Here is a 114,238-nt window from a genome sequence, read left to right on the forward strand (position 1 = left end):
GGGTTCGTCGACCAGTCCACCGGCGCGACGTACAAGCCGGCCGACTACCCGCAGCACGGAACCGGCCTCTACTTCGCGGCGCTCGAGAACGACGGCAAGCTGTATGCCTACGCCCTCGACAGCGACCACTCGTTCCACCGCGTGGCCGTGGTCGACACCGGCATGGGCCACGTCATGGACGTGCAGTTCAACGCCGACACCCAGCGCATCTGGGCGCTGTGCGACAACACCTGCGGCGTCGTCTCGACGGTGCTGAAGGTGAGCACGACCGGCGCGATCATCCCGGACGTCGCCTACGCCAAGCCGGCCGGCCTCCCGGTCGACAACCTGGAGGGCTTCGCCCTCGCGCCGAACTCGACCTGCATCGACGGCACGAAGGAGGCCGTCTGGTCCGACGACGGCGTGTACGGCACCGGAGCGGGTAGCGCGACCGAGGGCCACGCCCTCTACAGCGGGCGGATCTCCTGCGACCTCCAGCTCGGAGGCCAGGGTGTTCCGAAGCCGGACGCGTGGGACAAGAAGAAGGTCTACTTCAACGGCGACAAGGTGAGCTTCAACGGCTCGGTGTTCCAGGCCCTCTGGTACACCTCGGGCGAGACCCCGGGTTCGCAGAAGAACGGCGCCTGGTCGGAGCTCGCGACCACCGCGGACGGGCAGACGCTCTGGACCGTCACCCGCCCGTTCAACACCGGTGACGTCGTCATCTACCAGGGCCGGACCTTCAAGGCCCTCTGGTACACCCGCGGCACCGCCCCCGGCGGCGTCGGCGGCCCGTGGAGCGAGATCGTCGCCCCGACCACGCCGGGCGGCATCCCGGCGTGGAGCAGCGCCACCGTCTACAACGGCGGCGAGAAGGTCACCTACCAGGGCCACACGTACCAGGCCCAGTGGTACTCGGCCGGCACCGCGCCCGGCACGAAGAACAGCGCCTGGAAGCTGCTCTCCTAGCGGAATCCTGCGCGCGACGCGCCCGCGATCTCCTCTGAGGCACCACCTGAGAGGAGATCGGCGGGCGCGTCTCCTCGTCTGTACAGGGAGGCTCCCGCGGAGCGTTCTCCACAGCGGACTAACGTGAGGTCGCAGGAGGTGCCACGCATGCGCAAGATCGTGGTGTACGAGCTGCTCTCGCTCGACGGGGTGGCCGAAGACCCGGACGAGTTCATCGCCGACTGGGACGACGCGATGGACGCCGAGCTCGGCGCCGTGATCGCGTCGCAGGACGCCGTGATCCTCGGGCGGCGCAGCTACGACGAGTGGTCGCGGTTCTGGCCGACGAGCACGATCGAGCCGTTCGCGACGTTCATCAACGGTGTCGAGAAGCACGTGGTGACCTCGTCGCCGCTCGACGCGGAGTGGGCGAACGCCGGAGCGGTCGAGGGCGACCCTGTCGGGTTCGCGCGGCGCCTGAAGGAGGGTGACGGCGGCGACATCGGCGTGCACGCGAGCATCTCGGTCGCGCGGACTCTGCTGGCGGCCGGCGTCGTCGACGAGCTTCGGCTCGTGATCGCGCCGCGGATCGTCGGCGGCGGCCGCCGACTGCTCGACGACCTCCCGCCGATGCGGCTGGAGACGGTCAGGAACGTCACCTCCGCGACCGGCTACCTGCTGGTCGACTTCCGCATCCTCCCCTGAGCTGTCGCCGAGGGGCGCGTCAGGCGGCGAGGTGGAAGGTGCTCGCGAACCGCGACAGGAGGTCGCCGGGGCCGCGGAGCACCTCCACGACGCCCGTCTCGATCGCGTGCGCGGGTGCGAGCTCGCCCGAGATGAGCCGATGGAGGCCGGGGCCGCTCGCGAACGCGAGGTCGACCGGTCCGTCGCCACGGGTGACCGCGAGCGTCGGGCCGTCCACGCGGATGAGGAGGCCGCCCTCCCCGAACCGCGCGCCGTACGCGGTCGACGGCAGGGCGGCCGCGACCTGCGGCTGGAACGCGGTGCGCAGCGAGATCGCCATCGAGTCCGGCGTGACGATCTGCTCGTCACGCGGATCCTCCATCGCCTTGAACCCCCAGGCTCCGAGCGCGAGCACGATCGGCTCGAGCTCGCGGCCGTACGGCGTCAGCTCGTAGAGGATGATGCGGGAGCGCGGCGCCCGGCGGATGATGCCGGCCGCCTGCAGCTCCTTGAGCCGCGCCGCCAGGATGTTGCTCGGGATGCGGGGAAGTCCCGCCGCGAGCTCTCCGTAGCGGCGCGGCCCGACGAGCAGGTCACGGACGATGAGCAGGGCCCAGCGCTCCCCCACCAGCTCCAGGCCGCGCGTGATGCCGTCGTACTGGCCGTAGTCGCGCGCGACCATCGGCCTCAGGCCTGCTGGTTCATGTAGGCCTCGGGGCCCTGCTGCGCGGCGACCGGGTCCATCCAGCCGAACTCGAGGATGTTGCCGTCGGGGTCGGCCAGCTGGCGCTGGTACATGAAGCCGTAGTCGGCGGCGGGGCGCTCCTCGACACCGCCCGCGGCGGTTCCGGCGGCGATCGTCTTGTCGACGATCTCGCGGCTGTCGAGCATGATCGAGGTCGACGCCGACACGGTCTCGGAGGGTTCGCCGACCGGGCGGTCGGAGAACGTCGAGAAGAACTCGCGCGTGACGATCATGAAGTAGTTGTGGTCTTCGTCGACGACGACGCAGGCGGCGTTGTGGTCGGTGAAGAGCGGGTTGATGGTGAAACCGACCGCCGTGTAGAACGCCTTCGCGCGTTCCAGGTCGGTCACCGGCAGGTTGACGAACATAATCGCGGCCATCGTGGGCTCCCTTGTTCTGGTGGGTTGATGAAGCCCATACTTGCAAAAAACAAGTGAGTCGTCAATACCCGATTATCGACCGCGACCGCGCTACTCGGTCAGCCTCCGCACCGTCAGCGCCTGCTCGGCGAAGCCGACGGCGCCGTCGCGGTCGTGGAGGACCGAGTGGGTGACGCCGAGGCCGGTCGCGCCGAACACGACCTCCGTGTCGAGGCCGAGCCAGCCTCCGCTCGGCGCGCGGTGCAGGTGGATGGTCAGATCGACGTTCGGGAACATCCAGCGGGTCGGGTGCTCGCGCACGGCGACGCCGTTGGCGGTGTCGACGAGGGTGATCCAGGCGGCGACGGGGTCGATCTCCTCGCCCTCGACGAGGACGCACTTCGACGACAGCCACGCGATCCCGCGCCCCGCCTGCGGAGGCTGCACCGCTCGCGTGTCGAGGGAGGCCACATAGCCGCCGATCCAGTCGTCGGTCATCGACCACGGCATCGCGTCCTCCGGCGCGGGCAGCGGCTCGGGAGCGCCGCCGGCGACCTCCGCGGTGTCGAAGGCCGAGAGCAGCCAGGCCCGTGCCCGCACCGCCGTGCGCCCGTGGATGACGACAGTCGCCTCCACGAGCTCGATGGTGCGGCCCGGCCGGACTTTCTCGACCGCGACCTCCACCTCGTCGAGCGCGAGGAAGCCCAGGATGTCGAAGCTGATCCGCGCGAGCTGCAGCGCCGGCCCCTCGGGGTTCGCGGCGAAGCGCAGGATCTCGTGCGTGATCAGCCCGCCCAGCGGACTGAAATGCATCTCGTCGTCGGCCCAGGCGCCGCCGGCGTGCCGGGTCGGGGCGTACCTCCCGCCGCCGAGGGGAACGAAGTAGGCATCGGGGGTCGTCTGCGCATCCACGACTCCAACCTAGGCGCAAGCGTGCCGGAGGGTGAGACTGGGGATATGAGCAGAGAGAAGCGACAGCGGGAGGCCGACGCCGAGGCCCGCGCGCAGGCGGCGGAGGCGGTGGAGGCCACCGAGACCGACGACGACTTCGTCGACGCGGACGAGACGCTGGAGTCGGAGGAGGAGCCGGGCTAGAACGAGCCCCGTCGACCCGGCCCTGGCCTCAGCCCGCGTGCCCGTCGACGAACCGCGACGCCGCGGCCTCGCGCAGGTCGGCGTCGCGGACGAGCGGTGGGATCGTGGCGTCGTCCGGCAGGTCGATGGTCGCGCTGAGGCGGAGGTCGCGCGACGACGCGCCGAGCTCGATCGTGAACGCCCCGCCTTCCCGCCGCCAGAGACCCGGACGACCGTCGGCACGCACTGCGGCCGAGTCCCAGTAGGCGAAGTCACGGCTTTCGAGCTCGAAGGCCACCGAAGCCGACGCCCCTGCGGCGAGCGGGATCTTCTCGAAACCGCGCAGCTCGCGGACGGGCCGCCGCACCTCGGCGTCCGGATCGCCGACGTACAGCTGTACGATCTCGGCTCCCGCGACCGCGCCCACGTTCGTGACGATGCAGGAGACGCTCACGCGGGCCGCCGCAGCGTCGACGACGGAGACCTCGAGGTCGCTGTACGCGAACTGCGTGTACGAGAGCCCGTGCCCGAAGGGATAGCGCACCGTGCGTCGGAGCGCGTCATACCAGCGGTAGCCGATGAAGACACCCTCGCCGTAGAGCACGGTGCCGCGTTCGCCCGTCCAGTTCGGGAATCCGGGGGTGTCCTCGAGTGCCCGAGGGAAGGTCTCGGCGAGACGCCCGGACGGGTTGGTGCGCCCGAAGAGTGCGTCCGCGATCGCCGTGCCGACGCCCTGGCCGCCCAGCCATGCTTCGAGGATGCCGTCGACGCGGTCGTGCCACGGGTCCATCGTCACGGGCGACCCGTTCGACAGTACGACGGTGAGGGAGGCTCCGGTCCGTTCCCGGAGGTCGGCGAGAGCTGCGATCAGCGCGACCTGGTCCGCGGGCAGGGCGAGCGTGTCGCGGTCGTTCGCCTCCTGCTCGTGCGAGAGCGGGAGGCCGGCGAAGACGACGATCGTCTCCGCTCCCTCCGCCGACGCCACCGCCGCGTCGATCAGCCGGACCGCCGCATCGGAGAGCGGGCCCTGACGCAGGCGCTGCACCGACTCGGCGAGCCGAAGCTCTTCGTGGAGGTACTCCGAGTGCCGAGACACGGGCGGGCGGTCCGTGTCCGTCGTGATCCCGTGCGCGCTCAGCACGGCGAGGTCGTCGTCCTGGTAGGTGTTCCGCGGGAGGTCGATGTAGCCCGGCGCGTACACGACGCGGTCCCCGGCGATCTCCCGGATGGCGTCGAGCGGCACATCGACCTTTGTCGCGTCGACGCCCGAAGAGCCGCCTCCCTGGATCCTCGCGTGCTCGGCGAACGCGCCGATGACCGCGATCGTGCCTCCGGTCTCCGCCAGCGGAAGGACGCGAGCGCCGTCGGCCGGTGCCAGCTCGTTGCGCAGCAGCGTGAGGCAGGCGGCCGCGGCCTCCCGCGCCAGGGCGTGGTGCTCGTCCGCGCGAAGCAGGCCGAGCTGCTCGGCCGTGAGGCGGTCCCCGGCGGCGTGGCCGAGGCGCATGACCGGCCCGTCCACTGCGTCCGCTCCGGGATAGGCGCGCGCGACGAGCGCCAGGACACGGCGGGCGGCGGCGTCGACGACCGACTCGTCGAGTTCGCCCGAGCGCACGGCCTCCACCACCTCCGCGACAGTCCGACCCGCTGTGCCCGGCATCTCGAGGTCGAGGCCCGCGCGGAGCGCGGCGACGCGGTCGTGCACGGCGTCCCAGTCGGAGACCACCGCACCCTCATAGCCCCAATCGTCGCGGAGCACCTCGGTCAGCAACCAGCGGTTCTGCGACGCGTGCACGCCGAGGAGGCGGTTGTACGAGCACATCACCGTCCACGGAGCCGCCTTCTTCACGACGCGCTCGAAAGCCGGGAGGTAGATCTCGCGCAGGGTGCGCTCGTCCGCGACGACCGAGATCCGGGTGCGCTCGATCTCCTGATTATTGGCCGCGAAGTGTTTGAGCGATGCCCCGACGCCCGTCGATTGCAGGCCATCGACGTAGGCGGCGCCGAGCTCGCCCGCAAGGAGCGGATCCTCGGCGAAGTACTCGAAGTTGCGTCCGCACAGCGGCGAGCGCTTCATGTTCACGCCCGGGCCGAGCACGACCTGCACGCCCTCCGCGCGCGCTTCCTCCCCGATCGCGGCCGCGACGCGCCGCGTCAGGTCGCGATCCCAGGAGGCTCCCATCGCGGACGCGGTCGGGAACCCGGTGGCGGGGACCCAGACCATGTCCACCCCGGTCTCCTTGCGGAGCCCGTGCGGGCCGTCGCCGACCTCGATCGCCGGCACGGGCGCGGGCAGGCCCGGCCTGTCGATCGTCTGCGTGAACCAGTCGTCGACGCCCGAGAGCAGCGATGCCTTCTCGTCCAGGGTCAGAGCGGCGAGGACGTCGTCCACGGCGAACGGCGGGACATGCATGGGGATGGAGCCTTTCAGAAAGGAGTGCAGATCGAAACGGGTCAGGTGGCGAGGAATTCCTCGGGGTGCTCGTGCCGGATGCGCGCCATGAGCGCGGGCGTGACCTCCACACCGCCCTCGGCGAGCGCGTCCAGCACGACGCCGTGCAGCGGGGAGGCGTTCGCCACCGTGACGCGAGTGCCCGGCGCGACCCGGGCAAGCTGCGCGACGATCGCGTCGCGCATCGCCGGGTGCTCGGAGGTGGCGACCGACCCGTTGAGGAGCACCGGCAGCTCCCCCGCGGCGAAGTCCGCGCCGACGCTTCGCGCGCACCACTCGGCGTACCCGACGAACGCGGTCGCCTGTTGGTCGATGATGGCCCGCGCGACCGCGTCGCCCTCGCCGGCGAGCGCGAGGACGAGCCGGGAGGCCTGCCAGAGGTCGATGCCGGGCAGCGCGCCGAAGCGCCGGGTGAACACGTGCCGCAGCTCGCCCGCGTCGGCGACGCCGTAGTGCGCGCACAGCACCTCGGTGAGCCGCGTGGCGGGTCCCATGCCCATCCATTCGCGGCATGCCGCCTTCATCGCGCTGTTGCCGAGGCCCTGCCCGCCGAGGTCGTCGAACACGTACCAGCCCGAGCACTGCTCGCGGCCGTCGGCGGAGCGGGCGGCGACCGCCGGTCCGGTGCCGACCGTGATCGACACCCCTACACCGCTGCCGTCGATCAGGCGCAGCGACGCGAAGCCGTCGTTCTTGACGCTCCACCTGCCGAGCCCCGGCATCCGGTCCGTGATCCGCTCGTCCCAGAAGACGGCGTCCTCCGGATAGTCCACACCGGCCAGGCGGAAGGCCGCCGACCGGACGTCGGCGGCTGTCGCTCCGGCCTCCTCCAGTGCGGAGGCCGTGGCGCCGAACACCGCCTGCTCGGCGACCTCGATGCTGGCCGCTCCGTAGATGTCGCCGCGTCCGCCCCGGCCCCGCCCGAGGACGGTGCCCTCGCCGTCGACGACGAGGGCGACCGTCTTGGAGTTGCCTGCGTCGACGGCGAGGAACAGCGGACCCGACTCCGCACGCTCCGCCATGCTCAGCGCAGCAGCCGCTCGGGCAGGTACGCGCGGTGCGCGTACGCCATCTCGTCGTAGAGCTCCTCCGCGACCCGGAGGGTGGGCACCATCGGGTTGGCGGCGAGCGCCCGTACTCCGTCGGCCCGCGTGCCCTTCCAGGCGGCCTCCGCCGCGAGGTACTGGTATTCGGCGAGCTGCTGCACGAGCCCGCGGACCGCGTGCGGCAGCGGCTTCTGCGGCAGCGGGGTCACACCGCTGCCGTCGACATCGCACCACATCTCCACGACGACATCCTCGTCGAAGCCGGGCAGCACTCCGCCGGTGTTCGGGAGGTTCACGGGAAGCCGGGCAGGAGCGTCGTTGTAGTACGCGCTCATCACGTCGATCGCCAGTTCGAGCTCGTGGATGCCGCCCCGCGAACGGCGCGGGTCCAGCTCGGGGACCGCCGCCTGCGACTGCTCGTCGTAGTGCTCCCAATAACCGGGGAGCGCCGCGAGCAGGTCCTCGGCACGGGTCGTCCGCGCACCCTGCAGCTCCCGCAGGATCTCCTCGCGGAAGTAGTAGTACTGGAAGTAGTCCGCCGGCACCGAGCGCATGGTGACGGCCAGCTGCAGCATGCGCTTCTCGAGGGTGCTGAGCGCCGGGTCGTCCTTGCGGGCCTCCCATGCGGCGTCGAGGAGCGGCATCAGGTCCTGCCCGTCGTAGGTGTGCTCGGTGGACCAGCAGTTGTGGTTGACGCCGGCCATGACCACGTTCGCCCGCTCCGGGTCGAGACGCGCCGCCCGCAGCACGGTCTTCGGGAAGACGATGGGCCCCTCGCACATCGACCAGATCGTGCGGTCGGTGAACCGGGTGACCGCCTGCGAGACGATGTTGACCGGGTTGGTGTAGTTGAAGAGGATCGCGTTCGGCGCTACGGCGTCGAGGTCGCGGATGATGTCCTCGTAGATATGGATGGACCGCAGCGACATGAAGAACCCGCCCGGTCCCTGCGTCTCCTGGCCGATCACGCCGTGCTTCAGCGGGATGCGCTCGTCGAGCGCGCGAGCCGCGAAGTTGCCCGGACGGAAGCTCGAGAGCACGGCGTCGGCGTCCGCCAGCGCCGCACGGCGGTCGGTGGTGGAGGTGATGCGGATGTCCAGCCCCTTCGCCTGCGCGATCTTGGTGCCGATCGTCTCGACGGCCTTCAGACGGGCGGGGTCGACGTCCTGGATCACGATCTCGGAGCCGTCGAACTCCTCACCGTGTTCGAGGATGGACGCTATGGTCCCGGCGCCGCGGGACGATCCTCCGCCGATGTAGACGAGCTTGATGGAAGCCATGGGTGTGGGTGTTGCCTTTCTGGTCGGGGTCCGGCTGGGCTCAGCGAATGGTCTGGTCAGCGGGTGGTCTGGAGGAGCGCCGCGGCGCTGCGGTCGACGAGGAAGCGCGCGTCGGAGCATTCGGAGAGGACGGTCGCGGGCCAGTCGGGCTCGTAGGCATCGGCCGCCGCGAGGCGCTGCACGGTCTCGCGCTTGTGCTCGCCGGTGACGACCATGAGTGCGGAGCGTGAGAGTTCGCGGATCGTCGCGATGCCGACGGTCACGCCGAACCGGGGCGCCTCGTCGAGGCTGCGCAGTGTCGGGAAGGTGCCCAGGTTGTCACGGCGGGTGTCCTCGCCCAGCGGCACGACCCGCGTCACGGTGTCGGCGCCGGCGCCCACTGGGTTCAACGCGACGTGCCCGTCCGACGCGCCGGAGGCGAGCAAAAAGACGTCGATCCCGCCGGCGGCGGCGAGCGCGCGGTCGTACTGGCCGGCCGGAGCGGCGGCATCCGGATACCAGAGGTTCTCCTCCGGGATCCGGTGCTCCGGCGTCGCGGCGGCGTTCAGGAGGCTGAGGATCTCGCGCCTCCCGAAGCCGACGCAGCTGTGCGGGAGGTCTGGGTCGATCGCGCGGAAACCGTCGGCGGCCTCCTCCACGTACTCGTCCATCAGCGCGACGACGACACGGCTGAGGTCGAGGTCGCTCTCGGCGACGAGCGCGGCGAGGTGGGCGTAGGTGGCGATCGGGCTGCGCCCGCTCGGGCAGCCGAGGATGAACGTGCGTCCTTCCGCCGCCGACTCGGTGATCGCGGCAGCGATCTCCGCTGCGGCCTCCCGCCCGACGTCGTCGGCCGTGTCGAGGATTTCGGGCGCGATGCGCATGGGTGACTCCTTACGGTGCTTCTGGTGGTGCGAGAAAGGTCGGCGGGGGCGGTGTCACTCTTTGAGTGCGCCGTTGAGCACGCCCCGGATGAAGTGACGCTGGAAGAACGCGTAGAGGATCAGCACCGGCAGCGCGACGATCAGGGAGCCCGCGGCGAGCAGGTTGACGTCGAGCGTGTGCTGGCCCTGGAAGACGCCGAGGGCGAGGGTCGCGGGCTGGATCGACGGGTCGGCGATGAAGACCAGCGAGAGGAAGAAGTCGTTCCAGGTCCACATGAACGACAGCAGCGCGAGTGTGAGCACCGCCGGGCGGGAGATCGGCAAAAGGATCTGGAAGAGCACGCGCCAGCTGCGCGCGCCGTCCATCTCGGCCGCCTCGATCAGCGACGGAGGCACCGCGCGGAAGGTCGCGCGCATCCAGAACGCGCCGAACGGCACGCCCATGCCGATCTGGATGATGATCAGGCCGAGCCACGAGTTCGTCAGCCCGAGCGACTGGAAGGTGTAGTACAGCGGGATGATGAAGACCTCGGCCGAGATCATCAGCCCGAACAGGATCAGCGGGAAGATGACCTTCTGACCGGCCACCCCGAGCACGCCGAACGCGAACCCGGAGAGGACGGCCAGCACCGTCTGGCCGAGGACCGCCCCGACCGTGATGACCGCCGACGCGAGCATGGCCGTCCCGAAGCCGCCCTCGTTCCACGCGGTGACGAAGTTGTCGAAGTGCGGGTTGAGCAGGTCGAGCTGACCGCTGCGGCTCGGGCTGAGCGCGGTGAACAGGAACCAGACCACCGGGAACAGCACGAGGATCGTGACGAAGGCCAGGATGGTGTGGTTGAGGAGGCGCTCGGTGCGCGAGATCATGCGTCCTTCTCCTCGGAGAGCCGGGTGATGATGAGTGCGACGCCGAGGCAGACGACCGCGAGGATGATGCCGATGGCCGCGGCCATGCCGACGTCCGGGTTGAGGAACGCCTTGCGGTACAGCAGCAGGGCCGGCGTGGTCGTGGAGGTCCCCGGACCGCCTTGGGTGGTGATCCACACCAGGTCGAAGGCCCGGAGCGCCCCCGTCACCGTCAGTGTCAGCGCGACCGCCACCTGGCCCTTGAGGCTCGGGAGGGTGATCGAGAAGAACTCGCGGATCGGACCGGCGCCGTCGATGCGGGCCTGCTCGTAGAGCTCGGTCGGGATGGCCGCGACGCCGGCGACGAACAGCACCATGCAGAGGCCGAGGGCCGTCCAGGTGCCGATCACGCCGAGCGCAGGCAGCGCCCAGGTGAAATCGCCCAGCCAGTTCTTGGCCAGGTCGCCCAGCCCCACTGCGCGCAGTGCGCTGTTGAGCGGGCCGTCCGGTCCGTAGATGCGCTTCCAGATCACGGCGACGACCACGCTGGTCAGCACCTGCGGGAGGAAGAGCAGCCAGCGGTAGACGCCGCCTCCGCGGAGCTTCCCGCGGCCGAGCAGCGCGGCCGAGAGCAGCCCGAGCGCGATCGGCAGGAGGGCGAAGAACACGACCAGCACGAGCACGTGCCAGAGCGACTCCAGCAGCGCCGGGTCGGTGAAGAACGAGACGTAGTTGTTCACGCCCACCCAGCGGGCCGCGCTCACGCCGTCCCAGCTGTAGAAGGAGTAGTTGACGCTCTGCAGGATCGGGACGATCACCACGAAGCCGTAGAACAGGAGGGCAGGGGCGGCGAACGCCAGCCCGAGCCAGCGGCGACGGCGCGCCCGGGGCGACAGCGTGCGCCGCGGGGCGCGCGGCTGCTTGACGCGGCCCCGGCCGGCGGCCTCGGGCGCAGCGGCCGGGGTCGCCGGCCGCTGCACCACCTGGGACGAGGTCATCCCGTCAGCCCTTCCGCTGGGCCTGGAAGGCGTCGTAGTCCTTCTGCCCGGCCGCCGCGAGCTGGTCCGGCGTCACCTGGCCGGCGTAGAGCTGCTGCAGCTGGCCGCCGATGGTGTCGATCATCGTCGGGGTCGACCAGTCGAAGTACGGCACGTAGCCGTTGCCCTTGTCGAGCGTCTGCTGCGCAGCGATCTCGCTCGCCAGCTCCGGGTTGCCTCCTGGCACGGTCACGTCGGAGTGCAGCAGCGGGAGGAAGCCGTGGTCGACCGCCTGCTGTGCAGCCGTCTTGGACGCCATGAAATCGAGGAAGGCCGCAGCGGCATCCGGGTTCTTCGACTTGGCCGAGATGGACAGGTTGGCGGCGGTGGAGCCGGTGCCGACCACCTTGTCGCCCTGCACCTGCGGCAGCTGCACGTAGCCGTACGTCTGCTTCTGCGCGTCGGAGAAGCCCAGCGAGCCGGTGTACTCGAAACGGAACGCCGACTTGCCGCTCATGAACTCGTTCTGCGCGTCGGCGTACTGGATGCCCGCATAGTTCGGGGTGAACCAGCCGGCGTCCGCCCACTTCTTGACGTCTTTCGCGGCGTCGACGATGCCGGTGGAGGTGATCGGGACGTCGCCGCTGGAGTAGACGAAGTCGCCGATGGACTTCGACGACGCGTACAGGTCCTGCGTCGCGAACAGGATGGAGGTCGCCGAGCCCTTGTCCTGCGAGCCGTACGAGATCGGGGTGATTCCGGCGGCCTTGACCGCAGCGGCGTCCTTCTCGAAGTCGGCCAGGGTCTTCGGAACGGAGAGACCGAGCTTGTCGAGGATCGACTTGTTGTAATACAGGCCGATCAGCGACGAGCGCGCGGCGGGGGTCGCGTAGAGCGAGCCGGTGCCCATCTGCTTGCCGTCCGGCGTGAACTCCAGTTGGCGGGCGATGGTGTCCGGGATCTCCTTCTTCCAGCCGTACAGGTCGGAGTACGCGTCCAGGTTCAGGATGCGGCCGCCCTTGGCGAGGGTGCCCATCGACTGCCAGCCGTTGTTGACGAGCGCGATGTCTGGACCGTTGGGGTCGGCCAGCCGCAGGTTGAGGGTGTTCATCACCTGGCCCCAGTCCTGCGTGGTGCGCTTGATGGTGATGTTCGAATGCTGCTTCTCGAAGTCCTTGACGACCGCGTCCATCCACTTGCCCTCTTCGCCCTGCCAGAAGTCGAGGATCTTGAGGGTGACGGCCTTGCCGGACACGTCTTTCGAGACGGCGTGCGAGGTGCCCGCAGCACTGGAGCCTCCGGGGGCGCACGCTGTCAGGCCGAGGGCCAGTCCAGCGGTGAGCGCGAGCGCTCCGGCGAGGTGCCTCTTCTTCATGCGAGTCTCCTTTAACTCGTCCCAGGGGGATGGCGCCGACGACCGGCGCGGAACCCACCGTAACCATAACCAAACCAGATAGTCCATTCGAGAACGAATTAACAGCCAACGGTCGAACTGGTATGGTCACTGCTGTGAAGACTCCGACGATCGCAGAGCGCGTCATCCGCGACCTGAACACGTCCCTCAACCACGGCGTGTACCCGCCCGGCACGCGACTGCCCGGGGAACGGCAGCTGGCCGAGAGCCTCCATGTCAGCCGGAGCACCATCCGCACGGCTCTGGAGGACCTGGAGCGTCAGGGCCGCATCGCCCGCTCCGCCCAGCGCGGCTGGTTCGTGCCGAGCCCCACGGTCGGCGAACCGCCGAGCACCCTCCAGAGCTTCACCGAGATGGCGCGGCTGCGCGGCCACCGGCCGACCGCGCAGGTGCTCGAGAAGAGCGTCCGCTCGGCGACGATCGACGAAGCCGAACGACTCGGCATCGCCCCCGGCGCAGACGTGCTGGTGCTCGTCCGGCTGCGCGGCATGAACTCGACGCCGATCTGCGTCGACACCAACGTCATCCCCGTGTCGGTCGCGCCCGCGCTGGTGGAGGCCGACCTCACCGACGCATCGCTCTACGAATCGCTGCAGACGCTCTGCGCGGTCGACATCTACCGCAGCGCGTACAGCGTGCAGGCCGACGCGGCGACCACGGAGCTGGCCGGCCTCCTGCACATCGCGGCGGGCAGTCCCGTGCTGGTCGGCCGCGAGATCGCGTACGACCGCAGCGGAGGCCCGGTGCTGCTCGGGCTGAACACCTATCGCGGCGACGCCTACCGGTTCGAGGCGGATCTGTACCGCGCGGGCTAGGAGGGCGACGAGCCCGTCACGCGATACGCGTCGCCGACACCGAACATCCCGTCGCGGGAGAAGTCGGTCGGCAGCGACGCGCCCCGGTGCACCCAGCGCTGCACGCGGGCGGGGAGGTTGAAGCCGATGAGCACGATGACCACGAACGTAAGCGAGAACGACAGCAGCGGCAGCGCGAACCCGAGCGAGAACCTGCTGGCGATGGACGCGCCGAGCACGGGGGCGATCGCGCCGCCGAGCGCACCCACGTTGTAGGTGAACCCGAGTGCGGCCGCGCGCTGCTCGGCGGGGAAGTAGCCCCCGATCCATTTCGGCAGCAGCCCCGCGATCCCCTGCCCGAACACCTGCTGCAGAAACAGGAGCAGCCCCAGCACGGCGAGCTGGGTGCCTCCGATCGCGAACACCGGGAAGATCAGGAACTGCGACACGATCAGGCTGCCGACGTAAGCCCGGCGGGTGCCGAGCCAGTCGCCGGTGAACCCGGCCACCCAGCAGCCGACGGCCGCACCGAAGCCGGCGAAGAACACGACACCGGAGATCTGCGCGGGATCGTAATGCAGCTCGGTCGCCGCGTAGGTGGGCAGGAGCGCCTGGATCGGCCACGAGTACAGGAACGCGGCGCACACCGTCACGGTGATCATGACGATGAGGGGCCAGCGGCGACCGCCGAACTGCACGATGTACGACACGAACACCGCCGCGAGAACCACGCCCGCCGACGCGACCCCGACGCCCTGCAGCCGGGCGGTGAAGACGAGGGTCAGGAGCACCATCGCCACGACCGCGGTGAACGCGTTGAGCACACGCAACCGGCCGAGGAACAGCACGCCGAAGACGTTCGGGGCGGCCTGCGGCGTCGGCGCGTCCTCCCTGCACCGCGCCTCCTTCCAGTCCTCGGGCTCCGGGAGGCTGCGGCGCAGCCAGAGCGCGACGACGATCGGCAGGAGCCCGATCGCGAACAGCGCCCTCCAGCCGAACTCGGGCACGACGAAGCGGTAGACCTGGGCGGCGAGCACGGTGCCGATGGAGGCGCCGGAGATGAGGAATCCGCTGGCCTTGTTCTTGAGTCGCTGCGGCCACCCCTCGATGACGTACGTGGAGCTGGCGCCGTACTCGCCTGCCATGCCGAGCCCGATGACCAGCCGCGCCGCGAACAGCACGCCGTAGGAGGGCGCGATCGCGCACCCGAGCGAGCCGAGCGAGAACAGCACGATGCTCGTGATCATCGCCGCCCGCCGTCCGTAACGGTCGCCGAGGCCGCCGATGGCGAGGCCACCGAACCAGCGGCTGACGAACGCGGCGGAGACCAGGCTGGCGGCCTCCACACCGCTGAGGTGGAACTCCGTGCTGATGTCGGTGAGCACGAGCGTGATCAGCACGAAGTCGAAGCCGTCGAGCAGGTAGCCGATCCAGGAGGCGGCGAACATCTTCCACTGGCGGCCGGACACCGTCCGGTACCAGGGGGCTGCCTCCGCGCTGCGTCTGCTCATGATCTCGCAGCCAATTCTGCGCGATTCGCGATCGAGGGGCACGTAAACGCCCCTTCCGGCGGGTTTTAGGGGCGTTTACGTGCCCCTCGCCGGGCGCTCCTCGCGTGGAAGGCACCGGCAGCGAGGCACTGGGGACGCGCGCTGCCGGCGCCGTGGAACACAGTAGGGGCGGCGGACCCAGGAAGGCCTAAGAAATCCAGCGACGGCGCGCAGTTCTCCGGCGTCGTAGAGTCGGATGATGGCCGCCACCGCATCCTCGTCCCGTCCCGTCGTGCTCGTCACTGGAGCCTCCCGCGGCATCGGCCGCGCCATCGCGGAGGAGCTCGGCCGCACGCATCACGTGCTGGTCGGCGGCCGCGACGCCGAGGCGGTCGCGGCCGTGGTCGCCGCGCTGCCCTCCGCCGAACCGTACGTCGGCGACCTGACCGGGGAGGTCCTCCCGCCCCTGCCCGACCGCCTGGACGCGATCGTGCTCTCCGCGGGAGTGGAGGACGGCGGCACGATCGCCGACACCGACGACGCCACCTGGAGGCACGTGTTCGAGGTGAACGTGTTCGCGATCGCGGCGATCCTCCGCCAGGCGCTCCCCTCCCTGCGCGCGGCGCAGGGTCTGGTCGTCGCCATCAACAGCGGGTCGGGACTGAGCAGCGGAGCGGGCGGGGGCGTGTATTCCGGCTCCAAGTTCGCGCTGCGCGCCCTCACCGACGCGCTGCGTGAGGAGGAACGGCCGCACGGCGTCCGCGTGACGAGCATCCACCCGGGCCGCGTCGACACCGACATGCAGCGCGCGCTCGTCGCCCGCGAAGGCCACGACTACGACGCGGCGTACACCATCACGCCGGAGATGGTCGCCGCGACCGTGCGCGTCGCCGTCGACCTCCCGAACACCGGCACCGTGGAATCGCTCACCGTGCGGCCGATGCGGCGGCGGTGACCCCGACTGGCCCGGCATTCGTCACGAATGTCGAGATTCGTGCCACGAATGTCGGGATTCGTGACGAAAGTGCGCGTCTCACGCCTCCGACGAAGCGCTCGCGACCGCGGGCGCGTGCTCGGCCGCCCAGGAGGCGAGGAGCCGCAGCCGCTCTGCCGAGGGCGACCCCGGCTCCGCCGTGTAGACGAGGAGGATGTGACCCGGCTCGGCGGTGACGGCGAACTCCTCGTAGGCCAGCGTCACCTCGCCGACGACCGGGTGGACGAAGCGTTTGGTTCCGGCGCCGTGGGTCCGTACGTTGTGGGCTCCCCAGAGCTGCCGGAAGGTGTCGCTCCGCGTCGAGAGCTCGCCCACCAGATCCTGCAGGGCGCGATTGTGCGGGTCGCGGCCGGCTTCGGCCCGCATCACGGCCACGCACATGTCCGCGAAGAGATCCCAGTCCGGGTAGAAATCGTGCGACGCCGGATCGAGGAACTGGAAGCGGGCGAAGTTGGGGGTGCGCCCGCCGTCGCCGATCAGCGGTGAGTAGAACGCGCGGCCGAGCGCGTTGAACGCGATGACGTCCGACTGGGCGTTGCGCACAACGGCGATCCCGTCGGTGAACGCCTCCAACGCCCAGTGGAGGCTCGGCCGTGTCGCGGGGTCGCGGGTCGTCCGGCGCCGCGGACGGCCGGAGGCCGGGATCCCGTCCGACGCGCGAGCGAGGTCGAAGAGGTGCGCCCGCTCGGTGTCGTCGAGCTGCAAGGCACGAGCGACGGAGTCGAGGACGGCGGCGGAGACACCCGAGATCGAGCCGCGCTCGAGCCGGGAGTAGTACTCGACGCTCACGTCGGCCAGCATCGCGACCTCCGAGCGGCGCAGGCCGGGGACGCGACGCCCATTACCCGAGGTGAGCCCCGCCTGCTCGGGCGTCACCCGGGCACGACGCGACACGAGGAACTCGCGGACCTCTGCTCGGTTGTCCATGCCACGAGCGTAGGTCGTGCCCGCGATCCGTGGGGTGCCCTGTCAGTACACGTCTCGTCAGGAACTCCCTCGCCCGCGAGGGACCCGGTGTGATGGATGGCGTGACAGATTCATCCCCCACCGTCTCTCCGGCCGCGGCCCACCGCGTCGGCGTCGGCCGCCTGCTGGCGACGCTCCTGCTCGTGCTCACGGTCTTCGGCCCGATCTCGATGGACCTCTACCTCCCGGCACTTCCCGCGCTCACGAACGAGCTCGGCGCGACCACGTCGATGGCGCAGCTGACCGTGACGGCCTGCCTGATCGGTCTCGCGGCCGGCCAGCTGATCGCCGGGCCGCTCTCCGACCGGTTCGGCCGTCGCCGGCCCGCGCTGATCGGGGTCACCGCGTACGTCGCCGTCTCGGCGCTCTGCGCGTTCAGCCCGTCGGTGGAGGCCCTGATCGGCGCCCGCTTCGCGCAAGGGTTGGCGGGCGGCGTCGGGATCGTCATCGCCCAGGCGGCAGGTCGCGACCTCTACGATGGCGGCCGCCTCATCCGCTTCTACGGCCGACTGACGGTCACCGGAGGGTTCGCCGCGATCGTCGGCCCGCTGGTCGGTGGCGCACTCACGGCGGTCCTGGACTGGCGCGGACTCTTTCTGCTCCTCGCGGTGATCGGCGCCGGCATCCTGCTCTGGATCGCGCTCGGTCTCCCGGAGACGCTGCCCGCGGGTGGGCGCACCGGCGCAGGGTTCGCCGTCATAGCCGGCGACCTCCGGCTGCTGTTCGCCGATCGCGGCTTCGTGGGTGCGGTGCTCGCCCAGGGCTTCGTGTATGCCGCCCTGTTCGCGTACCTCAGCGGAGCGACCTACGTGCTCCAAGGGGTCTACGGGCTGTCTCCCCAGCAGTACGCCCTCGCCTTCGGGCTCAACTCTGCCGGCTTCATGGTGTTCGGCTACCTGGCCGGACGCACCAGCGAGCGCTGGAGCGTGAAGGGCACGTTGGCCGCCGGCCTCGTGCTGGCCGGGCTCGGTGGCGTGGGCCTCCTGCTCGCCGGGCTGACGCACGTGCCTCTCGCGGTCGTCATCGTGTCGCTGTTCCTGCTGGCAGGCGGCACCGCCGTCACGAGCCCGCCGTCCACGACCATCGCGCTGGCGGACTATCCGCAGATCGCCGGCACGGCGTCCTCCGTGCTCGGCGCGGCGCGATTCGCGTTCGGAGGCGTCGCCGCACCCCTCGTCGGTATCGCGGGCGCTCTGAACATCCTCCCCCTCGGGCTCGTCACCACGGTCGCGGTCGCGCTGGCCGCGCTGACCGTGGTCGCCCTCCTCCGTCGTCCGGCCGGAGTCCCTTCGGACCGAACCCTCACCCCCGCAACAGAAGGAGCACCCACATGCGTGGAGTAGTCATGTACGCCCCTCGGGACGTCCGCGTCGAAGAGCGCGACGACCCGACCATCGAACAGCCCACCGACGCGATCATCCGCGTCGCGGCCGCCTGCATCTGCGGGTCCGACTTGTGGCCGTACCGCGGCACGGACGCGGTGACGCAGCCGTCCCCGATGGGCCACGAGTACGTCGGAGTCGTCGAGCAGGTCGGGTCCGAGGTGCGGAATGTGAAGGTCGGCGACTTCGTCGTCGGCTCGTTCTTCGCCTCCGACAACACCTGCGAGATCTGCCGCGCCGGGTACCAGTCGCACTGCGTACACCGCGTGCCGGTCGGTGCTCTCGGGACGCAGGCGGAGCGCCTGCGCGTTCCCCTCGCCGACGGGACGCTCGTCGCCACTCCGACCGCTCCGACGCCGAAGCAGGTCCGCGGTCTGCTCGCCGCCTCCGACGTGCTCGGCACCGGCTGGTTCGCGGCCGTCGCAGCGGAGGCCGGCCCCGGCAAGACCGTCGCGGTGGTCGGAGACGGGGCGGTCGGCCTGCTCGGCATCCTCGCCGCGAAGCAGCTCGGCGCCGAGCGGATCATCGCCATGAGCCGCCACGCCGACCGGCAGGCGCTCGCCCGCCGGTTCGGCGCGACCGACATCGTCGAGGAGCGTGGGGATGCGGGTGTCGCCGCGATCAAGAACCTGACAGACGGTCTCGGCGCGCACTCGGTCATCGAGGCGGTCGGCACCCAGGAGTCGATGATGCAGGCGATCCGGGCGACCCGGGCAGGAGGCCACGTCGGCTATGTGGGCGTCTCGCACGACGTCGAACTGCCCGGGCAGGAGCTGTTCTTCTCCGGCGTGCACCTGCACGGCGGCCCCGCACCCGTCCGCCGGTTCCTTCCCGAGCTGATCGAGTTGATCATGAGGGATGAGATCGACCCCGGTGCGGTGTTCGACCTCACCCTCCCGCTGTCCGAGGCGGCCGAAGGCTACAAAGCCATGGACGAGCGCCGCGCCATCAAAGTCCTGCTGGAGCCGGAAGACCACTAGAGACGGAGAACGCATGAACATCGAACCCACCACTCCCACCGTCAAGAACCCGCCGGAGCAGTTCGCCGGCGACGTCTGGGTGGACCGCATCGCCGCACCCCACGAGGCCGGCCAGCGGATGACCGCCGCCCTCGTGCGCTTCGCTCCCGGTGCACGCACCGCGTGGCACAGCCACGCCCGCGGACAGTACCTGCGCGTGACGGCAGGAGTCGCCCGCTTCGGCGACCGCGACGGCAACGTCATCGAGGTGCATCCGGGCGAGACGCTGTACACGCCGCCCGGTCAGGATCACTGGCACGCGGCGGCGCCCGGCTGCTTCATGGAGCACATCGCCCTCCTGGAGGGTGCGGACGACCCTGCGGAGACGACGATCTGGAAAGAGCACATCACCGACGACGAGTACGAAGGGCGCCGAGCATGACCGACACGAGCGACTCCACTCCGGGGTGGACCGGAGGGCAGCGCGCCTTCGGCGACTTCGCCCCCGGCCTGGTCCACTACACCGACCGGGTGCTGTTCGACGAGGTCTGGGAACGCCCGGAGCTCGCCAAACGCGACCGCAGCCTGATCACGGTCGCCGCGCTTCTGGCCGGCGGCAACGTCGAGCAGCTCCGCTTCCACCTCGCCTTCGCCCGCGACAACGGCGCGACGGAGGAGGAGCTGATCGAGGCGATCACGCACCTGGCGTTCTACGCGGGCTGGCCGAAGGCCATGTCGGCGATGACGATGGCGAAGGAGGTCTTCGGAGGCTGAGCCCCGCAGATTTGCGGCAAATGTGGCGACTCACGCCGCCAGATGCCACATTTGCCGCAAATCTCCGGGGTGGGGTCGGGGTTAACGCAACATGCCCTGCGAGCGCGCGACGTTCACAGCGGCGGTGCGGGAGGCCACCCCGAGCTTCGTGAAGACGTGCACCAGGTGCGACTTCACCGTCGCGTCCGCGATGTGAAGCCGGCGCGCGATCTCGGCGTTGGCCGCCCCCTGCGCCACCAGCTCCAGCACTTCGAGCTCCCGGGCCGAGAGGGTCACCTGGGGTGAGCGCATCCGCGCCATCAGCCGGCTCGCGATCACGGGGGCGAGCGCGCTCTCGCCGGCCGCCGCGGCGCGCACGGCGGCGACGAGCTCGTCGGGAGGCGCGTCCTTGAGCAGGTAGCCGCTCGCACCGGCCTCGATCGCCGAGAGGATGTCGGTGTCGGTGTCGTAGTTCGTCAGCACGAGCACGTGCGGGGCCGACGGGAGGGCGCGGATGCGGCGGGTGGCCTCCACACCGCGCGGGCCGTCGGCGAACTGGAGGTCCATCAGCACCAGGTCGGGGGCCGCCGACACCGCGAGTTCGACCGCGTCGTCGGCGGTCGGAGCCTCGCCGACGACTTCGAGGTCGGCCTCCCCGTCGAGGAGGGCGCGGATGCCGGCGCGGACCACCGGATGATCGTCGGCGATGAGGATGCGGATCACGACCGCTCCTTCCGCGCCCGCAGCGTCACCGTCACGCAGGCCCCCTGCCCCGGCGCGCTCTCGACGGCGAGTTCGCCACCCAGCTGGGCCACGCGCTCGGCGATGGCGCGGAGGCCGAACGAGTCGCTGCCGCCGACGCCCTCCCCGACGGAGCCTGGGTCGAATCCCACGCCGTCGTCGGCGATGCGCAGCACCGTCTCGTCGTCTCCCTCGCGCAGCAGGATGCGCGCGTGCGTCGCCCCGGAGTGCGTGCGGACGTTCGCCATCGCTCCCTGCGCGATCCGCAGGAACGCCGTCTGCACCTCCATCGGCAGGTCGGTCGCCGGCGGCGTCTCGACGTCGACGCGCAGCGACCCGGGCACGGTCTGCGCGGCGCCGAGGCGCCGCAGGGCCTCCCCGAGGCCGCCGTCGAGCGACGGCGGCGTCAGCTCCCGGATGATGTGCCGGGTCTCGGCGAGGCTGTCCGCCGCGGTCGACCTGGCCAGCCGGATCTGCTCGACGCCCGGGCCGCTCGGGTCGGCGCGCTCGGCGGCATGGAGGAGCAGCTGGATGCTGGAGAGCCCTTGCGCGACGGTGTCGTGGATGTCGCGGGCGAGCCGTCCGCGCTCGGCCAGGGCCCCCTGCTCCCGCTCGGTCGCGGCGAGCCGATCGCGGGTCGCCATCAACTCGGTGAGCAGGGCCTCCCGCTCCACGGCCTCCCGAGCCAGGGCGCGGTAACCGAGGCCGAGGAGGATCGCGACGGCCGCACCGATCAGCGGCCCGATCACGACACCCGCCGAGAAGCCCTGGTGCGCGCTCAGGGCGACGATCGCGACGGCAGTGAGCAGGACCACCGCGACGGGGCCGACCCACCGCGGCAGGAGGTGCAGGCACAGGAAGAACAGCGGGAACGCCAGGTACGCGGCCTCCGGGACGACGATCACCAGGCCCACCCACACCAGGCCGAGCGCCGACATCCAAAGGACGCCCGCCGGCCTCCGGGCCGACGGAGGCACGACCCGGATGAGCAGCGCTGCCAGGTACACCAGGGCGAACAGCACGACGAGGATCAGCCCGGCGACGGCGGCGTCCGGCTCCAGACCCGGCAGGCGGACGACAACGAGCACGAGCAGCGCGGCGATGAGGACGTGCAGCCCGACGCGCAGTCCGACGAAGACCGGGGTGAGGGCGCTGTGGGTCATGACGCATCCAGCCTAGGGACCGCCGATCGCCGCGGCATCAATGGAAAGTCGGAGTGGAGGTTGGACCGTGCTGACGATGTGACGGCCGCGCGCCGCGAGAAGGCTGGAGTGACACCGGGCGGAATCGCTCCGCCCGCAGAAAGGACTCCTCGTGTTCGTCGCCTGGCGAGACCTGCGCCACGCTCGCGGCCGGTTCCTCCTCATCGGGACCGTCGTCGCCCTCATCACCGTGTTGGTCGGCTTCCTGTCCGGCCTCACCGGCGGCCTGGCCGCCCAGAACATCTCCGCCGTGCTCGGGCTGCCGGGCGACCGTCTGGTGCTCGAGAAGCCGGCCGGTGGAGCCGTGAGTTTCAGCGAGTCGTCGCTGTCGCCCGCGACGGTCCAACGCTGGCGGTCTGCCCCTGGGGTCGACGCCGTCATGCCCGTCGGGATCGCGCAGACCCGCGCGCAAGTAGAGTCGACCTCCACCGGTGTCGCGCTGTTCGGTCTGCCGGATGCGGGCGTCGGGCCCGCCTCCGACCTGACCGCGCTCGCGCCGAGCGCCGACGACACCGTCGGCCTCTCGGCCGGCGCCGCGAAGGAACTGCACGCCTCCACCGGCGACACCGTCACCATCCTCGGCAACGAGTACCGGGTCACGACCGTCGGCGGCGACGCCTGGTACAGCCACACTCCGGTGGTCGCGCTGACGCCCGCCGCCTGGGCGCAGGCCGACAAGCGGATGGGTGGCGACGGCCGGCCCACCGTGCTCGCGGTGTCGGGAACGCCCGACTGGGACGCCGTCGCCGCGGCGACCCGCACGAGCGCGCAGCCGACCCTGCTCAGCCTGACGGCACTGGAGGCCTTCAAGAGCGAGATCGGATCGCTCGGCCTCATGGTCGCGATGCTGTTCGGGATCTCCGCTCTCGTGGTCGGCGCGTTCTTCACCGTCTGGACAATGCAGCGCTCCGCCGACATCGCCGTGCTGAAAGCGCTCGGCGCCACGCAACGGTCGCTCGTGCTCGACGCGCTCGGCCAGGCGCTCGTCGTGCTGGTCGGCGGCATCGGCCTCGGGATGCTGGCCGTCCTCGGGCTCGGCGCACTCGCCGGCAGCGCGCTGCCGTTCCTCGTCGCGCCGGTCACGACGCTGGTCCCCGCCGCCGCCATGACCCTTCTCGGGCTCGTCGGCGCCGCCGTCGCGCTCCGCACCGTCACCCACGCCGACCCTCTCACCGCACTCGGGAGCAACCGATGATCACCCTCGACGACGTCACCCTCACCTTCCCCGACGGCGGCGGCCGCATCACCGCGGTCGACCAGGTCACCCTCCACGGCCGACCCGGCGTGGTCACCGGCATCACCGGGCCGTCCGGCTCCGGCAAGTCGAGCCTCCTGGCCCTCGCCGCCACCCTCATCCGCCCGGACTCAGGCCGCGTTCTGATCGTCGGGGAGGACGCGACCGGGCTGTCCGCCGAGCGGGCCACCCGGCTGCGCCGCGAGAAGATCGGGATCGTCTTCCAGCAGTCCAACCTGCTGCCCTCGCTGACGGCCCGCGAGCAGCTGCAGGTGATGGGCGAGCTCGGCGGCACCCGGCGGAGGTCGGTGCGCGCCGCCGTCCGCGACCGGGTCGACGACCTCCTCGACGCGGTCGGTCTCACCGGCCACGCCGACAAGCGGCCGGCCCAGCTGTCAGGAGGCCAGCGCCAGCGGGTGGCGATCGCACGCGCGCTCGTGCGGCAGCCGACCGTCCTCCTGGTCGACGAGCCGACCAGCGCGCTCGATCAGGAGCGCGGCGCGGCGATCATGGACCTGATTGCGCGGCTCACGCACTCGCAGGAGACCGCGACGCTGCTCGTGACCCACGACCTCGTGCACTCGCCGACCCTCGACGAGATCGTGACCGTGGTCGACGGCCGGGTCGCCAGCGAGGTGCGCCACCGCTGAATCGAAGGGCACGTAAGCGCCCCTAAACCGGCGATTTTGGGGCGCGTACGTGCCCCTCGGCGGCGTCAGTCGCCCGCGCTCGCCGCCCACTCCCCCGCCAGCAGCGACCACACCTGCTTGTCGTGGAACACGCCGCCGACCGGCCAGGCCTCCCGCAGAACTCCGTCAAGCGACATCCCGAGCCGCCGCGCGACGGCTGAGCTGCGCTCGTTGTCCGCACGGCACCTCCACTCGGCGCGGTGCATGCCGCGCTCGTCGAACGCGTAGGCGAGCAGCTCGCGCACGGCTGACGTTATGTGCCCGTGCCCCTCGGCCCCCGGCTCGAGCCAGCAGCCGACCTCGAACGAGCCGGTCGCGGGCGTGAACTCGACGAACATGACGCCGCCGACGAGCACATCGTTCGCCCAGATGCCGTAGATGCCCGCGCCTTCGCGCGCCGCTCGCTCGGCGTAGCGGCCCAACGTGGCGCGCGCGCCGACGGCGTCGGTGGTCACGAACGACGGCCCGACCCACGGGCGGATGTGCTCGCGGGCGCGGTCGAGATGGGCCGCGAACTCTTCCGCCCGCCACGGCTCCAGCGGTCGGAGGGTCGCGCCGGAGGGGAGGGTCGTCGAGAACATGGGGCAACGCTACACGGAGGCGTCAATCGTCCAGGCGCCTCTCACTGCAGCGTCCGCAGATCGAACGCCCACGCGTTCACGCGGATCGGGACGCCCTTCGGGTACTCGCCGTCCTCTTCGCCCGTGTTGATGAATCCCACCGAGCGCGCGAGTGCGTTCGACCCGGCGTTGTCCACGCGAGGGAAGGCGAGCATCGTGTCGCGCCCTCCGTGCGCTGCCGCGTCTTCGAGGAGCAGCCGGATGGCGCGTCGCGCGTAGCCGCGGTGCTGGTACGGGACGAACACGAACCAGCCGCACTCGAGCACCGCGAGGCCGTGGTGCTCGATCTGCCAGTAGGCGGCCGTGCCCACCGGCTCGGACGCGGCATCCGTCCACACCGTGAAGGGGGCGACTGTTCCGTCGGCCTGGCCGCGCAGGAACCGTTCGTGACGCCGGCGCACGACCTCCTCGTCCAGCGGACCGCCCAGATACGCGGTCATCTCCGGCGCGTTGTTGCGCAGCTCGACGGCCAGATCGTCGTCGGTCCACGGCCGGAGCCGCAGGTCGTCTTCGCTCATGCGGCGAGACTACGCGCAGCGACCGACGGGTTAATTTCAGCGGGTGCTCTCCCTCTCAAATCGGAGAAAGCGCCAGCGTCTCCGATAATCACCGTTATGTCAGTTGAAAGGTGGCTTGTCCCCAATCTGCCATCCGGGATCGCACCGACACGGCGGTAGTCCTCGCCCCGTTCGTCAGCGACCTGAGCGAGAAGCTGATCCACACTGAGGTCCGATCACCTTGGCGATCGGTAGCGCGGCCCCGGCTCGGGAATTTGTGCCTGATCGGGGATTCTTAGAGGCGACGAGCAAGGGGCAAGCATGCAGTGGTCCCGGTTTGTGAAGCCAACTCAGCTAACCCGATTTGGATGTCGCTGCCCATGCGAGTAATGCGCCGATAAGCCCGACCGGTACGGCGGCTGCGAAGAAACTCGGATTGTGACTGATGAACTCGAGCGTGAGACACGTTGCGCACATAACTCCACATGTCAGCGCAGTGACCCTCAGGCTACTTGGCGTCATGGGTTCTCCAGGTGCGGACGCTCAACATTAGCCCCCCACCCAATTCCTGGCCCCCGTCACGGTGTTTGCCCAATTGAACGGATCCTCCAATGCGGCAGTCCCCTGGCCGCAACACCGGTCAATCGCTCGACGCCGCAGTTATGATTGGGGATGTGCCTGGGAGTATGCGGCAACGACAGGTCCGACGAGCGCTCTTCGTTCTGGGGGGCGCTGCAGCTGCCTGCGTGCTCGTCGTGCAGGTAGCGACTCTTGCAGCGGGCGTATGGCAACCTGCGCTGTTGCTTCTTTTCGTAGCGCCAATTGCTCTGGCGCCCGCTATTGCAATCTGGGCTCGGCTTGGCAGCAGCAACGAACGATATCGCGAGAATCCACTTACCTGGACACAAGACGACTAATCGGGAGATCCTCAGTAGGTTCCGGAGGCTAGCACGCCCGAGAGCTGAGTGTCGCCCTTGACGACGTAGTAGACCAGCGTATTCCCCTTCAGGCCGATCTGCTGAATTGGCCCGTTTAGGGCGCATAGGGCAATCGGAGTTTCACTCGACAGTCGTGAAAGGTTCGCGTCCTTCGACACATCTCCTGCTGACAGCTCGACGATGCGCTTGGCTTTCGCGATTGTGGAGTATTGCGAAGCCACGAGTCGATAGCTCTCTGATCTTGGTCCTCCGTTATCCAGCCACGCGCGACACGTGTGCTCGGACCGTGGATCGTGTAACCCTGTGGTGACAAGCTGGGAGACCGGATCTTTGGACCCGGGGCCCGAGTTGACGGCGCTTCCGCACGCGGACAACGTCAGAGGCAAGAGCAACAGAGATAGGACTGGCGCGATCGTCCGCAGGTGCCTAGCGCCACTCATAAACATCAACCGTGAACGGGTAATAGCCCTGCCCCGGCTGCGCAGAATCTGATCCGTCGATATTGTCAAGGGGAGTGCCTCCGGCCGAAATTTCGAAATGTTCCATATCACAGGGGTCGTTGTGCAAGCACCCGATGAACGCGTTGGGATGGAGTGGACCGAAGGTGGCAGTGCTTCCTGGGAAGACCGCCCCCGCGGGACTGTGCTCGTCGGGAAGATGCGAGAACGGATTCGACGGATCGATTGTGTCACCCATGTAAGCCTTCACTTGAATATTCATAAGTGCCGCAGCTTGACTGTGCACGACCAGCATCACCGATCCATTCCATCGGAGTCCAAACGACGTGGAGCCCAAACCCGCGCTGACCTTCTTTGACAGCACCCAGCTTCGGTTGTGTGGACGCACAGGCGGGGTGTATGAGGCTCGCTGGCTCGATCCCAAAATGGGCGTCGCCGTCCCCCCGTCATTGAGTCGGAGCCCATACTTGCCGGTGAGGTCCCTGCTGTTGATCGGGTCGTTGGGGTAGTTGTAGTCGTTTGCGTTGCCTCCGGCGACGGGGTCGACAGCGAGGAACCTTCCCAGGAGCGGCACGTACTGCCTCGCTCCCATTTCGATGTTGGCGAGCCCGTCGAGTGTGAACAGGCCTTTGCCGTGTGCTCCTTCGTACCCGTTGGACAAGTTGGGGGTGGTGGTGTTGTTGGGTCCGGTGGCGTCGGCGGTTGTGGTGCCGATGCAGCCGGTGGTGGGGTTGATGGGGTCGCCGAAGGGGTCGTACAACGCCACTGTCCCGGTCCGGACGCCCGCCGCGTCGGTGGTGACGAGGACGTGTCCGGTCAGGCCCGGGTAGGACCACACCTGACCGCTGGAGCGGATACTTATGCTGACTCCCCCCGCCAGGCTGAGCGTTTCCTCCTGCATAGCGTTGCTCGCAGTCAACGTGAACGCAGCTGAGCTTCCGCCCGCATATGCGTAGTGCACGGTGGTGGCGGTCCTGCCAGCCGGGGTTTGGGTCATGGCGATGACCCGGTCGGTGGCGTCGCGCTGGTAGGTGACCTTGGTTCCGTCGGTAAGGGTCGTGGTCAGGTGCCGGTTGGTGTCGTCGTAACCGAGCGTCTCGGTGCCCAGGGTGGTGATGTTGCCGTGGGCGTCGTAAACCACATTCGCTCCCGACCCCGAACTGGTGAGGTTGGTTCCCATGACGATGTCTGGTGAGGCGGGTGCTCCGGTGATGGTGTCGGAGGTGAGCCGGTCGGCGTTGTCGTAGCAGTAGCCGACGGTGACGGTCGGGTTCGGGCTCGGAGCCCCGGGGGCGGTGGTGATGTCGGTCAGGGAGGTGCGGTTGCCGTCCTTACCGGCGGCGGTGTTGGCCCCGCAGCTGTTGCTTGCGGCATATCCGTAGGTGAGCTGGTTGTAGGGCACGCTCGCCGTGACCAGCCGGCCGGCGGTGTCGTACCCGTACGTGGAGGCATAGTTGGTGGCGCCGTCGGCGACCGTGTCTCGCACGATCCGCCCGGTCTGCGACCTCGCCACCGTGTCACTGACCGGGCTCTGCCCGGCCGCGAACGCCCACGCCACCGAGGCCTGGGCACCGGTGGGTGTGTATCCGAACGTGCCGGAGGTGGCGTTGCCGGCGTTGCTGGCCCCGCCCGGGTAGGCGACCGCTGTGAGCGCACCGGTCGTGTAGGTGGAGGTGGCGATGGTCTTGCCGTCCTCGGCCACCGCGACGGTCTGGCCGTCGTCGTTGTACGCGTACGCCTCGGTGTGCGAGGACCCGTCCGGCAGTTTCACCGTCGCCGACACGGTCTGCATGGCCTGGTTGTAGGAGGTCGTGCTGAGCGTCCCCCAACTGTCGGTGTACGAGGTCTGCTCCCCGTCCAGGTTGACCATCGTGGTGATCGTCCCGCCGGTCGGGGTTGAGGACTGGGTGGAATCCGTTACCGTCGCCGTGAGCGGGTCACCGGCCTGGTTGCCGTTGCTGTCGTAGCCGCCGGCGGAGTACGTGTAGGTGAGGGTGCGGGCGCTCTGACCACCGAACGCCGGGTAGGTCTGTTTCTGCACCCGGCCACGGTTGTCGTAGCTGGTGCACGCCCAAGGAGTGTCGCCAGGCTCGAGGGTGCCGGCGACACGGCCCATGATGTCGTAAACGTACTTCGTCACTGCGATGCTGCCGTCCGCGGCCGTCGGCCCGGTCACCGACATGCTCAGCCCGTCCTGCGGAGTGCCGAGAGGGACACCGCAGACCGCGCTGCTAACACCCAGAGCGGAGTCGTAGGACACGTTCGGGGTGGTAGTGCCGCCGTAGAAGGCGGTGGTCGTCGTCGTGGTCGATCCGGCAGGCTTCGTGCTGGTCTTCTGGCGCAGATACCCAGACCCTGGCGCCTCAGACGTGGCGGTGCTGATGAGGTTCACCCCGGTCGGGTCCACCGTGGAGGTCGGGTTGGTGCCGAACCACGGGTATTGGTAGCTGGTTGTGCTGTTGGCCGAAGGCACGTTCGCGTTGGACACCCCGGTCACACCGGTGGGCGCGGAGTCGGGGGGGCTGCTGGCGGTGACCAGCCCGTAATTGGAGGAGAGCTGGGCGGTGGGGACGTAGACGCTGGAGCCGCCCGGGACGACCCACGCCATCCGGAACGTGGGTGTGGCGGCGGTGGCGTGTGAGTACGCGACCCGGAGCCGGGACACTTGACCCGCGCCGACGTTCTTGACGGAGGTGCTGTGGGTGCCTGATTGTGTCGCGTTGATCACCAGCTTGTCGTCGAGATACACCTGCGCGGTGTTATCCGTGAAGATCGACAGCGTGTAAGCGGTGGTCTGGGTAGTGGCGACGGTGAAGGTGAGTGTGCCGGTGAGGGCGGCCGACCAGTTCGTGGTGCCGACTCCCGTCGCGGGAGCACCCGACCACACCTGCTGGGCGTCGGAACCGGTGAAGGCGCGCCCGTACCCGGTCGGGACCCCGGAGAGGGTGAGGTTGTTGTAATAGGTGGCGGCCAGGCCGGTGAGGCTACCGTCGTAGCTGGTGGTCGAGGTCGCGATCGCGACACCGTTCATCGCCGCGCACGACGCTGCGGGAACGGGGCCGTTGGGCACCCCGTTGGCGTCCGTGGTCACCGCACCAAAGGGTGCGCTGCTGGTAGCGCCGAAGCAGGAGGAGGGTGCCGGCCCGTAGCTGGTGATCGGCCGGTCCTGGCTGTCGTAGACCGTGCTCGACTCGCGGCCTTGCGGGTCCAGGGTCGCCAATGCGTTGTCGTGGTTGTTCCACAAGGTCCGGGAAGTCAACCCGGACGCACTGGTGGCGGAGGTCTTCCGCAGCGCCGTGTCGAATGTGACCGCCGCGTTGTGGCCCATCCCCCCGGCAGGTGGGGTGAGTCCGGCGACGTCGACGTAGCTGGTGCCATCCACCGCCGGTGCGCTTGCGGTTGCGGGGGTGGGGGCGGCGGCATAAGTGTAGGTCTTCGCCGGTGTTGGGTCCGTCCCGGTCTGTGGGAGGGTGACGCCGGTGGCGCGGCCGGTGGTGTCGTAGCTGATCACCGTCTGCGGGGCTGTGGCGCTGTGGGCGGCGGCCCAGTCGTTCGCGGTGGGGGTGGTGATCCCGGTGAGGCGATCCTGGTTGTTCACCGTCGTGTACGACAGCAGCGTCTGCGCACCGCCCGGGTTCAGCACACCGCCGAGGAGGCCGTCGGTGGTGTATTCCAGCTGCGTGGTGGACCCATCCGGGTAGACCATGGCGCACATCATGCCCGACGGTGCGGTCGCCCAGCCGGACCCGGACGGCGTCTGGCAGACGGTCCCGGAACCGGTGATCTTCGCGCTGGCGGGGATGCCGAGGTCGGAGTACTGCTCCCCTGGGTAGGCGAAGTACACCGCCCGCTGATACGACGGGGTTCCTGTGGCGGCGGTGTTGGAGAGCGGGTCGGACAGTGACCGCAGCGCGTTCTGCAGGCTGCCGGTGGTCACGTAGGTGGGGATCGGGGTCGCCGGTTTGGATCCGGCATCCACCGGCGGGGTCGCCGAGGTGAGTTTGCCTGCGACGTTGAACCGGTAGACCGTGCCGTCTGTACCGGTCAAGGCCAGCGCACCCGTCCCGTCGACGCTGAGCGTGGTGGACTCCCCCGTCGGCGGCGTGTATCCGCCGGTCGTGGTGCGGGTGAAGACGTGGCTGCCGCCGTTGGCGTCGGTGACGGTGACCGAGCCGCCGTTGTTCTTGGCCGCCACATAGGTCGCGGCATCACCCATGATCGGTTGGGAGGCGGCCCACCCGCCCGGCAACGGCGGGTTGGTGTGGGTGAACCAGTCCGCCGGGACCGGCTGCGCCGACGTCGGCTGACCCGTGTTCTGCACGTACAGGTAGATCGAGGCGAACATCCACACCTGGTAGTAGTTCACCGTGATAGGCACCGGGTACGCGATGGTGTTCCCACCCAAGGTGGCGGTCCTGGTGGACCCGGTCCCGGACACCACGAGTGTTTGCGAGGCCTGCGTCTCCATGTTCGGGGAGACCGGGGCGACGTGCGAGTTGAACTGGTCGGTGATCACGGGAGTCGACCCCAGCGTGAGCTCGGCACCGTCATCGGTGATGAAGCCGAAGTTATAGGACCCGGCCGGGGGGTTGATGAACCCGGTCCACTGGATACGGATACCCGGCGAACCCGGCAGCGTTCGGCACCGCCGAGTGCTACATCTCGCTCGCTTATGCAGCCCTGTCGATCTATGGGCCCGGGTGGCTGGTCCGATTCCTTTCAGGGGCCATCGGTTACGTCATCTCCTCTGGCCTGCCGAACATCACCTCCTGCCGCGGCTGAGAACGCACTAGCGTGAAAGCTGCCGATGACCGCACAACAAGATCCGGAAAGGCAACCACCAGTGGGTGAAACCAACGATTACCCACGATGGGTGCGTCTCGCCGTCGGACGACCCCGGATCTGGAACGGGATCGCCTGGATGCTCGTGGCAATCGCGTGGGCGGTGTTCGGCGCACTCGGAGGCCCCGGCGGCCCATGGGCGTTCGTGCTCGCCGGCCTATCACTATTGTTCAGCGTCGTCATGCTGATCGTCGCTAGGCACGACCGCCAGCAACAACACGGAAGCTACACCGTCAGATAGCCCACGAAAGGCTGAGTGGTCCGGCACCGCCGGGCCCCTCAGCCTTCGACTAATCACGACCGACCCCTCGAGTAGCTCCAACGGCAGCGCGGTGCCTTGTAACTCCGGGGCAATCGTCAGCTGCGGGCGCGGCGGGGGCGAATAAGCGGCGGAGCTGGAGCCAGAGTGCGAGTTGGCGGAGCCCGCAGCGTGACGCTCGTCATTATTGCTTCTAACGCACTGCCTGACGTGACAGCCAAGCTTGTGCCGTCAGCCTCACACCTATCGCGATACACAACCCCGACGGGGCCAGGACGATTACCTGCAACTCGCGCGGCACTTCGACGAACGACCCAACGACCCATAGCCCGGCAATCGCAAGCGCCCCCGCGCTCAAGAGCACACCACCAAGCACACCGCGCCAGCGCGGCCATCTCAGTGCCTCTGACGAAGAATCCCTTTCGTCACCTGTCATGATCACTGCTCTTTCAATCGCTCGCATCTCATAGCTAGCAGTAGAAGGGGAGGCCCATCGGACTGACCGTCCCCTTCGTGACCGTGCACATAAAGTCTTGCACCGGCTTTCACGATGTTCTGCAGCGCCCAAGTCAAAGCCGGCCTATCCCCGTTGGACGCGAGGATCTGCCTTAGACATCTGGCTAAGCGAGAAGCTACGAGAAACATCTCAGCAAGGGGGCCTAGGAACCTGGCGAGCAGTGATTGGTCAGAAAGTCCGTTGCGAAGTCATCGGGACATCCGTCAATCAAGTCCGCCAACTTCACCGTGTAGCGAACGTTCCGAATGCCATCGGTCAGGACCACGTCAGCCGCGTTCTCCAGCCGAGTGACGGATTGATAGGCGAGTTGAGTCCCCAAGTCGCTGAGGGGGCTGGAATGCGCGAACAGGTCATACACAAGTTCCACCCAATCAGCATCCCATTCAGCCTCCGCGGGCGATCTCGGTCGCTGCTGTGTGACGCGAACGGGCAGACCAGAGAACCGGGTGCCAGGGTCGGAATCGACGAGAAGCTCAACCGCGGAGTCGCTCCACGCGATTGCCAATACGTCCTTGGCGAAGGACTCATCACCTCCGTCGCCGTACGCCCTCGCTAGCACCTCGATGAATTGGGAGAGCTGCTCTCCTGAATCAACCACGCGCGGTGTCCCCCATGACGGGCGTGAACCACACCGACAGCCGCTGCGCGATGTCGCCGACCTCCTGCAACCCGCCCTCAGCGATCGCCAGGATCGTGTCGAACATGGCGTCCTCGTCGTAGTGCTCCTCGTAGCCGTTGAGGTGGAAGAAGAGCACGCAGAGGATCCAGCCGGTGCGCTTGTTGCCGTCGAGCAGCGCGTGGTTGCGTAAGACCGAGTGCAGGAGGGCGGCACCCTTGGCGTAGAGGTCGGGATAGGCGTCCCGGCCGAAGAGGGTGGCCGCCGGTCGTTCGAGCGCCGACTGCAGCAGCACCGTGTCGCGGACATAGTCGAGCGGGTTGCCGCCGTGGACGGCCGTGATGGCGAGGAGCGACTCGTCGAGAGTCACATATCTCACGCTCACGCGTCGCGCAGCCGCTCGAGCAGGCCGGCGTTCTCGGTCACGATCCGGTCGATCATCCGCTGAGCGGTCTTGTCGTGCGCAGCGATGTAGGCATCCACGGCATCCAGCACGGTCGCGGTGAAGTTCGAGTGCATGTCCTCGGCGATGGCGGCAAGCGCTGCCACCTGGTCGTCTCGAAACGCAATGAGCTTCTTGCTGCGCGGAGCGGGCATGGTCTGGGTCATACCACCGAGTATATAGACGCACCGTGAAGGTATATACCTTACGTCAAGGGTCGGCTGAACAGGTTCACCAGGTTCCCATCCGGATCGCGGAACAGCGCGGAGCGATTCCCCCACGGCATCGTCGTCGGAGGCAGCACGACGTCGTCCAGCTCCGCCTCCAACCGTGCGAACTCGGCGTCGACATCGACGACGACGAACTCCAGGATGACCGACGCGTTCGACCCCGGTCGCGGCCCGCCCTCCCCCAGCATCGCGACAGTGGCAGTGCTCCCGATCGCGAGTGCGCCGGCCGCCGTGCGGAACTCGGCGAACACCGGAGCCGGCCGACTGGCGGGCACGTCCAGGACGCGCTCGTAGAACGCGACGAGCCGGTCGAGGTCGTCGGTGATGATGCGGACGGATGCGAACTCCATGAGGATCCTCTCGTTCGGGGCCGGTTGGCCCGGTGGATCCAGCTTCCGCTGCGCGCGCGACACCGTCCTGTCGGTGTTTAGTCCGGATCTTCGCCAAAACTGAGAGTGCGGAGGTCGCCGTAGACGATGCCGAGATCCCCCACGTCGAGCGGCCGCCGCGGCGGGCGCTCGGCAGTGGCCTCCACCGAAGCGATGCGGTCGCCGCGGAAGGCGCGGACGCCGTCGCGCAGCCGGCACCAGCCGATCAGGTACCAGTCGCGCCCCTTGCCCACGTAGCCGAGAGGCTCGACCTCGCGCACGGTCTCGGCGCCGGCACGATCGCGGTAGGCGATCCGCAGCACCCGCCCCGAGCGCAACGCCCCGTCGAGGCCCGCGACACCCTCGACGCCTGGCATGGCTTCGGGCGAAGACCCCTCATCGAGCAGGTGGATGCGGCCCGCCAGCTCCGCGGCCTCCCGGAGGTTCCGCTCGTCCATCACCGCCACGACTTTGCGGAGGGCGGAGGCCGCCGACGCCGCGAACGGGCTCGACTCCAGCATCCCGAGTCCCGCCGTGACGGCGAGCGCCTCGTCGACGGTGAGCCCGAGCGGGGCGAGCGTGTGCGCACGGTCGATCGCGTACCCGCCGGTCCGGCCGGGCTCCGCCCAGATCGGCACGCCCGACTGCTGCAGCGCCGACAGGTCGCGCTCGATCGTGCGCGAGCTGACCTCGAACCGCTCGGCCAGCCACCGGGCGCTGCGCGGCCGGGGCGCGACCGCGCGCAGTTCCTCCACCAGGGCGTAGAGGCGGTCGGTGCGGTTCACGCCTCGACTCTAGAGCCGACCGGCGACGACGCCGCCCGACCTCAGCCCAGCGCGACCGCCGTCCACGACACCGGTGGCAGCTCAACGCTCAGCACGCCGTCGGCGATCGAGACGCGCGCCTCGGTCGGAGCAACCCGCTCGCGATCCTCCACGGTGTTCGCGGCGCTCACGTCCTCGTCGGTCAGCAGGTGCGACTCGAGGATGCCCACCTCACCGAGTGCGGCGACGTCAGCGGTGACCGTGACGGTCTCCGTCCGGCTCCGGTTCACCAGGAACACCGCGGTCCGCCCGGCCTCAGCGTCGTGGGTCGCAACTGCGTCCACGAGGGGCACCTCGCCGTAGACCGCGGTCGTGTGCGTCGGGCTCTCGATCGGGAGCCGGAGGGCGTCACCGCGCGCCAGACGGGAGGTGATCGAGAACGGGAAGAACGTCGTCTGGCGCCAGGCCGGGCCTCCCGGCTCGGTCATGATCGGCGCGATCACGTTCACCAGCTGCGCGAGCGAGGCGCTGGTCACCCGGTCGGCGTGCTTGAGGAGCGAGATCATCAGGCTGCCGAAGACGACGGCGTCGGCGACAGAGTAGACGTCCTCCAGGAGGCGCGGGGCGACGGGCCAGTTGCCGATGCCCTCGATCTTGTCGACGCCCTCCCAGCGGTCGAGGTACCAGACGTTCCACTCGTCGAACGAGAGGTTGATCGTCTTGTCGCTGCCGCGCACCGCCTTCACGTGGTCGGCCGTGGTGACTACCGACTCGATGAAGTGGTCCATGTCGGTGGAGGAGGCCAGGAAGCTGTCGAGGTCGCCGTTGCGCTCCTGGTAGTAGGCGTGCAGCGAGATGTAGTCGACGTCGTCGTAGGTGTGGCTGAGCACGACGCGCTCCCACTCGCCGAAGGTGGGCATGGAGGCACCGGACGAGCCGCAGACCACCAGCTCGATCGACGGGTCGAGCTGCCGCATCCCCTTCGCCGCTTGGGAGGCGAGCTTGCCGTAGTCGTCCGCTGAGCGGTGGCCCAGCTGCCACGGGCCGTCCATCTCGTTCCCGAGGCACCACATGCGCACGTCGAACGGCTCCGTCCGCCCGTTCGCGATCCGGCGGTCGCTGAGGGTGCTGCCGCCGGGCACGTTGGCGTACTCGAGCAGGTCGATCGCCTCGAGCGTTCCGCGGGTGCCGAGGTTCACGGCCATCATCAGGTCGCTGCCGACCTTGTCCAGCCAGGAGGAGAACTCGTGGAGGCCGACCTCGTTGGTCTCGGTGGAGTGCCAGGCCAGGTCGAGACGGCGCGGGCGGTCCTCGCGCGGCCCGACGCTGTCCTCCCAGCGGAAGCCGGAGACGAAGTTGCCGCCCGGGTAGCGGATGGTGGACACCCCGAGCTCCTTGACGAGCTCGATGACGTCGCGACGGAAGCCCTCCTCGTCAGCCTCGGGATGGCCCGGCTCGTAGATGCCGTCGTAGACGTGGCGGCCGAGGTGCTCGACGAACCCGCCGAAGAGGCGACGGCGCACGGCGCCGATCGCGAAGACCGGGTCGATGGTGAGGTGTGCGCTGCTCATGGAGGCCCTTCGTTTCGTCGTCTACAACGTTATAGGTAAACGTTGTAGAGCGTAGCAAAGCCCGCATCCGTGTCAAGCGAAGCGATCGGGCTACCGCCGCGCGGCCACCGACTCGCGCTCGACGATGCGGTAGTCGGCGAGCATGAGGCGCGCCGGGCCGGCGGTGTCGGGCGCGGTGATCCGTTCCAGGAGGCGACGCACGGCCGCGTGCGCGATCCAGGCGCGGCCGGGATCGACGCTCGTCAGCGACGGGATCGAGTACGCGGACTCGTCCACATCGTCGAAGCCGATCACGGCGACATCCTCCGGCACGTGGAGGCCGGCCTCCTCGAGCGCCCGCATCGCCCCGAATGCGAGGGCGTCGTTGAAGGCGAACACCGCGTCGAACGGCACGCCCGACTCGATGAGCGCCCGCACGCTCGTCGCACCGTTGAGCCGATGCCACGGGTCCGTGTACGTGATGAGGTTCGGGTCGACCGGCACGCCCGCCTCCTCGAGCGCCTCCCGATGGCCGCGCAGGCGGAGGCCCGCCGAGCCGACGATTTCGTCGGGGTGGGCGCCGACGATCGCGATCCGGCGCCGGCCGGCGGCGAGCAGGTGCTCCGTGGCCGCTTTGGCGGCCTCGACGTTCCGCATGGTGACGTGGTCGACGTTGTCGTCGAAGATCCGCTCGCCCAGCAGCACCAGCGGGTACGGCACGTCGAGCCGCGCCGAGTCCTCCTGCCCCATGCCGCGGGGGCTGAAGATCAGGCCGTCGGTGAGCTTGCGCCGCGGGCTCCGCAGCAGCTCCAGCTCCCGCTCGCGCTCGCCTCCGGTCTGCTCGACGAGCACCGCGAACCCTGCGCTCTCGGCCTCCGCGATCACCGCAGCGGCCAGCTCGGCGAAGTAGTTCAGTGCCAGGTCGGGAACGGCCAGGGCGATCGTGCCCGTGCGGCCCGAGCGCAAGCTGCGCGCCGTCAGGTTCGGCGTGTAGCCGAGCTCGGCGATGGCCTCCTCGACCCGGGACCGCGTCGTGGGGCGGATGTGCGGGTAGTCGTTGATGACGTTGGACACCGTCTTGATCGACACGCCCGCCCGCCGGGCCACGTCGTGCAGCGTCGCCGCCATCCGGATCCCCTCTGTCGGCGCGAAAGTTTACAACGTTATACCACGGAGTGCACCGACGCTTCCGGCGGAGGTTCTTCCGAATCCGCCCCTCCACGTGGTCGGATTGGCCCGACGCCGTTCGTAGCAGTGATGAGGCGGCGCAGACGACGCCGGCCCGCGAACCGCGCCGGCTCGGCGCCGAGGAGAGGACCTTCCCATGCAGTACCTGGTTTCCGTCATCGACGACAAGGTCGACCCGGGCAGCACCGACCGGATGCCCCTGATCGACGCGTTCAACGACAAGCTGATCGCCGAGGGCTACTGGGTTTTCGCCGGCGGGCTCGCCGATACCGAGGCCGCGACCGTGATCGACAACCGGGGCGAGAAGCCGGTGTTCAGCGACGGCCCGTTCATCGAGTCGAAGGAGTACCTGGCCGGGCTCTGGGTCTGGGACGTTCCCGATCTGGATGTCGCGCTGGCGCTGGCGGCCGAGGCCTCCGAAGCCTGCGACCGCAAGATCGAGGTGCGCCCGTTCGCATGACCGACGTGGAGGCGGTGATCACCCGGGTGCACCGCGACGAGTGGGCCCGGGTGGTCGCAGGCCTGGCCCGCCGGTTCGGCAGCCTCGACATCGCCGAGGAGGCGGCCGCCGAGGCGTTCGCGACGGCGGTGGAGCGGTGGCCGGTCGACGGCGTGCCGCCCAACCCCGGCGCCTGGATCACGACCACCGCCGCCCGCAAGGCCATCGACCGCCTCCGCCGCGAGAGCAGACGCGACGACAAGCACCGGGAGGCGCTGATGCTGCACGACGAGACACCGCCCGAACCGCTCGGGGCGGTCGCCGACGACCGACTCCGGCTCATGTTCGTGTGCTGCCATCCCGCCCTGTCGATGGAGGCACGGCTCGCGCTCACGCTGCGCCTGGTCGCGGGGCTGACGGTGCCCGAGATCGCGCACGCGTTCCTGCTGACCGAGAACACGGTCGGGCAGCGGATCACCCGGGCGAAGGCGAAGATCGCCGCCGCGAACATTCCGTTCCGGGTCCCGAGCACCGACGACCTCCCGGCGCGGGTGACCGGCGTGCTCGTCGTCCTGTTCCTGCTCTTCAACGAGGGCTACCTGGCGTCGGGCCCGGACTCCGCGCCCGTCCGTCACGAGCTGACCGCCGAGGCGATCCGGCTCGCCCGGCTCGTCCACGACCTCCTGCCCGACGACGGCGAGGCGACCGGGCTGCTCGCGCTGATGCTGCTCACGGAGGCGAGGCGCGGCGCCCGCCTCTCGGCCGAGGGCGAGCTGGTCGCCCTGGACGAGCAGGACCGCGCGGACTGGGACGCGGCACTGATCGCGGAGGGGCGCGCGCTGGTGCGCTCGCGCTTGGCCGCTGTCGCCGCCGGCGGCGAGGCGCCCGACCGTTACCAACTCCTCGCCGCCGTCAACGCGGTGCACACCTCCGCCCGCAGCATCGGCGACACCGACTGGTCGCAGGTCGTCGCGCTCTACGACCAGCTCCTGCGCCTCGACCCGTCGCCGATCGTCGCGCTGAACCGCGCGGTCGCGGTGGCCGAGCTCGACGGCCCGGAGGTCGGCCTCGCGCTGGTCGACCGGCTCGGCGAGCCGCTCGACGGGTATCACGCGTTCCACGCGACCCGAGCCGACCTCCTGAGGCGGCTCGGCCGACCCGTGGAGGCCCGCGCGGCCTACGATCGGGCGATCGAGTTGGCGGCGAACAGCGGGGAGTCCGCAGCCCTTGCGCGGCGGCGGGACCGGCTGGCGTAGTCGGTCTGATTCTCCGACCGTCTGTCGGATCCGGCCTCCCCTGTTCGTGGCAGTGGTGGAGGCCGCCGACGAGAGACGGCCGCGACGGAAGGACTGTCCCATGACCACTGCCACGCAGCCGAGCACGACCTCCCGAAGCGCGGGTCGCCTGATGTGGGCGATCCTCGGGCTGGTGCTGCTCGCCGACGCCCTCGACGTCATCGACGGCACCGTGACCAACATCGCCGCCCCGACCATCGCCCGCGACCTCGGGGGAGGCGAGGGCCTGATCAAGTGGCTCGGCCCGGCCTACCTGCTCGCCATGGGCGCACTGCTCATCGTGGGAGGCCGGCTCGGCGACAAGTACGGCCAGCGCAGGCTCTTCCTCGTCGGCATGGTGGGCTTCACCGCGGCCTCGGCGGTCGCCGGATTCGCCCCCGACGCCACACTGCTCATCGTCGCCCGCGTCGCGCAGGGCGCGTTCGGGGCGCTGCTGCTGCCGCAGGGTGTGGCCATCATGACGAAGGCCTTCAGCCGCGACATGCTCGCGAAGGCCTTCAGCCTGTTCGGCCCGGTGCTGGCGGTCTCCAGCGTCATCGGGCCGGTGCTCGCCGGGTTGATCGTCAGCGCCGACCTGTTCGGGCTGTCGTGGCGGCCGATCTTCCTCCTCAACCTGGCGCTCGGTGCGATCGGGATCGTCGTGGCCGTGCGCATCCTGCCGCGCGACACCGGCGACCGTTCGACCGTCGTCGACGGCTGGGCCTCCGGGCTGCTGGGCGTCGGCATGCTCGGTGTGCTCTTCGGGCTCATCCAGGGCTCGACGGATGGCTGGAGCCCCCTCCCGATCGCCGCGATCGTCATCGGCGTGCTGTTCTTCTGCGCTTTCGCTTACCGCCAGCGCACTGCCGCCCACCCGCTCATCGTGCCGTCGCTGCTGAAGAACCGCGGGTTCACCTCCGGCATGCTCGTCGGCTTGACGACGTTCGCCGCCGGCACGGGGCTGATCTTCGTGCTGTCGCTGTTCCTGCAAGAGGGCCTGAACGTCGGGGCGCGCGACACGGCCCTCGCCCTGGTCCCCCTCACGGCCGGCCTCCTGATCGCGACCTTCGCGGCGATGGGAGGCCTGGTCACGCGACTCGGACGCCGTCTGGTGCTCATCGGCCTGGCGACCTGCGCGCTCGGGTGCGGCGCGCTCCTTGCGCTGGTGGTGACGCTCGGTGCTGCGGTGAGCGTCTGGGCGCTGATTCCGACGTTCGTCGTCATCGGCCTCGGCATCGGCCTGTGCTTCACGACGATCCCCACCGTCGCACTCGGCGACGCCACGCCCGAGGAGGCCGGCAGCGCCAGCGGCTCGCTCGGCTCCATCCAGCAGCTGGCGTCGGCGATCGGTTCGGCCGTGGTCGTGTCGGTGTTCTTCGGAGCCTCCGGGGTGGGTTTCGTCGGCGGCATGGAAGTGACGCTGATCGTGGTGCTGGGGCTGCTGGCCGTGAGCGCGCCGGTGGTGGCGTTGATGCCGAAGGCCGCCTTGACCGAATCATGAACAGTTGTTACCGTTTCATCGATGACCACCACCAGGGGCCCGTACCGCAGCGGCATCGAGAAGCGCAGACGGATCGTCGAGCAGGCGATCGCCGTCTTCGGCGAGCGCGGCTACCGCGGCGGGTCGTTGCGGATGATCGCCGAGGCGGTCGGCGCGCCCGCGTCGCAGATCATCGCCCTCTTCGGCAGCAAGGACGGCCTCCTCACCGCCGTGCTCGCCGAGTGGGACGCCGGGCAGGTCGACGACCGGAGGTACACGGGCCTCGCGCACATCGACGTGCTCCGCACGCGCATGCGGTACAGCCGGGAGCATCCCGAGTACGTCGAGTTCTTCACGACGCTGAGCGCGGAGGCGACGGCGGAGGATCATCCCGCGCACGGGTTCTTCGTCGAGCGGTACGAGGCCGTGGCCGACTCGCTCGAGCAGAACCTGCGCCTGGCCGCGGAGCGGGGCGAGATCGTCGCGCTCCCCGAGGCGCAGTACCGCGAGGAGGGTCGCGCGCTGAGCGCCATGATGGACGGCCTCCAGCTGCAGTGGCTGCTGAACCGCCGGTTCGACATGGTCGCCGCGTTCGAGCGGTTCCTCGACTTCACGATCAACAGATGGCAGGAAAAGGAAAGCTGACATGGCCGTAGAAATAGGAATCCAGCTCTACTCGGTGCGCAACGCGCTCCGGGCCGACCCGCAGGTGACGCTCGACGCGCTCGCCGACCTCGGGTTCACCCGCCTGGAGGGCGCCAATCACCAGGCGGGCACCGACGACGGGATCGGCTTCGGCATCACACCGGACTTCTTGTCCGACTTCATGCAGCGGCGCGGCGTCTCGATCGTCGGCTGCCACATCAACCCGCTCGATCTCGACCGCCTGCCCGCGGTGCTCGACTTCCACCAGCAGATCGGCAACCCGCGGATCGGCTGCGACATCGAGTTCTACCCCTACGGCGACGTGGACTACGTCAAGCGCCGGGCCGACTTCTTCAACCAGGTGGGCCGGCTCGTCGCCGACCGCGGCATGGAGTTCTACTACCACAACCATTTCCAGGAGTTCCAGCGCTTCGGCGACAGCACCGCGTACCAGCTGCTGATGGAGAACACCGACCCGGAGCTGGTCCGGTTCGAGATGGACACCTACTGGGCGTACCGCGGAGGCGCCGACCCGATCGAGTGGTTCCGCGAGCACCCGGACCGGTTCATCCTCATCCACCAGAAGGACTTCCCGAAAGAGGCGCCGCAGCCGCTGAACCTGTATGACGGTGTCGTCGCGCCCAACGCCTCCATCACGATGGAGCTCTTCCAGGAGGTCGCCCTCCCCGAGACGTTCGCCGAGGTCGGCACCGGCATCCTCCCGATCCAGCGCATCATCGACGCCGTCGACACCCTCCCGAACTTCCGCTACGTACTGCTCGAGCAGGACTACGCGCCGGGCGGCGAGCTCGACTCGGTGCGGATCAGCCGGGATGCGTTCGCCCGCTACGACAACGTCCGCGAACTCACGGGTGCGCCCGGAGCGTAGACTGCCCTCCGTGGATCAGTCCGTCTCAGCCCCGCTCCCGGGGCGTCTGGAGGTCGTCGGCGTCGTCATCGCCGGCGCGAGATAGTCCTGTCTCTCCTCTCGTGATCCCGCGCTCCGCGCATCCTTCCGGGCCGTTCGTCGTGCCCGCGCGCCGTGCGCACCCTCCAGACAGACAGGACATCCATCCATGCTTCCCCTTACCGACCAGCAGCTCCGCTCCTCCTTCGTGAACGCCTCTCAGCGCGAACGCAAGGAGCTCACCCTCCCCGATCTCGAACCCCTGCGCTGGGACGACCTCGACTACCTCGGCTGGCGCGACCGCAAGAACCCGAACCAGGGCTACGTGGTCGTGGAGGTCGACGGCGAGCCCGTCGGCGTCCTCCTTCGCAAGGCCGAGGGCGGCGTCCGCAGCCGGCCGCAGTGCTCGTGGTGCGAAGACGTGCACCTGCCCAACGAAGTCGTCTTCTTCATCGCCAAGCGCGCCGGCGCCGCCGGCCGCAAGGGCGACACGCTCGGCACCCTCGTCTGCGCCGAGTTCCAGTGCTCGGCCAACGTGCGCAAGCGCGCGCCGCTCGCGTACGTCGGGTTCGACGTGGAGGCCGCGCGGCAGCACCGCATCGACCAGTTGCGCGAGCACGTGGACACGTTCGTGCGGCGGGTGACCGCCGAGTAGGGCGAGCCGCGGCCTCGGCACGTCAGGGTCCCTGGCACGTCAGGCCGTGGCGCTCTGCTGCATCTCCCAGAGCCTCTGGAGCGCGTCGGGCAGCGACCCGAACATCCCCAGTTGCCGGTCGGCCCAGTCCCACAGCAGGAAGCCCTGCGCCGTGCGCCAGACCTGGCCCACGACGAGCAGGGAACGCTGCAACTGGACGTCCCAGCGGCCCTCCCCGACATCGATCACGTCGAATGCATCCGCGTATGTCATGGTTCACCTCCGCGTGTTGACAGGAAAGGTAGCCCTGCAAGGTTGCCCGCAGGCGACGAGTGGGCGAACACGAGCGGCTTGCCGACCGTCAGGGCGTGTAGATGTAGTGGAATCCCGCGCCGCGCCGCGTCTCACGCGACGGTCGCACGATCCCATCCGCTTCCAGAGCTGCGAGAATCCCACCCACATTCGTCGGGTTGGCGCCGATCAGCTCCCCGAGCTCCGTCGAACTGATCCTTCCGCGACCGCGCACGAAGGTCAGCGCGACAGCTTCCTTCGAGGGCCAGTCCCTTCGGACACCTGCGAGCGAATCCAGTTCCGACAACTGCTGACGCGCTTTCGAGCCCAGCACGTAAGCGGGAGCCGAGCCGGCGGGGGTGCCTGCTACAGGGCGGAGGAGCGGGCCATCGGCAGACTGCACCGCGATGAGATTCCGGACGGTGTCTCGGGCCTCGGAGACATCGACCTGAAGATACGGGGCGAGCATGTTCTCATCCAGCCAACCGTTGCCGACGAGGTACGCAATCGACATCAGCATCTGGAGGTCATCGCGAACCGACGGGGTGCTCATCATCCGAAGCCACGTCCGCCAGGCAAGGTCCGGGTTGTTCCCGATCAGGACGGTCACCACCTGCGGGCCCGGCTTCTCCGTGATCTCCGGCGCCGGGCAGCCAAGCCTCAGCATGTCTCCAAACATACGGTCGACGCCGACACCCTCACGTTCCGCGACCTTCAACGACGCCAGCAGTTCCACCAGCGCTTGATTACGCGAGGATGACGGGTGGTTGATGATGTTGGCCTCGGTCACTCCACTGACGAACCCACCGGGGCTGCTCACCCTCAGGCGCCCGCCGGCATGTTCTACAACGGTCGGCTCCGCGATCGTCCATTCGCGGTGTGCGACACCGTTGACGATCGCTTCACGTAGCGCACGTTCGGGGATCTGCCGAAGCTGTGCGTGCGTCAGACCTTCCTCCACATGCGTCACCGGGTCGTACGCCAACGACGTGCGAAACACCTCTGAGAGTTCCTCGAGCAGCGAACGATCCTCCAGCCGCACCCTGGCAACACTGTCGGACCCATTCGTATCGCGCCGGATGTAGTCCAATGCCGGGCGTCCGCGACCGACGAACACCAGAGCTGCAGCATTCGTCAGATGGCCGTCACCGTCCACCGCGTTCAGACGGCGGAAGAGGTCTGGTGTTGACGCCTCGGCGAGTTCTCGTGCCGATGGGTCGTCGGCAGCTTTCAAGAAGTCCCGCGCAATCTCCACCGCGGTGGCCCGAGCATCGTCGATCGTGAACTCGCTCGCCTGGCTCGACCAATCCACCCGCAGATGGTGGATCCTCCGCTGATGCCACGAAGACGGGTCGATGGCCACACACGCGTCACCAACCCGCCAGGTGACGCGGTCGTTGACGCGGACCGGTTCTATCGCTTCCGGCGCGATGATGACGAGCACGCGCGTGCCTGCAATCTCGACCGAAGCGACTTCACAGGTGAGGCGCCCGCCGGATTTGTCATAGATCTGCCGACGCACCCACTCCTCGTCGAGTTCCGTTCCGATCAGCTGGCTGTTGTCATCGACTCCGACGAGAAGCGCCCCGCCGCCTGGTGTGTTCGCCATACACGCCGCTTCGGGCCACAGCTTGGCGATCGCCGCATCGTTCCGAGTGGTCCCCGGCAGTATCCTCCCGCCTCGGTCGCGGCGCCCTGCTTCTTCTTTCAGGTCGATGCGTTCGCGTTCCGTGATCACGCCGCCGTCGGCGAGGGTTGAGATCGCATCTTCGACGGCGCTGACGACGGGAGATCTCCCGAAAACAGTCATTGGTGCCCCCATGAATTTATTGCGGCATCACTCGCACACCGCTTCACCATAATTATTTCGGGATTAATTGTAGCAAAGGCCATAGAGGAGGTGGTTTCCATAATTAATTCGCCAATAAATATGCATGGTTGTCGACGCCTCCACACTTGATTAATAACTCTCTGAGTTTTATATTTACGGATACCGCCGACCTGGGCGGATGCAGCACTCCATGCAGCACACAACCAAGGGGTTTCAATGAAGAAACAGGTACTGAGAGCCGGCCTGGCCGCGACAGCCGCCGGCGCCCTGATCGCTCTGGCCGGATGCTCGGCCGGTGGCGCCGGGACGGGCACCGCGACAGCCGATCCGAAGGCGAAGGTCACCATCACCGTGGGTGACGAGCCGACCGCCGACAAGAAGGCCGATCGAGAGAACTTCCTGAAGAAGGTCGACGACTTCGAGAAGCTCTATCCGAACATCACCGTCAAGCCGTCGACCGAGTACTGGCAGGCGCAGACCTTCCAGGCGAAGCTCGCCGGAGGCACGCTGCCGACCACGATGAACGTCTCGCTGACCTACAGCAAGCAGCTCATCGCCAACGGGCAGCTTCCCGACATGACGCCGTATCGGAAGCAGATCGGGCTGCTCGACAAGCTCAACCCGCTCGCTCTCGACAACGTGAAGGACAGCAAGGGCGACGTCTACACCGTGCCCTACGGCCTGTTCTCCGTCGGCATCGCCTACAACCGGGCCATCTTCCAGCAGGCGGGGCTCGACCCCGACAAGCCGCCGACGACCTGGGACGAGGTGCAGCAGTACGCCAAGACCATCGCCCAGAAGGTGCCGAACGTCGCCGGCTACGCCCAGCTGACCACCAACAACACCGGCGGCTGGATGCTCACGACGATGACCTACAGCATGGGCGGCACGGTCACCGACAGCAAGGGCAAGAAGACGACCATGGGCGCCCCGACCGAGAAGGCCCTCCAGCTGCTGCACGACATGCGCTGGAAGGACAACTCGATGGGCAGCCAGTTCCTCTACAACCAGGACGACATCCGCAAGGCGTTCGCCGCCGGCAAGATCGGCATGGTCATGCAGGCTCCCGACGCGTACGACCAGGCCATCCACAACTACGGGATGAAGGCGGCCGACTACGGTCAGGGCGCCCTCCCCCAGGCCGACGGCGACCACGGCACGCTCACCGGCGGCACCATCGCCATGTTCAACGCGAAGGCGTCCCCGAACGAGCTGCTCGCCGCGGCACGCTGGGTCGAGTTCATGAACTTCCAGAAGTACTTCGACCAAGACTTCGCCGTCGCCTCCGCGCAGGCGGACGCCGCGTCGAACACCGCGGTCGGCACTCCCGGCCTGCCGCCGGTGAGCCCGTCGGTCTACGACACCTACCTGGGCTGGATCAAGGACGAGATCAACGTGCCGCGTGACCAGTTCACCGGTTACATCGACTCCAAGCTCAAGCTGATCCCCGAGCCGGCGGACGCGCAGAACACCTACGCGACCCTCGACCCGGTCGTGCAGAAGGTCCTCACCGACCAGAACGCCGACATCAAGCAGCTCGTATCGCAGGCGTCGACCGCGATCGACCGGAACCTGGCCCAGCAGCGCTGAGCCCCGGCGGTGGGGCGGCCCGCGTGCCGCCCCACCGCCCGATGAAAGCGAGCTACACGATGACACAGACTCTCGAACGGCCGACGGCGCGCACGACAGCGCCCGGCCGCGTCCCGCGCCGCAGGCGCAGGCTCACCCTCGCCGGCTGGTACCGCTCGGGCGGACTCGTGGCGGTGCTCTTCGCGGTCCCGATCGTGCTGACGTTCCTCTACTTCAGCTGGGGACCCGTGGTCAGCGGCCTGGTGATGAGCTTCCAGAAGACGAACCTCGTGGCGCCGGCGACCTGGGTCGGTCTCAGCAACTTCCAGTTCGTCCTCACCGATCCCGAGCTCCCGCAAGCCGCGCTCAACACGGCCTACTACGCGCTTCTCGGGCTCGTCCTCGGCTTCCCGGTGCCGATCATCCTCGCGGTGTTCATCAACGAGCTCCGTCGCGGCACCTGGGCCTACAACCTCCTCGCCTACCTTCCGGCGGTCGTCCCGCCGGTCGCGGGCATCCTGCTGTGGAAGTTCTTCTACGACCCGTCCTCCGACGGAATCTTCAACTCGATCCTCCACTGGTTCGGCCTCGGCCCGTACCCGTGGCTCAATTCCGAGGCGATGGCGATGCCCTCGCTCGTGCTCTACACGACGTGGGCAGGCGCCGGCGCGACCGCGATCATCTACCTCGCGGCGATCGGCGGGATCAACTCGGAGCTCTACGAAGCGGCCGAGATCGACGGGGCGGGGATCTGGTCGCGGCTGTGGCACGTCACCCTCCCCCAGTTGCGCAACATCATCTTCATCATGATGCTGCTGCAGCTGATCGGAACGTTCCAGCTCTTCACCGAGCCCTTCCTCTTCACGGGAGGCGGACCGAACAATGCGACCCAGACCGTGATGCTCAAGATCTACAAGTACGCCTTCGTCAACGGCGACTACGGCTCGGCGACGGCGCTGAGCGTGCTCCTGGCACTCTTCTTGTGCCTGCTCTCGGTCGTCTACTACTACGTCACCAGGAGGTGGAGCCCGTCATGACCGTCATCGGATCCGGGGTCATCGTCGACCCCATCGACGACCCGCAACAGGAGACGCAGCCTCGTCGGCGCCGCCGAACGAAGGTGAAGGAGGCGCGCGAGCGCGGCGCGATCTCGATCGCGGACCGCAACCGTCCCGTCGTGCGCGTCTGGATGTGGGTGCTGCAGATCGTCATGCTGGTCGGCCTCCTGTTCGCCGGTCTCGGCCCGCTCATCTGGTCGGCGCGCGCGTCGGTCTCCACGAGCCAGGACATCCTCCGCGACCCCATGAACATCTGGTTGAAGCCGATCCAGTGGGGCAACATCGGGCAGGCCTGGGACGGCGCGCAGATCGGCTCGTCGCTGGGCAACACGGTCTTCGTCGCCCTCGGCAGCACGATCGCGACCCTGTTCGTGAGTGCGACGGGCGCCTACCTGCTCAGCGCCCTCCGGCCCAAGTGGGGGCCGATCCTGTCGGGCGCGGTGCTCGCCACCCTCTTCCTGCCCGGCGTGATCTCGCTCGTGCCGCTGTACCTCACCATCCTCAAGATGCCGGTCATCGGCGTGAACCTCCAGAACACGTTCTGGGGCGTCTGGCTGCCGGCCGGGGCGAGCGCCTTCAACGTGATCGTGCTCAAGCGCTTCTTCGACTCGATCCCCCGCGAGCTGATCGAGGCGGCGAAGATCGACGGCGCGGGCGCTGTTCGCGTCTTCACGACGCTCATCCTGCCGCTGTCCCGGCCGATCCTCGGCGTGATCGCGCTCCTGACGATCGTGGCCTCCTGGAAGGACTACCTCTGGCCGATGCTCGTGCTGTCGTCGCCCAACCTGCAGCCGGTGTCGGTCACGCTCGCGAACATGCCGAACGGCGCGATGCCGTTCTCGGTGCAGATGGCGGCCGTGTTCCTCACGATCATCATCCCGGTGATCCTGTTCGTGATCTTCCAGAAGCAGTTCCTGCGGGGCGTCAGCTCGGCCTCGGGGCTGAAGGGATGAGCGTGCTGGCAGGGTCGCGCATCCTCGTGACCGGAGCGGCGGGACGGATCGGGCGGGTGACGACCGCACACCTCGCCGAGCTCGGCGCGGCGGTGACGGCGATGTCGCTCGACGGCGCTCCGGTGGACGGCGCGGACCGCGTCGTCGCCGGGGACGCCCGCTCTCCGGACGACGTCGACGTCGCACTCGACGGCGTGGAGGCCGTCGTGCACTTGGCGGCCCTCGCCCACCGGGACATCGCGCCCGCGTTCGACGTCTACAGCACCAACGTGGTCTCCACCTTCGCCGTGCTGACGCGAGCCGCCGAGCGCGGCCTCCGCCGGGCCGTCATCGCCGGGAGCATCAACCGGTACGGGCTGCCCCAGGGCATCGATCCGGAGGAGCTGCCTCCATACTTCCCGCTGGACACCGACATCCCCGCCGATGTGTCCGACTGGTACTCGCTCTCCAAGCTGAACGACGAGAACACGTCGCGGATGGTCTGGCGCCGTTGGGGCATGGACGTCGTCACCCTGCGCTTCCCGCACACCAACACACGGTCGGAGCTGGAACGGGTGTCGGCGGAGTCCACCGAGAATCCTCGGCCGGCGCTCACCGAAGGCTGGTCGTACCTCGATGTGCGCGACGCCGCGGTCGCCGTCGAGCGCGGCCTGACCGCGGAGGTCCGCGGCGCGCCCGCCTTCTACCTCGCGGCGCCGACCACGATCGTGCCCTACCGCACCGACGACCTCCTCGACCGCTTCGCACCGCGGATGCTGCGCACCCGGGCGTTCGCCGGCCGGGAGGTCCCCATCGACCTGACCCCGGCGGCGCGGATCATCGGCTTCCGCGCCCAGCACGAACTCGACCTGCCGACACTCGACCTCCCCGACTTCCCCGACTTCCCCGACCTCAGGAGCACGCCGTGACCGACGCCACGCCCTCGACCTTCGCCAACCCGTGGACACCCCGGGAGGACATCCGCATCACCTCCGTGCGCGCCATCACGACCGCGCCGGAGGGGACGGCGCTGGTCGTGGTGAAGATCGAGACGAACGTGCCCGGGCTGTACGGCCTCGGCTGCGCCACGTTCACGCAGCGGTGGAAGGCGGTGGAGACGTTCGTCAACGAGCATGCTGCGCGCCTCCTCCTCGGCCGCTACCCCGGCGACATCGGCGATCTCACCCGCCTGGTCGGCTTCACGGGCTACTGGCGCGGCGGCCCGGTGACGAACAACGCCATCTCGGGCATCGACCAGGCGCTGTGGGACATCGCGGGCAAGCGGGCGGGCATGCCCGTCTACGAGCTGCTCGGCGGCAAGGTGCGCGCCGCCGCCGACACGTATCTGCACGCCTCCGGTCGCACGATCGACGAGACGCTGGAGGATGCGGAGCGGCTGATCGAGCAGGGCCAGCGCTTCGTGCGCCTGCAGCAGTCGACACCGGGCGGCGGCGGTTACGGCGCTCCGCGCGTGCCGGGCGAGTACCCGGACGCCCCGTACCCGGAGGGATGGAGCGCGCGCGACTACCTCCGGCGCACCCCGGCGCTGTTCGAGGCGGCCCGCGACCGCCTCCCCGCCCACATCGAGCTCCTGCACGACGTGCACTCGCGCCTGACGCCGAAAGACGCCGTCTGGCTGGCGCGGGCGCTGGAGCCCTACCGCCTGTTCTTCCTGGAGGACGTGCTGGCGCCCGAGCACTGGGACCGTCTGCCCGAGGTGCGCGCGGCCTCCCCGATCCCGATCGCGGTCGGGGAGCTGACCACGTCGTTCACCGACGCCGCCCGGCTCATCAGCGGCGGAGGGGTCGACCTGATCCGCAGCCACGTCTCGGATATCGGAGGCCTCACGCCCGCCAAGAAGCTCGCCGACCTCGCCGAGGTGTTCGGCGTGCGCACGGCGTGGCACGGCCCCGGCGACACCTCCCCGATCGGCGCCGCGGCGAACGTGACCCTCGACGTCGTGTCGCCCGCCTTCGGCATCCAGGAGGGGCACGTCTACAACGAGGCCACGCATCGGGTGTTCCCCGGTACGCTTCGAATCGTGAACGGCTGGCTCACCCCCAACGACGCACCCGGGTGGGGCATCGACCTCGACGAGGCGGAGGCGGCGCGCCACCCCGCGGAGCTGTCGGGGCATGACGCGTGGGCCGCCGGGGTGCGCCGCCCCGATGGCGCACTGGAGGCTCCGTGACCGACATCCTCGACGGCTCCGCCTCCGGCGGCCGCACCCCCGCCGGGCAGCCGTTGCAGCGACGCCGCGCACCCCAGGCAGGGCTCGGGGGCCGCCCCGGCGCGAACCAGTACGACCTCGGCTCGTTCAACGAGGCCACGATCCTCGAGACCATCCGGCAGGCCGGCTCGATCAGCCGCACCGAGATCTCGGAGCGGACCGGCCTCACCCAGCAGTCGGTATCGCGCATCCTGCGCGGGCTCATCGAGCGCGGACTCCTCGCCGAGGGCGACCAGCTCCGCAGCGAGAAGGTGGGCAAGCCGCGCACGCCCGTTCGACTGCGGCCGCAGGCCGCCCACGCCGCGGGAGTCCTCGTCGACCCGGAGCGGATGACGTGCGTGCTGGCGCAACTGGACGGCACGGTCATCGAGCGCCGCTCGGAGCACTTCGACGGGGAGGTGTCACCGGACGAGCTGGTCGCGAGCATCGACCTCCTCCTGCAGGAGATGCTCGCCGCCTCCGGCATCGACCGCAGTACCTTCCTCGGCGTCGGCGTCGCGACCCCGGGCCCGATCACCCCCGACGGCGACCTCCTGGAGCTGCCGCTCTCGCGGGCCTGGCGCAACGTCCCGCTGCGGCGGCTGCTGACCGAGCGGCTGAACTGCGGCGTCCTCGTGCAGAAGGACGGCGAGGCGGCGGCGATCGGCGAGCGCTGGATCGGACGCACCCGGCGGGCCGGCGACTTCGTGTACCTGTACTTCGGCACCGGCATCGGCTCGGGGCTCGTCCTCAACGGCGACGTCTACCGGGGCACCAGCTCGAACGCGGGAGAGTTCGGCCAGCTCGCCGCCATCCAGATCGGACAGCTCGACGAGCTCGGCCGGCCGACGCTGGTGCGGGAGTGCAATCCGACCACCGCGATCCCGGAGATCGCCCTGGAACTCGGATACGCCGGCCCCGCACGCACGTACGCGGAGATGTGCCGGGAGGTCGGCCGCGGGGTTCCGGAGGCGGTGGAGGCGGCGCACCGGGTCGCCGACGTGATCGCCCGCGGCGCCGTCGGCCTGATCGACCTGCTCGACCTCCCGATGATGGTCGTGGGAGGTCCGGCGTTCGAGCCCGAGCTGCGCGACATCGTGCTGCGGGCGCTCGACGTGGCGGTCAACAGCATCCCGACGGCGCGCACTGCGCGTCATGTGACCGTCGAGCTCTCGGTGCTGGAGGAGGAGGCGGGCGCCATCGGGGCGGCCTCCTCGATCTTCCACGGCGCCTTCGCTCCGTCGGTGCGCTCGATGACAGGCCCGCGGCCGTGGTGATCGGAGAGGTGTTCGGATCCCGCGCGCCGCTCGTCGATCGGGCGGACGCCTCCGGTGACCGCGTCGTGCTGCGCTCGCCGACGACGGAAGCCGTGGTCGCTGCGACCGGTGCGGCGACCCTGTCGCTGACCGACCGGGCGTCCGGCACCGAGTTCCTGATGCGCACGCCGTGGGCCGACGAGGACTGGGCCGACGACCATCCCCCGGCGTCGTCCTCCCCGTCATCGTCGGTGGCGTGGCACCGCCGCTATCCGGGAGGCTGGCACACGCTCGTCCCGCACGCCGGCGAGGAGCGGGAGGTCGATGGTGTCGCGCACCCGTTCCACGGCGAGGCGGCCTGGCGTCGCTGGCGGATCATGGAGTCGGGGCCGTCGTCGTGCACGCTGGCCATCGTCCTGCGCACCGTCCCGCTCGCGGTCACCCGCCGCTTCGAGTTGCGCGAGGGCACGCTGACCGTCGAGCAGACCGTCGAGAACTACTCGCGGGAGCCCGTGAGCCTCACCTGGACCGAGCACCCGGCCTTCGGGGAGGCCCTGGTCTCCTCCGCGACCACGGTCGACCTCGACGGCCGGCTGCTCGAGCTCGACCTCCCATCGACGGGCGAGTCCGCCGGCGGTTTCCGCACCGAGCCTTCCGGAGCCCGCGGCACGGCGGCGATCCGCAATCCGGCGACCGGGGCCTACGCCCGTCTCGAGTGGGATCCGGCACTGTTCCCGTACGCGCACGTCTGGCAGGAGCACCGCACGCCGGGGTTCCCGTGGTGGGGCACGGTGTCGTGCATCGCGATCGAGCCGGCCACCCGCGGCTACTGGCCCGACGGCGAAGCGCTCGGACCGCTGACGATCGACGGCGGGTGCACGGTGGATACACGGTTGGCGCTGAGCGTGGGGGTCGCTAGCCTCGCCTCATGAGCCTCGACTTCCACTCCGTCACGTTCCTCTCGGAGGCCCCGGAGCGAGACGCCGCCTTCTGGGGCGCGGTGCTCGGACGTTCCGCGCGTGATGACCCCGGTGGCCTCCTGCTGGCCGGCGATGCCCGCCAGGTCGGAGTGCGTTTCGCCAGTGGCCAGGGCCACGGAGCTGTGCGGAATCGACTCCACCTCCACCTCAGTCGCGCCGACCGCACCCAGTCGGAGACGATCGCGGCCTGCATCGAGCACGGCGGGCGGCTTCGCGGCAACGGTCACGTTCCGGAGGGCGGCTACGCGGCGATGGCGGACGTGGTCGGCGACGAGTTCTGCGTCATCGAAGACGACGACGACTATCTTGCGGGTTGCGGCCCGCTGGGCGAGGTCACGTGCGAGGGCACGCGGGCGACCGGAGAGTTCTGGAGCACCGCTCTCGGCTGGCCGGTCGTCTGGGACGTCGGCGAGGAGGTGGCCATCCAGTCGCCCGCCGGTGGAACGAAGCTGGCCTGGAGCGGCGAGCCGATCGAGACGGGCAAGCCGACGGATCGCCAGTACTTCACCCTCGTCTCGCGCGGCCGGTTCGACGACGAAGTCGAGCGGGTGCGGGAGCTCGGAGCTACGGACACGGTCCTCGAGCGGCCCGGGGTCGCGACCCTCCGGGACCCGGACGGCGTCCGGTTCGTCGTGCGAGCGGACGTGAACGGGTCGTGACCACGATGAGCAGGGTCATCGCCCATCAGACCGTCACCGCGGACGGTTACGCCGCCGGCACCGACCAGACCGAGGAACGCCCGTTCGGTGAAGACGGCGGCGACGGCTGGGGCGACAAGCTCCACGCCTGGATGTTCGACCAGGGCGAAGAGAACAAGGGCGAGATCGAGCAGATGGCCGGTGCGCGGGCACACATCATGGGCCGCAACATGTTCGGGCCCGTGCGCGGCGAGTGGGACACGGACTGGACGGGCTGGTGGGGCGACGATCCGCCGTTCCATGGTCCGGTGTTCGTGCTCACCCACCACCCGCGCGACCCCCAGCCCATGGAGGGCGGTACGACCTACTACTTCGTCACCGACGGCATCGGATCGGCCCTGGCCCGGGCGAGAGAGGCGGCCGGCGGCGGCGAGATCTCGATCCAGGGCGGTGCGCAGACGATCAACCAGTACCTCTCCGCCGGGCTGGTCGACGAGCTGCGACTGCACATCGTCCCCTTCACGCTCGGCGCCGGCTCACGCCTCTTCGACGGCGTGCCCCCGCTGAAGCTGGAGCAGGTCTCTGCGCGGGCAGCGAGCTCGGTCATCCACGTGACCTATCGGGTTCTCCGCTGAACGGGGCTCGTCCCACGTCGCCCCTTCCGAACGCCACCCCCGGTGGCGTTGAATATCGCCTGTGTTCGATTGGGTTCTGATCGCCGACCTCGGCACCGCCGTGGGGACCACCGTTCTGGCGGTCGCGACCTTCGCGTCGACGCGCTCCGCCAACCGGTCGGCCCGGGTCGCCGAGCGGGCGCTGTTGGAGGGCATCCGCCCCATCCTGCTGCCCTCCAACTGGTCCGACCCGCCGCAGAAGGTGCGGTTCGCCGACGGCAGGTGGCTGACGGCGCTCGGCGCCCGGGCGGCGCTCGAGATCACGGATGAGGCCGTCTACCTCGTGATGTCCGTGCGCAACGCCGGCGCCGGTGTGGCGATCCTGCACGGCTGGCACCTCTGCTCGGACGCACGGGAGCCCCTCGCTCCCGTCGACGAGTTCCACCGGCTCACCCGGGACATCTACGTGCCCACGAACGATCCCGGCTTCTGCCAGGTGGCCATCCGCGACCCGCAGTCGAGCGACTTCCAGGTGGCGCGCACCGGTGCGATGGGCGAGGGGTTCGCGGTCGACGTGCTCTACGGGGATGCCGAAGGCTCGCAGCGCGTCGTCTCCCGGTTCTTCATCTCGCACGGCCCGCCGGGGCCCGGCGACCACGACCAGGAATGGATCATGCTCGTCTCACGCCACTGGAACCTCGACCTCCCCGCGCCGCGCTGAAGGGAGTAGCGATTCACGAACCCTGTGCGATGCGCAAGGTCCTCACTGGGGGCGAGGGGCCGCGCCGACTTCCACGCCGACTCCCGCGCCGAGCTCGGCGCGGGTCGGAGGGTTCGCGCCCCTCCTGCTCACGGTGATGGCCGCCGCGCGCGATGCCCGTGACAGCAGTCGTGACAGCGTCTCGACATCGACCGCATGCAGAGCCTCCCGCCGATCGGCGCCGGTCAGCTTCTCGGCTGCCAGGCCGTCCAGCAGTGCCGCGGTGAACGTGTCGCCCGCGGCGACCGTGTCGACCACCTCGGCGCGCACCGCGTCGCACGCCACGTTCCCCCCGTGTGCGAACGCCGACGAGCCGCGTGCTCCCCGAGTCACGACCACCAGCTCCGCCCCGTCGCTCAACCAGCGGGAGGCCGCGATGCGCGCGGACGACCCCGGTGCCAGCCACGCCAGGTCTTCATCGCTCAGCTTGATGACATCGGCGAGCGCAAGGATCCGCTCGATACGGGCGCGTGAGCCCTCGCCCGAGACCGAGATGCGGATGTTCGGGTCGACGCTCACGGTGGAGGTCGCTCGCGCGGAACGCAGGTAGTCCTCGACGGCCGCAGCGCCGGGCTCGAGCGCGGCGGCGATCGACCCGCTGTGCACGACGGAGCCCGGCCGCACCCCTGCGAGGGAGGCCTCCCAGTCGAGGTCGAACGCGTAGCTGGCGGAGCCGTCAGCGGCGAGCGTCGCCCGGGCGGTCGCCGTACGCGCGATCGGCGTCACCTCCACCGCCACTCCCGATGCGGCGAGCCAGTCGCGCAGCCCACGACCGCGCTCGTCGTCGCCGAGCGCTGTCGCGAGCCGTACACGGTGGCCGAGCCGGCCGAGCGCGAGAGCCGTGTTCGCCGGGCTGCCGCCGAACGCCTCCTCCGGCCCGGCCGGGCCACCGAAGAGGTCGACGACCGCCTCGCCGATCACCAGGATCCCTTCCTCGACCGCCTCGACCGTCGGCCCCCGGCGCCCGCGCACGCTCAGCTCCGCCCGGCGGCGACGACAGGGACGGTCCGACCCGACTGACCTGACGCGTCGCCGAGCACGACGACGCCGTCTCGCACCGAGACCGGACGCGGATCGGTGACGCCGCCGACGAACGAGCCGTCCGGGGCGGTGTTCTCGAACGCCAGGAACATCGCCGCCCCCGATTCCCGCTCGTGGACGACCCGGCCGACGTACAGATCGTGGTCGGTGACCTGCTGCGCACGCGTCGGGTCCCAGCGGCCGTCGGCATCGGCGACGATGGCCCAGGTGCCGCCGGTGCTGCCGGTGCGCCTGCGCTCGTCTGCGAGGTCCGAGGCGAGGCAGGAGAAGAACAAGACGTTCTCGCCGTCGATCTCGGCGGTGTTGAGCACCTCCAGCTGCCCGAAACCACTCCCAGGCTCGCTGAGCGGCGGTTGCAGCTCCCAGTGGCGGAGGTCGTCGGAGACGGCGGTCGCGATGACGCCGCGGTCGTCGGGACGGCCGTGATTGGCGCGGGCGGTGATCAGCATGCGCCAGCGGCCGACGCTCTCGTCGCGGTACACCCACGGGTCGCGGAACGCCTCGTCATGCCAGTGCCCGTCGGCGAGCCGTTCGTACCATCGCGAGTCGGCGGTGAGGATCGGGTTGCTATCGCTCTTGGTCCAGTCGTAGAGGTCGGGCGAGGTCGCCGTCCCGACGCTCTGCACGTTGCCGTCGTCGGTCAGCATGGTGCCCGTGTAGAACATGCGCCAGACGCCGTCGTCGCCTCGGACGACGCTGCCCGTCCAGGTAGCGAGCTCATCGAAGGCCGGGGCGTCGCTGCGGACCAGGGCGTCGACCACGCGAGTCCAGTTCACGAGGTCGTCGGATACCGCGTGACCGATGGAGGCGCGGTAATGGCGAGCGTCGGGATCCTTGAGGGCCTTCGACGCGTAGAGGAAGAAGAGGTGATACTTCTCTCCGTCGTCGGCGAGCCAGAAGTCCCAGACCCAGCTGTCGGGAAGTGCGTACATCGGTTAGCCTTTCAGCCCCTGGGAGGCGATGGAGTTGACGAACGAGCGCTGGAAGGCCACGAAGAGCGCCAGCACCGGGACGGTGATCATGGTCGCGTAGGCCATGATCTGGCCCCACGAGGTGTTGAGTTGCTTGAAGTAGTCGATGCCGACCATCGCCGGCCGCACCGCCTCGCTCTGAGTGACCATCAGCGGCCAGAGGTATTGGTTCCAGGCGGGCAGGAAGGTCAGGATCGCGACCGTCGCGACCGCAGGCCCGGCCAGGGGCATGATGATGCTGCGATAGATGCGGAACCAGCCGGCTCCGTCGACCCTCGCCGCCTCGTCCAGCTCCTTCGGGATGGAGTCGAAGTACTGGTAGAAGAGGAAGATCGAGAAAGCGTTGGCGATGAACGGCACGATCTGCACGGTGTAGGTGTCGAGCCAGCCCTGCACGATCTGGGTGCCGTCGAAGTACGGCAGCTGGTTGACCTCCCACAGCAGCGGCAGCGCCATCACCTCGAACGGCACGATCAGCGTGGCCAGGATGACGCCGAGCGCGACCTTCCCGCCCGGGATGCGCAGGCGCGACAGCGAGAACGCCGCCAGCGAGTTGACGATCAGCCCGAGCCCGACGGTGAGCACCGAGATCAGGATCGAGTTGACGATGAACTGCGCGAACGGCACGCGGTCGAACACCCCGGCGTAGTTGTCCAGGCTGATCTTCCCGACCGGGAGGAACGCCTGGATTCCGCCGAGGTCCCCGAAGATCTGCGCGTCCGGCTTGAAGCTCGAGACGATCATGAAGACGAGGGGGAGCCCGAAGACGAGCGCGAGGGCGATCTTGAGGACGAGCATCAGGGCCGCCCGCCAGACGCCGCGGCGGCGCCGGGTCGGTTCGATGGTGTGCGGCGTCTCGATGTCCGCGACGTCGCGGATGGTGTCGGTCATCGCCTGGCCTCCTTGTCACGGGTGAGGAATCGCTGGGTGAGAGTGACGACCAGCACCAGCACGAAGAACACCAGCGAGATCGCCGACGCGTAGCCGGTCTGCTGCTGCTGGAATCCGCTGCGCACCGCTTGGAAGACGAGGGTCGTCGTGGAGTTGAGTGGGCCGCCCTGAGTCATGATCTGCACCTGCGAGAACAGTCCGAACGCGGCGATCGTGATGGTGATCAGGATGAACGTGCGTGTCGCGCGCAGCCCCGGCCAGGTGACGTGCGCGAACTGCTGCCAGCGCGAGGCGCCGTCGAGCGCGGCCGCCTCGTACAACTCGGCCGGGATGGTCTGCAGACCGGCCAGCCAGATGATCATGTGGAAGCCCATCGCCTGCCATGCCGACATCAGGATGATCGCCAGCAGCGCCCAGTGCGGGTCGCCGAGCCAATCGGGGCCTTGGATGCCGACCTTGGACAGCAGCACGTTGATCAGGCCGTCCTTCTGATAGAGGAACAGCCAGAGCATCGAGACCACCACGATGGAGGTCACGACGGGCAGGAAGTAGACCGTGCGGAAGAAGGTCGTGCCGCGCGTCTTGGAGTTCACCAGCACCGCGAGCACGAGCGCAAGCGTCGACTGAAGCGGCACGATCACGACCGTGAAGATGATCGTGTTGCGCAGCGACGCCCAGAACGTGTCGTCGGTGAAGAGGGCGACGAAGTTGTCCAGCCCGACGAAGTGCGCGGGTTCCGGCGACACCAGCCGGGCGTTGGTGAAGGCCAGTCCGAAGGTCAGCCCGATCGGGATCAGCAGGAAGGTGACGATCAGGACGGCAGCCGGGGCGAGCATGACCCACCCGACGATGCCTTCCTTCTTGCCGCCCGCCGTGGCCGGCTTGCGCCGGTCGGTCCGCGGGGATTCTGAGGCGGCGCGCTCGGCGGGCGCTGCCGACCTGGTGATGGTGCTCATGGTGACGTCCTTGTCCGTCAGCCCGACCGGGCCCGGGAGGGAGCTCCCGGACCCGGTCATGCCGGCTACTTGAAGTAGTTGTTCGACTTCTGGTTGGCGTCGATGTCCTTGACCGCCTGGTCGAGGGTCGACTTCGGGTCGGCGCCGTTCAGGATGTCCTGCGCCGCCTTGGTGAACGTGGTCGCGATGAACGGGTAGCCGGGCGTGACCGGCCGCACCTCGGCGAACTTCTTCGAGAACTCGCGGAAGATCGCGTTCTCTCCGCCCTGCTGGTAGCCCGGGACCTGCGCGGCCGCGGCGTCCGTCGCGGGGATGGTGCCCGTGGCCTTGGCGACCTGGGCCACGTACTTGTCCGCAGCGGCGAACTTCATGTACGCCAGCGCAGCCGCGGTGTCGCCGCAGGTCTTGGAGACGCCCCATTGCCACGACGCGCCGCCGATCTTCGGACCCTTTCCGAGGTCGACCGACGGGAGGAAGACTGCGTCGTCCTTCAGCGCCGTACGCACCTGGTCGGCCGCCCAGCCTCCGTCGTAGAGGATGCCGGTCTTGCCGTTGACGAAGTCCGCCACCGGGTCGGCGCCCGACTTCGCGGAGATGTCGCCACTGGTGACCAGCCCGCGGAACCACTTCGCCCAGTCGACGGCCTTCGCCCCGTTGAGCACGCCGTCGGCCGTCTTGTAGCCGTCGCGGTCGATCAGGTCGCCGCCGAAGCTCTGCAGGAACGGCGAGTACGCGTACGGCCACCACTCCCCGGTGGAACCGGTGGAGAAGTCGGCCGGGTAGGCGAACTTGCCGGAGGCCTTGAGCTTGTCTAGCGCGTCCTGGAACTCGGTCTGCGTCCACGGCTTGTCGACCGTCGGGATGCGGATGCCCGCAGCGTCGAGCGTCGACTTGCGGGAGATCATCGCCAGGGCGACGTCGTAGAACCCGTAGGAGTAGGTGGCGCCGTCGTAGGTGCCGACTGTCGAGGGCAGGAACTTCGACAGCGTGGAATCCATCCCCGTGAGCGGAGCGAGATAGCCGGCCCAGGCCCAGTTCGGCACGTTCGGTCCGTCGATGTCCATGATGCAGGGCAGCTTCTTGGAGGCCGCGGCGGCCGTGACCGACTGGTTGTACGAGTCCTGCGGGAAGGCCTGCACCTTGACGGTGTACTTCGACTGGGACTTGTTGAAATCGGCGACGATCGACTGGATCGCGCCCAGCTCGGCCTTGTTGCCGGCGTTGTGCGTCCACATCACGATCTGGCCGCCGGACGTACCGGTACCGGCGCCGCCCTTGGCGCAGCCGGTCAATGCGAGCGTCGCGGTGGCCGCGACCATGGCCGCGGCGACGAGCGCCCGGCGGGTTGTCTTCCTCACGATGGTGATCCTCCATTGGATATGTGATCGGTCGGACCTGCGGGTGCGGGTCTTGGTGCTGAATGCGTTTAGCATTCTGCTGAATGCGTTTAGCACGGTCGAAAATAGCAATAGGATGAGGTCCGCGCAAGCGCTGCGGGAGAATTTCCTGCTTGAATGATCCGCAGAACAGAGGAGACGCCGGATGGCCGACAGGGTGACGATCGCCGACGTCGCGGCTAAAGCGGGCCTGTCCAAGGCGGCCGTCAGCCTCATCCTCAACGACCGGCCGGGCACCCGACTCTCACCCGAGACGGCCGAGCGGGTCCGCCGGATCGCCGAAGAACTCAACTACCGGCCGAACCCCGCCGCCCGCACACTCCGGTTCGGCAAGGCGCCGATCGTCGGCTTCGTCTCGGACGACGTCACGCTGACCCGCTACGCGTCCGCGATGATCCGGGGCCTCCTCGACGTCGCCGAAGACCACGAGCACACCGTCCTGATCGCCGAGACCGGCCACCACCCCGAGCGACTCGGTGGCGTGCTCGACGCGATGGTGGACAGCCGGGCGGCAGGCCTGGTGTTCGGCTCGATGGCGGCGCGCCAGGTGGCCCTCCCCGCGCTCCCCGACGACGCGCCGGTCGTGATGCTCAACGCCACCACGACCACGGACTACCCGGTCGTCCTCCCCGACGAGCGGGCCGCCGGGGCGGCCATGACGCAGTTGCTCGTGGACGCCGGCCACCGCCGCATCGCCCTCATCGGCCGCATCGCCCCTGAGATCCTCCCCGTCGAGGAGTCGGTCACCATCCTCGACCGCTTCGCCGGCATCGACGCGGTGCTCGCCGAACACGGCCTCACCCTGGTCGCCGACCTGCACGCCAGGCACTGGGAGCCGCAGACCGGCTACCGGCTCGCCCGCGAACTCCTCGACAGCGGCGTGGACTTCACCGGCCTGATCTGCCTGAACGACAACGTCGCGTTCGGCGTCTACCAGGCCTTCCAGGAGGTCGGCGTCCGCATCCCCGACGACGTCTCGATCGTCTCCTTCGACGACGACGTCCTCGCCTCGATCCTGCGCCCGGCGCTCTCGACCGCCCGCATCCCGTACGAGCAGATGGGGCGTACCGCGATGGAGCTGGCGCTCGCCGGCGACCGAACGCCGACGCGCCACCTCATCCCGATGCCGGTGATCGAGAGAGAGTCTGTCCGCCGGGTCTAGGTCTGCCCTTACCGGCGACGACTCAGACCACGAGCGCGCGGATCGCGGTCGCCGCGGCTCCCCGCGCCCAGTCCTCGAAGGTGTGCGGGCGCACGGCGATCTCGCACTGATCGGCGGAGGCGAACACGTGCTCGGCGTACGAGCTGCGCAGCGGCTCCTCGATGAGATCGAAGTCGGACACGCCCTCACCGCCGATCACGACGAGTTCTGGACCGACCAGGTTGACCAGGCTCGCGATCGCGGCGCCGATCACCCGGCCGGCCTCGTCGAACACCTCGACGGCGGCGGCGTCCCCGGCCCTCCGCAGCTCCACCGCTTCGCCCATGGTGACCGGGCGGCCGTGGGCGGCAGAGACGGCGGCCACGATGGCGGTCGTGGAGGCCACCGCCTCCACACAGCCGCGGCGGCCGCATGGGCACACCTTGTCGAGCGACGTCAGCGGGAGGTGGCCGATCTCTCCGGCCACTCCGTAGGCGCCCTCGACGACCTCCCCGTTCAGGTGGAGACCGGAACCGATGCCGCGCCCGATGGTCACGATCGCGAAGGAGTTCGTGCCGAGCCCGACGCCGAACCAGTGCTCGCCGATCGTGAGCGCCCGCACGTCGTTCTCGACGACGACCCGCCGCCCGAGCCGCTCCTCGAGCACCGTCCCGAGTTCGACGCCCTTCCAGCCCATCAGCACGGAATCGCGGACGACGCCCTTCTCGGTGTCGACGTCACCCGACACCGCGACGCCGACGGACGCGAGCCGCGGCCCCAGGCCGTCGAGACCCGTCTCGAGGAGCGCGCAGAGCTCGACGATCGCGTCGACGACCTCCGCCGGCGCGTGCGAGGTGAGCGGCAGCCGCTCCGACGCGAGGATGCGGGTCGTGAGGTCGGTGGCGACGCCGACGAGCTCGTCCGCGTTCACCTTGATCCCGAGCGTCACGACCGCGTCGGGCACGAGCGCGACGGGACTCACGGGCCGGCCGGGCAAGCCCGTCAAGGTCGGGCCGAGGGTGTCGTTGAGGAGCCCCACGGCGACCAGCGGGGCGACGGCCTTGGTCACCGCGGCCTGCGAGAGCCCGGTGAGTTTGGCCACGTCGATCCGGCTGATCGGGCTCCTGGTGAGAATCGTGGTGAACACCCGCGTGGCAGCGTCGGATGACGAGCCGAGCAGCGCCGTCCGCGTCTTCACCTCGTCGTTCATGTCCATCGCCCGATCAGAATACGGGTTCCGGGACGGTGACGGCGGCGGTTCCCCCGGCCGGCACGAGCACCTCGAAATCGGAGGCGCCGGAGCGGACCGGAACGCGGCGCTCGGTCGTGCCGGGGTTGTGCAGCACGGCCTCCCGCAGCGCACCGTCGGACCAGCTCAGGTCGACGACGATGCCACCGCGGGCGTGGAGGCCCTCGACGCCGCCCTCCCGCCAGGCCGCGGGGAGCGCGGGCAGCAGGTGGACGCGACCGCCGTGGCTCTGCAGCAGCAGTTCCGCGATCGCCGCGGGGAAGCCGAGGTTTCCGTCGAGCTGGAACGGCGGGTGCGTGCTGAACAGGTTCGGGAGGAGGCCACCCCACTCGGAGCCATCGACCGGGCCGTGCCGGCGGGCGTCGCCGCTGTACGGGGCGAGCGCCTCGCGCAGCAGCTCGTGCGCGGTCTCGCCGTCACCCAGCCGGGCCCGCAGCGCGATCTTCCACGCCCACGACCAGCCCATCGCCCCGGGGCCGCGCGCGTCGAGGAAGCGACGCGCGCCGTCCGCGAGTGCGGGGGTCGCCTCCGGAGTGATGAGGTCGAGCGGGTAGACGCCGACGAGGGCGGAGAGGTGACGGTGGGCGGGCTCGTGCTCGGCGACCTCCGCCGACCACTCCAGCAGCCGGCCGTCCGAGCCGAGACGGGGCTCGGGGATCGTGCGGAGGGCATCCACGACCTCTCGCCGCAGGGTGGCATCAGTGTCGGCATCGATCGCGTCGATCGCCACCAGTGCCCGCTCGAAGAGGGCGCGGATCAGTTCGAGGTCCATCGTCGCCGTGAGGCCGAGCGCCCGAGGGCCTCCGTCGGCACCGACGTACTGGTTCTCCGGGGAGGTGGAGGGCGCGAGGTACGCGACACCGTCGGCGTCGACCTGCAGCCAGTCGAGGCAGAACTCGGCTGCGCCGCGCAGCAGCGGCCAGATCCGGTCGCGCAGGAGTACTTCGTCGCCGGTGAACTCGTACTGGTCCCAGAGCGAGTGGCACAGCCACACGCCGCCCATCATCCAGATGGCCCAGCTCGGCGCACCGTGCCCCATGCCGACCGGGAGGCTCCAGCCCCACAGGTCGCTGTTGTGGTGCGCGACCCAGCCCCGCGCGCCGTAGAGCTCGCGGGCGACGTCGCGGCCCGTGCGCGCGATGCGCTCGACCAGCGAGATCAGGGGCTCGGCCGCTGCGGTGAGTCCGAGCGGCCCGGCCGCCCAGTAGTTCATCTCGGTGTTGATGTTGATCGTGTAGTTGGAGGACCAGGCGGGCCGCAGCTCGCCGTTCCAGATGCCCTGCAGGTTGGCGGCAGGGCCGCCCCGGGTCGAGCACGACTCGAGGAGGTAGCGCCCGTACTCGGCCGCGACCGTCGCCCGGAGGCCGTCGTCGTCACCGTCGAGCACATCCTTCTGCACATCCCACCGGCCGGCACGCCGGCCGCCGATCGCGAACCGCGCGGTCGCACGGCGCTGAACGCCGGCGACGGACGGGGACATGTTCTCGCCAAGGGCGACGAGAACGCGCTCCCGCGCGCGGTTGCGGATCGTCCCATGGGAGACGCTCCGCCACTCGTCGTCTGCGCCGGCCCACCACGACTCAGCGCGGGACGACGACGAGAGGGCGATCGACAGCCGACTGGCATGACGGATCGTCAGACCGGAGTCGTCGGATTCGGCCGTGCCGTCGCTTCGCACACCAAGGGCCGTGGATGCGAAGCCGTCATAGGTTCCGTCGCCCGGCTCCGCGTAGCGCAGGGCGGGGACGACGGACTGTTCGTGGAGGGGCGCACCGTCGACCGGGACGGCCAGGTCGAGGCCGAGCTCGCCGTCGCCGCTGCGGCGGTCACTATTGCGGCGGCCGAGCTCCCGCAGTGGGGAGGTCAGGCTCACCCGCACCTCGGGCAGCGGGCCGTCCGCCTCGATCTCGACGACGAGCGCGTGCCCGGCGACCCGCGAGATGCGTCGCACGGCGACGCCACCGACCTCCAGCCGCTCCTCCAGGTAGGCCTCGTCGAGGTCGAGCACACGCGCGGGCTCGCCGGCCACCGGGATCGCCCCGGGCAGCGCGACGAACAGGTCGGCCAGCGGCAGGAACTCCTGCGAGTACCGGCCCTCGAAAGTGAGGAGGAGGCGCTCGGCCTCGGCGGTGTCCCCGCTCGCGAGCGCGGCGCGCACCTGCCGCAACCGTTCGGGGCCGGCGCCGCCCGCGAGGACGCGGCGCAGCTCCTCCCCCGCGATCTCCGGGGTGCCCGACCAGATCGTGGCGTCGTTCACCTGGTAGCGGCCGGTCTCGCCGCCGAACGCCATCGCGCCGAGGCGGCCGTCGCCGAGCGGCACGGCCTCCTCCCACTGGGCGGCGGGCGCCGACCAGGCGAGCTGCAGCGTGTTCTTCGTCATGTGCGTCTGACTGTCCGTTCACCGATGAAGGGAGGCGGATCCACGTCCGTGAGCCGGACCGGAAATCGCGGGGCGGGGTTGCAGATCACACAGTAGGCATGGTTTATTGACAGTGTCAAGCAATCCATTCTCCGAGGAGCCATCCATGCTCGACGGCTACGGCGCCGTACTCGCCCTGCGCGCTGCAGGCACCTCCTTCGTCCTCGACACCGAGGGGCGAGTGCCACGCGTGCTGCACTGGGGTGCCGACCTCGGCCCGCTCGACGGGGACGCGGCGGAGGCCCTGCGCGACAGCGGCGGACCCGCCGTGCTCAACAACTCCCCCGACGTCCCCCGGTCGTTCAGCCTGTGGCCCAGCGAGTACGAGGGCTGGGCCGGAACGCCCGCGCAGGAGGGGCACGCCGCGGGCGCGGCCACGACTCCCCGGCCGCACACGGTGGCCGTGCGGCACGAGACCGACGGCGGGGCGGGCGACCTCGGCGGACGCATCGAGATCGACCTCGTCGACGAGATCACCGCTCTGCGCTCGACCATGTCGATCGCCCTCGACCGGTTCGGCGTGCTCGCGGTCGACGTCACCGTCACCCGGGATGCCGCCCTCTCCACCGACGCGACGGCCGGGCCGTACACGCTCGACGCCCTCCGCGTCCTGCTGCCCGTGCCCGAGCGCGCCACCGACATCCTCGACTTCACCGGCAAGTGGTGCCGGGAGCGGGCACCTCAGCGCGGCCCGCTCTTCTTCGGCAGTCACCTCCGACGTGCCCGGCGCGGCAAGCCCGGTCACGACGCGCCGTTCCTCGTCGTCGCCGGCACGGAGGACCTCGGCTTCCGCCGCGGAGAGGCGTGGGCCACGCACCTCGCCTGGAGCGGCGACGCCGAATACCTCGTGGAGCGACTCACCGAAGGCGCCGGCCCGTTCTCGTCCGTCCTCGGCGTGGGCGAGGGCCTCCGCACCGGAGAGATCGCACTGGAGGACGGCGACAGCTACGTCGCCCCGACCGCGCTGTTCCTCTGGTCGGCGGGCGGGCTCGACGGGCTGGCCGACCGCCTCCACCGTCGACTGCGCGCCCGCCCCTCGCACCCGGCGAAGCCGCGCCCGCTCACGCTGAACTCGTGGGAGGCCGTGTACTTCGACCACGACCTCGGCCGCCTCACCGCGCTCGTGGAGCGCGCCGCGCGCGTGGGCGTGGAGCGCGTCGTGCTGGACGACGGCTGGTTCCACGGCCGCCGCGACGCCAACGCCGGGCTCGGTGACTGGATCGTGGACCGCTCCGTCTGGCCGGACGGCCTCGGCCCGCTGGTCGACATCGTTCGTTCGCACGGCATGGAGTTCGGGCTCTGGTTCGAGCCCGAGATGATCAACCTCGACTCCGATCTGGCGCGCGCGCATCCCGACTGGGTGCTCGGCCCGCGGCAGGCGCTCGGCGCCACCGCGCGCGACCAGTACGTGCTCGACCTCACGCGGCCGGACGCCTACGCATACGTGCTGGAGCGGATCAGCGCGATCGTCGCCGAGTACGGCGTCGACTACATCAAGTGGGACCACAACCGCGACCTGTCGGAGGCCGTGAGCGGCTACGCCGGCGTCGACCGGCCCGCCGTCCACGAGCAGACCCTCGCGCTCTACCGGATGCTCGACACCCTGCGGGCGCGGCACCCCGGGCTGGAGATCGAGACCTGCTCCGGAGGCGGCGGCCGGGTCGACCTCGGGATCCTCGACCGCACCGACCGGGTCTGGGCGTCCGACTGCAACGACCCGGTGGAGCGCCTCCAGATCGAGCGGTGGACCCGGATGCTGCTGCCTCCCGAGCTGATCGGTTCGCACCTCGGCGCCGAGCGCTCGCACACGACGTCGCGGCGCACCGACCTGGCGTTCCGGCTGATCGTCGCGCTGACCGCGCACGCCGGCATCGAGTGGGACCTCCAGGAGGCCGACGACGAGCAGCTCACGCAGATCGCGCGCTGGGGCGCGGCGTACCGCGAGCTGCGCGGCCTGATCCACTCCGGCCGCGTCGTGAACGCCGACCTCGCGGACGAGACCACGCTGCTGACCGGCATCGTCGCCGATGACGGCGGCCGTGCCGTCTTCACCTGGGCGCGGCTCAGCACCTCCGCACCCGGCCAGTCCGGCCGGGTGCGCCTCCCCGGCCTCGACGCCGAGGCGCGCTACTCCGTGCGTGTGCGCGACGACTTCGGCCCGGCCAGTCGCCACCAGAGCGCCGACCCGGCCTGGGTCACGGCCGCGACGAGCGCCGACGGCGTCGTCGTCCCCGGCTCCGTCCTCGCCGTCGCCGGCGTCCCGCTGCCCACTCTCAACCCCCAACAAGCGATGCTGTTCGATCTCGTGCGAGTGCCCTGACCCGGCGCGCGATCGCTCCAGTCACAGACGGCCCACCACATAAACGCTCGCGCGCACTGTTGCGCTCGAGCGCTTCAGAGAGGAAGAACGTATGACAGGCCAGACACGCTCGCGGCGGGGGCTGACCGCCCTGCTCGCGACGCTCGCGGCGCTGGGGCTGGTGGCGGCTGCGGCGGCTCCCGCCGGGGCGACCCCGACCGGAACGCCCACCCCCACCGCTCCGCCGACGACCGCGGCGACCAGCACTCCGACGCCGACGGCGACCGGGAAGCCTTCGGCGAAGCCGACCTCCACAGCGAAGCCGACCTCCACAGCGAAGCCGACCTCCACAGCGAAGCCGACCTCCACGCCCAGCGTGACCCCGAAACCGGCGGCCACCCCCGACCCGTGGGCCGTCAAGCCCTACATGGGCTGGAGCAGCTACTCCATGCAGGTCTACAGCGGCAACGGCAAGTGGATCACCGCCGACCAGATCATCGCGCAGTCCGACGCCATGAAGGCGAAGCTGAGCAAGGCCGGCTACGACTACATCAACGTCGACTCCGGCTGGAACGACGGCGTCGACGCCAACGGCCGGCCCGTGCCGAGCGCGACGCTGTACCCGCAGGGGCTGAAGAAGGTGATCGACCACGTGCACGCGAACGGCCAGAAGTTCGGGTTGTACTTCATCCCGGGCATCTCTCCCGCGGTGTACGAGGCGGCGTACCCGATCGCGAACGCGCCGGGCTGCACCACGCACGACATCGTCAAGCAGCCGGTGCAGCAGGCCGACTACTGGAAGATCGGCTACCGTCTCGACTTCTCGAACCCGTGCGCGCAGAAATACATCGACTCCATCGTCGACCAGCTCGCCGCGTGGGGCGTGAACTTCGTCAAGTTCGACAGCGTGACCCCGGGCTCCGGCATCAGCGACCTCTCGGTGGACGCCCGCGACGACGTCGCAGCCTGGTCGAAGGCGCTGAAGGCCAAGGGCATCTGGTTCGAGCTGTCGTGGGCGCTCGACATCAACTACGCCGACACCTGGAAGCAGTACGCGAACGGCTGGCGCGTGGAGTGGGATGTCGAGGCGTACGCCCCGGGCGTCCAGCTCACACAGTGGAGCAACATCGCCCGCCTGTTCCCGCGGGCGGCCGACTGGTGGCGCTACGCCGGCAACGGCGGCTGGAACGACTTCGACTCACTCGACGTCGGCAACGGCACGATGGACGGCCTCACGCAGGACGAGCGCCGCACCGCCACCACCCTGTGGGCGATCTCGGCGGCGCCGATGTACGTCGGCAACGACCTGACCAAGCTCGACCAGTTCGGCGTCGACCTGCTCACCAACAAGGAGGTCGTGGCCGTCGACCAGGCGGGCACGCCCGCGCAGCCGGTGTCGACCTCCACCAACAAGCAGGTCTGGTACGCGCCGAACGCGGACGGCAGCTACACCGTCGCCCTGTTCAACCTCAGCCCGACCGAGTCGGACATCACCGCCAACTGGTCCGACCTCGGCCTGGGCGGGCCGGCGAAGGTCCGCGATCTGTGGGCCGGCAAGGACCTCGGCACCTTCACCACCGGGTTCACCGGCAAGACCGTGCCGATCCACGGCGTCCGCCTGCTGCGGGTGACTCCGCAGAGCGGCACGACGGTCGCGCTGAACGACGACGCCCTGCGCGTGAACTACGCGGGTCAGTGGACGCGCAACGGCGGCAACGAGGTCGTGGCGACGACCCAGCCGCTGCAGGTCGCGGTCGGTGACTCGTCGACCGGCACCGTGCCGACGCCTCCCGCATCCGGCCGGGTCGTCGCGGTCAACGACAGCGACTCCGGCATCACCTACACCGGCAGCTGGGGTCAGAGTGGAGGCCGCGGACTCGGCGACTACCAAGACGACGTGCACTACACCGAGGGCGACGGCTCGTCGTTCCAGTACACGTTCACGGGCACGGGCATCGACTACGTGACCGAGCTCGACCAGTCGCAGGGCTCGGTGGACGTCTACCTCGACGGCCAGTTCCAGCAGACCGTGGACACGAGCCGCGGCTCCGATCAGCCGCGCCTCACCCAGCAGGCGGTGTGGAGCGCCAGCGGCCTCCCGAACGGTTCGCACACCCTGCGCGTGGTCAAAAAGTCGGGGCAGTTCATGCTGCTCGACAAGCTCGACGTCACGCTGGCCAGCCTGCTCGACCCCGACACCGCGGTGTTCGACAAGGCGAAGCCCGCCGACGTCACGGTGACCCTGCAGCGCGACGGCAGCGAGCTCGCCGGCATCGTGCGCGACGGCACGGCGCTGAAGCGCGGCACCGACTACACCGTCTCCGGCACGACCGTGACGATCGCCTCGGCGTATCTCGCGGGCCTCGCGAACGGCACCGTCTCGCTCGGGTTCCAGTTCCGCGGGGACGCGCACGACGACGTCCACGCCACGACCACGAACGGGGACACGGTCGGCCTGACGTTCACCGGCACGGGCGTCTCGTGGATCGGACCGACCGCTCCCGACCAGGGCACGGCCGAGGTCTACGTCGACGGCACGCTCGCCAAGACGGTCGACACGCACTCGGACAGCCGCCGCACCGGGCAGAAGCTGTTCAGCGTGACCGGTCTGCGCGCCGGGCAGCACACCATCCTGGTGAAGAAGGTCTCGGGGGACGTCCTCCGGAACGACGTCCTGCAGTACACCACCAAGTGACGACCTGAGGAGTCCCATGCCCCACCTCGCCCGATACGTCTTCGTCGGCGACTCGATCACCGACAGCGGCCGCGATCGGAGCGACCTCGTGTCGCCCGGCGAGGGCCACGTCCGCCTCGATGCGGACGCCCTCGCCGGGCGCACTGGAGGGCTGCCGCGATGACCGGCGGCCCGTGCCCCGCCGTGCTCGGCACCGAACCGCTGCCGACGCCCGATGATTACGACGACTTCTGGGCCGACGCTCTGGACCGCGCTCGCCGGCACAGCGTCGCGCCGCGCGCGGTCCCCGTCGAGACCCTCCTGACGACGATCGACGTCTACGATTTCTCCTTCGCCGGCTCCGGTGGCCGCACGGTCTCCGGCTGGTTGCGGCTCCCCCGGAACCGCGAAGGAATGCTTCCCGCGGTCGTCCACGCCAACGGCTACGGCGCAGGACGGCTCTCGCCGTTCGATGACCTGACCTGGGCCTCCGCCGGCTACGCGCACCTGACGGTGAACACCCACGGCCAGGGTGGAGGCAGCACGGGCCACCTCCTGGACGGCATCGAGGACCCGTGGCACTACTACTACCGTGACGTGCTGGTCGACGTGACGCGCGCCGTGGACGCGGTGCGCGAGCTCGACGGCGTCGACGCCTCGCGCGTCGCGATGATCGGGAACAGCCAGGGCGGCGGCATCGCGCTCGGCGTCGGAGCACTCGCTCCGGGCCTGGTCGCCGTGCTCGCCCAGGCGCCGTTCCTGACCGACGCGCCGACGGCACTGCAGCACGCGGCGCAGGGGCCGTGGACGGAGCTGCGCGCGTACCTGACCGAGCATCCCGAACGCGCCGACGCCGTCGCCCGCACGCTCGCGTACGTCGACGGGGTCACCTCGGCGCGGCACGCGACCGCTCCCGGCTGGATCTCCGACGGACTCGACGACGACATCTGCCCGCCCGAGACGGCGCGCACCGCAGTCTCTGCGTACGCGACGCCGGTGCGGTTCCGCGAGTTCCCGGGCGCCGGGCACGAGGCCGGCGGCAGCGCCGACGTGGAGGCCGCGCTGCGGGTCCTGCGGCAGCGGTTCGCGATCGACTGACCAGAACTCGCCGGACCTCCGGTTCGCGCCCAGGATCGCAGCCATCGACAGGAGAATAGTCTGCGACAACTCCAAGAAGCCGGGTCAAAGCATGAAAGCGGTCTGCGCTACAAGGCCGCGGTGACCTGCTTTCTGATCAGGAACGCCAGCATCCGGCCATCCACCAGCGGATTCGTCACCCGCCGGGCCTCCAACCGCACCGAAAGCGCGGTGAGAATACGAGCCGCGTCGAGGCGTGACCCACCACCTCTGCCGATGTCGACACCAGGAAGGCGGTGGTCATCGCGGATCCACCACCCCACCGAGGACAGACCTCCGCAGCTGGTCCGCAGCCTCATCCTGGTCACCGGTTAATCCTGTCCGGCGGACATCGAAGAACGTCGACACCGGGTCGGTGTACCCCGGGGTGCCGAATGCCCGTGCGCTCGCCCACAACGTCTTATCCGCTGGGACGACCAGTTCCAGCGTGTGATCGTCGCGCGTCGCGGCGACGAAACCGTACTGGGCTGGGTCGATGCCGGTGTGGAGGTAGACGAGCAAGTGCTCGGGTTTCCGCCAGCCGGAGATGTTCGACGCGGCGATGTCGCCGCCGACCAATGCCGCTTCGGTGTGCTCGACGATCGTCGTCGCCTGTGTTCGGACGTCGTCATGATGCCACCAATATGTAGCGATGCCGCCGGCCCCGGGGTACTTGGTGGCGGCGTAGTCGAACAACTCCCCGCGGTTCGTCGCCTGCCAGCCGACACGGGTCCGGGTGACGAGGTCGCCGAGCTTCTTGAGCGCGCTGGAGACTGCCGGCTGGCGGACGCCTGCGCGTTCGGCGATTTCCTCCTGTACCAGCGGACGCGTACGCGGGATGGACAGGAACGCCCGGGCGACCGCGAACTCACCGTACGGTTTCGGCCCGCGGCGAGGCTCCTCCTCGGGGGCGAGGTCTTCACCGGCCACGAACTCACCGTCGATCATGATCTTGTCTCCAACGGCGAGGATGATCCGGTGGTCTCGGATGGCCTTCTCCCGTAGCGCTGGCGTAAGCCGTTTCACCTGCACGAGGATCCGCTCTCCCGCCGGGAGGACACCTTCGAGGTCGGCTCCGGACGGGGTGGTTCGTCGGTTGACGTGAATGCGTTCCCCGTCTGCAGTGCGGAGCGTGCGCGCGTCCTCCGCCACGGCGAGGATGCCGGCGCCGCGGAGGGCGAGAATCGCATCACTGACGTCCACGAAGGCTCCTATTGGTAATTCTGCGGGATCCAGCTACGCGAATGATTCTATTCAAGTAGGCCGAAAAAAGTGCGATACGCATTTATCCATCGGAATAGTGATGAAAATAAGCTACTCGAATGTACCTGTCGCACAGTGCATATACCGGTGCACTTCGCTCCATATGACTTCGACGCAGGACTCGACCGCTTAAGCGACTCCGGCCCGGCCCCGACATCGTCGGGACCGGGCCGCAGTTCGTCAGGCGCCTACTTCTTGCTCTTGTCGTACGCCGTCTGCAGCGTGCTCAGGTAGTCCTTGAGCCCGAGCCCGTCGAAGCCCGCGACGTACGACTTCCAGTCGGTGTCGAGGTTCTTGGAGCCCGTGATGAAGGCCAGCGCGTTCTGCGTCACGTAGTTGTCGATGTTCGTCTGCTCGGTGGCGACCTGCGTCGCCTTGGCCGGGTCTGGCCAGACCTTCCACGTCGGGTAGATCGCGCTCGTGTCCTCGTGGCCCTTGTAGAGCTGGGTGGCCTCGAACAGTCGACGCTCGTATCCCGAGGGGTCGTAGATGTCGGTCGGCTCGACCTGCGCTCCGCGGAACGCCTCGTTCTGGTTGTAGGTCGAGAGCGCGCCCCACTGGACGGCGTTGGCGGCGTCCTGCGAGAGCTGGAGGTTCTTGAACAGCGGCTTGTCGTTCGGGTCGAGCGCCTGGTCGCCTGCGGCGGGCTTCGACCAGCCCTGGCCCTCCGGACCGAAGTTGCCGTCGAGCTGGCCCTCGTTGGTGAAGAGGTAGTTCACCATCTTGATGGCGGCCCCCTGGTCGTTCTTCGACGCCTTGTTCGTCAGCAGGAACGTCGCGCCCGGTGTGCTCCCGTAGGCGTAGGTCGCGAAGTTCGCCCCGTTCGGGCCCGTGAGCGGCGGCACCGCGTCGTACTGCTTGTCACGGCCGTCCTTGGCGCCGGGGCTGACGAAGATGTACGGGTGCAGGGCGCTCGCGCTCCCCAGCAGCACCGAGCCGTTGTTGTTGCCCTCCTGGGCCAGCGCGGCCGGGTTCTGGGTGAAGGCGCCCTTGTCGATGAGTCCCGCATCCCACAGCGACTTGATGTACTCGAGACCCTTGCGCCACCCGTCCTTGTTGGCCTGGATGTCGACCTTGCCCTTGTTGAGCACGGTCGTCGACTGGATGCCCTTGTCGGGGTTCTGCGGGTCGTAGATGAACGCGTTCATGAAGAACGGGATCAGCGTGTCGTGCGAGTCGCCGCTGAGCGGGATCTCGTCGGCCGTACCGTCACCGTTCGGGTCGCCGTTCTTGAACGCCTGGAGGACCTTGGTCATGTCGGCCGTGGTCTTGGGCATCTGGAGGCCCAGCTTCTTGAGCCAGTCGGTGTTCATCCACAGCTTCGACGGGTACTGGATGTGCAGCGTCTCGGCGAGCTGAGGGAGGCCGTAGATCTTGCCGTCCGGCGACGTCACCATCGCCTTGTAGTCCGGGTTGGTGTCGATCACCTTCTGGATGTCGGGGGCGTACTGCTTGATCAGGTCGTTCAGCGGCAGCGCGACGCCCTGCTTGGCGAGCCTCTCGACATCCACCGGGTTGAACTGGTCCACCCACGGGATGAGGAGGAACATGTCGGGGTAGTCGCCGCTGGCCATCAGGATCTGGCGCTTCTCGGGCGCGACGGAGGAGTCCTGCGTCGTGGTCTGCCACGAGAACTTGATGTCGAACTTCTTCTCGAGCTGCTTGGTGAACGCGTTCGTGGCGAGGTCCTGCCCGGTGCCCTGCTGAGCGAAGACGCTGATGTTCGCGGTGCCGCCGACCTTGTCGTCGGCGTTGGTCGGCGTGCTGGTGCAGGCCGTGATCGCCAGCAGGGCGAGGCCGCTCGCCGCCGCTGTGAGCGTGCGCACGAGCCGGCGCCGACGGCGGGCGTGGCTGTCGGTGATGGGTAGCATGTGTTTCCTCCTTTGGAAAGCAGTGCAGCGATGGTGCAAGTGGTGGGTCTGTGGGAGTCGGGTCGGTCGGGCCGCGGCGGAGGCCGGCGTCAGCCCTTGACGGATCCGATGAGTACGCCCTTGTTGAAGTAGCGGGCGACGAAGGGGTAGATGACCAGGACCGGGACGCTCGTGATGACGATGAGCGAGTACTTCAGCAGGTTGACCAGCTCCTGGTTCTGAGCCTGCGCGGCCAGGTCGTTCGTGCCTCCATTGGTGGCGTTGAGCACGAGGATGTTCCGGAGCACGAGCTGGAGGGGGAACAGGTCGGAGCTCTTCAGGTAGAGCAGGGCGTCGAAGAACCCGTTCCACTGGCCGATCGCGTACATGAGCGCGATGACGGCGATCAGCGGCTTGGACAGCGGGAGCACGACGCTCCAGAGGAAGCGCAGATCGCTCGAGCCGTCGAGCGACGCGGCCTCCACCAGCTCTTCGGGAATGGCGGACTTGAAGAACGTGCGGGCGATGATGACCTGCCAGACCGCGATCGCCTGGGGCAGGAGCAGCGCCCACCGGGTGTCGAGCATCCCGAGGTTCTGCACGACCATGTAGGTCGGGATCAGGCCGCCGCTGAAGAGCATCGTGAAGAGCAGCAGGGCCATGATCACGTTGCGGCCCATGAAGGTGCGGCGCGAGAGCGGCCAGGCGATGCAGACGGTCAGCGTGGTGCTGATGAGCGTGCCCGCGACCATGTAGAACAGCGAGTTCGCGTAGCCCAGCAGCACCTGGTGGTCGGCGAGAACCGTCTGGTACCCCTTGAGAGTGAAGTCCACCGGCCAGAGGAGCACGCGCCCCGCGGTGACCGCCTCGGGCGACGAGAAGGAGCTGGCCAGGATGAACAGCAGCGGCAGCAGGACCACGAGCACGGCCAGCGTCAGACCGAGGTAGATGACGACCAGCAGCGCGCGGTCGGAGGCGGACTCCCGGATGCGGCGCGTCTTCTTGGATGCGGACGCGGGGCGGGTCCGGCGGCGCAGTCTCGAGCTCTCGATGGTTACCACAGTCCACTCCCACTGATTCGCTTCGCCACCCAGTTCACGATGAGCAGAAGCACGAGGTTGATCACGGAGTTGAAGAGGCCGACGGCGGTCGCCGTGCCGAAGTCCGCGTTGAGGATGCCGAGCTTGTAGACGTAGGTCGCGATGATCTCGGACTGGCCGAGGTTCAGCGGGTTCTGGAGCAGGAAGACCTTCTCGAAGCCGATCGACATGATGTTGCCGACGCTGAGGATGAGCACGATCATGGCCGTGGGCATGATGCCCGGGATGTCGACGTGCCAGATCTTGCGGAGCCGGGAGGCCCCGTCGACCTTCGCCGCCTCGTACAGCGAGGGGTCGATCCCGGACAGGGCCGCCATGTAGATCACGGCGGAGTACCCCGCGGTCTGCCAGACGTCCGACCAGACGTAGATGTGCCGGAAGTAGTCCGGGTCGCCGAGGAAGTCGGGCGAGGGGACGCCGAAGAAGCCGAACACCTGGCTCAGGATCCCGAGCCGCGGCGCCATGATCAGGATCAGCATCGACACCACGACGACGGTCGAGATGAAGTACGGCGCGTAGGTGACCATCTGGACGGTCTTCTGGAACCATCGGTGCCGGACTTCGTTGAGCGCGAGGGCCAGGATGAGCGGGATGGGGAAGCTGGCAAGGATCGCGTAGCCGGAGAGGATCAGGGTGTTCTGGACCAGCGTCGGGAACACCGGGTTCTGGATCATGTTGGCGAAGTTGGTCCAGCCCGACCACGGGCTCCCCCAGACGCCGAGCACCGGGCTGTAATCCTTGAACGCGATGATCGCGTTGGAGATCGGCACGTACTTGAAGATCACGAAGTATGCGAGCGGCAGGACCGTGAGCAGGTAGAGCTGCCAGTGCCGCCGCAGCGCCACCTTCCAGCGCTGCGCGAGCGTCAGCCGGTTGCGCGGCACCCGCCTCGGGGTCGCCGGGGCGGCGGCTCGAGCGGCCGGCGGCGCCGGGGCCACGGGCGGAGCGCTCGTCATGAGGCCGCATCCTTCGTCATCGAAGACTCCCTACGAGAAGTGATCTGGTCCGCGCCCCGAGCCGGAACGGGCGGTCGTGAGCGGGTGGTCTATAGCAAAACCTATTTCTTTGCCGCTGTCAATAATCTCGCCGATCTGCGGTGGTCGAACACGTCGGTGTCGCCGCCGATCGTTGAAAACTCAGCGGTATTTGGGATTGAGAGTTACAACACGTTGGAAATAAGATCATCCAAACGACCCGCCACACAGATCAGGTGCAACGATGACCTTGAGCATGTCCGAACACACGGCACGGCGTCCCGTGCTGGGCACGGCGGCGTCCGCCGAGATCTTCACGCGCATCATCACGCACGGCCCGGTCAGCCGGCTCGACATCGGGAGGCTCACCGGTCTGTCGCAGGCGAAGGTCACCAAGACGGTCAGCCCGCTGATCGCGGACGGCTTCGTCACCGTCGGCGAGCACGCCGAGCACGCGTTCCCCGGCCGGCCGGTGCGTCCGCTGAGCGTGGTCCCGCGCTCGATGATCGCCGTCGGCGTCAAGGTGAACGCCGACGAGATCTTCGCCGTCACGGTCAGCCTGGGCAACGAAGTGATCGGCTCCACCCGCCGCCGGCTCACGAGCCACGCCCCGGACGCGACGATCACGGCCATCGTGAAGTCGGTGACGACCCTCATCGACCAGCTCGGCGATGACGCCCGGTTCCTCACCGGTGTGGGCGTCTCGGTCTCCGGCGACATCGACAACACCGACGGAGTCGTCCGCGACTCACCGCTGCTCGGCTGGAGCCACGTCCCGCTCGGCGCCCGCCTCTCGGAGCGGCTCGGCCTCCCGGTGATCGTCGAGAACGACGTGCGCGCCCTCGCCAAGTCCGAACAGTGGTTCGGCGTGGGCACGGACGCGGACTCGTTCGCCATCATCACGATCGGCGCGGGGATCGGCTGCGGCATCTACGTGAACGACGACGTCGTCGTCGGCGCCCACGGCGTCGCCGGCGAGATCGGCCACCTCCCCCTCGGCCCGTCGGACGCGGTCTGCGTTTGCGGCCGCCGCGGCTGCGTGGAGGCCGTGGCCTCCTCCCACGCGATCGGCGACGCGGTCCGGCAGGGCCACGACGATCCGAGCCTCACGCTCGCCGACGCGATCCGCCTCGCCCACGAGGGCGACCCCGTCGCGGTCGAGGCGTTCGAGCGGGCGGGCACCGCCATCGGCGCCGCGGTCGCCACCACCGTCAACCTCTTCGGCCCGGAGGTCGTCGTGATCGCCGGCGAGGGCGTCATGGACTACGACCTCTACGAGCGCCGCTTCCGCGAGGAGTTCCTGGCCCACGTGTTCGGCACGGCCGCGAACTGCCGGCTCATCGTGCGTCGGCACACGTTCGTCGACTGGGCGCGCGGAGCGGCGGTCGCGGCGCTGCGCGAGGCGATCACGGTGGCGCCCGGTGGGGTGGGTGAGTGAGGGTCTGAAGGAAGGATTCGAGGCGTTGGCACCCGTTTGAAAGCAGAGAGGGTGCGTTCCCTCCGCGACCCGGGTGCCGCGTGGCCTCCGCCGGTCAGGGCTATATTCGGCGGCGAACGGGTGGAATACTTCCCGCCATGGGCGGACTGCGCACCAGAAGTCACCTCGCAGCCCTCGCCGCCATCGCGGTGGGGGTGGTTCTCGCGGTGGCCGGCCCGCTCGAACCCGCCAACGCGTCCTTCACGTCGCAGTGCTCGACCCCGACCAGGACCGTCGATGCGTCCGCGCCCTCCGTGTCGCTCGCACCCGGAGAGACCGTGCTCCTCGCCTCCGGCACGTTCGGCGGCGGGATCGACGCCCTCCCGTCCGGCGCGACCCTTTGCGTCGCCTCGGGCGCGGTGTTGCAGCCGGCGTACATGAACAACGCGGCCGGCTCCGTCGTCGTCGCCTCCGGCGGCACCGCAGCCTTCCCCTCGGTCTCCGTCGGGACCGGCTTCGCGCTCGGAGTGGAAGGGACGGCGACGTTCGCGGGCCTGAACGTGAACGGCGCATCCACCTTCACGATCGCGGCCGGGGGCGCGCTGACCGTCAGCGGCGGCTTCTCCCCCTCCTCCGGCACCTTCGACAACGCCGGCACCCTCACCATCGACGGCGCCTTCAACGAGAACTCCGGCGCCAGCCTGAACAACACCGGCGACACGATCGTGAACGGCGCCGCCACCTTCAACGGTCGCCTCCAGAACACCGGGACGCTGGAGGTGTCCGGGCCGCTGACGATCAACGGGGGTGCGGCCTTCTCGAACGCCTGCCGGGTGCGCACGGGTGGCATGCTCGCGAACAACGCGACCGGCTCGACCAACTCCGGCATCGTCATCGCTTCCGGCTCGTTCACGAACAACGGCAGCTGGGAGCAGTCGGTCGAGGCCGCATTCGCAGCGACCGGGCTCACGGATGACGGCACCGTCTCGGGATTCGGCGGCTACCGGTTCACCGGACCCACCAGCGTGCAGGGCCGGTTCACGGGCGACTCGGCGGGCTCACCCATCCAGGTCGAGAGCCAGGCTGCCGCCGGCAGCATCTTCGACGTGCAGACGGGCACGATCGCGAACGTGGTGCGCGTCGCGAGCCGGCCGCCCGGCGACTTCGGGGCGCCCCGGCCCGAGTGTGCCGACGAGCCGGTCCCGTTCGCCGACGTCTCCGTGACGAAGACCGGACCGGCCACCGTGCTCGAGAACGGCGACGTCGCCTACACCCTGACCATCGCGAACGCCGGCCCGGACGACGCGGCCGGCGTCGCCGCCACCGACCGGCTGCCCGCGGAGGTGACCGGCGTGGTCGACGCCGACGGAGGGACCGTGGCCGCCGGGACCGTCACCTGGGACATCGGCGCGCTGGCCGTCGGCGCCTCGACCACCCGCACTCTCACCGTGAGCCAGGCCGCTGCCGTCGGGACCGTGCTGCACGACACCGCGAGCTCCACCGCGACCACGCAGGACCCGAATCCGGCCGACAACGACGGGACGAGCCCGGACAGCCAGGCGGACACCACCGTCGTCGCGACGCCGCCGCCGGCGAACAACCCGCCGAACGCGTTCCCCGCCATCCAGCCCGGGTTCACGAACGTCGCGCTCTTCGGCCGCGTCACCGCCGCCGACCCGGACGCGGGCCAGACCCTCACTTACACGATCTCGACCCAGCCTGCGCACGGCAGGGCCGTGATCGCCCCGGGCGGTGTCTTCGTGTACCGGTCGGACGTCGACTTCACCGGCGACGACACCTTCGAGTACACCGTCTGCGACGACGGCAGCCCGGTCCTCTGCTCCACCTCGTCCGTCTTCCTGCCGATCCGCCCGACCGCCGCCGACGACACCGCGCAGGCCGTGGAGGACACGCCCGTCGTGATCCCGGTGGCGGCGAACGACTCCCTCGGCGCGGAGACCGAACCTGCCCTCGTGACGGCGCCGGCACACGGGTCGGTCACGGTCGACGCCGCGACCGGGAACATCACCTACACGCCCGCCCCTGGCTACACCGGCACGGACTCGTTCGTGTACCAGCGCTGCTCCCCCACGGACACCGCGCTCTGCGCAACGGCCACCGTCACCGTGAACGTCGTTCCGGCCAACCACCCGCCCGTCGCCCAGCCGCTGCATCTGACCACGGTCACCGGGGCTCCGGTCACCGGGACCATCGTCGCTTCGGACCCCGACGCCGGACAGACCCTGACGTACATCCCCGGTGAGCCGCCGCGCGCCGGCACGGCGGACGTGACCGGCGCGCAGACGACCTACAGCCCCCGCCGCGGCTTCACCGGCACCGAGAGCTACCCGGTGATCGTCTGCGACGACGGCGACCCGATGCTCTGCGCCACCGCGATGGTCACGGTGGATGTGTACCCGATCGCGAACCCGGACACCGCGACCACGCCGGCCGAGACCGCCGTGACCATCCCGGTGAAGGACAACGATGAGGGCGCCACCACGGCCCCGGTCATCGCGACCCCGCCGGGCCACGGCACGGCGAGCGTCGTCGGCTCCGCGATCGTGTACACCCCGGCTCCCGGCTTCACCGGGACGGACACCATCACCTACACGATCTGCTCCGAGCTGAACCCGGACCTGTGCGCCACCACCACCGTCACGGTGACCGTGACCGGCTCCGCCGTTCCCCCGGTGACGCCGCCGGACGGCGGCGGGGCGGGTGACGGCTCCGGCACGACGCCGAGCGGCTCCGCCGGCCTCGCGGACACCGGCTCGCGGCTGCCGGTCAGCTGGATGCTCTGGGCCTCGGCGATCGGCATCACCACCGGCGCGATCGCGCTCCGCCTGAGCCGACGCCCCCGGCCGCGCCGGTGACGTCGCGGGGTTTGTGGAGGATGGGCAAATCCGGGCACAAAGACCCCGACACCCCACTTACGAGTCGTCTGGAGAGCGCGACATCGACTGCCGCCTAGCCGGGTGAAGGCATCAAGCGTCAGAGTGAAACGACGTCGGTGCACCGTGTCAGCGTTGGTGGGCCGGCCAAGTAGTCGCCTAAGCCCGAAGCGCCGGGCCCAGCCCGCCATGCGCGGTAGGCCTCGTCATGTTCGAGTGACTCCCAGTGCTCGACCGTAATCACGTGGGCGGGGTCGGTGACGTCCGTGACGACCTGCACGCCGAGGCAGCCGTCGAACGCACGCGTGTCCGCGAGGATATCGAGCAGCGCGCGCGGCCCGTCCTCGAGGTGGTCGGCCGCAAAGCGCATGTCCAGGAGGGAGGTCACAGTCATGCGGGCGACGCTAGCACTCGGACGACGATCAGGACGCAGGTGCGGCCTGTGCTTTCGCCTGGTGGAAGCGTTCGGACGGGCCCGGCGAAGCGATTGCCGAAAGAGGCGTGGATAGCGACGCGCCTACGCGCTTGCGGGTGAGCCCTTCTTCGCCCGGAAGTCGCGTTCGACGTCGTCGATCTCGTCGAGCTGCTTGAGGATCTCACCGGGGGTGTTGTCGCCGATCACTTTCTGCAAGAAGCCGCTGTGGTCGAAGAAGAGGTCTCTGATCGGACGGGCAGGCGCCGGGATGTGGTGGAAGACCTTGCCCAAGCGATAGGCAGTGTCGACCTGGAACGCGGTGTGCGGCTTACGCGGCGCCTCATACGCTTCGAGCGCAGCCGAGAGGGCCACCTGGTCCGAGATGTCGACTCCGGCGATGCGCCGCCCAAGGAAGTAGCCGTCCTCGATCGACATTCCGGCACCGTAGGCCGCGTATGGAGATGTGGGGTGCGCCGCGTCGCCGACGAGGGTGGCTCGTCCTTTCGACCACTTCTCCAGCCGCGGCCGGTCGCGGATCGGCCACCGCTGCAGGTTCGCCGGATCGGTGGCGGCGATCAGCTGTGGCAGCGGGAACGCGAATCCCTCCGCCATTTTCGTCGCGGTCTCGTGCAGGTCTCCGGTGAATGGTGTGGATGCGTCGTGCGCCGAGAGGACCCACCATTGAAACCCCGCGCGGCCTTCGTGACGGATAGAGGTCCAACTACCTTGGATGGTGCGGGTGTGGGAGACGACACAACGGCCGGTGGGCACGTCGAGGGAGTCATCGAACGTGAAGCCGCCGATGATGTGGAGGTTGTGCTCCCGTTTCGGTGCGTCACCCCACAGCGTGCGACGCACCAGCGAGTCGATTCCATCGGCCCCGACCAGGAGGTCGGCCTCCAGCACGCTGCCGTCGCCCAGTGTCAGGCGCACCCCGCTCTCGTCCTGGTCGAACGACTCGACCAGGGTATTGGTGCGAAGGACGCCGTCGGGGATGGATGCGAGCATCCGGCTGTAGAGCTGGGGGCGCAGCATCCCGATGAACCCGCCCCCGTACTGGTCGACGACCTCCTGCGGGAGGTGGACCACGGCGCGTACTCTGCCGGAAGCGTTTCGGAACTCGGACTGGCACGGCGCACCCAGGTCGACGGTGTCCACCCCGAGGAGGCCGAGAGCCTTGATGGGCGGCGGCCACAGGTTCAGGATGTTGCCCGCCGGTCGCGCGGCGGGGTACCGCTCCATCATCACCACATCGTGCTCTGTCTGCGCGATCGAGAGGGCTGCCGCCATTCCTGCCGGCCCCGCGCCCATGACGACGACGCGTCCTTTTCGTCCCATTGTGCTTCTCCTCGTTGAGTTGGCTGGGTGACATCAGTGCAAAAAGCCAATAACGTAGTGCCCACTACGGTTCTATATCGAGGTGCCACAATTGGTCAAGAGCCGACTCTGGAGGAATCACGAGCACCCCGATCCGACCGCCGATGCAGAAGCGCAGCCGGGAAGCCTGGTCGCGGGTCCTCGACGCGGGCGTGGACCTGCTCGCCGAGAGCGGATACGAGGGCTTCACCATCAGCGCGGTGTGCGAGGCAGCAGGTGTCGCACCGCGATTCATCTACGACCGTGTCGACGGCAAAGACGACCTCTTCCTGGCGGTCTACGAGCACGGACTCGGTCGTGTTCGCGCCGGCCAGTCCGAACTCGAGCGCACCGAGCGCTGGGAGGGACTGACTCCACCCGAAATTGTTCGTGGCGCGATCAGGGAAATCGGCGCGCGTTTCCGGGAGAACGCGCCGTTTCTGCGTGCGATCGTGCTGCTCTCGAGCTCGGTGGCCGAGGTCGCGGCGCGCGGCGCCGCCTACCGCGAAGAGTTCGAAAACCAGTTCGTCGGCCTCCTGCACAGCATCGCCTCAGACATTCGGCACGATGATCCGATCGCCGCCACGCGCTACTGCTTCGACACCGCGTTCGCGGCATGGGTGGTGCGTGTCGCTTACGGACCCGACTTCTCGGCGCTCGGCCTCGACGACGACCAATTCGACGACCATCTGCAGGAACTCGGGGTCCGATACCTGCTCCACTGGTAGCTCAGCCGCGCGCCAAGGCAACCCAGCGTCGGAGTTCGAAGTGCCAATCTGTTCTCCGAGCCCGCTCGCCCATTGCCCCTTTGTTCGCACTGCGCCGGCCAAAACGGCACGCGCGCGGAGACGGAGGGATTTGAACCCTGACGCCGCTCCTTAATCAGTCTCAGCATGCCCGGAAAACCGCGGAATCCCGCGCCTTCTCGATGACATTGCACCGCTCTCGATTACTGCAGTTGTGGGGCTTCTGTGGGGGCTCCGCTGCTCTGGCGACTCACCATTCCAGCCCGACGTCTGAACGCGCCTCCCACACCAGCTCCTGGACCATCGCGGGAGGCAGGAGGCCGCGCGCGAGGTCCACCACCATCTGCAACGGGCAGTCGAGCACCGGTTCGAGCAATTGCTCGGGCACCGCGGCCTCGGAAAGTGCTCGTCGCATCAGCGAGGCGCCGCGTGGATCCGACAGCCACTCTTTCATCGTGCTCGCTGAGTCGAGCGGCTTGGGAGTGGTCACGATGTTCCCGGCTACCGCGTCAGTTCACCGGCGAGGACGAAGTCGCGATACATCTCGGTCTGCATCAGGCCGGAGTAGAGCATCACTCCCCCGACGAGCTCGTCCCAGCCGCCGGTCCAGGTCAGGCGGGAGGCGACCTCCCAGGTGGTGGCGGCGTGTTCGGTCTCGACGATCGCGGCGACCTCGCGCGCGCGGCGGAGCGCGTGCTCGGCGGCGGCCTGACGACGCGCGGCGAGGCCGTGAAAGCGGTAGCCGTGGCCGGGGATGACCTCGTACTCGTCGTACAGGGCCAGCCTCTCGAGCGAGTGCAGGTACTCGCTCAACGGGTTCGCAGCGGTTTCGGCGCCGAGGCCGATGCCGGGAAAGACCGTCGGCAGCACGTGGTCGCCGGAGAAGATGATCCGGCGCCGGTCGTCGACGATGCACAGGTGGCCGGGGGTGTGCCCCGGCGTCGCGAGCACCGTCCATTCCTCGCCGACGATCGGGAGGCTGTCGCCGTCCTCGAGCAGCGTGTCGGCGCGTCTGGGGCGGAGCCGCGGATCGGAGTGCGACAAGCGTTCGAGGAGCGCGTCGGCGTGGACGCCGGGCACGCCCCACCGGTCGAGGTGCTCGGGGAGGTCAGCCGGCACCGCGGAGCCATCGGCGTCCAGCGACTCCTGCTCGGCTCGGGACAGCAGCAGTCGGGCACCGCTGGCGTCGCGGAGGGTGTCGGCCAGTCCGATGTGGTCGGGGTGCGAGTGGGTCACGACGATGGTGGCGACATCCTCCAGTCGCGATCCGATCGACCGGAGGAATCCGCTCAGGCGGTCGAGCGATTCCACGGAGCCCCAGCCGGGGTCCACGACGGTCACGGCATCGTCGTCGTCCATGTGGACGACGCTCAGCGAGTAGGCGAGGAAGCCGCCCGGCATCGGCATGGGCACGGACCACAGACCCCGGTCGATCTCCTCCGGTTCGGGCAGACCGCCCGTCGTCGCGGCGCGATACTGCTGCGCGCTGACCGCCTCCATGCTTCCTCCTTCTGTTGCGCCGACTGCGACCGTCGCCCGGGAACGGCCCCGAACCGTCCCCCGGCGGACGCTCTCAGTTCGCCGGAACGGACACCAGTTCGCCGACGGTGCGAAGCCGTGCCTCGCACTCCCCGATGATGTCCTCCACCACCTGCTGCGTCGTGCGGATGCTCTCGAAGCTTCCCACGATCTGCCCGACGAAGAACGACTCCAACTCGAGCGCGCCCCCGTGACCCTGCTCGGAGGCCGCGTCGATGCGCTCCCACGCCTCGATCGTGAGCATGGGCTGCAGCGGCATCGGGAGGGCGGGCAAACCGGATGCGGCCCACTCGCGGTGCCATGCCGACAGCAGCTGCCGGGCGGGCTTGCCGGTGCGGGTCTTGTTGCGCTCGGTGTCGGAGCTGGTGGCAGCCAGGAACTTGTCCTTGATCGCCTGGACCGCCACGTCCTCGACGGTTGAGAGCCACACCGAACCCGCCCAGCCACCTGCGGCGCCGAGGGCCAGGGCGGCTGCGAGCTGCCGTCCGGAGCCGATGCCGCCCGCGGTGAGCACGGGCTTGTCCCCGGCCATAGCGATGATCTCCGGAGTGAGGATCATGGTGGCGATCTCGCCGGTGTGGCCGCCCGCCTCATAGCCCTGGGCGATGAGGATGTCGACACCGGCGGCGAGTTGACGCTCTGCGTGCTGCGGCTTACCAACGAGCGACGCGACGGGGATCCCCTTCGCCCGCGCTCCCGCGATCATCTCCGCAGGAGGGGTACCCAGTGCGTTCGCGATGAGCTTGATGTCGTGCTTGAAGCAGACCTCCAGAAGCTCGGGGACGACGCTCGAGTCGACGTTCGTCGGGTCATGCATCCTCCGGTTCTCAGGCAAGGGCGGGATGTCGTACTTCTCCATGAGAGAGGCGACGAAGTCGATGTGCTGTTGCGGGATCTGGGCGCGCAGGCTCTCGACCAGGTGCTCGCGGTCGGCGATCACCTTCTGCTCGGGCACGAGCAGGTCGACGCCGTAGGGCCGTCCGTCGAGTTGCTCCTCGATCCAGGTCAGCTGCGCGTCGAGCTCGGCGGGCCGGTAGGCGGTCGCGGCGAGGACGCCGAAGGCGCCGGCCTTGGAGGCCTCGACGACGACCCCCGGGGAGCGCTCGAAGGCGACGAGCGGGTGCTGGACTCCGACGAGTTCGGTGAAAGCAGTCTTCATAGTTGTTTCTCCTAAGCGGTTTCCGCGGGCGGGATGCGTTCAGCCGACCAGTTCGGCCGCACGCCAGGTGATGAGCGCGTCGAGCGCCTCGATTTCGGCTCCGTTCACGCGCAGCGGATTGATCTCCAGCGATTCGAGGTCGTCGCCCAGGGCGTGGACGACGTCGCCGATGGCGGAGATCACCTCGGCCAGCCGGTCGAGGTCGGCGGGCACGCCGCCTCGGGCTCCGTCGAGAAGGGGTGCAGACTTCAGCCCGCGGAGGAGCGTTATGACGCGCTCGGGTGAGACCGGTACCTGCGTCAGCACGGAGTCCCCGAACACCTCCACATACACGCCGCCGAGAGCGATCGCGAGCATCGGCCCCCAGCTGGGGTCGCGCACCGCACCGACGAGCAGTTCGACGCCGCCCGAGCGCATCGGTGAGACGAGGACACCTTCGATGCGAGCGCCGTCGACCGAGGCCCCGGCGCCGCGCACCGCCCGGTACGCCTCGCGCACCGCGTCCTCTCCCTCAAGCCGGAGGCGCACGCCACCGATGTCGCTCTTGTGCAGGATGTCGGGCGACGCGATCTTGAGTACGACGGGTCCCTCGAAGCTGTTCGCGGCCGCGACCGCGTCCTCCATCGACTGAGCGAGGACGGCAGGAACCACCGGGATTCCAGCACCGGCGAGAAGTTCGCGGGCCGCGTGCTCCGACCACACGCCGGAGGGGTCGCCCGCGATCTCGAGGGCGAGCGCCGGCAGCTGCGTGGCCCGAGCAGCGAGGTGCTCACGGCGGGCCTTCGACCAGCGGAAGACGCCGCCGAACGCGGTCACCGCTTGGCCCAGTCCGCCGACGGCGGCCGAGACGCCGCCGATCTGAAGGATCTCCTTGGTGTATTCGGTGACGGGCTGCTGCACCTGGTTCATGATCAGCGCCGGCTTGCCCGTAGCCTGTTCAGCAGCTTGTGCCCCAGCGCCGATCGCGGTGACGAGATACTGACTCTGCCACGGCCCATCGCCTTGCCACGGCAGACCGGTGATGGCGGCGACCGCCGCGATCGACGGGTCGGCGGCGAGCGCCTCGATGCTCCTGGTGAAGATCGTGGGGTCGATGATGGCGGCGCCGGTGACGTCCAGCGGGTTCTGGATCGTGCCGTAGGCCGGCATGATCTCGGTCAGCGCTGCGCGCGTCTCCTCGGTGATCGCGGGCAGCTCGACGCCCTCCTCCTCAGAACGGTCGGCGACGATATCGCATGCCCCGCCCGAGATCGAGACGATGCCGAGGCCACCCTCAGCGAGCGGCCCGGTGTGCGCCGCGAGGCCGGCGGTGATGAGCATGTCCTCGATCGTGTCGACACGGATCACGCCGAGGTCGCGGAACATGGCGTCGATCGTGCGGTCGTCGCCCACTAGTGCGCCGGTGTGCGCTGCGGCCGTGCGGGCGGCGAGCTGGCTGGAGCCCGCCTTGAGCACGACGACGGCCTTGCCTGATTCCAGTGCCGCCGTGGCGGCGCGACGGAAGACCTCCGGTTCCCGGACGGTCTCCATGAAGATCGCGATCGCTTTCGTCGCCTCGTCCTCGACGAAGAACTCAAGCGCGTGGCCCGCGGTGATCATCGCCTCATTGCCGAGGGTGACCATGTAGCTCAGGTCGTTGCCCGACATCGTCGCGAAGTCGAGCATCGCCGACGAGCTGGCGCCGCTCTGCGAGAGAAGCGCGATCGGGCCCGCTTGGCGTGGGAGCCCCGGGATAGCGGTGACCGGGATCTGATCCACGAAGTTCGCAAAACCGAGGTGATTCGGCCCGAGCACGATCATGCCCAGCCGCTCGGCGTGCGCCACGAGCTCCGCCTCCGCAAGCTTGCCCTCGGGGCCGGCCTCGCCGTACCCCGACGACAGGATGACGGCGTTCTTCACCCCGGCCTCGGCCGCCTCGGTCATGGCGTCCAGCGTGACGGCCTGCGGCACCTGGAGGAACGCGACATCCACCTGCTCGTCGATGTCCGCGATGCGCTTGACCGCGGGCCGGCCGTGCACCACATCGTTGCGCGGGTTCACCAGGTGAGTGTGCTCACCGAAGCCGAACTGCACGAGATTGCCGAACGCCATCTGCGAGAACATGGACTTGTCGCTCGCGCCGACCAGGGCGACGCTGCGGGGGCGGAACAGTGAGCGGAGCCGCTCGGGCGTGATGTCTGACATCGTCGTCATCCGTTTCTTTCGGGTCGTGTGGTGTGTTGTGAAGATGGAGGGGTCACTGGTTCTTCCAGCCCGGCTTGCGCTTGGTCGCGAAGGCGGTGATTCCCTCGATCGCGTCGGCGCTGGTCATCAGCTCGTCGAGGGCGGGGGTGCGCGCGGTGACCGCGTCGATCACATCCGGGATGCCGTGCGTCGCGTTCATCACCTCGAGCGAGATGCGAACGGACGTGGGCGACCCGTCGAGGATCTCCGCGGCGAGCGCCTTCGCCGCCTCCAGCGCTTGGCCGGCGGGGGCGATGCGGTTGACGACACCGAGAGCCTTGGCCTCCTCCGCACCGATGCGGCGGCCTGTGAGAATGAGTTCGGTCGCGACCTTCGCGGGGATCGCTCGCGGCAGTCGGACGACACCGCCGGCGCCGGCGATCAGGCCGACCTTCACCTCGCTCAGCGCGAACTGCGCGGTCTCGTCGGCCACCACGAGGTGGGAGGCCAGCGCGGTCTCGAAGCCGCCTCCCATCGCGAAGCCGTTGACGGCGGCGATGACGGGCTTGTTCATCCCGCGCCTGCTGGTGAGTCCGGCGAACCCGGACGCCGGGATGTAGTTGGGCTTGCCCGTCGCGGAGTAGACGAGGTCGTTCCCGGCGCAGAACGCTTTGTCGCCCGCGCCGGTGATGATGGCGACCCACAGCTCGCGGTCGGCGAAGAACGCGTCGAAGACCTCGGCCAGCTCCTCGTGCGCCGGCGGGAAAAGCGCGTTGCGGGCCTCGGGCCGGTTGATGGTGACGATCAGGAGGTGGTCGTCGCGCTCGACGGTGACGTACTCGTAGCTCTCACGGAGGACGGGCTTGCGGGTGGGTCGCAGCTCCTCCGCGCGGTCGCGGCTGACGGTGACCCGGTTGCCGGGGCCGGTGGCCAGCACCCAGATACGGCTGCCGATCGGCTGCTCGCTCTCGAGCAGGGCGATTATCTCGTCATCCCCCTCCAATCCCATCGCGACGAAGCGCTCGCCGGTCTCCTCCAAGCGGCCGATGACGATGCCGGTCTTGCGTCCCTCGCGGTCGTGCTTGATCGTGTAGCTCTCGATGGTCGCCCAGCCGTTCGCGCGGGTGACCTGCGCGGGTGCGGCGGGTGCGTCGACCCGCTCCTGGATTCCCCGAGAGCGGTCGGGCTGCCACTCGCGCGGGGTGGTCGAGTAGACGCCGGTCGAGTACTTGCTGAGGATGCCGCCGTTCGCGCCGACGAACCCGAAGGATCCCGGGTGCCGGCGGGCCCGCTGCACAGTTTCGGCGATGGCGTGCATCGAGTAGTTGTTGCCTGCGCCGCCGAAGAACGGCAGTCCTCCCGTGAGGGTCAGGCCGCGCTGGTCGTCGGGCGAGAGCCCGAGGCCGTCGACCGCGGCGTTGAACACCGGGATGGGGAAGCAGCTGTAGAAGTCCCAGGTGGCGATCTCGTCGGCTGAGACGCCTGCCATCTCCAGGGCGGCGCGCGCGGCGAGCTGGGCGGCCGGGCTCTCGGACAGGTCGGGGCGGTCGAAGAGGTCCCGCTCGCGCACATCGGCGTGGCCGTGCAGGTACACCCACTTGCTCTCGGGCACGCCCAGTTCGCGTGCGGCCTCCACTGAAGCGATCAGCACGGCGGCGCCCTGGTTGACCTGGTCGCGGGAGACGACGTAGCGCTGGTAGGGGTCCGCGATGGGACGGTTGGTCTCGGTCTGCGTCACGAGCTCGGCGGCGGAGCGCTCGACCGGTGCCGAGGCGTACGGGTTGGTGGCGGCGACGCGGGTGAACGGTGCGAACAACCGTCCGATCTCGGCGTCGTACCCGGCGCGGGAGAGCCCGAGCCGGGCGCGGCGCGCGTTCTCGAGCAGGGCGTACTGGCTAGGTGCGTCGGAGAGGCCGTGGTTGACGGCCTCCATCGACATGAGGCCGGCGAGGCCGAACCCGCGGTCCTCCAGGTCGCCGTCGACGGTCTCGGTGAAGTCGGGGCGGTCCTCGTTCTTGGCGAGCGCCCGTGTGGTGGAGATGGCCTCTGAGCCGAAGACGAGGGCGACCCGGGCGCGGCCGGCCGCGATGTCCCCGGCCAGCTCGGTGACGAGGTGCTGGGGCCCCTGCCCGCCGCCGACCTCGAGGATCGCCCGGGCCGGGTCGGCGTTCAGGTGCGCGGCCACCGACCGCGGATAGTTGTTCGACTTGCCGAGCGGCGCCGGTGCGCCGGGGGTCGAGATCTCGAACTGGCGGATCCCGGCGACGGTGTCGATCGCGTCGCGGATGCCGGCCGGGTCGGCCTCCGTGTCATCGATGGCCCGTGCTGAGGCGCGCGCGGCCAGCTCGACTGGCGACAGCGCGTCGTAGCCGTCATCCCCGAGGCGGTCGATGATCTGGCCGACGCCGATCAGCACAGGGGTACGGGGGTCGATCTGGGTCATTGCTCGCCTTTCGCCACGTGCCGTGGCGGAGGCGAGACTGCCTCCGCTGGCACTGCGACGAGTCGAACACGAGCGACCCCGCGTTGTTAATCACGGATGCCGACACCCGTGGATGTCTCAAACCGCAATGCGTCGCAGGGGGCTCAGTCAGCGTGTACGGCCGCTCGGTGACCCCGCTGGGCCAGCCGCAACGCGGCGAGCGCACGAGCCAGCGACGCATTCTCGGCGACGGCGCTCTCCGAGAAGACCACGCCGAGCCGCATGACGAGCCCCTCCCCCGAGACGGGGATGGTCACGAAGTCGGGTGCGGCGAACACCCGCCCCAGGACCGACCCGGGCACGTCGGGGACGAAACAGGCGAGGTGACGAGACCACACCTGCGTGGCCGTCTCCGCAGCGCCGACGGGGCCCGGCATGTCGAGCATCGCGTCGATCCCCGCGTCGCCAAGCCGCTGCCGGTGCTCTTCGAGGATCTTCGAGTGCAGCCGGCCGAGCGGGTGGACGAGCTTGCGCCCCCGCAGTTGTTCGAGCGTCAGCGTCGGCTCCGCCGCGAGCGCATCGTCATTGCGCACCGCGATCGCGAGCGGATATTCGTGCAAGAGCAGCTCGGCAAGCGAGTCGTCCGGCGACGGCAGGTGGACGAGGGCGAGATCGAGCGCACCGACGCGGACCCGCTTGGCCAGTTCGGTCGATCCGAACTCCAGCTGCAGGTCGTCGTCGACGTCGACACCGCTCACCCGGACATCCTCGAGGAACTCGTCGAGGTACGGCGTCGGGGCGAACGGCGTCGCGCCGACCCGGAGCGGCACACCCTGCTCCCTGAGCCGCGCGGCGATGTCGGCCACGGCATCCACCCCGCCCACAGCAGCACGCACCGGATCGACGAGAGCCGCCCCGAACGGCGTCAGCTCGACGTCGTGGTAGCCACGCACGAAGAGGTCGCCGCCGAGGTCGGCTTCGAGCTGCTTGATCTGACGGCTGAGCGGAGGGGGCGTCATGTTGAGGCGTGCGGCGGCGCGGGCGAAGTGTTTCTCCTCGGCGACGGCCAGGAAGCAGCGCAACCGATTCAGGTCCAGTGCGGTCACGGGTGCTCCTGTCGACGTCGACGCCTCCGCGTCAGGGCGCCGCGTGAGTTCTCGATCAGACTAGCTCCCCTTCATTGGCCCAAAGGCCGTTGGTCAGCGCTAGTCCTTCGGCATCCCGAGCGCGCGCGCGATGATATTGCGCTGGATGTCGCCGGTGCCGCCTCCCACCGTTCCGATCAGGCAGACCCGGAGGCTGTAGTCGAACAGCCCGCGGCCGATCGCGCCCTCCGCACCCTCGTCGAGCAGCGAGTCCGGCCCGAGCAGTTCGACGGCCAGCCGGGAGAACTCCTCGGTGGCCTCGCCGCCGACGATCTTCGCCAGGGGCGCTTCGAGCGCTCCGGCTCCGCGGTCGCCGCCCTCAGCCTGCGCGACCAGGCTGCGCGTGGTGAGCACACGGGTGGCCTGCAGCCGCGTGGCGATCCGGCCGAGCTCGTGGCGCTCGTGTGACCCGGCGGCGGGAAGCGTCCCGCGGCGTTCCAGTTCGCCGAGCAGGACCTCGAGCAGCCCGAGGCTGGCCATCGCGGTGCCGGCCATCGTGATGCGCTCCTCCGACAGAGCAGAGGTGATGATCTTCCAGCCGCCGTTGAGCTCGCCGATCAGGGCGTCCACGGGGATGCGCACGTTCTCGTAATGGCTGAACGCGTGCGTCTCGCCGGCGAGCGAGGTGATCTCCTCGATGCGGAACCCGGGAAGTCCACGCAGGTCGAAGAGGAAGAGGCTGATCCCTGCGTGCCGCGGGACGGCCTCGGGATCCGTCCGGGCCGCGAGCCATGCCCAAGACGCCCGCTGCGCCTGACCCCAGCGCTTAGTTCCGTTGAGCACCCATTCGTCGCCGTCGCGGACGGCGGTCAGCTGGACGCTGGCGAGATCGGAGCCGACTTCCGGCTCCGAGTAGCCCAGGTAGAAGTCGAGGTCGGCGTCGGCGATCAGCGGGAGGAACTTCTGCTTCTGAGCTTCGGTGCCGAATTTGATGATCGAGTTGCCGATCAGGGTCGAAGCGACCAGAGGAAGGGTTACGCCGATCCGCCGGCGGGAGACCTCCTCGGAGAGGACCGCCCGCTCGGCGACGGAGGCCGAACGGCCTCCGTACTCCGCCGGCCAGTGCGCCGTAAGGAGGCCGCGCTGCTTCAGCTGATCGACCAGCGCGTCGTTGCGCTCGGCCTGGCGGCCGCTGCCGTTCTCCGGCTGCCACGTCTGGAAGAGGGTGCGCAGCTCTCCGCGGAGGGCCTCGGCCTCCTCCCCTAGGTCGGCGCTCGGGTAGGCCGCTCCCGTGCGGATGATCTCGTCGGCGACGCTTCCGGCCGCGCGCGGGAAGAGCGGGATGCGCGCCAGGTCGGCGTGGACCCGGCGGAAGAGCCACGGTCCTGGGTAGCGGTCGAAGAAGCCGGAGGCGGCAAGAGTGTGGTGAGCCTCGAACTGTGTCCAGGATGCCCGGTCGAGTGCGTGCGCGACCACCATCTCCAGGGCCAGGCTCGCCGTCGGGTCACCGGACTCGTCGAGGCGGACGGCATCGTCGATGAGCGCTCGGGCCATCGCGACCTCGATCGCGATGTCGACGGCGCGGTGCTGCACCGCCTGGTAGCTGCCGATGCGGTGACCGAACTGCACACGGGTCTGCGCGTGCCGGATGGCGAGCTCGTGCGTGGCCTCCACGGTGGCGAACGCCCGTGCAGCAAGGGCGAACCGATAGCGTGCGACGACAGCGTCCACGGTCTCCGGCGCCAGTTCGACGTCGTGGATGACGGCGCCCAGTGTCAGCCGGTGCCACGAAGGAATGGACATCCCGGGCGTCTCGACGGCCGCCTCGACCTCGTGGACGGTGACCCGTCCCGTCGCGGTGTCGGCCACGATCACGTGCGAGACGATCTCACCGAATTCGACTGAGCCGACTCGGCCTTCGTCGACCGAGTCGCGCGTCGTGAAGGCGGGCGCGTTGCCCTCGGCGACGAAATCGATCGCGTCTCCCAGGAGCTGTCGAGCGGCCCAGACGTCGGCGACCGGCGCAGGGGCGAGGGCCCGGCCGAGGGTGCGCATGGTCTCGACCAGATCGCGCAGTGTGGCGGGAGCCGCGCCTCCCGCGTACTGCAGCTCGCGCCACAGTCGTGCCGGGTCGGCTGATACCAGCGCCGTCGCCTGCGGCCAGCTCGTCTCCAGCGCGTCAGCAACAGTCGCGCTCTCCGTCGTCTCCGATACGGTCATCGTCGAACTCCTTCGTACTTTCGGACCATGTGGTCCGAAACGATAGCATAGGTCGACGACGAGTCGAGGAGATGACCTGTGACACAGACGACCGGGCGACCGAGATCCGCCGACGCAGAGGCCCGGATGACGGAGGCGGCGGTCGACGTGTACGCGCGGGCCGGCTGGGAGCGCTTCTCCATCGCCGCGGTCGCCAAGCAGGCCGGCCTCGGCAAGTCGTCCGGCTATCTGCGGTGGGACTCCAGGGAGGGACTCCTCGCGGACGCGCTCGAACAGCACGGCGCGCATGTCCAGGACGTCGACACCGGCGCGGTCCGCACCGACCTGATCGAACTCGGGATGGCGCTGTACGAACTCTTCGCGGGACCAGCCGGCCTCGCCCACCTCCGCCTCCGCATCGACGCGCTCGTTGTGCCGGAACTGCGGGAGGTCCAGGCCGGTATCCAGAACACGCAAGTGACTGCGGCAAGGCGGATCGTTCAGCGCGCGATCGGCCGGGCAGAGCTACCGCCCCACACGTCGATCAGCCTGGTCCTCAATGCGGTCTGCGGCGGCGTTACGAACGACATCGCAACGACGAAGCACCTCGCAGCCGGCACCGACGTACCCAAGGCCCGCGAACACTGCGAACGGCTTGTGGACTTGGTGCTCGGCGGCCTGGGGAGCACAGACGCGTAGATTCGGCAGAGCCCGATTGCGGGGCGTGCCTCAAGGCGACCCGTGGGGCTTTCGTGGGGAATTGCTTGACGGGTCGCTACAGAAAGCGGCTCTGACCAGCACTTTTACTGCGGAGACGGAGGGATTTGAACCCTCGGTCCCCTTACGGGGACTCCACCTTAGCAGGGTGGTGCACTAGGCCTGACTATGCGACGTCTCCTGAGCGCCCGCGGGCGGACGCACGACTGCCATCATAACGGACGTTCCGCGCCCGGCCGGACACGGGGCTCTCAGGCTCCGACGCCCGGGGCCGGGAGGTCGTGGATGATCGACGACATCAGCCCGGCCACCAGAGTTCCCGTGACGATCAGGCTGATGCCCACCACCGCGATCATCACCCAGATCGGCACCAGGCCACGGCGCGGGGCGACGCGGCGCACGATGACCGAGCGGCCGATCACGTACACGGCGCTCGACAGGAACGACCATGCCCAGTGGAACGGTCGCTCCACGCCGCGCCGGCCCAGCTCGCGGTAGTCGAGCCACGAGAAGACGATCGTGGCGGCGTAGATGAGCCAGCCCGCCAGGGAGTCGATCAGGAACGCCGGGTTGTAGATCTCGAGCATGTCCTGGGTCGACGGACGGGTGGAGTTCTCCAGGCTCTGCATGAAGTGCTCGTACCCGCTGAAGGGGTTGGTCACGAGCAGCAGCAGCACGCTCACCAACGGGAGCAGCACCACCAGCCAGATCCACACCGTGTAGATCGGCGCGTCCGGTGGCAGCGGACGGCGCGCGGCGACGGCCGCCACGCCGGGCGCATGACCGCCGACCTGGGCTGTCCATTGCCTTCCATCCCACCAGCGCAGGGGTGCCTCCCGGTACGGGTCTGGATACCAGCCGGGTGCCGGGGGCGTACTCGGGTCGGTCATGCTGCCTCCACTGCGATCGAAGTCGACGTCGAAGTCGACACCTCTAGAAGTACCCCAGAATCTCGTCCACGGCCTGTCGCGCATCGCCGAACAGCATGCGCGCGTTCTCGCGGTAGAACAGCGGGTTCGGCACGCCGGCGTACCCCGCAGCCATCGACCGCTTGAACACCACGACCTGGCTGGCCTCCCACACGCGCAGCACCGGCATGCCCGCGATCGGGCTGCTCGGGTCTTCGGCGGCGGCCGGGTTGACGGTGTCGTTCGCTCCGATGACCAGCACCACGTCGGTGCGGGACAGGTCGTCGTTGATCTCGTCCATCTCGAGCACGATGTCGTACGGCACGCGCGCCTCGGCCAGCAGCACGTTCATGTGTCCGGGGAGGCGGCCGGCGACGGGGTGGATGCCGAATCGGACCTCCACGCCGCTCTCGCGCAGCTTCTTCACGAGCTCGGCGACCGGGTACTGCGCCTGCGCGACGGCCATCCCGTAGCCGGGCGTGATCACGACCGAGGTCGCGTTCTTCAGCAGCTCGGCGGTCTGCTCGGCCGTGACCTCCTGGTACTCGCCCTGCTCCTCGGCTCCGGAGGCCGCGGGCGCCTCGATGCCGAAGCCTCCCGCGATCACCGATAGGAACGACCGGTTCATCGCCTTGCACATGATGTACGACAGGTAGGCGCCCGACGAGCCGACCAGCGCGCCCGTGACGATCAGGAGGTCGTTGTCGAGCAGGAACCCGGAGGCGGCGGCCGCCCAGCCCGAGTAGCTGTTGAGCATCGAGACGACGACGGGCATGTCGCCTCCACCGATCGACGCCACCAGGTGCACACCGAGCGCGAGGGCGACCAGCGTGACCACAGCGAGCAGCCACAGCTCCGGCGTCACCACGTACCAGGCGGCGAGCCCCACGAACACGACCAGCGCGCCGACGTTGAGCACGTTCTTGCCGGGCAGCACCAACGGCTTCGACGAGATCCGCGCCGACAGCTTGAGGTAGGCGACGATCGAGCCGGTGAACGTGACGGCGCCGATGAAGATGCCGATGACCACCTCGGCGCTGTGCACCCCGGCGAGCGCACCGGGGAGGTGCGGGTGCGAGAGGTAGCCGTTCCAGCCGACGAGCACCGCGGCCAGGCCGACGAAGCTGTGTAGCAGCGCGATCAGCTGCGGCATCCCGGTCATCTGCACTACGCGTGCCCGCCACAGGCCGATGGCCGCGCCGATCAGGATCGCGACCGCCATCAGGATCAGGCCGGATCGCGCGATCGCGCCCTCGGCGGTGAGCCAGATCGTCGCCACGAGGGCGATGACCATGCCGGCGATCCCGTAGAGCACACCGCCGCGGGAGGTCTCGTGACGCGACAGCCCGGCCAGGCTGAGGATGAAGAGGACGGCGGCGACGAGATACGCGGCGTTCGCCACGGCGTCCGCGGTCACCGGCGGGCTCCGCCCCGGCCGGCCGCTCTCGACCCGGCGCCGCCCGGCCCGCCTGGCCCACCGCTGTCGCTCCGCGAGAACATCGCGAGCATCCTCCGCGTCACCGCGAAGCCTCCGAAGATGTTGATGGAGGCCACGAGCACGGCGACCGCGGCCAGCACCTGAACGGTGACGTCGGGTGTGGTGATCTGCACGATCGCGCCGACCACGATGATGCCCGAGATGGCGTTCGTCACACTCATCAGCGGTGTGTGGAGGGCGTGATGCACGTTGCCGATCACGTAGAAACCGATGACGGTCGCGAGCACGAGCACCGTGAAGTGTCGCGGGATCGGGTCGGGCGAGAACGCAGTCAGCAGGAACAGCGCCGCCAGCCCGACCGCCGTCAGCACGGCCTTGCGCCTCGGCGTCAGCCAAGGTTCCTTGGGCGCCGGCGCGGCGACGGTGGAAGGGCCGGCGGTGGGCGCCGCAGCGGCCGGTGCCGCAGAGACCTGCACGGGTGGCGGCGGCCAGGTCGTCTCGCCGTCCCGCACCACGGTCACCGAGCGCTGCACGACGTCGTCGAAGTCGAGCGTCAGCCGGCCGTCCTTGTACGGGGTCAGCAGGGTGAGAAGGCTGACCAGGTTGTTCCCGTACAGCTGCGACGACTGGGTCGGCAGCCGCGACGGGAGGTCCGTGTAGCCGAGGATGATCACGCCGCCGTCGGTCACCACCCGCTCCCCCGCGACCGATCCGGCGACGTTCCCACCCTGCGCCGCGGCCATGTCGACGATGACCGAGCCGGGCCGCATGCTCGCGACGTCGTCCGCTGTCAGCAGTCTGGGCGCCGGGCGTCCGGGGATGAGGGCGGTCGTGATGACGATGTCGACGTCCCGCGCCTGCTCGGAGTAGATCTCGGCGGCGCGACGGTCGTAGGCCTCGCTGGTCTGCTTGGCGTAGCCGTCGGCGGACTGCATCGCGTCGTCGCCGGCGACCTCCACCGCCAGGTATTCGCCGCCGATCGAGCGCACCTGGTCGGCGACCTCCGGGCGCGGGTCGGTGGCGCGCACGATCGCCCCCATGCTGGAGGCCGCGCCGATCGCCGCGAGCCCGGCCACCCCGGCGCCGGCGACGAGCACCTTCGCGGGCGGCACTTTGCCGGCCGCGGTGACCTGCCCGGTGAAGAAGCGGCCGAACTCGTGGGCGGCCTCCACCACCGCGCGGTAGCCGGAGATATTTGCCATCGAGCTCAGCACGTCCATCGACTGCGCGCGCGAGATGCGCGGCACGGCGTCGAGCGCCAAGGCGGTGATCCCGCGCTGCGAGAGGGCGGCCAGGAGGTCGGGCCGGAGCCCGGGACTGAGAGTCGCGACGAGTGTGGCGCCATCGGCGAGCAGGGCGATCTCGTCGTCGGCGGGGGGCGCGACCTTGAGCACGATGTCGGCAGCCCATGCGTCGTTGCGGGCGACGATGCGGGCGCCCGCGGCGGCGAAGGCCTCGTCGGTGAAGGCGGCGCGCACACCGGCCCCGCGCTCCACGATGACGTCGTAGCCCAGGGAGACGAGCTTCTTCACGGAACTCGGGCTGGACGAGACGCGGGCTTCACCCGGACGTTCAGCGACGATGCCGACTGTCGACACCTGGCCTCCCTGCCTTTTGATCTGGACCCTACCAGGCCGGGCTCGCGCACTGCCGGAGGAGATCCGGTCGTGACACGCCCGTGATCTCCGCTCTGACGAAGCGCGGAAGGAGATCCTCGCGCGCGTCTCCGCTCAGAGCTCCGGCCAGAATGGAGGACATCACCCGGCGCACGTCGCCTTCGTGAGCGATCGCTGGGTTCCGGAGGTCGCAGAGTTCCAGGAGTACGGCTACGTGCGGTGCGAGGAGCTGACGAATCCCCGCGCGCTTAGCGCCGCGTATACATAGATGGTGGTTTCTGGGACGGGAGGTCGCCGGGTGTACTCTTGTGTATACACAGGAGGTCCAGCCATGGAAGCGAAAGCGAGCGATCGCGCCTACGCGTCGCTGCGCGAGGACATCGTCGAGTGGCGCCTCCAACCGGGCACGGTGCTGCAGGAGGTCGAGCAGTCCGAGCGGCTGGGCGTCTCGCGCACGCCGGTGCGGGAGGCGCTGGCCCGCCTGACCGCCGACGGCCTGGTCGCCGCGCTGGGCGGCCGCGGTCTCGTCGTCACCGCCGTCTCGGTCGAGTCGGTGCAGCAGTTGTTCGAGCTGCGCCGAGCGCTGGAGCAGGAGTCCGCCCGCGCAGCGGCCAGAAACCGCGACCCCGACGCCTTCCTCCACCTCCGCGACCGCTTCCACGACGCGGCCGAGCTCCTCGCCGACGGCGACCCCTCGCACGCCCGCTACTACGCCCTCGTCGACGACCTCGACCGGGCCATCGACGACGCGGCAGCCAACCCCTACCTCGTCGCAGCACTGCGCAACCTCCGGCCGCACCTCGCGCGTCTCCGGCGGGTCTCGCGCGACGACCCCGACCGCCTGACGGCCGCGGCCCAGGAGCACCTTCTCATCGTGGAGGCCATCGTCGACGGCGACGCCGAGCTCGCCGCCTCCGCGACCCGCGTCCATCTCTACCGCAGCCTGCAGAGCGTGCTGGCATCGGCAGAACGACTCACCTCGATCAAGGAGACACCGTGAGAACCCACAACGTCCGCGTCCACCGCAGCGACGAGAACCTCGCCCGCGAAGACCAGCTCGCGTGGAAGATCGCCCAGGTGGCGACCGACCCCGTCGAGGTCGGCCGCGAGGTCGTCGACATGGTGATCAACCGCGTCATCGACAACGCCGCCGTGGCTGCGGCCTCCCTCAGCCGCAAGCCCGTGGTCTCCGCCCGCTCGCAGGCGCTGGCCCATCCGTTGCCGACGGCGCAGCTGGAGGAGATCGTCTCGACGACCGAGCACCCGCAGCACGGCTCGACCGTCTTCGGCGAGCCGCAGTCCGTGCGCGTGAGCCCGGAGTGGGCGGCCTGGGCGAACGGCGTCGCGGTGCGGGAGCTGGACTTCCACGACACGTTCCTCGCCGCCGAGTACTCGCATCCCGGCGACAACATCCCGCCGATCCTCGCGGTCGCCCAGCACGCCGGCCGCAGCGGCCACGACCTGATCCGCGGCATCGCGACCGGGTACGAGATCCAGATCGACCTGGCGAAGGCGATCAGCCTCCACGCCCACAAGATCGACCACGTCGCCCACCTCGGCCCGTCCGCCGCCGCCGGCATCGGCACCCTGCTCGGGCTCGACACCGAGACGATCTTCCAGGCCGTCGGCCAGGCCCTCCACACCACCACGGCGACACGGCAGTCGCGCAAGGGCGAGATCTCCAGCTGGAAGGCGCACGCCCCGGCGTTCGCAGGCAAGATGGCGGTGGAGGCGATCGACCGGGCGATGCGCGGCGAGACCTCCCCGACCCCGATCTACGAGGGCGAGGACGGCGTGATCGCCTGGCTGCTCGACGGCCCGACCGCCTCCTACGACGTGCCGCTGCCGGAGGCCGGCGAGGGCAAGCGGGCGATCCTCGACTCCTACACGAAGGAGCACTCGGCCGAGTACCAGGCGCAGGCGTGGATCGACCTCGCCCGCAAGCTCCACAAGGAGCACCCGGAGGTCGGCGACCCGGAGCGCGTGGAGAGCATCGTCATCCACACCTCGCACCACACCCACTACGTGATCGGCTCGGGCGCCAACGACCCGCAGAAGTACGACCCGACCGCCTCGCGCGAGACGCTGGACCACAGCATCCCGTACATCTTCACGGTCGCCCTGCAGGACGGCGGCTGGCACCACGAGAAGTCGTACCTCCCGTCGCGCGCGGCCCGCCCGGACACCGTCGCGCTGTGGGGCAAGGTCACCACGACCGAGGACCCGGAGTGGACCCGCCGCTACCACTCCATCGACCCCGACGAGAAGGCGTTCGGAGGCCGGGTGGAGATCACCCTCGCCGACGGCCGCGTCATCACCGACGAGATCGCCGTCGCCGACGCCCACCCGCTCGGCGCGCGGCCGTTCGCCCGCGCCGACTACGTCGCCAAGTTCCGGTCGCTGGCGGCCGGCGTGCTCGACGAGGCGGAGGTCGAGCGCTTCCTCGACCTCGCGCAGCGCCTCCCCGACCTGACCGCGGAGGAGCTCGGCGGCCTCACCATCACCGCTCCGGCCGGCACGCTGCCGGCCGCGCCGAAGGGACTGTTCTGATGCTGTACTCCTCCGTTCCCGCCCACGAGAAGCGGGCCGCGTTGCGCGCACGACTGGCGTCCGGCGAGCTGCTGCGCTTCCCCGGCGCGTTCAACCCGCTGAGCGCGCGCCTCATCCAGGAGAAGGGCTTCGAGGGCGTCTACATCTCCGGCGCCGTCATCGCCGCCGACCTCGGCCTCCCTGACATCGGGCTCACCACGCTGACGGAGGTCGCCGGCCGCGGGCAGCAGATCAGCCGGATGACCGACCTCCCCACCCTCATCGACGCCGACACCGGCTTCGGCGAGCCGATGAACGTGGCCCGCACGGTGCAGGAGCTCGAGGACGCGGGCGTCGCCGGCCTCCACATCGAAGATCAGGTGAACCCCAAGCGCTGCGGCCACCTCGACGGCAAGGCCGTCGTCGGCCTCGACACCGCGACCAAACGCATCCGCGCCGCGGTCGACGCCCGCCGCGATCCGAACCTGCTGATCATGGCGCGCACCGACGTGCGGGCGGTGGAGGGGCTGCAGGCCGCGCTCGACCGCGCGAAGGCGCTCGTCGATGCGGGCGCTGACGCGATCTTCCCGGAGGCGATGGCCGACCTCTCGGAGTTCGAGGCCGTGCGCAACGCGGTCGACGTGCCGGTGCTCGCCAACATGACCGAGTTCGGCAAGAGCGAGCTCTTCTCGGCCGAGCAGCTCGCGAGCGCGGGGATCAACATCGTCATCCACCCGGTGTCGCTGCTGCGCATCGCGATGGGCGCGGCCGAGCGCGGTCTCGACACGCTCGTGCGGGACGGGTCGCTGAAGGCGGAGGTCCCCGGAATGCAGACCAGAGCGCGGCTGTACGAGCTGCTCGACTACGCCGGCTACACCGCGTTCGACACCAACGTGTTCGACTTCGAGGTGCCCACCGGGCGCTGACGCGCTGCGTTCCACGGCCGAAGGGCACGTAAACGCCCCCAAAACGCAGTCTTAGGGGCGTCTACGTGCCCTTCGGCGCTCGCGGGTCAGGCGTCGCGGGTCAGGCCTCGCGGGTCTGCGGGGAGCGGGTCGCGGTGTGGCTCGCGTCGCGCTCGACGGCGCCGCCGAGCACCTCGTCGATCCGGCCGAGCAGCTCGGCCGGGATGGTGACGCCGGAGGCCTTCACGTTCTCCACGACCTGCTCGGGCCGGGAGGCGCCGATGATCGCGGTCGCGACGTTGTCGTTCTGCAGCACCCAGGCGACCGCGAGCTGCGCCGGCGTGAGGCCGATCTCCTGCGCGATCGGCGTCAGCTGCTGCACGCGCGTGAGCACGTCGTCCGACAGCCAGCGCTTCACAGCGCCCGCGCCGCCCTTCTCGTCGGTGGCGCGGCTGCCCTCGGGCAGCGGCGCGCCCGGGAGGTACTTGCCGCTCAGCACGCCCTGCGCCACCGGCGACCAGACGATCTGCGAGATGCCGAGCTCCTTGGAGGTCGGCACGACCTCCGCCTCGATGACCCGCCACAGCGCCGAGTACTCGGGCTGGTTCGAGATCAGCTGGAAGTTCAGCTCCTTCGCGAGCGCGGCTCCGGCTCGCAACTGGTCGGCCGTCCACTCGCTCACGCCGATGTAGAGGGCCTTGCCCTGACGCACAACGTCGGCGAACGCCTGCATCGTCTCCTCGAGCGGGGTCTCGAAGTCGAAGCGGTGTGCCTGGTAGAGGTCGACGTAGTCGGTCTGCAGGCGCGAAAGCGATGCGTCGATCGACTCCATGATGTGCTTGCGCGAGAGCCCGACGTCGTTGTGCCCCTTGGGCCCGGTGGGCCCGAACACCTTGGTGAAGATCTCGAGCGACTGGCGGCGCTCGCCCTTCAGCGCCTCGCCGAGCACGGTCTCGGCCGCGGTGTTGGCGTAGACGTCGGCGGTGTCGAAGGTGGTGATCCCGGCGTCGAGCGCAGCACGGACGCACGCGGTCGCGGTGTCGTTCTCGATCTGCGAGCCGTGGGTCAGCCAGTTTCCGTAGGTGATCTCGGAGATCTTGAAGCCGGAGTTTCCCAGGTACCTGAACTGCACTGTCGTTCCTTTCGTGACGGGTCGTCAGGCTCGATGCTAGGCACCCTGATTCAGCAAATCCAACAGTGGGCGGTTCTGGCATTCAGTGGTATCGACGATGAATGCGTGGGCTCCCCTGGCGACCACGCACCGCGGCCTAGACTCCCCACCATGACCGCACGGATCGCCAACGTCACCTTCCACGCCCACGATCCCGCGGCGCTCGCCCGATTCTGGGCCGCCGTCATGGGCTATCCCGAGCCCGAGTGGCTGACGCCCGAGGAGGAGGCCGAGCTGCGCGCCGCCGGCCTCACCGACGACGACCTCGCCGCGCGCGCAGTCGCGTGGGACGAGGATCCCGCGCACCAGCGCTTCTACTTCGCCCGGTACGACCACGAGAAGCGCCAGCGCAACCGCATGCACCTCGACATCAGCCCGTCGACCGGCCGCCATGCCACCCGCGAGGAGGTGGAGGCCGAGCGGGACCGGCTGGTCGCGCTCGGCGCCACCGTCGAGAAGGTGCTCGACGGCAAGTGGGGCCCCTACGACGAGTTCGCCATCATGATGCGCGACCCGGAGGGCAACGAGTTCTGCCTGCAGTGAGCCGACAGAACCTGCGTCAACCGCGAACCGCGGCGCCCTCCTGCACCCGCTCCTGGAACGCTCGGAAGGCCTCGGTGCGCACTCGCGCGAGCCGGCGGTCCGCGCCGCGTACGACATCCACCAGGCCCATGTGCACGAACCAGTCGTCGGCGGGCTTGGCGTCGTGGCGGTACAGCCAGTCGACCAGGGTGAAGAACGGGAACCAGGTGTAGCCCAGCACCGGTATGCCTTCCGAGCGCAGGTTCTCGACCTCCTCCAGCGACTCGCCGAGCCAGGTCAGCCGCGACTCGACCGAGCCGCCGCGGGAGGTCTCGGTGACCACGATCGGCAGTCCGTACCGGTTCCAGTAGAGCTCGATGAGGTCGCGGAGGCCCGCGGTGCCGGCCTCCACCGGGTCGGTGCCGCCGTCGGCCCGGTACCGGACCGTGGTGAAGCCCGGGTAGTAGTTGACGCCGACGTAGTCGGGCGTCACCGCGTTGTCCGCGAACCACGCCAGGTCGTCCTCGCGGATGCCGTTGCCGGTGAGATACGCGTGCATCGCGTGGCCCGGCACGACCCGCCCGGTGATCAGGTCGAGCGAGATGAACCGGCGCTCCTCGAGCACCTCGCGACTCAGCGGCAGGTCGTCGCCCTCCCAGCGGAAGCCGGCGTCGACGTGCACGAACCGCGCCGACGGGTTGACCGCGGCGATCTCCTGCTGAGTGCGCACCATGCCCTTCGCGAGGGCGACGATGACCTTGGCGAAGCCGTCGTCGCCGGTGAGGTACGGAGGCCAGGTGCCGTCCTCCCCGCAGTAGATCGCGTTGATGACCGGCTCGTTGAGCGGCGTGAAGTCGTCCCAGACGCCGGCGTAGCGTTCGGCGACGGCGCGCGCGTACGACGCGACGCGCTCGGGGTAGGTCGCGTTGACGAACTGGTTGTCGAGCCAGAGCGGGGTGCCGTAGTGCATCAGGTCGACGACGCAGCGCAGCCCGATGCTCTGCATGTGGGCGCTGACCTCGTCGAGCCAGCTCCAGTCGAACTCGCCGGGGCGCGGCTCGACGAGGTACCACGGGATGCCCCAGCGGATGAACTCGGCGCCGGCCTCCACCGCGAGGTCGAGGTCCTCCCGCCAGTTCTCGTAGTGCTGCATCAGCTCGTACTCGTCGATCGGGCGGCGGCCGATGCCCTGTTGAGGCACGAAGGTGTCTTCGATGCCGACGCCGAAGTGGAGGCGCTCGTCGCGGAGCCAGTGGGTGGTCATGGGGTCCTTTCGGGAGGCGCGGGAGGCGCGGGAGGCGCGGAGAGGCTACTTGAGTCCGGTCGTCGCGATGCCCGCGACGAAACTTCGCTGGATGACGAGGAAGAAGATGACCACCGGCAGCAGCGCGAGCAGCGAGCCGGCCATCAGCAGGCCGTACTCGACCACGTGCTGGCCCATGAACAGGGCGAGGCCGGCGGGCAGCGTCGCGTTGTCGAGGTCGGACGACATGATGAGCGGCCAGAGGAGGTCGTTCCAGTTGTACTGGAAATGGAAGAGCCCCAGCGTCAGCAGTGCGGGCTTGGCGAGCGGCATGATGACACGCCAGTAGATGCGCCACTCCCCCGCGCCGTCGACGCGCGCAGCCTCCTCGAGGTCTTTCGGCAGCGAGAGGAAGAACTGCCGCAGGAAGAAGATGCCGAACGCGTTGGTCACGCGCGGGATGATCATGCCCGGGAGGCTGTTGGTGAGCCCGAGCCCGTTGAGCATGTCGTACAGCGGGATGAGCGTCACCTGGAACGGCAGCATGAGCAGGATCAGCACCAGCACGAGCACGACGTTGCGGCCGCGGAACTCGAGCCGGGCCAGCGCGTAGGCGGCCATCGAGTCGAAGAACAGCGAGATCACCGTCACCGACCCGGCGAACACGATCGTGTTGAGGTAGAGGTGCGCGAACGGGATGCGGTTCCACACGTCGATGAAGTGCTGCAGCGTGAACTCGCGCGGCCACAGCGTCGGCGGGAAGGTGACGATGTCGGCCTCCGGCTTGAACGCGGTGAACGCCATCCAGATGATCGGCAACAGCATGGCGAGCGCGATGACGATGCCGGCGATGGTCGTCAGCCAGCGCAGGATGCTGCGCGTGCTCGTGTAGTGCGGGCGGCGCCGGCGGCGCACCGCCGGGGCCGCGGGTGCGGTGGGTCGTTCGAGGGTGGCGGTCATCAGTACCTCACTTGCCGGCGCTGGAAGAAGCCGTACTGGATCATGGAGAGAAGGAACACGAACACGAGCAGCACCCACGAGATCGCGGCGCCGTAGCCGAACCGCAGCTCCTGGAAGCCCTCGCGGTAGATCAGCATGACCAGCGTCTCCGTGCGGAAGAACGGCCCGCCGTGCGTCATCACGTAGATCTGGTCGAACGCCTGCAGCGACGCGATCAGGGCCATCACCGAAACGAGCATGGTCTGGTTCGACAGCAGCGGGAGGGTCACGTTGCGGAAGCGCTGCCAGACGCCGGCGCCGTCGAGCCGGGCGGCCTCGTGCAGTTCGAGCGGCACCGACTGGAGGCCGGCGAGGTAGATCACCATGTAGAAGCCGACGTTCTTCCAGACACCGACGAACATCACGGCGGGGAGCGCCCAGGTGGGGTCGGAGAGCAGGCCCTGCTTGGAGACGACGCCGACGCTCGAGAGCCAGTACGAGATCAAGCCGATGTTGGGGTCGAGCAGGAACGACCAGGCGATGGCGATGATCCCGAGCGACACGATGAACGGCAGGAAGATGGCGGTCCGCACGAACGAGCGGCCGCGGAAGGCGCGGTCGAGGAACACCGCGAGGGCAAGCGCCAGGACCACGGTCACGGGCGTGACGATCACCGCGTACTCCACGGTGTTCCAGAACGCGTTCCAGAACGCCGGGTCGCCGAAGAGCTCCTGGTAGTTGGCCAGGCCCACCCACTGCGCGGCGCGGATCAGGTTGTAGTTCGTGAACGAGAGGTACGCGGCCTGGACCATCGGATAGACCGTGAACAGCAGCAGCGCGAGGAGCGACGGCGCCAGGAACAGCCAGGCCGTGAGCGCAGCGCGTCGCCGCCCGCGCAGGAAGCCGCGGGGCGCGCGAGCCGCCTTCGGCTTCGCGGCGACCGGAGTGGAGGTGGTCATGGTGCCTTTCGATTCGGCGAGCGCGGTCGAGTAGTCGGGCGGGGTCCGTGTGCGCAGACCCCGCCCGAGCGGACTGCTGCTACTTCTGGTCCAACTTGGCCTGCACCTGCTGCGACGCCGCCTTGAAGACGTCGTCGACCGAGCCCTGACCATTCAGCGCCTTCTGCAGCGACGGATAGAAGATGTCCTGCACGATCGACGAGCCCGACTGCAGCCCTGGCAGGAGGATCCGCGAGTCGTCGACGACGTCCTTCGCGCCGAAGATCGCCGGGTACGGGTTGTCGGTGATCTGCGCGCCGACCTCCGACTCGAGCGGGGCGAAGCCGGATCCCTCGGACCAGGTCTTCTGCGACTTCTCGGTCGTCCAGTACTCCATGAACTGGAAAGCGGCCTCCTTGGTCGCCTTGTCGTCCTTGGCCGGCAGGGCCATGGTCTCGACGTCGGCGAGGATGGAGTTGCCCGACGGGCCGGCGAACGGACGCGCGACGCCGAAGTCGATGCCCGCCTGCTTGTAGCCGGTCGTCGCCCACGGGCCGTTGATCTCGATGGCGGCCTTGCCGGTGGCGAAGAGCTTGTCGGCGTCGGCGCCGGAGAGGCCGATCGGGGAGGCCTGCTTGTCCTTGACGAGGTCCACCCAGAAGTTCAGGGCCTTGAGGCTGGCCGCCGAGTCGAGCGTCGACTTCTTGTTGTCGCTCGAGACGATGTCGCCCCCGGCGTTCCACAGGAACGGCGGGTACATGTCGACGGTCTCGTGGTCGGCGAGGGCGATCGCGTACTGGTCGGGCTTGGAGGCGCCGGCCGGCGTCGTCGTCAGCTTCGGGACCATCGCGGCGAACTCGTCCCACGTCGTCGGCGGCTTGTTCGGGTCGAGCCCGGCCTTCGTGAACAGCGCCTTGTTGTAGTACATCATCGTGGTCGCGATATCGACCGGGACGCCGTAGTTCTTGCCGTCGTACTTCGACGCCTCCACCGCGGTCTTGGGCAGCTTGCCCGAGTCGTGCGCGCCTCCGGTGTAATAGTCGTCGATCGGCTGGAACAGCCCCTGCGACGCGTAGGCGGGGACGCGCGAGAAGTCGAGCGCGACGATGTCCGGGCCGCCCTTGGAGGTCGCCCCGGTGAGGAGCTTCTGGTACAGGGTGTCCCACGGCATGGTGACGTTCTTGACCACGACCTTCGACTGCGAGGCGTTGAAGGCGTCGACCACCTTCTGCATCGCGGGGCCATCCGGTCCGGTGTTGCCGTTCCAGAAGCTGAGGGTGATCTTGCCGTTCTGGTCGGTGTTGGCGTTGCTGCCGCCGGACCCCTGGCCGGCGCAGCCGGTCAGCGCCAGCGCCACAGCCGCGACGGTCGCCGTGACTGCTGCGAGCGCCGGGCGTCCGGCCCGGCGGGAACGTGAGCGCATGTCTTCTCCTTCGAAGCGACGTTCAACGTTGAACGGGGAATGTGGTATCAAGTTATACACGACCGGTAATCGTTGAACAAGTGACACCTCATGTGCGATGGTAAACGTTGACCGAAAGAGCGCTGTCGCTGGGGCTGCGCGTCGGACGACCGAAGGAGACGCTGATGCGCAGGACGACGCTGAAAGACGTCGGCGACCACGTCGGCGTCTCGGCGAAGACCGTCTCGAACGTCATCAACGGCACCGGATGGGTGCGCGACGACCTCAAGACGCGCGTGCGGGAGGCGATCGACGAGCTCGGCTACCGACCCAATTCGGCCGCGCGCCAGCTGCGCAGCGGCCGCAGCGGAATGGTCGCCCTGGCCATCCCGGACCTCAGCCAGCCGTACTTCGCCGAGCTCGCGTCCGCCATCGTCGCCGCGGCCTCCGACCGCTCGATCACCGTGCTCATCAACCAGACCAATGGGCAGGCCGACGCCGAGCGCCGCATCAGCGACGGCGTCGGCATCCCGGTGATGGACGGGCTCATCCTCTCACCGCTCGCCCTCACCGCGAGCGACCTCGCCGACCGCCAGGACTCCACCCCGATCGTGCTGCTCGGCGAGCACGTCGGCGAGTCGCGGTTCCCGCACGTGACCGTCGAGAACGCCGCCGCCGCGCAGGCGGCGACCGAGCACCTCCTGCGCTCCGGCCGCCGGAGGATCGCCGCGATCGGCGCCCAGGCCTCCGGGCCGCGCGAGACCGCCGAGCTGCGGCTCGGGGGCTACCGTGCCGCGCTGAAGGAGGCCGGGATCGCCGAGGACCCCGCGCTGATCCGGGAGGTCATCGACTTCCGCCGCAGCGACGGCGTGGCGGCGATCGAAGGACTGCTCGCGGAGGGCGTGCCCTTCGACGCCGTCTTCGCCTTCAACGACCTGATGGCCCTCGGTGCGCTGCACGCCCTCGGCGAAGCCGGGCTGCGCGTGCCGGAGGACGTCGCCGTCATCGGCTTCGACGACATCGAGGAGGGCCGCTACAGCACCCCGCCCCTCACGACCGTCGCGCCGGACAAGGCGGCGCTCGCCGGCCTCGCGCTGGAGCTGCTGCTCGCCGATTCCCCGCCCGCGGGCGACACCACCGTCCCCTTCCAGATCGTCACGAGGATCAGCGCATGACCGCAGACCAGCTCCCCGACCCCCTGCAGCAGGACGGCGGCTACCCCCGTCCGCAGCTCGTCCGCCGCCACTGGCACGACCTCGGCGGCGAATGGGAGTTCGCCTTCGGGGCAGGGCCCGAGCAGGCGCCAGAGGCCGTCGTGTTCGACCGGACCATCGTCGTCCCCTACCCGCCCGAGTCGGAGCTCTCCGGCATCGGCGACACCGGCTACCACCCGGTCGTCTGGTACCGCCGCACGTTCGGCGCGGGCGAGCTGGCCGCCGCCGGGCTGGCCTCCGACCGCCCGCGCGTGCTGCTGCACTTCGGCGCCGTGGACTTCGCCGCCGACGTCTGGCTCAACGGCCGCTACCTCGGCCACCACGTCGGAGGGCAGACCCCGTTCCACTTCGAGGTCGGCGGCATCGTTGACGGAGAGGGCGCGAACGAGCTCGTCGTGCGCGCGGTCGACGACCCGCTCGACGTGTCGATCCCGCGCGGCAAGCAGGACTGGAAGGAGTCCCCGCACTCGATCTGGTACCACCGCACCACCGGCATCTGGCAGCCGGTGTGGCTGGAGGCCGTGCCCGGCCTCCACGTCGAGTCGCTCGCCTGGAACACCGCGGCCGACGCCGGATCGGTCGACCTGGAGCTCGTGCTGAACACGCGCCCGTCGGGCGATGTCTGGGCCGCCGTGCGGATCGAGCACGAGGGAGAGCTGCTCGCCGAGACCCGCTACCGGGTGCTCGACACGACCTCCCACCTGCGCCTCGCGCTCTCGCGGCAGCGCAACGGCCAGCAGTACGAGGAGCTGCTGTGGTCGCCGGCGAACCCGCGGTTGCTGAGCGCGACGATCGCGCTCGAAAGCGATGGCGAGGGTGCGGGCGGCGGCGGCGGCGATGCCGTCGCCAGCTACCTGGGGCTGCGGACTGTGCGCACGGACGACTGCTGCCTCCTGCTCAACGACCGCCCGTTCTACGTGCGCGCCGTGCTCTCTCAGAACTACTGGCCGCAGTCGCACCTGGCCGCGCCCTCCGCCGACGCGCTGCGCCGGGAGGTCGAACTCATCCTCGAGCTGGGCTTCAACACCGCGCGTGTGCACCAGAAGGCGGAGGACCCGCGTTTCCTCTACTGGGCCGACCGGCTGGGTCTGCTGATCTGGGCGGAGACCGCGAGCGCGTACGAGTTCTCGGCGCGCTCTGTGCAGCTGCTCACCGAGGAGTGGATGCAGCTGGTCCAGCGGGATCGCTCGCACCCCTCGATCATCGCCTGGGTGCCGCTCAACGAGAGCTGGGGGGTGCAGCACATCTCGCACGACCCTCGCCAGCGCGCCTACAGCCGCGGCCTGACCGACCTGACCCGCGCCATCGACGGCACCCGCCCGGTGATCTCGAACGACGGCTGGGAGCACACGGACTCGGATCTGATCACGATCCACGATTACGAGGACGACCCCGACGTGCTGGGCCGGCGCTACGGCAGCCGAGCGGCCCTCGACCAGCTGATCGCCGGGCCGGGTCCCGCGGGGCGCCGCATCCAGCTGCGCGACTCGGAGCCGGCCCGTCCGATCATGCTGACCGAGTTCGGAGGCGTGAGCTGGATCGACCACGACGTCGCCGACGCCTGGGGGTACTCCTCGGCCCGCGACGCCTCCGACTTCGGCGAGCGCGTGACCGGGCTGATCGGCGCCGTCACCGATTCGAGCGTGCTCGCGGGGTTCTGCTACACCCAGCTGGCGGACACCGGGCAGGAGACCAACGGTCTGCTGCGGGACGACCGCACGCCCAAGGTGCCGGTCGAGCTGTTGCGGGAGGCGATCTCCGGGCGGTGAGACCCCTGGCCGGAGGTCGCGCTCGCGGCTAACGTGGCGGCATGACTCCGTCGTCGAAGTCCGAGACGTTCCTCGAGGTCGGCGGCCACGAGGTGCGCATCTCGAGTCCGGACAAGGTGGTGTTCCCCGAGCCGGGGCTGACCAAGCTCGACCTCGCGCGCTACTACGTCGCGGTCGCCGATGGCGCGCTTCGCGGCGCCGGCGGGCGGCCGATGGTGCTCAAGCGGTTCGTCAAGGGGCTCACCCAGGAGCCGTTCTTCCAGAAGCGCGTGCCGGAGGGCCATCCCGACTATGTCGACACGGCCACCCTGCACTACGCCCGCGGCACGTCGGCCGAAGAGGCGGTGGTGCGCGACGCGGCCGGCCTCGCCTGGGTCTCGAACCTCGGCTGCCTCGACCTCAACCCGCACGCCGTGCGGGCGGACGACCTCGACCATCCCGACGAACTGCGGGTGGACCTCGACCCGATGCCGGGCGTCGACTGGTCGCAGATCGTCGACGTCGCCTTCATCGCCCGGGAGGTGCTGGAGGACCACGGCCTCGTCGGCTGGCCGAAGACGAGCGGCTCCCGCGGCCTCCACATCCTCGTGCGCATCGAGCCGCGCTGGGGCTTCGCCGACGTGCGGCTCGCGGCCGAGACGCTCGCGCGCGAAGTCGAGAACCGTGCGCCCGGGCTGGCGACGGCGCGCTGGTGGAAGGAGGAGCGCGGCGAGAGCGTGTTCGTCGACTTCAACCAGAACGCGAAGGACCGCACGGTCGCCTCCGCCTACTCGGTGCGCCCGCTGCCGGACGCGCGGGTGTCGACGCCGCTCGACTGGGACGAGGCGCGTTCCCGCCGGCCGTCGGAGTTCACCGTGCCGACGGTGCTGACCCGGTTCGCCGAGCGCGGCGATCCGCACGAGGGCATCGACGCCGCGGCGGGCTCGCTCGAGGCGTTGCTGGCTCTCGCCGCGCGGCTCGGGCCGGCCGAGAAGCCGCCGCGCGCCGGCGACGGCGCCGGAAGACGCGTGTCGCAGATGCCACTCATCGAGGTGGCGCGCACCAAGACCAAGCCCGAGGCGACCGAGGCGCTGGCGCGCTGGCGGGACCTCCACCCGGAGGCCGCGGCGCGCCTCCACCCCGCCGACGAACTCATCGACGGCATGCGCGGCTCGAGCTCGCAGTGGTACCGCGTGCGGGTCAACCTCCAGCACGTGCCGGAGGCCGAGCGCCCGCCCCAGGGCGACCTCCTCGCCGACTACGACCCCTGGGCCGGCCGCCGCTAGCCGAGATTTGCGGCAAATGTGGCGATTCGGGCCGCATAACGCCGCATTTGCCGCAAATCTCGTCACCCCGACCGCGGGTCAGAAGGGGTAGCGCTCGATGGCACTCTGGATGGTGACCCACTGGGTCTCGGTGAACGCCTCGATGTTGGCGTCGTGACCGCCGAAGCGGCTGCCGGTCCCCGAGAAGCCGACGCCTCCGAAGGGCGCGACGGCCTCGTCGTCGACGGTCTGGTCGTTGATGTGCACGATGCCGCTCGGGATGCGCTCGGCCAGCTCGTACGCCGCGAACGCGTCGCGGGCGAGGATGCCGAGCGACAGCCCGTATTCGCTGCGGTTGACGATGTCCACGGCCTCATCGAGGTCGGCGAACTTCAGCACCGGCGCAACGGGCCCGAAGATCTCCTCCGTGAACGCCGGTTGGTCGGGACCGACCTCCGCGAGCACCGTCGGTTGGTAGAAGAGGTCGGAGTACGTGCCTCCCGCGGCGAGCCGCGCACCGGCGTCGACCGTGGACGTCACGAGAGCGTGCACCTTGTCGCGCTGACCCGCGTCGATCAGCGGGCCGAGCGGTGTGCCGGTGGTCGGGTCGCCCGCCGGGAGGCCCTCCGCCGTGCGAGCGAGGCGCTCGACGTACTCGTCGTAGATCCGTTCGTGGACCAGGTGCCGCCCGGTGGTCATGCAGATCTGCCCCTGGTGCAGGAACGAGCCCCAGGCCCCGGCCGACACCGCGGCGGGCACGTCGACGTCGTCGAGGACGATGAGGGCGTTGTTGCCGCCCAGCTCCAGGTGGGCGCGCTTGAGCAGCCGGCCGGCCAGCTCGCCGACCGCGCGTCCGGCCGCCGTGGATCCGGTGAACGAGATGACCCGCACACTCGGCTCCTCGATCAGAGCCACGCCGATCGGCGCACCGCCGGGGAGGACCTGGAAGACGCCTTCCGGCAGCCCGGCCTCCTCGAGCACCGCGGCGAGGAAGAGTCCTCCGGCCACCGCCGTGCGGGGGTCGGGCTTGAGGATGACCGCGTTGCCCAGCGCCAGCGCCGGCGCGATCGAGCGCGCAGAGAGGATGCCAGGGAAGTTGAACGGCGAGATCACACCGACCGTGCCCACCGGCCGGCGACGGGCCAGGCTCAGTCGCGGCTTGCCGCTGCGCAGCAGCTGCCCGTACGGCGCGAGGGCGGTGCCCGCCGCCAGGTAGAACTCGGAGGAGACGAGCCCGGCCTCGAAGTGCGCTTTACCCTGACCCGATCCCGCCTCGCGAACGAGCCAGTCGACCAGCACGTCGGCGTGCTCGTCGATGAGTGAGCCGGCGCGACGGAGGATGGCCGCCTTCTCGTCGGGCGACACCCGCTCCCACGACCGCTGCGCCCGTTCGGCGACGGCTGCGGCCTGCGCGAGGTCGTCGCGGGAGGCCTCCGAGTAGCTGCCGATCGCCGCGCCCGTCGCAGGCTCGACGACGGTGTGCTCGCCGCCGTGGCCGGTCACCCAGCCGCCGCTGTAGAGGCGGCCGCCCCACACTGCAGGGTCGAAAAACGTCATCGTTCCACTCCGTTCCGCAACGGTTCCGGTGATTCGACGATACCGCGCGCTCGGGCCGCCACGCCGTGAAGCGTGACGGCCCGATCATGGCTCGCCCCCTACGGAGTGACGTGGAAGGTCCCGAAGGAGACTTGCGCGCCATCCGCACCCAGCAGCACCAGGGTGTCCTTGCCGTTCTTCGTCCCCGGCGGGACTGTGAAGGTGATGGTGCCGTGCGCGTCGGCGAGGAACCATCCGAACCGCTGCCCGTGCTGGTTGAGATACACGTATCCCCAGGCGTTCTCCGGGGCGCCGTGCAGCTCGACGGTGTCGCCGACGCGGTACTTGCCCTCCTGCAAGCCGAGGTCGACCGGCGGTTCGCCGGCGAGCTTGGCGCGGTCGACCGCGGGCGTGGTCGTCGGCTTCGGCGGAACCACCGGCAGCGTCAGCGCCGCCGCCGTGAGCTCGACGGAGGCCGTCTTCGCGCCGTTGCTCCCTGCGACGGCGATGTCGGAGGCCGCCACCCGCCCGGCCGCCAGCTCCGCCGCGGTGACGCTGCGAACGGAATGGAGGGTGGTGGACTCGCCGACCGCCAGACTCGCCACCGTCGAACCGACCCCTGCCACGGACACGTCCGTGAGAGGCACGTTGCCCGTGTTGGTCACCGTGACGGCGGTGGTGACAGTGTCGCCCGTGTTCGCGACGCCGTTGCCGTCGGCGTCGTTCCAGGCCAGGGA

General features: G+C 69.4%; 99 protein-coding genes and 1 tRNA gene (1 of these 100 cut by a window edge). 43 read left to right on the plus strand and 57 right to left on the minus strand.

From position 1 onward, the window contains the following. Both AC0HS0_RS05395 and AC0HS0_RS05400 read left to right on the plus strand, forming a co-directional pair. Positions 1-948, plus strand: a 948-nt coding sequence (locus tag AC0HS0_RS05395; protein WP_472962265.1) for a carbohydrate-binding protein, incomplete at its 5' end; no start/stop codon positions are given. A 147-nt stretch (positions 949-1,095) separates the two neighbouring features. Further along, positions 1,096-1,632 carry a dihydrofolate reductase family protein gene (locus AC0HS0_RS05400; RefSeq protein WP_472962267.1) on the plus strand — a complete coding sequence of 179 codons (537 nt, stop codon included), beginning with the start codon at positions 1,096-1,098 and terminating at the stop codon, positions 1,630-1,632. Between the two features lie 19 nt (positions 1,633-1,651). Here the strand turns inward: AC0HS0_RS05400 and AC0HS0_RS05405 are convergent, their stop codons facing one another. The 3 genes from AC0HS0_RS05405 to AC0HS0_RS05415 all read right to left on the minus strand — a co-directional run bounded on the left by AC0HS0_RS05405 (position 1,652) and on the right by AC0HS0_RS05415 (position 3,627). Beyond that, on the minus strand, positions 1,652-2,293 hold the full coding sequence (locus tag AC0HS0_RS05405; protein WP_472962269.1) for a winged helix-turn-helix transcriptional regulator: 642 nt from the start codon (positions 2,291-2,293) through the stop codon (positions 1,652-1,654). A gap of 5 nt (positions 2,294-2,298) precedes the next feature. Further along, positions 2,299-2,736: a VOC family protein gene (locus AC0HS0_RS05410; protein ID WP_472962270.1), complete on the minus strand. Its 438-nt coding sequence runs from the start codon at positions 2,734-2,736 to the stop codon at positions 2,299-2,301. A 90-nt stretch (positions 2,737-2,826) separates the two neighbouring features. Beyond that, complete coding sequence (locus tag AC0HS0_RS05415) at positions 2,827-3,627, minus strand: thioesterase family protein (RefSeq protein WP_472962271.1); 801 nt, start codon at positions 3,625-3,627, stop codon at positions 2,827-2,829. 45 nt (positions 3,628-3,672) lie between these two features. Here AC0HS0_RS05415 and AC0HS0_RS05420 point away from each other — a divergent pair, with 45 nt between their 5' ends. Further along, complete coding sequence (locus tag AC0HS0_RS05420; protein WP_472962272.1) at positions 3,673-3,810, plus strand: hypothetical protein; 138 nt, start codon at positions 3,673-3,675, stop codon at positions 3,808-3,810. Positions 3,811-3,838: 28 nt separating this feature from the next. Here the strand turns inward: AC0HS0_RS05420 and AC0HS0_RS05425 are convergent, their stop codons facing one another. The 7 genes from AC0HS0_RS05425 to AC0HS0_RS05455 are packed head-to-tail and all read right to left on the minus strand — an operon-like array spanning position 3,839 to position 12,625. Beyond that, positions 3,839-6,199, minus strand: coding sequence for a beta-glucosidase (locus AC0HS0_RS05425; RefSeq protein ID WP_472962275.1), 2,361 nt, complete (start codon positions 6,197-6,199; stop codon positions 3,839-3,841). 41 nt (positions 6,200-6,240) lie between these two features. Then, on the minus strand, positions 6,241-7,260 hold the full coding sequence (locus tag AC0HS0_RS05430; protein ID WP_472962276.1) for an N-acetylglucosamine kinase: 1,020 nt from the start codon (positions 7,258-7,260) through the stop codon (positions 6,241-6,243). A 2-nt stretch (positions 7,261-7,262) separates the two neighbouring features. Beyond that, positions 7,263-8,564 (minus strand): family 4 glycosyl hydrolase, encoded by a 1,302-nt coding sequence (locus AC0HS0_RS05435; protein WP_472962278.1) that lies wholly within the window; start codon positions 8,562-8,564, stop codon positions 7,263-7,265. 56 nt (positions 8,565-8,620) lie between these two features. Further along, on the minus strand, positions 8,621-9,427 hold the full coding sequence (locus AC0HS0_RS05440) for a 6-phosphogluconolactonase (RefSeq protein ID WP_472962280.1): 807 nt from the start codon (positions 9,425-9,427) through the stop codon (positions 8,621-8,623). Between the two features lie 54 nt (positions 9,428-9,481). Further along, positions 9,482-10,294 (minus strand): carbohydrate ABC transporter permease, encoded by an 813-nt coding sequence (locus AC0HS0_RS05445; protein ID WP_472962282.1) that lies wholly within the window; start codon positions 10,292-10,294, stop codon positions 9,482-9,484. Further along, on the minus strand, positions 10,291-11,271 hold the full coding sequence (locus tag AC0HS0_RS05450) for a carbohydrate ABC transporter permease (protein ID WP_472962283.1): 981 nt from the start codon (positions 11,269-11,271) through the stop codon (positions 10,291-10,293). Before AC0HS0_RS05450 ends, AC0HS0_RS05445 begins: the two co-directional genes overlap by 4 nt. A 4-nt stretch (positions 11,272-11,275) precedes the next feature. Next, entirely contained in the window at positions 11,276-12,625 is a 1,350-nt protein-coding gene (locus tag AC0HS0_RS05455) for an ABC transporter substrate-binding protein (RefSeq protein WP_472962284.1), read from the minus strand. 134 nt (positions 12,626-12,759) lie between these two features. Here AC0HS0_RS05455 and AC0HS0_RS05460 point away from each other — a divergent pair, with 134 nt between their 5' ends. Continuing rightward, complete coding sequence (locus AC0HS0_RS05460; RefSeq protein WP_472962286.1) at positions 12,760-13,479, plus strand: GntR family transcriptional regulator; 720 nt, start codon at positions 12,760-12,762, stop codon at positions 13,477-13,479. On the opposite strand, the gene AC0HS0_RS05465 is transcribed toward AC0HS0_RS05460, so the two are convergent. Further along, positions 13,476-14,969 carry a sialate:H+ symport family MFS transporter gene (locus AC0HS0_RS05465; RefSeq protein WP_472962288.1) on the minus strand — a complete coding sequence of 498 codons (1,494 nt, stop codon included), beginning with the start codon at positions 14,967-14,969 and terminating at the stop codon, positions 13,476-13,478. The genes AC0HS0_RS05460 and AC0HS0_RS05465 overlap by 4 nt on opposite strands. 235 nt (positions 14,970-15,204) lie before the next feature. On the opposite strand from AC0HS0_RS05465, the gene AC0HS0_RS05470 reads away from it, so the two are divergent. After that, positions 15,205-15,903, plus strand: coding sequence for an SDR family oxidoreductase (locus AC0HS0_RS05470; protein WP_472962289.1), 699 nt, complete (start codon positions 15,205-15,207; stop codon positions 15,901-15,903). A gap of 78 nt (positions 15,904-15,981) precedes the next feature. On the opposite strand, the gene AC0HS0_RS05475 is transcribed toward AC0HS0_RS05470, so the two are convergent. Further along, a complete protein-coding gene (locus AC0HS0_RS05475) occupies positions 15,982-16,869 on the minus strand; it encodes a helix-turn-helix transcriptional regulator (protein WP_472962291.1) in 888 nt (295 codons plus the stop codon). Positions 16,870-16,970: 101 nt separating this feature from the next. Between AC0HS0_RS05475 and AC0HS0_RS05480 the strand changes: the two genes are divergently transcribed. The 4 genes from AC0HS0_RS05480 to AC0HS0_RS05495 are packed head-to-tail and all read left to right on the plus strand — an operon-like array spanning position 16,971 to position 20,023. Then, positions 16,971-18,251 carry a multidrug effflux MFS transporter gene (locus AC0HS0_RS05480; protein WP_472962293.1) on the plus strand — a complete coding sequence of 427 codons (1,281 nt, stop codon included), beginning with the start codon at positions 16,971-16,973 and terminating at the stop codon, positions 18,249-18,251. Then, complete coding sequence (locus tag AC0HS0_RS05485; protein WP_472962295.1) at positions 18,239-19,270, plus strand: zinc-dependent alcohol dehydrogenase family protein; 1,032 nt, start codon at positions 18,239-18,241, stop codon at positions 19,268-19,270. The genes AC0HS0_RS05480 and AC0HS0_RS05485 overlap by 13 nt, the downstream gene beginning before the upstream one ends. 13 nt (positions 19,271-19,283) lie before the next feature. Then, positions 19,284-19,691 (plus strand): (R)-mandelonitrile lyase, encoded by a 408-nt coding sequence (locus AC0HS0_RS05490; RefSeq protein WP_472962296.1) that lies wholly within the window; start codon positions 19,284-19,286, stop codon positions 19,689-19,691. Next, positions 19,688-20,023, plus strand: coding sequence for a carboxymuconolactone decarboxylase family protein (locus AC0HS0_RS05495; RefSeq protein WP_472962297.1), 336 nt, complete (start codon positions 19,688-19,690; stop codon positions 20,021-20,023). Before AC0HS0_RS05490 ends, AC0HS0_RS05495 begins: the two co-directional genes overlap by 4 nt. 81 nt (positions 20,024-20,104) lie before the next feature. On the opposite strand, the gene AC0HS0_RS05500 is transcribed toward AC0HS0_RS05495, so the two are convergent. Together AC0HS0_RS05500 and AC0HS0_RS05505 are read right to left on the minus strand one after the other, a co-directional pair. Beyond that, on the minus strand, positions 20,105-20,725 hold the full coding sequence (locus AC0HS0_RS05500; protein ID WP_472962299.1) for a response regulator: 621 nt from the start codon (positions 20,723-20,725) through the stop codon (positions 20,105-20,107). Next, on the minus strand, positions 20,722-21,906 hold the full coding sequence (locus tag AC0HS0_RS05505; RefSeq protein ID WP_472962301.1) for a sensor histidine kinase: 1,185 nt from the start codon (positions 21,904-21,906) through the stop codon (positions 20,722-20,724). Before AC0HS0_RS05505 ends, AC0HS0_RS05500 begins: the two co-directional genes overlap by 4 nt. A 151-nt stretch (positions 21,907-22,057) precedes the next feature. On the opposite strand from AC0HS0_RS05505, the gene AC0HS0_RS05510 reads away from it, so the two are divergent. Both AC0HS0_RS05510 and AC0HS0_RS05515 read left to right on the plus strand, forming a co-directional pair. After that, a complete protein-coding gene (locus AC0HS0_RS05510; RefSeq protein WP_472962302.1) occupies positions 22,058-23,140 on the plus strand; it encodes an ABC transporter permease in 1,083 nt (360 codons plus the stop codon). Then, the gene (locus AC0HS0_RS05515) at positions 23,137-23,829 is read left to right on the plus strand and encodes an ABC transporter ATP-binding protein (RefSeq protein WP_472962303.1); all 693 of its coding nucleotides are present in this window, start codon (positions 23,137-23,139) and stop codon (positions 23,827-23,829) included. Before AC0HS0_RS05510 ends, AC0HS0_RS05515 begins: the two co-directional genes overlap by 4 nt. A 65-nt stretch (positions 23,830-23,894) precedes the next feature. Here the strand turns inward: AC0HS0_RS05515 and AC0HS0_RS05520 are convergent, their stop codons facing one another. The 10 genes from AC0HS0_RS05520 to AC0HS0_RS05565 form a co-directional block, all read right to left on the minus strand. Beyond that, positions 23,895-24,449, minus strand: coding sequence for a GNAT family N-acetyltransferase (locus AC0HS0_RS05520; protein ID WP_472962305.1), 555 nt, complete (start codon positions 24,447-24,449; stop codon positions 23,895-23,897). A 41-nt stretch (positions 24,450-24,490) separates the two neighbouring features. Beyond that, entirely contained in the window at positions 24,491-25,006 is a 516-nt protein-coding gene (locus tag AC0HS0_RS05525; RefSeq protein ID WP_472962307.1) for a GNAT family N-acetyltransferase, read from the minus strand. A 907-nt stretch (positions 25,007-25,913) separates the two neighbouring features. Beyond that, positions 25,914-26,144 carry a hypothetical protein gene (locus tag AC0HS0_RS05530; protein ID WP_472962309.1) on the minus strand — a complete coding sequence of 77 codons (231 nt, stop codon included), beginning with the start codon at positions 26,142-26,144 and terminating at the stop codon, positions 25,914-25,916. 205 nt (positions 26,145-26,349) lie between these two features. Next, on the minus strand, positions 26,350-30,897 hold the full coding sequence (locus tag AC0HS0_RS05535) for an RHS repeat protein (protein WP_472962310.1): 4,548 nt from the start codon (positions 30,895-30,897) through the stop codon (positions 26,350-26,352). A 1,692-nt stretch (positions 30,898-32,589) separates the two neighbouring features. Next, positions 32,590-32,985 (minus strand): type II toxin-antitoxin system death-on-curing family toxin, encoded by a 396-nt coding sequence (locus AC0HS0_RS05540; protein WP_472962312.1) that lies wholly within the window; start codon positions 32,983-32,985, stop codon positions 32,590-32,592. An 11-nt stretch (positions 32,986-32,996) separates the two neighbouring features. Further along, positions 32,997-33,224, minus strand: coding sequence for a hypothetical protein (locus tag AC0HS0_RS05545; RefSeq protein WP_472962313.1), 228 nt, complete (start codon positions 33,222-33,224; stop codon positions 32,997-32,999). Between the two features lie 38 nt (positions 33,225-33,262). Beyond that, positions 33,263-33,637, minus strand: a complete 375-nt coding sequence (locus tag AC0HS0_RS05550) for a VOC family protein (RefSeq protein ID WP_472962314.1) — start codon at positions 33,635-33,637, stop codon at positions 33,263-33,265. Between the two features lie 77 nt (positions 33,638-33,714). Further along, positions 33,715-34,440 carry a helix-turn-helix transcriptional regulator gene (locus AC0HS0_RS05555; RefSeq protein WP_472962316.1) on the minus strand — a complete coding sequence of 242 codons (726 nt, stop codon included), beginning with the start codon at positions 34,438-34,440 and terminating at the stop codon, positions 33,715-33,717. Positions 34,441-34,481: 41 nt separating this feature from the next. After that, on the minus strand, positions 34,482-35,990 hold the full coding sequence (gene arfA / locus AC0HS0_RS05560; protein WP_472962317.1) for an arabinosylfuranosidase ArfA: 1,509 nt from the start codon (positions 35,988-35,990) through the stop codon (positions 34,482-34,484). 90 nt (positions 35,991-36,080) lie between these two features. Next, a complete protein-coding gene (locus tag AC0HS0_RS05565; RefSeq protein ID WP_472962318.1) occupies positions 36,081-37,097 on the minus strand; it encodes a LacI family DNA-binding transcriptional regulator in 1,017 nt (338 codons plus the stop codon). Positions 37,098-37,293: 196 nt separating this feature from the next. On the opposite strand from AC0HS0_RS05565, the gene AC0HS0_RS05570 reads away from it, so the two are divergent. From AC0HS0_RS05570 to AC0HS0_RS05595, 6 genes are all read left to right on the plus strand, one after another. After that, positions 37,294-37,617: a YciI family protein gene (locus tag AC0HS0_RS05570; protein ID WP_472962320.1), complete on the plus strand. Its 324-nt coding sequence runs from the start codon at positions 37,294-37,296 to the stop codon at positions 37,615-37,617. After that, complete coding sequence (locus tag AC0HS0_RS05575; RefSeq protein WP_472962322.1) at positions 37,614-38,852, plus strand: RNA polymerase sigma factor; 1,239 nt, start codon at positions 37,614-37,616, stop codon at positions 38,850-38,852. The genes AC0HS0_RS05570 and AC0HS0_RS05575 overlap by 4 nt, the downstream gene beginning before the upstream one ends. A gap of 100 nt (positions 38,853-38,952) precedes the next feature. Then, entirely contained in the window at positions 38,953-40,371 is a 1,419-nt protein-coding gene (locus AC0HS0_RS05580; protein WP_472962324.1) for an MFS transporter, read from the plus strand. Positions 40,372-40,392: 21 nt separating this feature from the next. Beyond that, the gene (locus AC0HS0_RS05585; protein WP_472962325.1) at positions 40,393-40,995 is read left to right on the plus strand and encodes a TetR/AcrR family transcriptional regulator; all 603 of its coding nucleotides are present in this window, start codon (positions 40,393-40,395) and stop codon (positions 40,993-40,995) included. Between the two features lies 1 nt (position 40,996). Then, the gene (locus AC0HS0_RS05590) at positions 40,997-41,884 is read left to right on the plus strand and encodes a sugar phosphate isomerase/epimerase family protein (RefSeq protein WP_472962326.1); all 888 of its coding nucleotides are present in this window, start codon (positions 40,997-40,999) and stop codon (positions 41,882-41,884) included. A gap of 187 nt (positions 41,885-42,071) precedes the next feature. Then, a complete protein-coding gene (locus tag AC0HS0_RS05595) occupies positions 42,072-42,557 on the plus strand; it encodes an FBP domain-containing protein (protein WP_472962327.1) in 486 nt (161 codons plus the stop codon). A gap of 39 nt (positions 42,558-42,596) precedes the next feature. Here AC0HS0_RS05595 and AC0HS0_RS05600 read toward each other — a convergent pair whose 3' ends face one another. Beyond that, positions 42,597-42,809, minus strand: a complete 213-nt coding sequence (locus AC0HS0_RS05600; RefSeq protein WP_472962329.1) for a hypothetical protein — start codon at positions 42,807-42,809, stop codon at positions 42,597-42,599. Between the two features lie 88 nt (positions 42,810-42,897). Beyond that, positions 42,898-44,637, minus strand: coding sequence for an ATP-binding protein (locus tag AC0HS0_RS05605; protein ID WP_472962331.1), 1,740 nt, complete (start codon positions 44,635-44,637; stop codon positions 42,898-42,900). Between the two features lie 237 nt (positions 44,638-44,874). Between AC0HS0_RS05605 and AC0HS0_RS05610 the strand changes: the two genes are divergently transcribed. The 10 genes from AC0HS0_RS05610 to AC0HS0_RS05655 all read left to right on the plus strand — a co-directional run bounded on the left by AC0HS0_RS05610 (position 44,875) and on the right by AC0HS0_RS05655 (position 54,635). After that, positions 44,875-46,248: an extracellular solute-binding protein gene (locus AC0HS0_RS05610; RefSeq protein ID WP_472962333.1), complete on the plus strand. Its 1,374-nt coding sequence runs from the start codon at positions 44,875-44,877 to the stop codon at positions 46,246-46,248. Between the two features lie 59 nt (positions 46,249-46,307). After that, positions 46,308-47,264 (plus strand): carbohydrate ABC transporter permease, encoded by a 957-nt coding sequence (locus AC0HS0_RS05615; RefSeq protein WP_472962335.1) that lies wholly within the window; start codon positions 46,308-46,310, stop codon positions 47,262-47,264. Further along, positions 47,261-48,238 (plus strand): carbohydrate ABC transporter permease, encoded by a 978-nt coding sequence (locus AC0HS0_RS05620; RefSeq protein WP_472962338.1) that lies wholly within the window; start codon positions 47,261-47,263, stop codon positions 48,236-48,238. The genes AC0HS0_RS05615 and AC0HS0_RS05620 overlap by 4 nt, the downstream gene beginning before the upstream one ends. Continuing rightward, positions 48,235-49,146, plus strand: coding sequence for an NAD-dependent epimerase/dehydratase family protein (locus AC0HS0_RS05625; protein ID WP_472962340.1), 912 nt, complete (start codon positions 48,235-48,237; stop codon positions 49,144-49,146). The genes AC0HS0_RS05620 and AC0HS0_RS05625 overlap by 4 nt, the downstream gene beginning before the upstream one ends. Continuing rightward, positions 49,143-50,408 (plus strand): enolase C-terminal domain-like protein, encoded by a 1,266-nt coding sequence (locus tag AC0HS0_RS05630; RefSeq protein ID WP_472962343.1) that lies wholly within the window; start codon positions 49,143-49,145, stop codon positions 50,406-50,408. The genes AC0HS0_RS05625 and AC0HS0_RS05630 overlap by 4 nt, the downstream gene beginning before the upstream one ends. Further along, complete coding sequence (locus AC0HS0_RS05635) at positions 50,405-51,703, plus strand: ROK family transcriptional regulator (protein WP_472962344.1); 1,299 nt, start codon at positions 50,405-50,407, stop codon at positions 51,701-51,703. Before AC0HS0_RS05630 ends, AC0HS0_RS05635 begins: the two co-directional genes overlap by 4 nt. After that, positions 51,697-52,614, plus strand: a complete 918-nt coding sequence (locus tag AC0HS0_RS05640; RefSeq protein ID WP_472962346.1) for a hypothetical protein — start codon at positions 51,697-51,699, stop codon at positions 52,612-52,614. Before AC0HS0_RS05635 ends, AC0HS0_RS05640 begins: the two co-directional genes overlap by 7 nt. Then, positions 52,611-53,321 carry a VOC family protein gene (locus AC0HS0_RS05645; RefSeq protein WP_472962347.1) on the plus strand — a complete coding sequence of 237 codons (711 nt, stop codon included), beginning with the start codon at positions 52,611-52,613 and terminating at the stop codon, positions 53,319-53,321. Before AC0HS0_RS05640 ends, AC0HS0_RS05645 begins: the two co-directional genes overlap by 4 nt. A 5-nt stretch (positions 53,322-53,326) precedes the next feature. Continuing rightward, entirely contained in the window at positions 53,327-53,935 is a 609-nt protein-coding gene (locus tag AC0HS0_RS05650; RefSeq protein WP_472962348.1) for a dihydrofolate reductase family protein, read from the plus strand. Between the two features lie 61 nt (positions 53,936-53,996). Further along, entirely contained in the window at positions 53,997-54,635 is a 639-nt protein-coding gene (locus AC0HS0_RS05655; protein ID WP_472962349.1) for a hypothetical protein, read from the plus strand. A gap of 42 nt (positions 54,636-54,677) precedes the next feature. On the opposite strand, the gene AC0HS0_RS05660 is transcribed toward AC0HS0_RS05655, so the two are convergent. Genes AC0HS0_RS05660 through AC0HS0_RS05680 form a run of 5 tightly spaced genes read right to left on the minus strand, consistent with a single transcriptional unit; the run spans position 54,678 to position 59,891 of the window. Beyond that, positions 54,678-55,646: a PfkB family carbohydrate kinase gene (locus AC0HS0_RS05660; protein ID WP_472962350.1), complete on the minus strand. Its 969-nt coding sequence runs from the start codon at positions 55,644-55,646 to the stop codon at positions 54,678-54,680. Between the two features lie 2 nt (positions 55,647-55,648). Beyond that, positions 55,649-56,647 (minus strand): glycosyl hydrolase family 32, encoded by a 999-nt coding sequence (locus AC0HS0_RS05665; protein ID WP_472962353.1) that lies wholly within the window; start codon positions 56,645-56,647, stop codon positions 55,649-55,651. A gap of 3 nt (positions 56,648-56,650) precedes the next feature. Next, a complete protein-coding gene (locus AC0HS0_RS05670) occupies positions 56,651-57,577 on the minus strand; it encodes a carbohydrate ABC transporter permease (RefSeq protein ID WP_472962354.1) in 927 nt (308 codons plus the stop codon). Further along, positions 57,574-58,593 (minus strand): carbohydrate ABC transporter permease, encoded by a 1,020-nt coding sequence (locus AC0HS0_RS05675; RefSeq protein ID WP_472962355.1) that lies wholly within the window; start codon positions 58,591-58,593, stop codon positions 57,574-57,576. Before AC0HS0_RS05675 ends, AC0HS0_RS05670 begins: the two co-directional genes overlap by 4 nt. 5 nt (positions 58,594-58,598) lie before the next feature. Continuing rightward, positions 58,599-59,891: an ABC transporter substrate-binding protein gene (locus AC0HS0_RS05680; RefSeq protein ID WP_472962357.1), complete on the minus strand. Its 1,293-nt coding sequence runs from the start codon at positions 59,889-59,891 to the stop codon at positions 58,599-58,601. A 184-nt stretch (positions 59,892-60,075) separates the two neighbouring features. Here AC0HS0_RS05680 and AC0HS0_RS05685 point away from each other — a divergent pair, with 184 nt between their 5' ends. Further along, positions 60,076-61,092 carry a LacI family DNA-binding transcriptional regulator gene (locus AC0HS0_RS05685; RefSeq protein ID WP_472962359.1) on the plus strand — a complete coding sequence of 339 codons (1,017 nt, stop codon included), beginning with the start codon at positions 60,076-60,078 and terminating at the stop codon, positions 61,090-61,092. A 22-nt stretch (positions 61,093-61,114) separates the two neighbouring features. Here AC0HS0_RS05685 and AC0HS0_RS05690 read toward each other — a convergent pair whose 3' ends face one another. Beyond that, positions 61,115-62,287: an ROK family protein gene (locus AC0HS0_RS05690; protein WP_472962361.1), complete on the minus strand. Its 1,173-nt coding sequence runs from the start codon at positions 62,285-62,287 to the stop codon at positions 61,115-61,117. 7 nt (positions 62,288-62,294) lie between these two features. After that, a complete protein-coding gene (locus AC0HS0_RS05695) occupies positions 62,295-64,700 on the minus strand; it encodes a glycosyl hydrolase family 95 catalytic domain-containing protein (RefSeq protein ID WP_472962362.1) in 2,406 nt (801 codons plus the stop codon). Between the two features lie 145 nt (positions 64,701-64,845). Here AC0HS0_RS05695 and AC0HS0_RS05700 point away from each other — a divergent pair, with 145 nt between their 5' ends. The 4 genes from AC0HS0_RS05700 (at position 64,846) to AC0HS0_RS05715 (ending at position 70,810) form a co-directional block, all read left to right on the plus strand. Further along, positions 64,846-67,059: an alpha-galactosidase gene (locus AC0HS0_RS05700; RefSeq protein ID WP_472962365.1), complete on the plus strand. Its 2,214-nt coding sequence runs from the start codon at positions 64,846-64,848 to the stop codon at positions 67,057-67,059. Positions 67,060-67,150: 91 nt separating this feature from the next. Beyond that, positions 67,151-69,733 (plus strand): X2-like carbohydrate binding domain-containing protein, encoded by a 2,583-nt coding sequence (locus tag AC0HS0_RS05705; protein ID WP_472962366.1) that lies wholly within the window; start codon positions 67,151-67,153, stop codon positions 69,731-69,733. A gap of 16 nt (positions 69,734-69,749) precedes the next feature. Further along, positions 69,750-69,896, plus strand: coding sequence for a hypothetical protein (locus tag AC0HS0_RS05710; RefSeq protein WP_472962368.1), 147 nt, complete (start codon positions 69,750-69,752; stop codon positions 69,894-69,896). Beyond that, positions 69,893-70,810, plus strand: a complete 918-nt coding sequence (locus AC0HS0_RS05715; protein WP_472962369.1) for an acetylxylan esterase — start codon at positions 69,893-69,895, stop codon at positions 70,808-70,810. Before AC0HS0_RS05710 ends, AC0HS0_RS05715 begins: the two co-directional genes overlap by 4 nt. Before the next feature lie 279 nt (positions 70,811-71,089). Here AC0HS0_RS05715 and AC0HS0_RS05720 read toward each other — a convergent pair whose 3' ends face one another. The 4 genes from AC0HS0_RS05720 to AC0HS0_RS05735 all read right to left on the minus strand — a co-directional run bounded on the left by AC0HS0_RS05720 (position 71,090) and on the right by AC0HS0_RS05735 (position 75,997). After that, entirely contained in the window at positions 71,090-71,980 is an 891-nt protein-coding gene (locus tag AC0HS0_RS05720; RefSeq protein WP_472962370.1) for a hypothetical protein, read from the minus strand. Between the two features lie 299 nt (positions 71,981-72,279). Then, positions 72,280-73,962 (minus strand): type 2 periplasmic-binding domain-containing protein, encoded by a 1,683-nt coding sequence (locus AC0HS0_RS05725; protein WP_472962371.1) that lies wholly within the window; start codon positions 73,960-73,962, stop codon positions 72,280-72,282. 89 nt (positions 73,963-74,051) lie between these two features. Further along, positions 74,052-75,002: a carbohydrate ABC transporter permease gene (locus AC0HS0_RS05730; RefSeq protein ID WP_472962373.1), complete on the minus strand. Its 951-nt coding sequence runs from the start codon at positions 75,000-75,002 to the stop codon at positions 74,052-74,054. Beyond that, a complete protein-coding gene (locus AC0HS0_RS05735) occupies positions 74,996-75,997 on the minus strand; it encodes an ABC transporter permease (RefSeq protein ID WP_472962375.1) in 1,002 nt (333 codons plus the stop codon). The genes AC0HS0_RS05730 and AC0HS0_RS05735 overlap by 7 nt, the downstream gene beginning before the upstream one ends. Before the next feature lie 274 nt (positions 75,998-76,271). Here AC0HS0_RS05735 and AC0HS0_RS05740 point away from each other — a divergent pair, with 274 nt between their 5' ends. After that, positions 76,272-77,453, plus strand: a complete 1,182-nt coding sequence (locus AC0HS0_RS05740; protein WP_472962376.1) for an ROK family protein — start codon at positions 76,272-76,274, stop codon at positions 77,451-77,453. A gap of 137 nt (positions 77,454-77,590) precedes the next feature. Further along, a complete protein-coding gene (locus tag AC0HS0_RS05745; protein ID WP_472962378.1) occupies positions 77,591-80,308 on the plus strand; it encodes an Ig-like domain-containing protein in 2,718 nt (905 codons plus the stop codon). Positions 80,309-80,426: 118 nt separating this feature from the next. Here the strand turns inward: AC0HS0_RS05745 and AC0HS0_RS05750 are convergent, their stop codons facing one another. Then, positions 80,427-80,720, minus strand: a complete 294-nt coding sequence (locus AC0HS0_RS05750) for a putative quinol monooxygenase (protein ID WP_472962379.1) — start codon at positions 80,718-80,720, stop codon at positions 80,427-80,429. A 123-nt stretch (positions 80,721-80,843) separates the two neighbouring features. After that, entirely contained in the window at positions 80,844-82,079 is a 1,236-nt protein-coding gene (locus AC0HS0_RS05755) for an FAD-dependent oxidoreductase (protein WP_472962381.1), read from the minus strand. A 191-nt stretch (positions 82,080-82,270) separates the two neighbouring features. Between AC0HS0_RS05755 and AC0HS0_RS05760 the strand changes: the two genes are divergently transcribed. Further along, positions 82,271-82,825, plus strand: a complete 555-nt coding sequence (locus AC0HS0_RS05760; RefSeq protein WP_472962383.1) for a TetR/AcrR family transcriptional regulator — start codon at positions 82,271-82,273, stop codon at positions 82,823-82,825. A 268-nt stretch (positions 82,826-83,093) separates the two neighbouring features. Here AC0HS0_RS05760 and AC0HS0_RS05765 read toward each other — a convergent pair whose 3' ends face one another. The 7 genes from AC0HS0_RS05765 to AC0HS0_RS05795 all read right to left on the minus strand — a co-directional run bounded on the left by AC0HS0_RS05765 (position 83,094) and on the right by AC0HS0_RS05795 (position 93,431). After that, the gene (locus AC0HS0_RS05765) at positions 83,094-83,333 is read right to left on the minus strand and encodes a hypothetical protein (protein ID WP_472962384.1); all 240 of its coding nucleotides are present in this window, start codon (positions 83,331-83,333) and stop codon (positions 83,094-83,096) included. An 11-nt stretch (positions 83,334-83,344) separates the two neighbouring features. Continuing rightward, positions 83,345-84,343 carry an MBL fold metallo-hydrolase gene (locus tag AC0HS0_RS05770; RefSeq protein ID WP_472962386.1) on the minus strand — a complete coding sequence of 333 codons (999 nt, stop codon included), beginning with the start codon at positions 84,341-84,343 and terminating at the stop codon, positions 83,345-83,347. Positions 84,344-84,416: 73 nt separating this feature from the next. After that, the gene (locus AC0HS0_RS05775; protein ID WP_472962387.1) at positions 84,417-85,541 is read right to left on the minus strand and encodes a nitronate monooxygenase; all 1,125 of its coding nucleotides are present in this window, start codon (positions 85,539-85,541) and stop codon (positions 84,417-84,419) included. 39 nt (positions 85,542-85,580) lie between these two features. After that, on the minus strand, positions 85,581-87,725 hold the full coding sequence (locus AC0HS0_RS05780) for an acetate--CoA ligase family protein (protein WP_472962389.1): 2,145 nt from the start codon (positions 87,723-87,725) through the stop codon (positions 85,581-85,583). A gap of 52 nt (positions 87,726-87,777) precedes the next feature. Then, complete coding sequence (locus AC0HS0_RS05785; protein ID WP_472962391.1) at positions 87,778-90,147, minus strand: acetyl-CoA acetyltransferase; 2,370 nt, start codon at positions 90,145-90,147, stop codon at positions 87,778-87,780. A 143-nt stretch (positions 90,148-90,290) separates the two neighbouring features. Beyond that, on the minus strand, positions 90,291-91,232 hold the full coding sequence (locus AC0HS0_RS05790; protein ID WP_472962392.1) for a LysR family transcriptional regulator: 942 nt from the start codon (positions 91,230-91,232) through the stop codon (positions 90,291-90,293). 99 nt (positions 91,233-91,331) lie between these two features. Continuing rightward, positions 91,332-93,431 carry an acyl-CoA dehydrogenase family protein gene (locus AC0HS0_RS05795; protein WP_472962393.1) on the minus strand — a complete coding sequence of 700 codons (2,100 nt, stop codon included), beginning with the start codon at positions 93,429-93,431 and terminating at the stop codon, positions 91,332-91,334. A 78-nt stretch (positions 93,432-93,509) separates the two neighbouring features. Between AC0HS0_RS05795 and AC0HS0_RS05800 the strand changes: the two genes are divergently transcribed. After that, the gene (locus AC0HS0_RS05800; protein WP_472962394.1) at positions 93,510-94,109 is read left to right on the plus strand and encodes a TetR/AcrR family transcriptional regulator; all 600 of its coding nucleotides are present in this window, start codon (positions 93,510-93,512) and stop codon (positions 94,107-94,109) included. A 110-nt stretch (positions 94,110-94,219) separates the two neighbouring features. Here AC0HS0_RS05800 and AC0HS0_RS05805 read toward each other — a convergent pair. From AC0HS0_RS05805 to AC0HS0_RS05820, 4 genes are all read right to left on the minus strand, one after another. Then, positions 94,220-94,308, minus strand: a tRNA-Ser gene (locus AC0HS0_RS05805). Positions 94,309-94,378: 70 nt separating this feature from the next. Then, positions 94,379-95,017 (minus strand): DUF2510 domain-containing protein, encoded by a 639-nt coding sequence (locus AC0HS0_RS05810; protein WP_472962395.1) that lies wholly within the window; start codon positions 95,015-95,017, stop codon positions 94,379-94,381. Between the two features lie 43 nt (positions 95,018-95,060). After that, positions 95,061-96,452: a Re/Si-specific NAD(P)(+) transhydrogenase subunit beta gene (pntB, locus tag AC0HS0_RS05815; RefSeq protein ID WP_472962397.1), complete on the minus strand. Its 1,392-nt coding sequence runs from the start codon at positions 96,450-96,452 to the stop codon at positions 95,061-95,063. Further along, complete coding sequence (locus AC0HS0_RS05820) at positions 96,449-98,071, minus strand: Re/Si-specific NAD(P)(+) transhydrogenase subunit alpha (RefSeq protein WP_472962399.1); 1,623 nt, start codon at positions 98,069-98,071, stop codon at positions 96,449-96,451. The genes pntB and AC0HS0_RS05820 overlap by 4 nt, the downstream gene beginning before the upstream one ends. Before the next feature lie 349 nt (positions 98,072-98,420). Here AC0HS0_RS05820 and AC0HS0_RS05825 point away from each other — a divergent pair, with 349 nt between their 5' ends. From AC0HS0_RS05825 to prpB, 3 genes are read left to right on the plus strand one after another with little or no spacing between them, the layout of a single operon-like run. Further along, the gene (locus AC0HS0_RS05825; RefSeq protein WP_472962401.1) at positions 98,421-99,089 is read left to right on the plus strand and encodes a GntR family transcriptional regulator; all 669 of its coding nucleotides are present in this window, start codon (positions 98,421-98,423) and stop codon (positions 99,087-99,089) included. Beyond that, entirely contained in the window at positions 99,086-100,639 is a 1,554-nt protein-coding gene (locus AC0HS0_RS05830; protein WP_472962403.1) for an MmgE/PrpD family protein, read from the plus strand. The genes AC0HS0_RS05825 and AC0HS0_RS05830 overlap by 4 nt, the downstream gene beginning before the upstream one ends. Beyond that, the gene (gene prpB / locus AC0HS0_RS05835; RefSeq protein WP_472962404.1) at positions 100,639-101,544 is read left to right on the plus strand and encodes a methylisocitrate lyase; all 906 of its coding nucleotides are present in this window, start codon (positions 100,639-100,641) and stop codon (positions 101,542-101,544) included. Before AC0HS0_RS05830 ends, prpB begins: the two co-directional genes overlap by 1 nt. A gap of 100 nt (positions 101,545-101,644) precedes the next feature. On the opposite strand, the gene AC0HS0_RS05840 is transcribed toward prpB, so the two are convergent. After that, entirely contained in the window at positions 101,645-102,655 is a 1,011-nt protein-coding gene (locus AC0HS0_RS05840; RefSeq protein ID WP_472962406.1) for an aldo/keto reductase family protein, read from the minus strand. A gap of 150 nt (positions 102,656-102,805) precedes the next feature. Here AC0HS0_RS05840 and AC0HS0_RS05845 point away from each other — a divergent pair, with 150 nt between their 5' ends. Continuing rightward, a complete protein-coding gene (locus tag AC0HS0_RS05845) occupies positions 102,806-103,237 on the plus strand; it encodes a VOC family protein (RefSeq protein ID WP_472962407.1) in 432 nt (143 codons plus the stop codon). A gap of 16 nt (positions 103,238-103,253) precedes the next feature. Here AC0HS0_RS05845 and AC0HS0_RS05850 read toward each other — a convergent pair whose 3' ends face one another. The 4 genes from AC0HS0_RS05850 to AC0HS0_RS05865 all read right to left on the minus strand — a co-directional run bounded on the left by AC0HS0_RS05850 (position 103,254) and on the right by AC0HS0_RS05865 (position 107,759). Next, complete coding sequence (locus AC0HS0_RS05850; protein ID WP_472962408.1) at positions 103,254-104,480, minus strand: family 1 glycosylhydrolase; 1,227 nt, start codon at positions 104,478-104,480, stop codon at positions 103,254-103,256. A gap of 45 nt (positions 104,481-104,525) precedes the next feature. Further along, a complete protein-coding gene (locus AC0HS0_RS05855; RefSeq protein ID WP_472962409.1) occupies positions 104,526-105,419 on the minus strand; it encodes a carbohydrate ABC transporter permease in 894 nt (297 codons plus the stop codon). Further along, a complete protein-coding gene (locus AC0HS0_RS05860) occupies positions 105,419-106,357 on the minus strand; it encodes a carbohydrate ABC transporter permease (protein ID WP_472962410.1) in 939 nt (312 codons plus the stop codon). Before AC0HS0_RS05860 ends, AC0HS0_RS05855 begins: the two co-directional genes overlap by 1 nt. Before the next feature lie 79 nt (positions 106,358-106,436). Continuing rightward, the gene (locus AC0HS0_RS05865) at positions 106,437-107,759 is read right to left on the minus strand and encodes an ABC transporter substrate-binding protein (RefSeq protein WP_472962411.1); all 1,323 of its coding nucleotides are present in this window, start codon (positions 107,757-107,759) and stop codon (positions 106,437-106,439) included. Between the two features lie 164 nt (positions 107,760-107,923). Here AC0HS0_RS05865 and AC0HS0_RS05870 point away from each other — a divergent pair, with 164 nt between their 5' ends. Genes AC0HS0_RS05870 through AC0HS0_RS05880 form a run of 3 tightly spaced genes read left to right on the plus strand, consistent with a single transcriptional unit; the run spans position 107,924 to position 111,986 of the window. Continuing rightward, entirely contained in the window at positions 107,924-108,913 is a 990-nt protein-coding gene (locus AC0HS0_RS05870) for a LacI family DNA-binding transcriptional regulator (protein ID WP_472962413.1), read from the plus strand. Continuing rightward, on the plus strand, positions 108,910-110,721 hold the full coding sequence (locus AC0HS0_RS05875) for a glycoside hydrolase family 2 protein (protein ID WP_472962414.1): 1,812 nt from the start codon (positions 108,910-108,912) through the stop codon (positions 110,719-110,721). The genes AC0HS0_RS05870 and AC0HS0_RS05875 overlap by 4 nt, the downstream gene beginning before the upstream one ends. A 41-nt stretch (positions 110,722-110,762) precedes the next feature. Continuing rightward, positions 110,763-111,986: a DNA polymerase domain-containing protein gene (locus tag AC0HS0_RS05880; protein WP_472962416.1), complete on the plus strand. Its 1,224-nt coding sequence runs from the start codon at positions 110,763-110,765 to the stop codon at positions 111,984-111,986. Positions 111,987-112,064: 78 nt separating this feature from the next. On the opposite strand, the gene AC0HS0_RS05885 is transcribed toward AC0HS0_RS05880, so the two are convergent. Next, on the minus strand, positions 112,065-113,522 hold the full coding sequence (locus AC0HS0_RS05885) for an aldehyde dehydrogenase family protein (protein ID WP_472962417.1): 1,458 nt from the start codon (positions 113,520-113,522) through the stop codon (positions 112,065-112,067). A gap of 98 nt (positions 113,523-113,620) precedes the next feature. Next, on the minus strand, positions 113,621-114,238 hold the 3' portion of the coding sequence (locus AC0HS0_RS05890; protein ID WP_472962418.1) for an exo-alpha-sialidase. Its footprint extends 2,049 nt past the window's final position; 618 of the gene's 2,667 nt are visible here — the last part of the coding sequence; the start codon falls outside the window, past its right edge — the gene reads right to left on this strand; its stop codon occupies positions 113,621-113,623.

Source organism: Leifsonia sp. PARNA 1/14 (genome assembly GCF_055720965.1).

Excerpts from the sequence above, each read along its gene's own strand:
- AC0HS0_RS05400 (WP_472962267.1), top strand. The coding sequence starts at position 1,096 with ATGCGCAAGATCGTGGTGTACGAGCTGCTCTCGCTCGACGGGGTGGCC.
- AC0HS0_RS05405 (WP_472962269.1), bottom strand. The coding sequence starts at position 2,293 with ATGGTCGCGCGCGACTACGGCCAGTACGACGGCATCACGCGCGGCCTG.
- AC0HS0_RS05410 (WP_472962270.1), bottom strand. The coding sequence starts at position 2,736 with ATGGCCGCGATTATGTTCGTCAACCTGCCGGTGACCGACCTGGAACGC.
- AC0HS0_RS05420 (WP_472962272.1), top strand. The coding sequence starts at position 3,673 with ATGAGCAGAGAGAAGCGACAGCGGGAGGCCGACGCCGAGGCCCGCGCG.
- AC0HS0_RS05425 (WP_472962275.1), bottom strand. The coding sequence starts at position 6,199 with ATGCATGTCCCGCCGTTCGCCGTGGACGACGTCCTCGCCGCTCTGACC.
- AC0HS0_RS05430 (WP_472962276.1), bottom strand. The coding sequence starts at position 7,260 with ATGGCGGAGCGTGCGGAGTCGGGTCCGCTGTTCCTCGCCGTCGACGCA.
- AC0HS0_RS05435 (WP_472962278.1), bottom strand. The coding sequence starts at position 8,564 with ATGGCTTCCATCAAGCTCGTCTACATCGGCGGAGGATCGTCCCGCGGC.
- AC0HS0_RS05440 (WP_472962280.1), bottom strand. The coding sequence starts at position 9,427 with ATGCGCATCGCGCCCGAAATCCTCGACACGGCCGACGACGTCGGGCGG.
- AC0HS0_RS05445 (WP_472962282.1), bottom strand. The coding sequence starts at position 10,294 with ATGATCTCGCGCACCGAGCGCCTCCTCAACCACACCATCCTGGCCTTC.
- AC0HS0_RS05450 (WP_472962283.1), bottom strand. The coding sequence starts at position 11,271 with ATGACCTCGTCCCAGGTGGTGCAGCGGCCGGCGACCCCGGCCGCTGCG.
- AC0HS0_RS05455 (WP_472962284.1), bottom strand. The coding sequence starts at position 12,625 with ATGAAGAAGAGGCACCTCGCCGGAGCGCTCGCGCTCACCGCTGGACTG.
- AC0HS0_RS05465 (WP_472962288.1), bottom strand. The coding sequence starts at position 14,969 with ATGAGCAGACGCAGCGCGGAGGCAGCCCCCTGGTACCGGACGGTGTCC.
- AC0HS0_RS05470 (WP_472962289.1), top strand. The coding sequence starts at position 15,205 with ATGATGGCCGCCACCGCATCCTCGTCCCGTCCCGTCGTGCTCGTCACT.
- AC0HS0_RS05475 (WP_472962291.1), bottom strand. The coding sequence starts at position 16,869 with ATGGACAACCGAGCAGAGGTCCGCGAGTTCCTCGTGTCGCGTCGTGCC.
- AC0HS0_RS05485 (WP_472962295.1), top strand. The coding sequence starts at position 18,239 with ATGCGTGGAGTAGTCATGTACGCCCCTCGGGACGTCCGCGTCGAAGAG.
- AC0HS0_RS05490 (WP_472962296.1), top strand. The coding sequence starts at position 19,284 with ATGAACATCGAACCCACCACTCCCACCGTCAAGAACCCGCCGGAGCAG.
- AC0HS0_RS05495 (WP_472962297.1), top strand. The coding sequence starts at position 19,688 with ATGACCGACACGAGCGACTCCACTCCGGGGTGGACCGGAGGGCAGCGC.
- AC0HS0_RS05505 (WP_472962301.1), bottom strand. The coding sequence starts at position 21,906 with ATGACCCACAGCGCCCTCACCCCGGTCTTCGTCGGACTGCGCGTCGGG.
- AC0HS0_RS05515 (WP_472962303.1), top strand. The coding sequence starts at position 23,137 with ATGATCACCCTCGACGACGTCACCCTCACCTTCCCCGACGGCGGCGGC.
- AC0HS0_RS05520 (WP_472962305.1), bottom strand. The coding sequence starts at position 24,449 with ATGTTCTCGACGACCCTCCCCTCCGGCGCGACCCTCCGACCGCTGGAG.
- AC0HS0_RS05525 (WP_472962307.1), bottom strand. The coding sequence starts at position 25,006 with ATGAGCGAAGACGACCTGCGGCTCCGGCCGTGGACCGACGACGATCTG.
- AC0HS0_RS05545 (WP_472962313.1), bottom strand. The coding sequence starts at position 33,224 with ATGACCCAGACCATGCCCGCTCCGCGCAGCAAGAAGCTCATTGCGTTT.
- AC0HS0_RS05550 (WP_472962314.1), bottom strand. The coding sequence starts at position 33,637 with ATGGAGTTCGCATCCGTCCGCATCATCACCGACGACCTCGACCGGCTC.
- arfA (WP_472962317.1), bottom strand. The coding sequence starts at position 35,990 with ATGAGCAGCGCACACCTCACCATCGACCCGGTCTTCGCGATCGGCGCC.
- AC0HS0_RS05565 (WP_472962318.1), bottom strand. The coding sequence starts at position 37,097 with ATGGCGGCGACGCTGCACGACGTGGCCCGGCGGGCGGGCGTGTCGATC.
- AC0HS0_RS05570 (WP_472962320.1), top strand. The coding sequence starts at position 37,294 with ATGCAGTACCTGGTTTCCGTCATCGACGACAAGGTCGACCCGGGCAGC.
- AC0HS0_RS05575 (WP_472962322.1), top strand. The coding sequence starts at position 37,614 with ATGACCGACGTGGAGGCGGTGATCACCCGGGTGCACCGCGACGAGTGG.
- AC0HS0_RS05580 (WP_472962324.1), top strand. The coding sequence starts at position 38,953 with ATGACCACTGCCACGCAGCCGAGCACGACCTCCCGAAGCGCGGGTCGC.
- AC0HS0_RS05585 (WP_472962325.1), top strand. The coding sequence starts at position 40,393 with ATGACCACCACCAGGGGCCCGTACCGCAGCGGCATCGAGAAGCGCAGA.
- AC0HS0_RS05590 (WP_472962326.1), top strand. The coding sequence starts at position 40,997 with ATGGCCGTAGAAATAGGAATCCAGCTCTACTCGGTGCGCAACGCGCTC.
- AC0HS0_RS05595 (WP_472962327.1), top strand. The coding sequence starts at position 42,072 with ATGCTTCCCCTTACCGACCAGCAGCTCCGCTCCTCCTTCGTGAACGCC.
- AC0HS0_RS05600 (WP_472962329.1), bottom strand. The coding sequence starts at position 42,809 with ATGACATACGCGGATGCATTCGACGTGATCGATGTCGGGGAGGGCCGC.
- AC0HS0_RS05605 (WP_472962331.1), bottom strand. The coding sequence starts at position 44,637 with ATGACTGTTTTCGGGAGATCTCCCGTCGTCAGCGCCGTCGAAGATGCG.
- AC0HS0_RS05610 (WP_472962333.1), top strand. The coding sequence starts at position 44,875 with ATGAAGAAACAGGTACTGAGAGCCGGCCTGGCCGCGACAGCCGCCGGC.
- AC0HS0_RS05615 (WP_472962335.1), top strand. The coding sequence starts at position 46,308 with ATGACACAGACTCTCGAACGGCCGACGGCGCGCACGACAGCGCCCGGC.
- AC0HS0_RS05620 (WP_472962338.1), top strand. The coding sequence starts at position 47,261 with ATGACCGTCATCGGATCCGGGGTCATCGTCGACCCCATCGACGACCCG.
- AC0HS0_RS05625 (WP_472962340.1), top strand. The coding sequence starts at position 48,235 with ATGAGCGTGCTGGCAGGGTCGCGCATCCTCGTGACCGGAGCGGCGGGA.
- AC0HS0_RS05645 (WP_472962347.1), top strand. The coding sequence starts at position 52,611 with ATGAGCCTCGACTTCCACTCCGTCACGTTCCTCTCGGAGGCCCCGGAG.
- AC0HS0_RS05650 (WP_472962348.1), top strand. The coding sequence starts at position 53,327 with ATGAGCAGGGTCATCGCCCATCAGACCGTCACCGCGGACGGTTACGCC.
- AC0HS0_RS05665 (WP_472962353.1), bottom strand. The coding sequence starts at position 56,647 with ATGTACGCACTTCCCGACAGCTGGGTCTGGGACTTCTGGCTCGCCGAC.
- AC0HS0_RS05670 (WP_472962354.1), bottom strand. The coding sequence starts at position 57,577 with ATGACCGACACCATCCGCGACGTCGCGGACATCGAGACGCCGCACACC.
- AC0HS0_RS05675 (WP_472962355.1), bottom strand. The coding sequence starts at position 58,593 with ATGACCGGGTCCGGGAGCTCCCTCCCGGGCCCGGTCGGGCTGACGGAC.
- AC0HS0_RS05685 (WP_472962359.1), top strand. The coding sequence starts at position 60,076 with ATGGCCGACAGGGTGACGATCGCCGACGTCGCGGCTAAAGCGGGCCTG.
- AC0HS0_RS05690 (WP_472962361.1), bottom strand. The coding sequence starts at position 62,287 with ATGGACATGAACGACGAGGTGAAGACGCGGACGGCGCTGCTCGGCTCG.
- AC0HS0_RS05695 (WP_472962362.1), bottom strand. The coding sequence starts at position 64,700 with ATGACGAAGAACACGCTGCAGCTCGCCTGGTCGGCGCCCGCCGCCCAG.
- AC0HS0_RS05700 (WP_472962365.1), top strand. The coding sequence starts at position 64,846 with ATGCTCGACGGCTACGGCGCCGTACTCGCCCTGCGCGCTGCAGGCACC.
- AC0HS0_RS05705 (WP_472962366.1), top strand. The coding sequence starts at position 67,151 with ATGACAGGCCAGACACGCTCGCGGCGGGGGCTGACCGCCCTGCTCGCG.
- AC0HS0_RS05710 (WP_472962368.1), top strand. The coding sequence starts at position 69,750 with ATGCCCCACCTCGCCCGATACGTCTTCGTCGGCGACTCGATCACCGAC.
- AC0HS0_RS05715 (WP_472962369.1), top strand. The coding sequence starts at position 69,893 with ATGACCGGCGGCCCGTGCCCCGCCGTGCTCGGCACCGAACCGCTGCCG.
- AC0HS0_RS05725 (WP_472962371.1), bottom strand. The coding sequence starts at position 73,962 with ATGCTACCCATCACCGACAGCCACGCCCGCCGTCGGCGCCGGCTCGTG.
- AC0HS0_RS05735 (WP_472962375.1), bottom strand. The coding sequence starts at position 75,997 with ATGACGAGCGCTCCGCCCGTGGCCCCGGCGCCGCCGGCCGCTCGAGCC.
- AC0HS0_RS05740 (WP_472962376.1), top strand. The coding sequence starts at position 76,272 with ATGTCCGAACACACGGCACGGCGTCCCGTGCTGGGCACGGCGGCGTCC.
- AC0HS0_RS05745 (WP_472962378.1), top strand. The coding sequence starts at position 77,591 with ATGGGCGGACTGCGCACCAGAAGTCACCTCGCAGCCCTCGCCGCCATC.
- AC0HS0_RS05750 (WP_472962379.1), bottom strand. The coding sequence starts at position 80,720 with ATGACTGTGACCTCCCTCCTGGACATGCGCTTTGCGGCCGACCACCTC.
- AC0HS0_RS05755 (WP_472962381.1), bottom strand. The coding sequence starts at position 82,079 with ATGGGACGAAAAGGACGCGTCGTCGTCATGGGCGCGGGGCCGGCAGGA.
- AC0HS0_RS05770 (WP_472962386.1), bottom strand. The coding sequence starts at position 84,343 with ATGGAGGCGGTCAGCGCGCAGCAGTATCGCGCCGCGACGACGGGCGGT.
- AC0HS0_RS05775 (WP_472962387.1), bottom strand. The coding sequence starts at position 85,541 with ATGAAGACTGCTTTCACCGAACTCGTCGGAGTCCAGCACCCGCTCGTC.
- AC0HS0_RS05780 (WP_472962389.1), bottom strand. The coding sequence starts at position 87,725 with ATGTCAGACATCACGCCCGAGCGGCTCCGCTCACTGTTCCGCCCCCGC.
- AC0HS0_RS05785 (WP_472962391.1), bottom strand. The coding sequence starts at position 90,147 with ATGACCCAGATCGACCCCCGTACCCCTGTGCTGATCGGCGTCGGCCAG.
- AC0HS0_RS05795 (WP_472962393.1), bottom strand. The coding sequence starts at position 93,431 with ATGACCGTATCGGAGACGACGGAGAGCGCGACTGTTGCTGACGCGCTG.
- AC0HS0_RS05810 (WP_472962395.1), bottom strand. The coding sequence starts at position 95,017 with ATGACCGACCCGAGTACGCCCCCGGCACCCGGCTGGTATCCAGACCCG.
- AC0HS0_RS05825 (WP_472962401.1), top strand. The coding sequence starts at position 98,421 with ATGGAAGCGAAAGCGAGCGATCGCGCCTACGCGTCGCTGCGCGAGGAC.
- prpB (WP_472962404.1), top strand. The coding sequence starts at position 100,639 with ATGCTGTACTCCTCCGTTCCCGCCCACGAGAAGCGGGCCGCGTTGCGC.
- AC0HS0_RS05845 (WP_472962407.1), top strand. The coding sequence starts at position 102,806 with ATGACCGCACGGATCGCCAACGTCACCTTCCACGCCCACGATCCCGCG.
- AC0HS0_RS05850 (WP_472962408.1), bottom strand. The coding sequence starts at position 104,480 with ATGACCACCCACTGGCTCCGCGACGAGCGCCTCCACTTCGGCGTCGGC.
- AC0HS0_RS05855 (WP_472962409.1), bottom strand. The coding sequence starts at position 105,419 with ATGACCGCCACCCTCGAACGACCCACCGCACCCGCGGCCCCGGCGGTG.
- AC0HS0_RS05860 (WP_472962410.1), bottom strand. The coding sequence starts at position 106,357 with ATGACCACCTCCACTCCGGTCGCCGCGAAGCCGAAGGCGGCTCGCGCG.
- AC0HS0_RS05865 (WP_472962411.1), bottom strand. The coding sequence starts at position 107,759 with ATGCGCTCACGTTCCCGCCGGGCCGGACGCCCGGCGCTCGCAGCAGTC.
- AC0HS0_RS05870 (WP_472962413.1), top strand. The coding sequence starts at position 107,924 with ATGCGCAGGACGACGCTGAAAGACGTCGGCGACCACGTCGGCGTCTCG.
- AC0HS0_RS05875 (WP_472962414.1), top strand. The coding sequence starts at position 108,910 with ATGACCGCAGACCAGCTCCCCGACCCCCTGCAGCAGGACGGCGGCTAC.
- AC0HS0_RS05880 (WP_472962416.1), top strand. The coding sequence starts at position 110,763 with ATGACTCCGTCGTCGAAGTCCGAGACGTTCCTCGAGGTCGGCGGCCAC.
- AC0HS0_RS05885 (WP_472962417.1), bottom strand. The coding sequence starts at position 113,522 with ATGACGTTTTTCGACCCTGCAGTGTGGGGCGGCCGCCTCTACAGCGGC.